This window comes from Bacillus sp. ISL-51 (assembly GCF_018613535.1).
Lineage (GTDB): Bacteria > Bacillota > Bacilli > Bacillales > Bacillaceae > Bacillus.
In genome coordinates this window covers 113741-226919 of record NZ_JAGGQB010000012.1, presented here as the reverse complement: position 1 = coordinate 226919, position 113179 = coordinate 113741, and the positions used below count along the sequence as shown (strand labels likewise).

The 113179-nt window shown below is 44.7% G+C and carries 130 protein-coding genes, 1 other RNA gene, 5 pseudogenes and 1 riboswitch (2 of these 137 cut by a window edge); of the genes and pseudogenes, 113 read left to right on the top strand and 23 right to left on the bottom strand.

Annotated features, from left to right (window positions below):
• The 6 genes from ypeB to fni form a co-directional block, all read left to right on the top strand.
• A protein-coding gene (gene ypeB, locus J7E26_RS16185) for a germination protein YpeB (protein ID WP_214814367.1) crosses the window boundary here: on the top strand, positions 1 to 73 show its end. It extends 1277 nt beyond the left edge of the window; only the last 73 of its 1350 coding nucleotides appear in the window; the start codon falls outside the window, past its left edge; its stop codon occupies positions 71 to 73.
• 88 nt (positions 74 to 161) lie between these two features.
• Positions 162 to 818 carry a flagellar brake protein gene (locus J7E26_RS16180; protein ID WP_214814365.1) on the top strand — a complete coding sequence of 219 codons (657 nt, stop codon included), beginning with the start codon at positions 162 to 164 and terminating at the stop codon, positions 816 to 818.
• Between the two features lie 46 nt (positions 819 to 864).
• A complete protein-coding gene (locus tag J7E26_RS16175) occupies positions 865 to 1041 on the top strand; it encodes a YpfB family protein (RefSeq protein ID WP_167348361.1) in 177 nt (58 codons plus the stop codon).
• Between the two features lie 80 nt (positions 1042 to 1121).
• Complete coding sequence (gene cmk / locus J7E26_RS16170; protein WP_214814363.1) at positions 1122 to 1796, top strand: (d)CMP kinase; 675 nt, start codon at positions 1122 to 1124, stop codon at positions 1794 to 1796.
• A 225-nt stretch (positions 1797 to 2021) separates the two neighbouring features.
• Positions 2022 to 3170: a 30S ribosomal protein S1 gene (gene rpsA / locus J7E26_RS16165; protein WP_214814360.1), complete on the top strand. Its 1149-nt coding sequence runs from the start codon at positions 2022 to 2024 to the stop codon at positions 3168 to 3170.
• 14 nt (positions 3171 to 3184) lie between these two features.
• Complete coding sequence (fni, locus tag J7E26_RS16160) at positions 3185 to 4234, top strand: type 2 isopentenyl-diphosphate Delta-isomerase (RefSeq protein WP_214814358.1); 1050 nt, start codon at positions 3185 to 3187, stop codon at positions 4232 to 4234.
• A 32-nt stretch (positions 4235 to 4266) separates the two neighbouring features.
• Here fni and J7E26_RS16155 read toward each other — a convergent pair whose 3' ends face one another.
• Positions 4267 to 4398, bottom strand: a complete 132-nt coding sequence (locus J7E26_RS16155; RefSeq protein ID WP_214814347.1) for a YpzI family protein — start codon at positions 4396 to 4398, stop codon at positions 4267 to 4269.
• Positions 4399 to 4474: 76 nt separating this feature from the next.
• Between J7E26_RS16155 and J7E26_RS16150 the strand changes: the two genes are divergently transcribed.
• The 35 genes from J7E26_RS16150 (at position 4475) to J7E26_RS15980 (ending at position 36353) form a co-directional block, all read left to right on the top strand.
• Positions 4475 to 5077, top strand: a complete 603-nt coding sequence (locus tag J7E26_RS16150) for a YphA family membrane protein (RefSeq protein WP_214814345.1) — start codon at positions 4475 to 4477, stop codon at positions 5075 to 5077.
• 190 nt (positions 5078 to 5267) lie between these two features.
• Complete coding sequence (gene der, locus J7E26_RS16145; protein WP_214814343.1) at positions 5268 to 6578, top strand: ribosome biogenesis GTPase Der; 1311 nt, start codon at positions 5268 to 5270, stop codon at positions 6576 to 6578.
• 17 nt (positions 6579 to 6595) lie between these two features.
• A complete protein-coding gene (locus tag J7E26_RS16140; RefSeq protein ID WP_214814325.1) occupies positions 6596 to 7633 on the top strand; it encodes an NAD(P)H-dependent glycerol-3-phosphate dehydrogenase in 1038 nt (345 codons plus the stop codon).
• Between the two features lie 322 nt (positions 7634 to 7955).
• Positions 7956 to 8159, top strand: coding sequence for a DUF2768 domain-containing protein (locus J7E26_RS16135; protein WP_214814322.1), 204 nt, complete (start codon positions 7956 to 7958; stop codon positions 8157 to 8159).
• A gap of 20 nt (positions 8160 to 8179) precedes the next feature.
• Positions 8180 to 8911, top strand: a complete 732-nt coding sequence (locus tag J7E26_RS16130; protein WP_214814319.1) for a hypothetical protein — start codon at positions 8180 to 8182, stop codon at positions 8909 to 8911.
• A 185-nt stretch (positions 8912 to 9096) separates the two neighbouring features.
• A complete protein-coding gene (gene spoIVA, locus J7E26_RS16125) occupies positions 9097 to 10575 on the top strand; it encodes a stage IV sporulation protein A (protein ID WP_214814316.1) in 1479 nt (492 codons plus the stop codon).
• Between the two features lie 375 nt (positions 10576 to 10950).
• A complete protein-coding gene (gene hbs / locus J7E26_RS16120) occupies positions 10951 to 11229 on the top strand; it encodes a non-specific DNA-binding protein Hbs (protein ID WP_003153447.1) in 279 nt (92 codons plus the stop codon).
• Positions 11230 to 11416: 187 nt separating this feature from the next.
• A complete protein-coding gene (folE, locus tag J7E26_RS16115; protein WP_061520944.1) occupies positions 11417 to 11989 on the top strand; it encodes a GTP cyclohydrolase I FolE in 573 nt (190 codons plus the stop codon).
• Positions 11990 to 12009: 20 nt separating this feature from the next.
• Positions 12010 to 12237 (top strand): trp RNA-binding attenuation protein MtrB, encoded by a 228-nt coding sequence (gene mtrB, locus J7E26_RS16110; RefSeq protein ID WP_061520945.1) that lies wholly within the window; start codon positions 12010 to 12012, stop codon positions 12235 to 12237.
• Positions 12238 to 12400: 163 nt separating this feature from the next.
• Complete coding sequence (gene hepS / locus J7E26_RS16105) at positions 12401 to 13156, top strand: heptaprenyl diphosphate synthase component 1 (RefSeq protein ID WP_061527704.1); 756 nt, start codon at positions 12401 to 12403, stop codon at positions 13154 to 13156.
• A gap of 5 nt (positions 13157 to 13161) precedes the next feature.
• Positions 13162 to 13863, top strand: a complete 702-nt coding sequence (gene menG, locus J7E26_RS16100) for a demethylmenaquinone methyltransferase (RefSeq protein ID WP_214814311.1) — start codon at positions 13162 to 13164, stop codon at positions 13861 to 13863.
• 27 nt (positions 13864 to 13890) lie between these two features.
• Entirely contained in the window at positions 13891 to 14853 is a 963-nt protein-coding gene (gene hepT, locus J7E26_RS16095) for a heptaprenyl diphosphate synthase component II (RefSeq protein ID WP_061520948.1), read from the top strand.
• 118 nt (positions 14854 to 14971) lie between these two features.
• Positions 14972 to 15418 (top strand): nucleoside-diphosphate kinase, encoded by a 447-nt coding sequence (gene ndk / locus J7E26_RS16090; RefSeq protein ID WP_061520949.1) that lies wholly within the window; start codon positions 14972 to 14974, stop codon positions 15416 to 15418.
• Positions 15419 to 15609: 191 nt separating this feature from the next.
• On the top strand, positions 15610 to 16380 hold the full coding sequence (locus J7E26_RS16085; RefSeq protein WP_214814301.1) for a CheR family methyltransferase: 771 nt from the start codon (positions 15610 to 15612) through the stop codon (positions 16378 to 16380).
• 70 nt (positions 16381 to 16450) lie between these two features.
• Positions 16451 to 17623 (top strand): chorismate synthase, encoded by a 1173-nt coding sequence (aroC, locus tag J7E26_RS16080; RefSeq protein ID WP_214814299.1) that lies wholly within the window; start codon positions 16451 to 16453, stop codon positions 17621 to 17623.
• Positions 17623 to 18711, top strand: a complete 1089-nt coding sequence (gene aroB, locus J7E26_RS16075) for a 3-dehydroquinate synthase (RefSeq protein ID WP_214814297.1) — start codon at positions 17623 to 17625, stop codon at positions 18709 to 18711. Before aroC ends, aroB begins: the two co-directional genes overlap by 1 nt.
• Complete coding sequence (gene aroH, locus J7E26_RS16070; protein ID WP_214814295.1) at positions 18708 to 19091, top strand: chorismate mutase; 384 nt, start codon at positions 18708 to 18710, stop codon at positions 19089 to 19091. The genes aroB and aroH overlap by 4 nt, the downstream gene beginning before the upstream one ends.
• Positions 19092 to 19314: 223 nt before the next feature.
• Positions 19315 to 20862 (top strand): anthranilate synthase component I, encoded by a 1548-nt coding sequence (gene trpE / locus J7E26_RS16065; protein ID WP_214814293.1) that lies wholly within the window; start codon positions 19315 to 19317, stop codon positions 20860 to 20862.
• Positions 20834 to 21850, top strand: coding sequence for an anthranilate phosphoribosyltransferase (gene trpD / locus J7E26_RS16060; protein WP_214814291.1), 1017 nt, complete (start codon positions 20834 to 20836; stop codon positions 21848 to 21850). The genes trpE and trpD overlap by 29 nt, the downstream gene beginning before the upstream one ends.
• On the top strand, positions 21843 to 22595 hold the full coding sequence (trpC, locus tag J7E26_RS16055) for an indole-3-glycerol phosphate synthase TrpC (RefSeq protein ID WP_214814288.1): 753 nt from the start codon (positions 21843 to 21845) through the stop codon (positions 22593 to 22595). The genes trpD and trpC overlap by 8 nt, the downstream gene beginning before the upstream one ends.
• Before the next feature lie 4 nt (positions 22596 to 22599).
• Entirely contained in the window at positions 22600 to 23253 is a 654-nt protein-coding gene (locus J7E26_RS16050) for a phosphoribosylanthranilate isomerase (protein WP_214814285.1), read from the top strand.
• Entirely contained in the window at positions 23234 to 24436 is a 1203-nt protein-coding gene (gene trpB, locus J7E26_RS16045) for a tryptophan synthase subunit beta (protein ID WP_214814282.1), read from the top strand. Before J7E26_RS16050 ends, trpB begins: the two co-directional genes overlap by 20 nt.
• The gene (gene trpA, locus J7E26_RS16040) at positions 24429 to 25226 is read left to right on the top strand and encodes a tryptophan synthase subunit alpha (protein WP_214814279.1); all 798 of its coding nucleotides are present in this window, start codon (positions 24429 to 24431) and stop codon (positions 25224 to 25226) included. Before trpB ends, trpA begins: the two co-directional genes overlap by 8 nt.
• Before the next feature lie 11 nt (positions 25227 to 25237).
• Positions 25238 to 26320 (top strand): histidinol-phosphate transaminase, encoded by a 1083-nt coding sequence (hisC, locus tag J7E26_RS16035; RefSeq protein ID WP_214814276.1) that lies wholly within the window; start codon positions 25238 to 25240, stop codon positions 26318 to 26320.
• A 50-nt stretch (positions 26321 to 26370) separates the two neighbouring features.
• Positions 26371 to 27486: a prephenate dehydrogenase gene (locus J7E26_RS16030; protein WP_214814273.1), complete on the top strand. Its 1116-nt coding sequence runs from the start codon at positions 26371 to 26373 to the stop codon at positions 27484 to 27486.
• Between the two features lie 13 nt (positions 27487 to 27499).
• A complete protein-coding gene (aroA, locus tag J7E26_RS16025) occupies positions 27500 to 28786 on the top strand; it encodes a 3-phosphoshikimate 1-carboxyvinyltransferase (protein WP_214814270.1) in 1287 nt (428 codons plus the stop codon).
• A gap of 319 nt (positions 28787 to 29105) precedes the next feature.
• The gene (locus tag J7E26_RS16020) at positions 29106 to 30377 is read left to right on the top strand and encodes a tetratricopeptide repeat protein (RefSeq protein ID WP_214814267.1); all 1272 of its coding nucleotides are present in this window, start codon (positions 29106 to 29108) and stop codon (positions 30375 to 30377) included.
• A gap of 73 nt (positions 30378 to 30450) precedes the next feature.
• Positions 30451 to 30990, top strand: coding sequence for a ReoY family proteolytic degradation factor (locus J7E26_RS16015; RefSeq protein ID WP_214814264.1), 540 nt, complete (start codon positions 30451 to 30453; stop codon positions 30988 to 30990).
• 56 nt (positions 30991 to 31046) lie between these two features.
• Positions 31047 to 31493, top strand: a complete 447-nt coding sequence (locus J7E26_RS16010; protein ID WP_214814261.1) for a YpiF family protein — start codon at positions 31047 to 31049, stop codon at positions 31491 to 31493.
• Positions 31494 to 31631: 138 nt separating this feature from the next.
• Positions 31632 to 32135 carry a Rieske (2Fe-2S) protein gene (locus J7E26_RS16005; protein ID WP_061520966.1) on the top strand — a complete coding sequence of 168 codons (504 nt, stop codon included), beginning with the start codon at positions 31632 to 31634 and terminating at the stop codon, positions 32133 to 32135.
• Between the two features lies 1 nt (position 32136).
• On the top strand, positions 32137 to 32811 hold the full coding sequence (qcrB, locus tag J7E26_RS16000) for a menaquinol-cytochrome c reductase cytochrome b subunit (RefSeq protein WP_003153485.1): 675 nt from the start codon (positions 32137 to 32139) through the stop codon (positions 32809 to 32811).
• 30 nt (positions 32812 to 32841) lie between these two features.
• Positions 32842 to 33609 (top strand): menaquinol-cytochrome c reductase cytochrome b/c subunit, encoded by a 768-nt coding sequence (locus J7E26_RS15995; RefSeq protein WP_214814258.1) that lies wholly within the window; start codon positions 32842 to 32844, stop codon positions 33607 to 33609.
• A gap of 108 nt (positions 33610 to 33717) precedes the next feature.
• Positions 33718 to 34311, top strand: a complete 594-nt coding sequence (gene lhaT / locus J7E26_RS15990; protein ID WP_214814255.1) for a lipoprotein heptaprenylglyceryl N-acetyltransferase LhaT — start codon at positions 33718 to 33720, stop codon at positions 34309 to 34311.
• Between the two features lie 67 nt (positions 34312 to 34378).
• A complete protein-coding gene (ypjB, locus tag J7E26_RS15985; protein ID WP_214814252.1) occupies positions 34379 to 35152 on the top strand; it encodes a sporulation protein YpjB in 774 nt (257 codons plus the stop codon).
• A gap of 28 nt (positions 35153 to 35180) precedes the next feature.
• Entirely contained in the window at positions 35181 to 36353 is a 1173-nt protein-coding gene (locus tag J7E26_RS15980; RefSeq protein ID WP_214814249.1) for an oxalate decarboxylase family bicupin, read from the top strand.
• A 24-nt stretch (positions 36354 to 36377) separates the two neighbouring features.
• Here the strand turns inward: J7E26_RS15980 and J7E26_RS15975 are convergent, their stop codons facing one another.
• On the bottom strand, positions 36378 to 37250 hold the full coding sequence (locus J7E26_RS15975; protein WP_214814246.1) for a YitT family protein: 873 nt from the start codon (positions 37248 to 37250) through the stop codon (positions 36378 to 36380).
• Positions 37251 to 37392: 142 nt separating this feature from the next.
• On the opposite strand from J7E26_RS15975, the gene J7E26_RS15970 reads away from it, so the two are divergent.
• From J7E26_RS15970 to J7E26_RS15885, 18 genes are all read left to right on the top strand, one after another.
• Positions 37393 to 37728, top strand: coding sequence for a nucleotide pyrophosphohydrolase (locus J7E26_RS15970; RefSeq protein ID WP_214814243.1), 336 nt, complete (start codon positions 37393 to 37395; stop codon positions 37726 to 37728).
• 8 nt (positions 37729 to 37736) lie between these two features.
• Positions 37737 to 38540 (top strand): 4-hydroxy-tetrahydrodipicolinate reductase, encoded by an 804-nt coding sequence (gene dapB / locus J7E26_RS15965; RefSeq protein ID WP_214814234.1) that lies wholly within the window; start codon positions 37737 to 37739, stop codon positions 38538 to 38540.
• 23 nt (positions 38541 to 38563) lie between these two features.
• The gene (gene mgsA / locus J7E26_RS15960; RefSeq protein ID WP_214814231.1) at positions 38564 to 38977 is read left to right on the top strand and encodes a methylglyoxal synthase; all 414 of its coding nucleotides are present in this window, start codon (positions 38564 to 38566) and stop codon (positions 38975 to 38977) included.
• Positions 38970 to 39683, top strand: coding sequence for a bacillithiol biosynthesis deacetylase BshB1 (gene bshB1, locus J7E26_RS15955; protein ID WP_214814229.1), 714 nt, complete (start codon positions 38970 to 38972; stop codon positions 39681 to 39683). Before mgsA ends, bshB1 begins: the two co-directional genes overlap by 8 nt.
• Positions 39680 to 40813 carry an N-acetyl-alpha-D-glucosaminyl L-malate synthase BshA gene (gene bshA / locus J7E26_RS15950; protein ID WP_214814227.1) on the top strand — a complete coding sequence of 378 codons (1134 nt, stop codon included), beginning with the start codon at positions 39680 to 39682 and terminating at the stop codon, positions 40811 to 40813. The genes bshB1 and bshA overlap by 4 nt, the downstream gene beginning before the upstream one ends.
• 4 nt (positions 40814 to 40817) lie before the next feature.
• Complete coding sequence (locus J7E26_RS15945) at positions 40818 to 42011, top strand: CCA tRNA nucleotidyltransferase (RefSeq protein WP_214814225.1); 1194 nt, start codon at positions 40818 to 40820, stop codon at positions 42009 to 42011.
• Positions 41996 to 42979 carry a biotin--[acetyl-CoA-carboxylase] ligase gene (locus J7E26_RS15940; protein ID WP_214814223.1) on the top strand — a complete coding sequence of 328 codons (984 nt, stop codon included), beginning with the start codon at positions 41996 to 41998 and terminating at the stop codon, positions 42977 to 42979. The genes J7E26_RS15945 and J7E26_RS15940 overlap by 16 nt, the downstream gene beginning before the upstream one ends.
• A gap of 237 nt (positions 42980 to 43216) precedes the next feature.
• Positions 43217 to 44050, top strand: coding sequence for a 3-methyl-2-oxobutanoate hydroxymethyltransferase (gene panB / locus J7E26_RS15935; protein WP_214814221.1), 834 nt, complete (start codon positions 43217 to 43219; stop codon positions 44048 to 44050).
• A gap of 3 nt (positions 44051 to 44053) precedes the next feature.
• Positions 44054 to 44914, top strand: a complete 861-nt coding sequence (gene panC, locus J7E26_RS15930; RefSeq protein WP_214814218.1) for a pantoate--beta-alanine ligase — start codon at positions 44054 to 44056, stop codon at positions 44912 to 44914.
• A gap of 1 nt (position 44915) precedes the next feature.
• Positions 44916 to 45299, top strand: coding sequence for an aspartate 1-decarboxylase (panD, locus tag J7E26_RS15925; protein ID WP_214814215.1), 384 nt, complete (start codon positions 44916 to 44918; stop codon positions 45297 to 45299).
• Between the two features lie 122 nt (positions 45300 to 45421).
• Positions 45422 to 48208, top strand: coding sequence for an ATP-dependent DNA helicase DinG (gene dinG / locus J7E26_RS15920; protein WP_214814213.1), 2787 nt, complete (start codon positions 45422 to 45424; stop codon positions 48206 to 48208).
• A gap of 149 nt (positions 48209 to 48357) precedes the next feature.
• A complete protein-coding gene (locus tag J7E26_RS15915) occupies positions 48358 to 48528 on the top strand; it encodes a YpmA family protein (protein ID WP_003153512.1) in 171 nt (56 codons plus the stop codon).
• 9 nt (positions 48529 to 48537) lie between these two features.
• Entirely contained in the window at positions 48538 to 49023 is a 486-nt protein-coding gene (gene tseB, locus J7E26_RS15910; protein ID WP_214814199.1) for a cell wall elongation/penicillin-binding protein regulator TseB, read from the top strand.
• A 22-nt stretch (positions 49024 to 49045) separates the two neighbouring features.
• Complete coding sequence (locus J7E26_RS15905; RefSeq protein WP_214814198.1) at positions 49046 to 50227, top strand: pyridoxal phosphate-dependent aminotransferase; 1182 nt, start codon at positions 49046 to 49048, stop codon at positions 50225 to 50227.
• 131 nt (positions 50228 to 50358) lie between these two features.
• Positions 50359 to 51651, top strand: a complete 1293-nt coding sequence (asnS, locus tag J7E26_RS15900; RefSeq protein WP_214814195.1) for an asparagine--tRNA ligase — start codon at positions 50359 to 50361, stop codon at positions 51649 to 51651.
• 93 nt (positions 51652 to 51744) lie between these two features.
• The gene (gene dnaD / locus J7E26_RS15895; protein WP_214814193.1) at positions 51745 to 52443 is read left to right on the top strand and encodes a DNA replication protein DnaD; all 699 of its coding nucleotides are present in this window, start codon (positions 51745 to 51747) and stop codon (positions 52441 to 52443) included.
• 18 nt (positions 52444 to 52461) lie between these two features.
• Positions 52462 to 53121 (top strand): endonuclease III, encoded by a 660-nt coding sequence (nth, locus tag J7E26_RS15890; protein ID WP_214814191.1) that lies wholly within the window; start codon positions 52462 to 52464, stop codon positions 53119 to 53121.
• 53 nt (positions 53122 to 53174) lie between these two features.
• Complete coding sequence (locus J7E26_RS15885) at positions 53175 to 53612, top strand: YpoC family protein (RefSeq protein ID WP_251039272.1); 438 nt, start codon at positions 53175 to 53177, stop codon at positions 53610 to 53612.
• Positions 53613 to 53692: 80 nt separating this feature from the next.
• On the opposite strand, the gene J7E26_RS15880 is transcribed toward J7E26_RS15885, so the two are convergent.
• Positions 53693 to 56473 carry a PBP1A family penicillin-binding protein gene (locus J7E26_RS15880; RefSeq protein WP_214814187.1) on the bottom strand — a complete coding sequence of 927 codons (2781 nt, stop codon included), beginning with the start codon at positions 56471 to 56473 and terminating at the stop codon, positions 53693 to 53695.
• Positions 56474 to 56506: 33 nt separating this feature from the next.
• On the bottom strand, positions 56507 to 57121 hold the full coding sequence (recU, locus tag J7E26_RS15875; protein ID WP_214814184.1) for a Holliday junction resolvase RecU: 615 nt from the start codon (positions 57119 to 57121) through the stop codon (positions 56507 to 56509).
• Between the two features lie 41 nt (positions 57122 to 57162).
• On the opposite strand from recU, the gene J7E26_RS15870 reads away from it, so the two are divergent.
• Entirely contained in the window at positions 57163 to 58125 is a 963-nt protein-coding gene (locus tag J7E26_RS15870; RefSeq protein WP_214814182.1) for a DUF2515 domain-containing protein, read from the top strand.
• 44 nt (positions 58126 to 58169) lie between these two features.
• Here the strand turns inward: J7E26_RS15870 and sspM are convergent, their stop codons facing one another.
• Positions 58170 to 58274: an acid-soluble spore protein SspM gene (sspM, locus tag J7E26_RS15865; RefSeq protein WP_214814179.1), complete on the bottom strand. Its 105-nt coding sequence runs from the start codon at positions 58272 to 58274 to the stop codon at positions 58170 to 58172.
• 204 nt (positions 58275 to 58478) lie between these two features.
• On the opposite strand from sspM, the gene J7E26_RS15860 reads away from it, so the two are divergent.
• Positions 58479 to 58724, top strand: a complete 246-nt coding sequence (locus J7E26_RS15860) for a DUF5446 family protein (protein ID WP_214814176.1) — start codon at positions 58479 to 58481, stop codon at positions 58722 to 58724.
• A 45-nt stretch (positions 58725 to 58769) separates the two neighbouring features.
• Entirely contained in the window at positions 58770 to 59138 is a 369-nt protein-coding gene (locus tag J7E26_RS15855) for a YppE family protein (protein WP_214814172.1), read from the top strand.
• 33 nt (positions 59139 to 59171) lie between these two features.
• Here J7E26_RS15855 and J7E26_RS15850 read toward each other — a convergent pair whose 3' ends face one another.
• Positions 59172 to 59354, bottom strand: coding sequence for a YppF family protein (locus J7E26_RS15850; protein ID WP_214814169.1), 183 nt, complete (start codon positions 59352 to 59354; stop codon positions 59172 to 59174).
• A 189-nt stretch (positions 59355 to 59543) separates the two neighbouring features.
• Between J7E26_RS15850 and J7E26_RS15845 the strand changes: the two genes are divergently transcribed.
• Complete coding sequence (locus tag J7E26_RS15845) at positions 59544 to 59957, top strand: YppG family protein (protein ID WP_214814166.1); 414 nt, start codon at positions 59544 to 59546, stop codon at positions 59955 to 59957.
• 21 nt (positions 59958 to 59978) lie between these two features.
• Here J7E26_RS15845 and J7E26_RS15840 read toward each other — a convergent pair whose 3' ends face one another.
• Positions 59979 to 60398 (bottom strand): Hsp20/alpha crystallin family protein, encoded by a 420-nt coding sequence (locus tag J7E26_RS15840; protein WP_214814163.1) that lies wholly within the window; start codon positions 60396 to 60398, stop codon positions 59979 to 59981.
• A gap of 135 nt (positions 60399 to 60533) precedes the next feature.
• Here J7E26_RS15840 and J7E26_RS15835 point away from each other — a divergent pair, with 135 nt between their 5' ends.
• The 9 genes and pseudogenes from J7E26_RS15835 (at position 60534) to J7E26_RS15795 (ending at position 67903) form a co-directional block, all read left to right on the top strand.
• Positions 60534 to 61040, top strand: a complete 507-nt coding sequence (locus J7E26_RS15835; protein WP_214814160.1) for a PTS sugar transporter subunit IIA — start codon at positions 60534 to 60536, stop codon at positions 61038 to 61040.
• A 96-nt stretch (positions 61041 to 61136) separates the two neighbouring features.
• On the top strand, positions 61137 to 63383 hold the full coding sequence (locus J7E26_RS15830; RefSeq protein WP_214814157.1) for a DEAD/DEAH box helicase: 2247 nt from the start codon (positions 61137 to 61139) through the stop codon (positions 63381 to 63383).
• Between the two features lie 19 nt (positions 63384 to 63402).
• Positions 63403 to 64641 carry a ribonuclease H-like domain-containing protein gene (locus tag J7E26_RS15825; protein ID WP_214814153.1) on the top strand — a complete coding sequence of 413 codons (1239 nt, stop codon included), beginning with the start codon at positions 63403 to 63405 and terminating at the stop codon, positions 64639 to 64641.
• 121 nt (positions 64642 to 64762) lie between these two features.
• Positions 64763 to 64870 (top strand): annotated as a pseudogene (locus J7E26_RS15820) (hypothetical protein); the annotation flags it as partial.
• An 84-nt stretch (positions 64871 to 64954) separates the two neighbouring features.
• Complete coding sequence (gene cotD / locus J7E26_RS15815; protein ID WP_082796774.1) at positions 64955 to 65185, top strand: spore coat protein CotD; 231 nt, start codon at positions 64955 to 64957, stop codon at positions 65183 to 65185.
• An 88-nt stretch (positions 65186 to 65273) separates the two neighbouring features.
• The gene (locus J7E26_RS15810) at positions 65274 to 65822 is read left to right on the top strand and encodes an SLOG family protein (RefSeq protein WP_214814407.1); all 549 of its coding nucleotides are present in this window, start codon (positions 65274 to 65276) and stop codon (positions 65820 to 65822) included.
• A 78-nt stretch (positions 65823 to 65900) separates the two neighbouring features.
• Positions 65901 to 66200 carry a cell division regulator GpsB gene (gpsB, locus tag J7E26_RS15805; RefSeq protein ID WP_061521000.1) on the top strand — a complete coding sequence of 100 codons (300 nt, stop codon included), beginning with the start codon at positions 65901 to 65903 and terminating at the stop codon, positions 66198 to 66200.
• Positions 66201 to 66255: 55 nt separating this feature from the next.
• Positions 66256 to 66638: RNase P RNA component class B (gene rnpB / locus J7E26_RS15800), an RNA gene on the top strand.
• Between the two features lie 92 nt (positions 66639 to 66730).
• Complete coding sequence (locus J7E26_RS15795) at positions 66731 to 67903, top strand: THUMP domain-containing class I SAM-dependent RNA methyltransferase (RefSeq protein WP_214814150.1); 1173 nt, start codon at positions 66731 to 66733, stop codon at positions 67901 to 67903.
• Between the two features lie 39 nt (positions 67904 to 67942).
• Here J7E26_RS15795 and J7E26_RS15790 read toward each other — a convergent pair whose 3' ends face one another.
• On the bottom strand, positions 67943 to 68095 hold the full coding sequence (locus J7E26_RS15790; RefSeq protein WP_003153548.1) for a YpzG family protein: 153 nt from the start codon (positions 68093 to 68095) through the stop codon (positions 67943 to 67945).
• A 162-nt stretch (positions 68096 to 68257) separates the two neighbouring features.
• Here J7E26_RS15790 and J7E26_RS15785 point away from each other — a divergent pair, with 162 nt between their 5' ends.
• From J7E26_RS15785 to pbuX, 6 genes and pseudogenes are all read left to right on the top strand, one after another.
• The gene (locus tag J7E26_RS15785) at positions 68258 to 68449 is read left to right on the top strand and encodes a hypothetical protein (protein WP_214814147.1); all 192 of its coding nucleotides are present in this window, start codon (positions 68258 to 68260) and stop codon (positions 68447 to 68449) included.
• A 104-nt stretch (positions 68450 to 68553) separates the two neighbouring features.
• Positions 68554 to 70473 (top strand): ATP-dependent DNA helicase, encoded by a 1920-nt coding sequence (locus tag J7E26_RS15780; protein WP_214814143.1) that lies wholly within the window; start codon positions 68554 to 68556, stop codon positions 70471 to 70473.
• A 99-nt stretch (positions 70474 to 70572) separates the two neighbouring features.
• Positions 70573 to 70901: pseudogene (locus J7E26_RS15775) on the top strand (2-keto-3-deoxygluconate permease); the annotation flags it as partial.
• A gap of 133 nt (positions 70902 to 71034) precedes the next feature.
• Positions 71035 to 72537, top strand: a complete 1503-nt coding sequence (locus J7E26_RS15770; RefSeq protein ID WP_214814140.1) for a carboxypeptidase M32 — start codon at positions 71035 to 71037, stop codon at positions 72535 to 72537.
• 132 nt (positions 72538 to 72669) lie between these two features.
• A riboswitch (purine riboswitch) is annotated at positions 72670 to 72769 on the top strand.
• A 97-nt stretch (positions 72770 to 72866) separates the two neighbouring features.
• Complete coding sequence (xpt, locus tag J7E26_RS15765) at positions 72867 to 73451, top strand: xanthine phosphoribosyltransferase (RefSeq protein WP_214814136.1); 585 nt, start codon at positions 72867 to 72869, stop codon at positions 73449 to 73451.
• A complete protein-coding gene (pbuX, locus tag J7E26_RS15760) occupies positions 73448 to 74752 on the top strand; it encodes a xanthine permease PbuX (protein ID WP_214814134.1) in 1305 nt (434 codons plus the stop codon). Before xpt ends, pbuX begins: the two co-directional genes overlap by 4 nt.
• A 321-nt stretch (positions 74753 to 75073) precedes the next feature.
• Here pbuX and J7E26_RS18380 read toward each other — a convergent pair whose 3' ends face one another.
• Positions 75074 to 75211: a hypothetical protein gene (locus J7E26_RS18380; RefSeq protein ID WP_286174435.1), complete on the bottom strand. Its 138-nt coding sequence runs from the start codon at positions 75209 to 75211 to the stop codon at positions 75074 to 75076.
• 232 nt (positions 75212 to 75443) lie between these two features.
• Here J7E26_RS18380 and J7E26_RS15750 point away from each other — a divergent pair.
• The 9 genes and pseudogenes from J7E26_RS15750 (at position 75444) to J7E26_RS15710 (ending at position 83860) form a co-directional block, all read left to right on the top strand.
• Positions 75444 to 76006, top strand: a pseudogene (locus J7E26_RS15750) (SMI1/KNR4 family protein).
• Between the two features lie 233 nt (positions 76007 to 76239).
• Entirely contained in the window at positions 76240 to 76551 is a 312-nt protein-coding gene (locus J7E26_RS15745) for an MGMT family protein (RefSeq protein WP_214814131.1), read from the top strand.
• Between the two features lie 243 nt (positions 76552 to 76794).
• Positions 76795 to 77892 carry a type III polyketide synthase gene (locus tag J7E26_RS15740; protein ID WP_214814128.1) on the top strand — a complete coding sequence of 366 codons (1098 nt, stop codon included), beginning with the start codon at positions 76795 to 76797 and terminating at the stop codon, positions 77890 to 77892.
• 2 nt (positions 77893 to 77894) lie between these two features.
• Positions 77895 to 78401 carry an isoprenylcysteine carboxyl methyltransferase family protein gene (locus J7E26_RS15735; RefSeq protein ID WP_214814125.1) on the top strand — a complete coding sequence of 169 codons (507 nt, stop codon included), beginning with the start codon at positions 77895 to 77897 and terminating at the stop codon, positions 78399 to 78401.
• Positions 78402 to 78474: 73 nt separating this feature from the next.
• Positions 78475 to 78570 (top strand): Fur-regulated basic protein FbpC, encoded by a 96-nt coding sequence (gene fbpC, locus J7E26_RS15730; protein WP_025284905.1) that lies wholly within the window; start codon positions 78475 to 78477, stop codon positions 78568 to 78570.
• Between the two features lie 178 nt (positions 78571 to 78748).
• Positions 78749 to 82333, top strand: coding sequence for a dynamin GTPase (gene dynA, locus J7E26_RS15725; RefSeq protein ID WP_214814123.1), 3585 nt, complete (start codon positions 78749 to 78751; stop codon positions 82331 to 82333).
• A gap of 65 nt (positions 82334 to 82398) precedes the next feature.
• On the top strand, positions 82399 to 82656 hold the full coding sequence (locus J7E26_RS15720) for a YpbS family protein (RefSeq protein ID WP_214814108.1): 258 nt from the start codon (positions 82399 to 82401) through the stop codon (positions 82654 to 82656).
• A 76-nt stretch (positions 82657 to 82732) separates the two neighbouring features.
• Positions 82733 to 82876, top strand: coding sequence for a hypothetical protein (locus tag J7E26_RS15715; protein WP_214814104.1), 144 nt, complete (start codon positions 82733 to 82735; stop codon positions 82874 to 82876).
• Between the two features lie 93 nt (positions 82877 to 82969).
• Complete coding sequence (locus J7E26_RS15710) at positions 82970 to 83860, top strand: 5'-3' exonuclease (RefSeq protein WP_214814101.1); 891 nt, start codon at positions 82970 to 82972, stop codon at positions 83858 to 83860.
• Positions 83861 to 83867: 7 nt separating this feature from the next.
• Here the strand turns inward: J7E26_RS15710 and sspL are convergent, their stop codons facing one another.
• Genes sspL through J7E26_RS15695 form a run of 3 tightly spaced genes read right to left on the bottom strand, consistent with a single transcriptional unit; the run spans position 83868 to position 85128 of the window.
• Positions 83868 to 83996 (bottom strand): small, acid-soluble spore protein L, encoded by a 129-nt coding sequence (gene sspL, locus J7E26_RS15705; protein WP_214814082.1) that lies wholly within the window; start codon positions 83994 to 83996, stop codon positions 83868 to 83870.
• A gap of 52 nt (positions 83997 to 84048) precedes the next feature.
• Complete coding sequence (locus J7E26_RS15700; RefSeq protein WP_214814078.1) at positions 84049 to 84441, bottom strand: reverse transcriptase-like protein; 393 nt, start codon at positions 84439 to 84441, stop codon at positions 84049 to 84051.
• 6 nt (positions 84442 to 84447) lie between these two features.
• The gene (locus J7E26_RS15695) at positions 84448 to 85128 is read right to left on the bottom strand and encodes a queuosine precursor transporter (RefSeq protein ID WP_214814075.1); all 681 of its coding nucleotides are present in this window, start codon (positions 85126 to 85128) and stop codon (positions 84448 to 84450) included.
• Between the two features lie 81 nt (positions 85129 to 85209).
• Here J7E26_RS15695 and J7E26_RS15690 point away from each other — a divergent pair, with 81 nt between their 5' ends.
• Both J7E26_RS15690 and J7E26_RS15685 read left to right on the top strand, forming a co-directional pair.
• Positions 85210 to 85881 carry a ribonuclease H family protein gene (locus tag J7E26_RS15690; RefSeq protein ID WP_214814072.1) on the top strand — a complete coding sequence of 224 codons (672 nt, stop codon included), beginning with the start codon at positions 85210 to 85212 and terminating at the stop codon, positions 85879 to 85881.
• A 2-nt stretch (positions 85882 to 85883) separates the two neighbouring features.
• Positions 85884 to 86066 carry a zinc-finger domain-containing protein gene (locus tag J7E26_RS15685; RefSeq protein ID WP_214814069.1) on the top strand — a complete coding sequence of 61 codons (183 nt, stop codon included), beginning with the start codon at positions 85884 to 85886 and terminating at the stop codon, positions 86064 to 86066.
• 25 nt (positions 86067 to 86091) lie between these two features.
• Here the strand turns inward: J7E26_RS15685 and J7E26_RS15680 are convergent, their stop codons facing one another.
• On the bottom strand, positions 86092 to 86349 hold the full coding sequence (locus tag J7E26_RS15680; RefSeq protein ID WP_214814067.1) for a DUF2564 family protein: 258 nt from the start codon (positions 86347 to 86349) through the stop codon (positions 86092 to 86094).
• A gap of 157 nt (positions 86350 to 86506) precedes the next feature.
• On the opposite strand from J7E26_RS15680, the gene J7E26_RS15675 reads away from it, so the two are divergent.
• Complete coding sequence (locus J7E26_RS15675; protein WP_214814064.1) at positions 86507 to 86689, top strand: hypothetical protein; 183 nt, start codon at positions 86507 to 86509, stop codon at positions 86687 to 86689.
• 51 nt (positions 86690 to 86740) lie between these two features.
• Here J7E26_RS15675 and cspD read toward each other — a convergent pair whose 3' ends face one another.
• The 4 genes and pseudogenes from cspD to metA all read right to left on the bottom strand — a co-directional run bounded on the left by cspD (position 86741) and on the right by metA (position 89443).
• A complete protein-coding gene (gene cspD / locus J7E26_RS15670) occupies positions 86741 to 86941 on the bottom strand; it encodes a cold-shock protein CspD (protein WP_003230776.1) in 201 nt (66 codons plus the stop codon).
• Between the two features lie 15 nt (positions 86942 to 86956).
• Positions 86957 to 87068 (bottom strand): annotated as a pseudogene (locus tag J7E26_RS15665) (hypothetical protein); the annotation flags it as partial.
• Between the two features lie 99 nt (positions 87069 to 87167).
• The gene (locus tag J7E26_RS15660; RefSeq protein WP_214814061.1) at positions 87168 to 88313 is read right to left on the bottom strand and encodes a diglucosyl diacylglycerol synthase; all 1146 of its coding nucleotides are present in this window, start codon (positions 88311 to 88313) and stop codon (positions 87168 to 87170) included.
• Positions 88314 to 88537: 224 nt separating this feature from the next.
• Entirely contained in the window at positions 88538 to 89443 is a 906-nt protein-coding gene (gene metA / locus J7E26_RS15655) for a homoserine O-acetyltransferase MetA (protein WP_214814058.1), read from the bottom strand.
• A gap of 296 nt (positions 89444 to 89739) precedes the next feature.
• Here metA and J7E26_RS15650 point away from each other — a divergent pair, with 296 nt between their 5' ends.
• The 10 genes from J7E26_RS15650 (at position 89740) to J7E26_RS15605 (ending at position 98220) form a co-directional block, all read left to right on the top strand.
• Positions 89740 to 90222 (top strand): glutathione peroxidase, encoded by a 483-nt coding sequence (locus tag J7E26_RS15650; protein ID WP_214814054.1) that lies wholly within the window; start codon positions 89740 to 89742, stop codon positions 90220 to 90222.
• 15 nt (positions 90223 to 90237) lie between these two features.
• Entirely contained in the window at positions 90238 to 90846 is a 609-nt protein-coding gene (locus tag J7E26_RS15645; RefSeq protein ID WP_214814051.1) for an HD domain-containing protein, read from the top strand.
• Positions 90847 to 90917: 71 nt separating this feature from the next.
• Positions 90918 to 92051, top strand: coding sequence for a conserved virulence factor C family protein (locus tag J7E26_RS15640; RefSeq protein ID WP_214814048.1), 1134 nt, complete (start codon positions 90918 to 90920; stop codon positions 92049 to 92051).
• Positions 92052 to 92325: 274 nt separating this feature from the next.
• Positions 92326 to 94002: a dihydroxy-acid dehydratase gene (ilvD, locus tag J7E26_RS15635; RefSeq protein ID WP_214814034.1), complete on the top strand. Its 1677-nt coding sequence runs from the start codon at positions 92326 to 92328 to the stop codon at positions 94000 to 94002.
• Positions 94003 to 94084: 82 nt separating this feature from the next.
• Positions 94085 to 94519 carry a BrxA/BrxB family bacilliredoxin gene (locus tag J7E26_RS15630; protein WP_214814021.1) on the top strand — a complete coding sequence of 145 codons (435 nt, stop codon included), beginning with the start codon at positions 94085 to 94087 and terminating at the stop codon, positions 94517 to 94519.
• 39 nt (positions 94520 to 94558) lie between these two features.
• Positions 94559 to 95329 (top strand): class I SAM-dependent methyltransferase, encoded by a 771-nt coding sequence (locus J7E26_RS15625; protein ID WP_214814019.1) that lies wholly within the window; start codon positions 94559 to 94561, stop codon positions 95327 to 95329.
• Between the two features lie 262 nt (positions 95330 to 95591).
• Positions 95592 to 96200 carry a YpjP family protein gene (locus J7E26_RS15620; RefSeq protein ID WP_214814017.1) on the top strand — a complete coding sequence of 203 codons (609 nt, stop codon included), beginning with the start codon at positions 95592 to 95594 and terminating at the stop codon, positions 96198 to 96200.
• 98 nt (positions 96201 to 96298) lie between these two features.
• Positions 96299 to 97093 carry a thymidylate synthase gene (locus tag J7E26_RS15615; protein WP_214814014.1) on the top strand — a complete coding sequence of 265 codons (795 nt, stop codon included), beginning with the start codon at positions 96299 to 96301 and terminating at the stop codon, positions 97091 to 97093.
• Positions 97090 to 97575, top strand: a complete 486-nt coding sequence (locus J7E26_RS15610) for a dihydrofolate reductase (protein ID WP_214814012.1) — start codon at positions 97090 to 97092, stop codon at positions 97573 to 97575. Before J7E26_RS15615 ends, J7E26_RS15610 begins: the two co-directional genes overlap by 4 nt.
• A 21-nt stretch (positions 97576 to 97596) precedes the next feature.
• Positions 97597 to 98220: a lysophospholipid acyltransferase family protein gene (locus tag J7E26_RS15605; RefSeq protein WP_214814008.1), complete on the top strand. Its 624-nt coding sequence runs from the start codon at positions 97597 to 97599 to the stop codon at positions 98218 to 98220.
• Between the two features lie 42 nt (positions 98221 to 98262).
• Here J7E26_RS15605 and trhA read toward each other — a convergent pair whose 3' ends face one another.
• The gene (trhA, locus tag J7E26_RS15600) at positions 98263 to 98901 is read right to left on the bottom strand and encodes a PAQR family membrane homeostasis protein TrhA (RefSeq protein WP_214814005.1); all 639 of its coding nucleotides are present in this window, start codon (positions 98899 to 98901) and stop codon (positions 98263 to 98265) included.
• An 18-nt stretch (positions 98902 to 98919) separates the two neighbouring features.
• Entirely contained in the window at positions 98920 to 99912 is a 993-nt protein-coding gene (locus tag J7E26_RS15595; RefSeq protein ID WP_214813991.1) for a sigma 54-interacting transcriptional regulator, read from the bottom strand.
• Positions 99913 to 100097: 185 nt separating this feature from the next.
• Here J7E26_RS15595 and ilvA point away from each other — a divergent pair, with 185 nt between their 5' ends.
• The 5 genes from ilvA (at position 100098) to J7E26_RS15570 (ending at position 103809) form a co-directional block, all read left to right on the top strand.
• On the top strand, positions 100098 to 101366 hold the full coding sequence (gene ilvA, locus J7E26_RS15590; protein ID WP_214813985.1) for a threonine ammonia-lyase IlvA: 1269 nt from the start codon (positions 100098 to 100100) through the stop codon (positions 101364 to 101366).
• 95 nt (positions 101367 to 101461) lie between these two features.
• The gene (locus tag J7E26_RS15585) at positions 101462 to 101713 is read left to right on the top strand and encodes a DUF2535 family protein (RefSeq protein WP_214813983.1); all 252 of its coding nucleotides are present in this window, start codon (positions 101462 to 101464) and stop codon (positions 101711 to 101713) included.
• 108 nt (positions 101714 to 101821) lie between these two features.
• Positions 101822 to 102403: an SCO family protein gene (locus J7E26_RS15580; RefSeq protein WP_214813981.1), complete on the top strand. Its 582-nt coding sequence runs from the start codon at positions 101822 to 101824 to the stop codon at positions 102401 to 102403.
• 77 nt (positions 102404 to 102480) lie between these two features.
• Positions 102481 to 103236: an SGNH/GDSL hydrolase family protein gene (locus J7E26_RS15575; RefSeq protein WP_214813979.1), complete on the top strand. Its 756-nt coding sequence runs from the start codon at positions 102481 to 102483 to the stop codon at positions 103234 to 103236.
• 9 nt (positions 103237 to 103245) lie between these two features.
• Complete coding sequence (locus tag J7E26_RS15570; protein ID WP_214813978.1) at positions 103246 to 103809, top strand: YpmS family protein; 564 nt, start codon at positions 103246 to 103248, stop codon at positions 103807 to 103809.
• Between the two features lie 49 nt (positions 103810 to 103858).
• Here the strand turns inward: J7E26_RS15570 and J7E26_RS15565 are convergent, their stop codons facing one another.
• Positions 103859 to 104284: a MarR family transcriptional regulator gene (locus tag J7E26_RS15565; protein ID WP_214813976.1), complete on the bottom strand. Its 426-nt coding sequence runs from the start codon at positions 104282 to 104284 to the stop codon at positions 103859 to 103861.
• 132 nt (positions 104285 to 104416) lie between these two features.
• Here J7E26_RS15565 and msrA point away from each other — a divergent pair, with 132 nt between their 5' ends.
• Together msrA and msrB are read left to right on the top strand one after the other, a co-directional pair.
• The gene (gene msrA / locus J7E26_RS15560) at positions 104417 to 104950 is read left to right on the top strand and encodes a peptide-methionine (S)-S-oxide reductase MsrA (RefSeq protein WP_214813973.1); all 534 of its coding nucleotides are present in this window, start codon (positions 104417 to 104419) and stop codon (positions 104948 to 104950) included.
• 1 nt (position 104951) lies between these two features.
• The gene (msrB, locus tag J7E26_RS15555) at positions 104952 to 105386 is read left to right on the top strand and encodes a peptide-methionine (R)-S-oxide reductase MsrB (protein WP_214813966.1); all 435 of its coding nucleotides are present in this window, start codon (positions 104952 to 104954) and stop codon (positions 105384 to 105386) included.
• A gap of 40 nt (positions 105387 to 105426) precedes the next feature.
• Here the strand turns inward: msrB and J7E26_RS15550 are convergent.
• Positions 105427 to 106047 (bottom strand): annotated as a pseudogene (locus J7E26_RS15550) (polysaccharide biosynthesis protein); the annotation flags it as partial.
• On the bottom strand, positions 106023 to 107699 hold the full coding sequence (locus J7E26_RS15545) for a recombinase family protein (RefSeq protein ID WP_214813953.1): 1677 nt from the start codon (positions 107697 to 107699) through the stop codon (positions 106023 to 106025). The gene J7E26_RS15545 and the pseudogene J7E26_RS15550, both read right to left, overlap by 25 nt.
• A 527-nt stretch (positions 107700 to 108226) precedes the next feature.
• Between J7E26_RS15545 and J7E26_RS15540 the strand changes: the two genes are divergently transcribed.
• From J7E26_RS15540 to J7E26_RS15520, 5 genes are all read left to right on the top strand, one after another.
• Entirely contained in the window at positions 108227 to 108496 is a 270-nt protein-coding gene (locus J7E26_RS15540) for a CD3324 family protein (RefSeq protein ID WP_214813950.1), read from the top strand.
• A gap of 132 nt (positions 108497 to 108628) precedes the next feature.
• A complete protein-coding gene (locus J7E26_RS15535) occupies positions 108629 to 109279 on the top strand; it encodes a FusB/FusC family EF-G-binding protein (RefSeq protein ID WP_214813946.1) in 651 nt (216 codons plus the stop codon).
• A 201-nt stretch (positions 109280 to 109480) separates the two neighbouring features.
• Positions 109481 to 109915, top strand: a complete 435-nt coding sequence (locus tag J7E26_RS15530) for a hypothetical protein (RefSeq protein ID WP_214813943.1) — start codon at positions 109481 to 109483, stop codon at positions 109913 to 109915.
• Positions 109916 to 110111: 196 nt separating this feature from the next.
• A complete protein-coding gene (locus J7E26_RS15525; RefSeq protein ID WP_214813940.1) occupies positions 110112 to 110732 on the top strand; it encodes a lytic polysaccharide monooxygenase auxiliary activity family 9 protein in 621 nt (206 codons plus the stop codon).
• A 560-nt stretch (positions 110733 to 111292) separates the two neighbouring features.
• Positions 111293 to 111928 carry a hypothetical protein gene (locus J7E26_RS15520; protein ID WP_214813937.1) on the top strand — a complete coding sequence of 212 codons (636 nt, stop codon included), beginning with the start codon at positions 111293 to 111295 and terminating at the stop codon, positions 111926 to 111928.
• A gap of 496 nt (positions 111929 to 112424) precedes the next feature.
• On the opposite strand, the gene J7E26_RS15515 is transcribed toward J7E26_RS15520, so the two are convergent.
• Positions 112425 to 112850: an SDR family NAD(P)-dependent oxidoreductase gene (locus J7E26_RS15515; RefSeq protein WP_214813934.1), complete on the bottom strand. Its 426-nt coding sequence runs from the start codon at positions 112848 to 112850 to the stop codon at positions 112425 to 112427.
• A gap of 324 nt (positions 112851 to 113174) precedes the next feature.
• Between J7E26_RS15515 and J7E26_RS15510 the strand changes: the two genes are divergently transcribed.
• A protein-coding gene (locus tag J7E26_RS15510; RefSeq protein WP_214813927.1) for a phytase crosses the window boundary here: on the top strand, positions 113175 to 113179 show its start. Its footprint extends 1063 nt past the window's final position; 5 of the gene's 1068 nt are visible here — the first part of the coding sequence; its start codon is at positions 113175 to 113177; its stop codon lies beyond the right edge, outside the window.

Genomic DNA, 113179 nt, shown 5'->3' with positions numbered 1-113179 from the left:
CAATGCGGACGACGGGAAAGAAGAGAAAATAGAAAAGCTGAAAAGTGCAGAACCTGTATACAAAGACCTATAAAAATAAAGGAGGAAAGGGCTAAAAGTCTTTTCCTTTTTTTCATTACATGCTTTAATAAAAGCATAAAGCTAATGAAAGAGTGAAGGTCATGATAGCTGTCGGAGATTATATATGGATTGAATACATAGAAAATAATGAGTGGAAAAAAGTAAAAAGCAAGGCGGTCAGCGTGGATAACGGCGAGCTGCTGATTTCGTACCCTGTCGATCCCGAGTCTGGACGGACGGTCTTTTTGCACAGTGGGTTAGAGATTACAGTTGAATTTACAGGCAGCGGCGGAGTGCCTTACCAATTTAAAAGTACGGTAAAAGGAAAGAGAAAAGATCCCATTCCGATGATTGGGCTGGACATCCCTCCCAAGGAGGACATGAAACGAATTCAACGGCGCCATTATGTGCGGGCAGACGCTGTATTGGATGTGTCCGTTCGCAGCGAATCAGGAAAAGCCGCGTTTCAAACGGTTTCCTCTAATATCAGTGCAGGGGGAATGGCGCTTGTGCTGCCTGACCATGTTTCTGCAGAGCCCGGTGAAAAGCTGAATGTCTCCTTCTCTCTTCCTCATCCGGAAAAGGCGGCCGATATTACGGCAGAAGCCGTCATTCAGCGGGTTTTCTATGATTCAAAAACTGATAAACAGAAAATAACGCTCGAATACACAGAGATTAACCCCGGCTCACAGCAGCTGCTGATCCAATACTGTATGCGCATGCAGCTTCAAAACAGAAGAAACAGGCTGTCCGAATAAACAGCGGCGCACTTTTCCATACTAATCATAATGGAGGTGCGCGTGTATGAAAACGTTTGAACGGCTGCTTGTAAAATTAGTATGCATCCAGCTCTTAATTCTGGCCGCAGTACAATTTCTGCTTCATTATCAGCCTATCGAACCCTATATTTCAAAAGCGGTGAAATATGAAGGAGTAGATAAAATGGAGAAAAAAGAGTGGATTGAAACGGTAAAACGGTAAAAATCATCTCGATTTTTTTCGCCCTTTTTATGCAGTTCGTGATACAATCCATAGAGGAGAAAAGAGCAAGGAGAGAGATTATGGACAAGAAATTATCGATTGCAATTGACGGCCCGGCAGCTGCCGGAAAAAGCACCGTTGCTAAAATAGTGGCTGAAAAAAAATCATATGTGTACATTGATACAGGCGCGATGTATCGTGCAATTACATATACGGCATTAAAACAAAATACAGATTTAACTGATGAAGCGGCGCTTACAGAGCTGCTGAAGCAGACGGAGATAGAGCTTGTTTCTGCTCCGGAAGGGCAAATCGTTTTAGTAAACGGAGAAAATGTGACAGAAGAGATCAGAAAAGATGAAGTCAGCAACCAAGTATCCATTGCCGCCAAGCATAAAGGCGTCAGAGAAGAATTGGTCAAAAGACAGCAGCTGCTTGGAGAAAAGGGCGGCGTTGTCATGGACGGCCGGGATATCGGGACACACGTGCTGCCTGATGCGGAAGTGAAAATTTTCCTCTTAGCCTCTGTAGAAGAAAGAGCGAAGCGCCGTTATGAAGAAAATGTGAAAAAAGGCTATGACGTTCATTACGAGACGCTGATAGAAGAAATTGCAAGACGCGACAAGCTTGACTCAGAACGGGAAGTCTCGCCGCTGCGCAAAGCGGATGACGCGATTGAAATCGACACGACGTCTCTCAGCATTGCTGAAGTTGCAGGCAGAATTCTTGAAATCGTCGAAGAGAAATCACGTTAACCTTGCTGCCGTTCATTTTAAATTTTTTTCCGCAGACAAGATGTTATTGCTTGACAAACCAGTCCTTTTATTAGAAGTTAATACTAATAAAACTTTTTATTGAACATTCAAATTCTTTTTGAATGATTCTTTAATACATATTCGGCCAAAAGCGGACAGTCACATGTTCAGCTTTCAAACCGTTTTAATTAAGCTGTGTAGGTTTGGACCAAGGAGGTTATTCAAATGACAGAGGAAATGAATCAAATTGATGTTCAAGTGCCAGAGGTTGGAGATGTAGTAAAAGGGATTGTGACAAAGGTTGAGGACAAACATGTAGATGTTGAGATTATCAATGTCAAACAGTCCGGCATCATTCCAATCAGTGAATTATCAAGTCTTCATGTAGAGAAAGCATCGGATGTCGTGAAAACAGACGACGAGCTTGACCTGAAAGTAACAAAAGTGGAAGACGATGCTTTGATTTTATCTAAACGTGCCGTTGATGCTGACCGCGCTTGGGAAGACCTTGAGAAAAAATTCGAAACAAAAGAAGTGTTTGAAGCTGAAGTGAAAGATGTGGTGAAAGGCGGTCTCGTCGTTGATATCGGCGTTCGCGGCTTTATTCCCGCATCACTTGTCGAAGCTCATTTCGTCGAGGATTTCACTGACTATAAAGGGAGAACCCTCTCTCTTATCGTCGTTGAACTTGACCGCGAGAAAAACCGGGTGATTCTGTCACACCGGGCTGTAGTGGAAGAAGAACAAGCAAACAAAAAACAAGATTTTCTTCAAACGCTTGAGGTTGGAAGCGTGCTTGACGGCAAAGTGCAGCGCCTGACTGATTTCGGCGCATTTGTTGATATCGGCGGAATCGACGGCCTTGTTCACATTTCCCAGCTGTCCCACTCACATGTTGAAAAACCGTCTGACGTGGTGGAAGAAGGCCAGGAAGTAAAAGTGAAAGTACTGTCTGTAGACCGCGATAATGAGCGTATTTCTTTATCTATTAAAGAAACGCTGCCGGGACCGTGGAGCCAAGTCGGCGAAAAGGTAAAACAGGGAGATGTGCTTGACGGCAAAGTGCAGCGCCTCGTCAGCTTCGGTGCGTTTGTTGAAATTCTTCCGGGCGTTGAAGGCCTTGTTCACATTTCGCAAATTTCCAATAAACATATCGGAACGCCGCATGAAGTGCTTGAAGAAGGACAAACTGTAAAAGTGAAGGTGCTTGATGTCAACGAAAGCGAAGAACGCATTTCCTTGAGCATGCGTGAGCTTGAAGAAGCGCCAAAAGCTGATCATGAGGACTTCCGCCAATACCAGGCGAAGGAAGAGCCGAGCACAGGCTTCCAGCTTGGCGATTTAATCGGAGACAAGCTTAATAAATTAAAATAAATTGGTGATAAAACGTGACACGAGCAGAACGAAAAAGAGAACATATAAATCATGCGCTGTCGACCGGCCAAGACCGTGGAACAGGGCTTGATGATATTACGTTTGTTCATGTCAGCCTGCCAAACCTTGCATTGGAAAAAGTGGATATTTCAACGAAAATCGGCGGACTTACCAGCAGTTCGCCGATTTTTATCAATGCTATGACAGGCGGCGGCGGACAGCTTACATATGAGATTAACCGATCACTGGCAAGAGCCGCCCGCAAAGCAGACATTCCGCTCGCAGTCGGATCGCAGATGTCTGCTTTGAAAGACCCGTCCGAGCGGTTTTCTTATGAAATCGTAAGAAAAGAAAACCCGGACGGCTTAATCTTTGCGAATTTAGGCAGCGAAGCAGACGCTGAACAGGCAAAAAGAGCAGTTGACATGATTGAAGCGGATGCGTTGCAGATTCATTTGAATGTCATACAGGAGATCGTCATGCCTGAGGGAGACAGAAGCTTTACGGGCGCTCTGGACCGCATTGAGCGCATTGCAGGTGAAGCGGGTGTTCCTGTATTCGTAAAAGAAGTCGGATTCGGCATGAGCAAAGAGTCGGCGCAGCAGTTGTTTGACATCGGAGTGTCAGCCGTGGATGCCGGCGGTTACGGCGGAACGAATTTCTCCAGGATTGAAAATCTGCGCCGAGAGAAGGAGCTTCAATTTTTTAATACATGGGGGATTTCGACTGCCGCAAGTTTAGCGGAAATCCGTTCGGTTTGCAGGGATCATCCGATTATCGCATCCGGAGGGCTGCAAAGCGCGCTTGATGTTGCGAAATCGATTGCTCTCGGTGCTTCTTTTTCCGGAATGGCGGGCAATTTCTTAAAAGCTTTGACCTCAAACGGGGAAGAAGGCCTGTTTAACGAGATCACGGCGTTATTGCAAGAGCTGAAAATGATTATGACTGCCCTCGGCTGTCAGTCTGTTGCTGAATTGCAGCGGGCGCCGCTGGTCATAAAAGGTGACACCCACCATTGGCTTTCAGAAAGAGGAATTGATACGTCCCATTTCAGCAGACGTTAAAAGGCATGCAGTCCGCATGCCTTTTTGTATGCTTATGATTTTCTTTTTCTGAACTCCCCGTTTTGCTCGAGGCTTGTCGCCCCCTTATGATGTATAGACTGGTCGCGGTCTGATTCTACTCTGCGTGAGGCTTTCAGTTTTTTTTCCTGTCTGTCCTTTCCCATCGTCATTGCTCCTTTCAGTTATCATATGGTTTAAAAAATGCGTTCCCGCTCCATACTGATCAGAGGAGGAGCGATTATGGAACTGTTTTATTATTACTGGTCTATGTGGTTTTTATGGATACTTGCGACTTTTATTTTTGCCAAAACGAAAAGCCGTTTTCACGTATCAGTCTTTATTTTGACTAATATAATGGCAAGCATACATCATATTACTGTTTATTTTACGCTGAACGCGGCGTATGTGATTTTTTTTGCAGCGGCATTTGTCTATGCGGGGAGCTTAGGCATGCATAAACAGCTCCGTTATATGGTCATACATTTGACGGCGGCGGCAGCTTACGGATTTATTTTTCTTTTTGCATTATATGATCCGGTTTGGTTTATCATAAAACCTGAATGGGCGGCGGTCATATTGCTGACCGTCATTACGGTTTCCGTTGAGGGGCGGTTTCCTGAGCGGCTCTGTCTGTTTGTTCTCGGCATGTGCCAAGGGGAGCTTCTATATTCATCGGTCATTCATAAGATTGCAGGCACCGTAACCGTCGGAGACTATCAATGGCTCTCCGGGTGCTCCGCGGGAGCGATTTTACTCGTCGGCCTGACCACATATGAACAGCTTGCGGCACGTGTCGGCGCAAAAAGCAAAAAGACGGGAAAAGGAGCTACAAAAATGTCATGAAAACAAGCCGGGACTGTTACATGATTGCGAAACATTTTGAAGAATACATTGTGATCTCAGTGAAAACTGATATAATAAATGAGTTAAGCCCTTCTGTTTGAAGGGTTCTTTTCATAGCGAAGATGATTTTAATAACCGGTTGAACAATTTTTATGAAAATGTAAGCGGCTGGATTGAAAGGAAGGGTACTATGGGTAAACCTGTCGTAGCCATTGTCGGAAGACCGAATGTGGGAAAATCCACAATCTTTAACCGGATTGCGGGTGAAAGAATTTCAATAGTAGAAGATACCCCCGGAGTGACGAGGGACCGGATATACAGCTCGGCGGAATGGCTGAATTATGATTTTAACCTGATCGATACAGGCGGAATCGACATCGGAGACGAACCGTTTCTGACACAAATCCGCCAGCAGGCTGAAATCGCCATGGACGAGGCTGATGTGATTATCTTCATGGTGAACGGCCGTGAAGGTGTGACTGCGGCGGATGAAGAAGTGGCGAAAATACTTTACCGGACGAAAAAGCCGGTCGTATTAGCCGTTAATAAACTAGATAATACCGAAATGAGATCAAACATTTATGATTTTTACGCGCTCGGCTTTGGCGAGCCTTATCCGATTTCCGGTACACACGGCTTGGGTTTAGGCGACTTGCTTGACGCGGCTGCCGAGCATTTTAAAAACATTCCGGAAACGAAATACAGTGATGATGTCGTGCAATTCTGCCTGATCGGCCGCCCGAATGTCGGCAAATCTTCCCTTGTGAACGCGATGCTCGGCGAAGAGCGTGTCATCGTCAGTAACGTCGCGGGAACAACGAGAGACGCTGTGGATACGGCGTTCACATATAACCAGCAGGATTTTGTGATCGTTGATACAGCAGGAATGAGAAAAAAGGGTAAAGTATACGAAACGACTGAAAAATACAGCGTGCTTCGGGCGTTAAAAGCGATTGACCGCTCAGATGTTGTCGGTGTGGTGCTGAACGCTGAAGAAGGCATTCTTGAGCAGGACAAACGGATCGCCGGCTATGCCCATGAAGCGGGAAAAGCCGTCGTGATTGTCGTTAACAAATGGGATGCCGTTGAAAAAGATGAACGCACGATGAAAGAATTCGAGCAGAATATACGGGAGCATTTTCAATTTCTCGATTATGCGCCGGTCTTGTTTATGTCGGCGTTGACGACAAAACGGATTCATACACTGATGCCTGCGATTATTAAAGCAAGTGAAAACCACTCGCTTCGCGTGCAGACAAACGTGTTAAACGACGTGATTATGGATGCGGTCGCCATGAACCCGACTCCGACACATAACGGCTCGCGCCTGAAAATTTATTATGCGACTCAGGTTGCTGTAAAGCCGCCGAGCTTCGTTGTTTTTGTCAATGATCCGGAACTGATGCATTTTTCTTATGAACGCTTTTTAGAAAACCGAATCAGAGATGCGTTCGGTTTTGAAGGGACGCCAATCAAAATATTTGCAAGAGCGAGAAAATAAAAAGGTGTGATACAGAGATGAAAAAAGTGGCAATGCTTGGAGCGGGAAGCTGGGGCACTGCACTTTCTTTAGTGCTGGCTGATAACGGACATCAAGTCATGATGTGGGGACACCGTGCCGAACTGATCAATCAAATCAATGAACTGCATGAAAACAAAGATTATCTCCCTGGTGTGGAGCTTTCTAGTTCCGTGATCGGCACCGCTGATTTAAGCGAGGCCTTAACAGGTGCTGAGTACATTATTGTCGCAGTGCCGACAAAAGCCATTCGTGAAGTGCTGAAGCAGGCTTTGCCTTACCTTTCTAAAAACTCGATTTTTGTTCATGTCAGTAAGGGAATCGAGCCGGACACGCTTCTCCGCATTTCGGAATTAATGGAAGAGGAGCTGCCTGAGGAATACAGAAAAGACATCGTTGTGCTTTCCGGGCCGAGCCATGCTGAAGAAGTCGGATTAAGACACCCGACGACCGTCACGTCATCCTCTAAAAATATTGAGGCTGCAGAAGCTGTTCAGGATTTGTTTATGAACCAGCATTTCCGCGTTTATACGAACCCGGATATGATCGGTGTTGAAATAGGGGGAGCCTTAAAAAATATCATTGCTCTGGCCGCCGGAATTACAGACGGATTGGGCTACGGAGATAATGCGAAAGCGGCGTTAATCACACGCGGGCTTGCTGAAATCGCAAGGCTTGGGACAAAAATGGGAGGCAATCCTCTTACTTTTTCCGGGCTGACCGGCGTAGGCGATTTAATTGTGACGTGTACAAGCGTTCATTCCCGGAACTGGCGCGCCGGCAACCTGCTTGGCAAAGGGTACAAGCTTGAAGAAGTCCTCGACAAGATGGGAATGGTTGTTGAAGGAGTGCGGACAACAAAAGCGGCATATCAGCTTTCACAAAAATACCAAGTGAAAATGCCGATTACAGAAGCGCTTCACCAAGTGTTATTTAATGGGCAAAAGGTAGAAACGGCCGTCGAATCCTTGATGGCCAGAGTAAAAACCCATGAGATGGAGGACTTGGTCAACACATTTGAAAACCAAGCAAAGTGACAATAAAACGCCGCCTGCATATTCTGAAGTGATGAAAGTCCAAATCGCGGAACTCTCCGGCTGAAATCGCTTAAAACATTTGCTGATTTAGGCAGAAGAGGATGCATACGTACGCGCACCCGCATACTATAGCATCGAAGTCCAAGAGAGTGTATCTTAGACGTGCAGGTAAATATAGTCAACTTGACTGAAGCAAAGTCCCCCTCTTTGCTTCAGTTTTTTTTGTTTTTTTTCAATAGATGGAAAACCTGTTGATCTTTTCAACATTTGTATATTAAAATAAAATATAACGCTTACAAAAGAATGATCGGGGGGCATGAACGTGAGTGTGGCATTGATGAAAATGTGGTTTGCGCTTGGAGCTATGGGATTAATGTTTGTCGCGGTTGCGTCTATTTATGTAAGCCGGTATAAATGCAAAAACAAGATTATAAAAGCCGCAGTTTCTTCGCTCGCTTATGCCTGTATGCTCATATCAGGCTTGATCGTGTTAATGGTCGTGTTCAGCGGGCCTGTCAGTGAATAAAGCAGGAAAGGGGGAGCGGGATGCATAAATTGAAAATTGCCGTGATAACGGCCGCTGTGCTTCTTCTGTCAGGCTGTTTATACCCGGAAGCGAAAAAAACTGAAAATCAAGTGTCTTACAAACATCAGCTTGAGCAGGTTCAAGCGGCCGTTAATGAATTTAAAAAGGCAAACGGCGGCCTGCTGCCCATTCAGACAAAAGATATGAAAACACCGATCTATCAAAAGTATCCGATAGATTTTAAGCGGCTGGCGCCGAGATACATGGAAGAGCCGCCTGCTTCGGCCTATGAAAGCGGAGGAACGTATCAATACGTGCTCGTTGACGTGGAAAACAAGCCGACTGTCAAGCTTATTGACCTGCAAATGGCGGAAAAAATCCGTGATATGAAGCTCCGTGTCAAAATGTATCAGGAAAAACATACATACCCTCCCTATCAGGACGTCGTCTCAAAGAGCTTGTTCACATTGGATAAAACAAAGCTCGGCATCAAAGAGTCTCCTTCAGTCAGAAGCCCGGTATCCGGCGTTTCGCTGCCGCTTTTAATCGGTGCGGACGGGGAGATCTATGCAGACTATCGCGTCGATCTGGCCCGCTGTCTGAAAGAGAACAAAAAAACAGTAAAACCAGGTACGGAAATTCAGGATATCTTATGGAAGGACACCCCATTTGTCCCGGCTTTTTCGGTCAAATACACAGTGAATGAAAAACAGGAACCCGTTTTTTTAGAAAGTAAAACGAAACAGGAATGAACCTTTCTCCCGCGCATACAAATAGGGAGAAAGGTTTTTTCTGATTGTAATAGAAAGACTGCCTGAAAATTTTCTAAAGATGTCATATTGAAATAGGACAACGTCATACACATATAGTGTCCTGTATTTGATTGAAGAATGGTGAAATAAAAACGATAAGGATAGGAAGTCCGGGAGGGGATCACTTGGAAAAGGTCGATATTTTCAAGGATATCGCTGAACGAACAGGAGGCGATATATACTTAGGTGTCGTTGGCGCTGTCCGTACAGGGAAATCTACATTCATTAAAAAATTTATGGAGCTTGTGGTGCTCCCGAATATCAGCAATGAAGCGGACCGCGCGCGGGCGCAGGATGAGCTTCCGCAAAGCGCCGCAGGAAAAACGATTATGACGACGGAACCTAAATTTGTTCCGAATCAGGCAATGTCCGTTCATGTAGCGGACGGACTCGATGTCAACATCCGCCTGGTGGACTGTGTGGGATACACTGTTCCGGGAGCAAAGGGATATGAAGATGAAAACGGCCCGCGAATGATTAATACACCTTGGTATGAAGAGCCGATTCCATTTCATGAAGCAGCGGAAATCGGAACGAGAAAAGTCATTCAAGAGCACTCTACAATCGGAGTTGTCATTACGACAGACGGCTCGATCGGCGATATCCCACGGGGTGATTACGTAGAGGCGGAAGAAAGAGTCATTGAAGAGCTGAAGGAAGTCGGCAAACCGTTTATTATGGTGATCAACTCTGTGAAGCCGTACCATCCGGAAACCGAAGCGCTCAGGCAGGAATTAAGCGGAAAATATGATATACCGGTACTCGCTATGAGTGTTGAAAGCATGCGGGAAACAGATGTCTTAAGCGTCCTCAGAGAAGCGCTTTATGAGTTTCCTGTGCTTGAAGTGAACGTCAATCTGCCGAGCTGGGTCATGGTGCTCAAGGAAAACCATTGGCTCAGGGAAAGCTACCAGGAATCAGTGAAAGAAACTGTAAAGGATATCAAACGTCTGCGTGATGTAGACCGGGTTGTCGGCCACTTCAGCGAATTTGAATTTATTGAAAGTGCCGGTTTAGCCGGGATTGAGCTGGGTCAGGGTGTCGCTGAAATCGATTTGTACGCTCCTGATCATTTATATGACCAGATTTTAAAAGAGGTAGTGGGCGTTGAAATTCGCGGAAAAGACCACTTGCTTGAATTGATGCAGGATTTTGCTCATGCGAAAACGGAATATGACCAAGTATCAGACGCTTTGAAAATGGTTAAACAGACCGGGTACGGAATTGCCGCGCCGGCTTTAACGGATATGAGCCTTGATGAACCGGAAATCATCCGCCAAGGGTCAAGATTCGGCGTAAGGCTGAAAGCGGTCGCCCCGTCCATTCATATGATCAAGGTGGATGTGGAGAGTGAATTTGCGCCGATTATCGGCACGGAAAAGCAAAGCGAAGAGCTTGTCCGCTATTTAATGCAGGATTTTGAAGATGATCCGCTTTCTATCTGGAACTCCGATATTTTCGGAAGGTCCTTAAGCTCTATTGTGAGAGAAGGCATTTCCGCAAAACTCTCGCTTATGCCTGAGAATGCCAGATATAAACTGAAAGAAACGCTGGAAAGAATTATAAACGAAGGATCAGGCGGCTTGATCGCCATCATTTTGTAATCAGAAGGACCTCTTCTTGAAACGGGAGGTCTTTTTTTATGTCCTTTAAGATATTGGAAATGAATCAAGGATTAGGAGGAAATAAGTAAAAAAAGGAATATTCGTTCGGTAAAACACGTGAAAACCTTGACGAGCAAGGGATTGGAGCTTTAAAATGCTTGATATGGCTTTTTATATGTGTTAATCTACATACAGAAAATCTTCACTTTGCTGGACAAACATTCCTCAGGGTGTCTATTTTCTTGTTAAAGCCGTTTACTTGTCTGTTCTTCCCTGCTTTGATTTTTTAATCAGACAGGTTTAGAATCAGGCTGAACTGTGAAGAAATGATAATAAACTGCTGAAATGATATTCTTTTGGGAGGAGGTGAAAGGCATGAACAAGACAGAACTAATCAATGCGGTTGCGGAAGCAAGCGAATTGTCTAAAAAAGACGCTACAAAAGCAGTTGATTCTGTTTTTGATACGATTTTAGATGCACTTAAAAACGGTGATAAAATTCAACTGATCGGTTTTGGTAACTTTGAGGTGCGCGAACGTTCTGCACGTAAAGGACGTAACCCTCAAACAGGTGAAGAAATCGAAATTCCAGCAAGCAAGGTACCTGCTTTCAAACCAGGTAAGGCTCTTAAAGACGCTGTTGCCGGAAAATAATTGTGAATATAGATCGTGTATGCATCAGTCATACATACACTTTATTTCTTCACAGAAAAGCCCCTTTTTAAGGGGCTTTTCATATTTAAAAAGCCTCAGTCACCGAGCAGGGCTTTCGTTTTGCTTTTGGCGCGGCAAATGTGCTAGAATCGAAATTAAATGTATTCAATGGTGGAGGACACAGAAGATGAAAGAAGTTAATAAAGAGCAGATTGAACAGGCAGTTCGCCAGATTTTAGAGGCGATTGGAGAAGACCCGAACCGGGAAGGGCTTTTAGACACGCCGAAACGGGTAGCAAAAATGTATGCTGAAGTATTCTCGGGATTGAATGAAGATCCGAAAGAACATTTTCAAACCGTTTTCGGGGAGGATCACGAGGAGCTTGTTCTAGTAAAGGATATCGCGTTTCATTCTATGTGTGAACATCATCTTGTTCCTTTTTACGGAAAAGCGCATATTGCCTACATTCCGCGCGGCGGCAAGGTGACAGGCCTCAGTAAATTGGCCCGCGCAGTAGAAGCTGTCTCAAAACGCCCTCAGCTTCAAGAGCGCATTACCTCAACAATTGCAGAAAGCATTGTAGACACCTTAGATCCGCACGGCGTCATGGTTGTCGTGGAAGCTGAGCATATGTGCATGACGATGAGAGGCGTAAGAAAGCCGGGTGCAAAAACAGTTACATCCGCTGTGAGAGGTATTTTTAAAGATGACGCAGCAGCACGTTCGGAAGTTTTAGAACATATTAAACGTGCGGATTAATAATGATAGAGGGTGCCGATATGAATTCAAAGCATTCAAATGATTTTGTCGTCATTAAAGCGGTCGAGGACGGCGTGAACGTCATCGGTTTAACGAGAGGAACGGATACGAAATTTCACCATTCCGAAAAACTGGACAAAGGTGAAGTGATCATCGCTCAATTTACCGAGCACACATCCGCCATTAAAGTGAGAGGCAACGCCCTTATCCAAACCGCTTACGGAGAAATGAAAAGCGAAAAAAAATAAGCTGGCTGTTTCCCGCTGCTCGCTGCTGCAGAATGCTCGCAAACAGCGGGAGAATACAGCCAATTTCTTTTTTTTATGCTATAATGGTACGTGCGTATAATAATGACGAGTAAATCTCATACATATTAGAATAAATGTGAATTTGGGGACAAGGGTGATATTTTTGCAAGACATCTACGGAACTTTAGCAAATTTGAATACGAAATTAAAACAAAAGCTGTCTCATCCTTATTTAGCGAAACATATTTCTGCGCCTAAAATCGATGAAGATAAACTTCTTCTTTTTCACGCTTTGTTTGAAGAAGCGGACATTAAGAACAACGACAGAGAAAATTATATAGTAACTGCGATGCTTGTCCAAAGCGCCCTTGATACCCACGATGAAGTGACAACAGCCAGAGCGTTAAAGCGAGATGAAAATAAAAATCGGCAGCTGACCGTGCTTGCCGGTGACTATTTCAGCGGACTGTACTATTCGCTTTTATCTGAAATGAAGGATATCTACATGATTCGGACACTCGCAACGGCAATTAAAGAAATCAATGAGCATAAAATCCGTCTGTACGATCGGTCTGTCAATGACATGAACCAATTGATCGAAAGCATGGCGATTGTGGAAGCGGCGCTGTTTCACAGAGTGTCAGACCACTTCAATCTTCCGCGCTGGAAAAGGCTGGCGAGTGATTTTTTTGTATATAAGCGGCTGATGAACGGCAATGCTATATTTCTCGATGTAATCGGCAATATTGTAAAGTCAGGGAAAACAAAGGCTGAAATACTGGAAGAAAGCTTTACAAAAGCAAAGCAAAGCATTGAGACGCTGCTGCCGCTCAATTCACCTATTCAAAATCTATTGCTGAACCGGCTTAAAACAATCAGCCAAGACAAAACTTATCATCAGAAAGTGGAAGAAGGGTAACCATCATGCAGGAGTCAAAAGAACAGCGGGTACACGGCGTATTTGAAAAAATTTACAAAAACTATGACCAAATGAACTCTGTCATCAGTTTTCAGCAGCACAAAAAATGGCGCGATAAAACGATGCAGATTATGAATGTGAAAGAAGGCGCCAAAGCGCTCGATGTCTGCTGCGGAACGGCTGACTGGACGATTGCCCTTGCGAAAGCGGCCGGGGAAAGCGGCGAAGTAAAGGGACTGGATTTCAGTAAAAATATGCTGAGCATCGGCGAAAAAAAAGTAAAAGAGGGCGGTTTCAGCCAAATTGAGCTGCTGCACGGAAACGCGATGGAGCTCCCTTTCGAAGATGATTCATTTGATTTTGTCACCATCGGTTTCGGCTTGCGGAACGTCCCCGATTACCTGACAGTGCTGAAGGAAATGCGGCGCGTGGTCAAACCGGGCGGGCAAGTTGTATGCCTGGAAACATCCCAGCCGGAAATGTTCGGCTTCAGACAGGCTTACTTTATGTACTTTAAGTACATTATGCCTTTTTTCGGAAAGATGTTTGCGAAGAGTTACAAAGAATATTCTTGGCTTCAGGAATCGGCAAGAGAATTTCCCGGTATGAAAGAGCTTGCGCGCCTGTTTGAAGAAGCGGGCCTGACGAATGTTAAATACCATCCGTTTACCGGCGGAGTGGCTGCTACACATATCGGATGGAAATGATGAATAACAGATGTTTGGGTGAATGATATGAAATTTAAAATGGCCTATTCTTTTTTAAATGACGATATTGATGTGATTGAAAGGGAGCTTGAGCAAACGGTTCGGTCGGATTATCCCCTGTTAAGTGAAGCGGGTCTTCATTTGCTGCAGGCGGGGGGCAAACGGATCCGCCCTGTGTTCGTATTGCTTTCCGGCATGTTTGGCGACTATGACATTAATAAAATCAAATATGTGGCAGTGACGCTGGAAATGATTCATATGGCATCGCTTGTTCACGACGACGTCATTGATGATGCCGAACTGCGGAGGGGAAAACCGACCATTAAAGCCAAATGGGACAACCGCATTGCCATGTACACCGGTGATTACATGCTTGCCGGCTCACTAGAAATGATGACGAGATTAGATGAGCCGAAAGCCCATCGGATCCTGTCCAAAACCATCGTAGAAGTATGCCTCGGAGAAATTGAACAAATCAAAGACAAATACAATATGGAACAAAACCTCAGAACCTATTTGCGCCGCATCAAACGAAAAACGGCTCTTCTCATTGCCGTCAGCTGCCAGCTTGGCGCAATTGCCTCAGGAGCCGATGAAAAGATTCATAAAGCATTATATTGGTTCGGTTATTATGTGGGAATGTCCTATCAAATCATTGATGATATTCTTGATTTTACATCAACTGAAGAAGAGCTGGGAAAACCCGTCGGAGGAGATCTTTTGCAGGGGAATGTCACCTTGCCTGTTTTGTACGCGCTGCATCAGCCTGAATTGAAAAATCAGCTGAAGTTAATTAACAGCGAGACAACGCAGGAGCAGCTCGCGCCGATCATTGAAAATATTAAACGGACGGACGCGATTGAAAAATCAATGGCCGTCAGTGAAAGATATTTAAAAAAAGCATTCGAGCAGCTGAATACATTGCCGAGAGGCCGGGCACGTTCTTCATTGGCCGCGATCGCAAAATATATCGGCAAACGGAAGTTTTAAGTCCTTTACGAACAAGATGTGAACTTTCTCCGCCCCGGATTGATTAATTGTCAGAAAGATGTTACGATTTCGGTGTGCAACTTGAAAGCCTATACATAATGATGGGGTGGAGAATCTTATGGAAAAAACTTTTATCATGGTAAAGCCGGACGGCGTACAGCGTCAGCTGATCGGAGAAATTTTATCCAGATTTGAACGTAAGGGCTTACAATTGGCAGGAGCCAAGCTGATGTCGGTTTCTGAACAAATGGCTGAAAATCATTATGCTGAGCATAAAGGAAAACCATTTTTTGGCGAGCTTGTGGAGTTTATTACGTCAGGTCCTGTATTTGCGATGGTATGGGAAGGCGAAAATGTCATTGACATCACAAGACAGCTGATCGGAAAAACAAATCCGAAAGAAGCGCTGCCGGGCACGATTCGCGGAGACTTCGGAATGTTTGTCGGCAAAAATATTATTCACGGCTCTGATTCATTAGAAAGCGCTGAGCGTGAAATTCAAATTTTCTTTAAGCAAGAAGAGCTTGTGCCATATCAAAAATTGCTGGCCGACTGGGTGTACTAAACCATAACGGCCCTTCTTTTCATGCTTTATGTAAAGGTTTACAATTTTCGTGAAGGACAGAGTCAGCGGTACTCTGTCTTTTTTGGTTTTCATAAATCAGCCAACCGGCTGATTTTTTTATTGAAATCGTACAATTTAGAAAGAAAACAGGCTATACTAGGACAAAAGACAGCGAGATTGGGAGAGAAGCAATGGAGCCATACGAGATTTTTATTACCAAATGGAAAAAAATGACTGGTGTTGATCTATCGTTATACAAAGAAGCCCAAATGAAAAGAAGGCTGACATCACTTTACGAAAAAAAGGGGTTCGGAGATTTTCAGCAATTCGCCGAAGCTCTTGAAAAAGACAAGCTCTTATTGAATGAAACATTAGACAGAATGACGATTAATGTTTCTGAATTTTACCGTAATTATAAAAGGTGGGAAGTTCTTGAAACATCAATACTTCCGTTATTAAAACAAAATAAGCCGTTAAAAATATGGAGTGCGGCCTGCTCAACGGGGGAAGAGCCTTATACTTTGGCTATGATTCTCGATCAGCAGAAAGAGCTTCCCGGCTTTCAAATATTAGCGACTGATATAGATGAAAAAGCGCTCAGTAAAGCAAAACAAGGAATCTATCAGGAGCGTTCGCTTCAAGAGGTGCCGTCTTCCGTGAAAAACCGGTATTTCTTGAAGCAGGCCGATAACAGCTATCAAGTCAAACATGAGATCCAAAAAAACATTCGTTTTAAGCGGCACAACTTGCTTGCAGACAGCTATGAGCAGGATTTTGACCTGATTGTCTGCCGCAACGTCTTTATTTATTTCACTGAAAAAGCGAAAGAAGAGCTGTATGTGAAAATGGCTGACTGCTTAAAGAAAAACGGTATTTTATTTGTCGGCAGCACAGAACAGATTTTTAATCCGGAGAAATTCGGGCTTGAAAGCACGGATACGTTTTTTTATCAAAAAAGATAGAAGACTTTTTATGAAAACTTGTGGTATAGTTTTACTTAAAAGCGTTAATGCGATGAAGGGAGTAGAAGGAATGAGATATTTAACAGCCGGTGAATCACACGGTCCTCAACTGACGACAATTATTGAAGGTGTGCCTGCAGGGCTTTATATAACTGAGGAAGATATTAATTTTGAGCTTGCCAGACGCCAAAAAGGCCACGGCCGCGGACGCCGCATGCAGATCGAGACGGATCAGGCTAAAATCATGAGCGGGGTGCGTCATGCCCGGACTCTCGGTTCACCGATTGCGCTTGTCGTGGAAAATAAGGACTGGACCCACTGGACAAAAATCATGGGCGCCGCTCCGATTACAAAAGAAGAAGAAAGTGAAATGAAACGCCAAATTTCAAGACCGAGACCGGGGCACGCAGATTTAAACGGCGCTATTAAGTATAATCACCGCGATATGAGAAATGTGTTAGAACGATCTTCCGCGCGTGAAACAACGGTTCGGGTGGCTGCGGGCGCTGTCGCTAAAAAGATTCTGGCGGAGCTTGGCATTACAGTAGCCGGACACGTTTTAGAAATAGGCGGGGTGAAGGCTGAAAAAACTGATTACACGTCAATCGAAGATTTGCAGCGGGTGACCGAGGAATCACCGGTCAGATGTTACGATGAAGAAGCGGGCCGTAAAATGATGGCGGCTATAGATGAAGCGAAAGCAAACGGCGACTCAATCGGCGGAATCGTAGAAGTGATCGTCGAAGGCATGCCTGTCGGCGTCGGCAGCTACGTTCACTATGACCGCAAGCTTGACAGTAAGCTTGCCGCGGCCGTCTTGTCCATTAATGCGTTTAAGGGCGTTGAGTTTGGCATCGGCTTTGAAGCGGCCGGCAAAAACGGCAGTGAGGTTCATGATGAAATCATTTGGGACGAGGAAAAAGGCTATACGCGTGCGACAAACCGCCTTGGCGGGTTGGAAGGCGGTATGACGACAGGAATGCCGATTGTCGTCCGCGGTGTCATGAAGCCGATCCCGACCTTGTACAAACCGCTGAAAAGTGTTGATGTTGAAACGAAAGAGCCGTTTTCTGCAAGTATTGAGCGTTCAGACAGCTGCGCAGTTCCCGCGGCAAGCGTAGTGGCAGAAGCAGCAGTGGCTTGGGAAATTGCCAATGCCGTCGTAGAACAATTTGGCCTGGACCAAATCGACCGCATAAAAGAAAATGTAGAAAACATGAGAAAACTGTCGAGGGAATTCTGATGAAAGAGCTTGAGGTACGTACTGCTTCCTCATCGTATCCCGTTTATATCGGTGAAGGTATAAGAAAACAGGCCGCTGCATTTTTGACTTCACTGAACAGACCGCTGACGAAAATTTTACTTGTGACAGATGCTGAAGTCGACCGCCTGTACGGCGATGATATGTATCAGCTCTTAAGCGAAAATTGGCCCGTAAAAAAAGTCATCGTGCCGAGCGGTGAAGAAGCGAAATCCATGGAAATGTTTGAACGGATTCAAACGGAAGCCATTTCTTTTCATATGGACCGCTCCTCGTGTATGATCGCATTCGGAGGCGGTGTCACAGGTGATTTGGCAGGTTTTTGCGCAGCGACTTTTATGCGCGGAATTGATTTTATTCAAATGCCGACGACGCTGCTTGCCCATGACAGCGCGGTTGGCGGCAAGGTGGCTGTTAATCATAAGCTCGGGAAGAACTTAATCGGCGCGTTTTATCAGCCGAAAGCGGTGATTTATGATACGGAGCTTTTACAAACATTGCCGGAACAAGAGCTGAGATCGGGCATGGCCGAAGTGATTAAACATGCGTTTATCGCCGATCACGCTTTTTTAGAGAAGCTGCTTGGGCTTCAAACATTAAACGGACTGACGAGCGATGATTTGAATGAGATGATTTATAAAGGCATTTCTATTAAATCTGCCGTTGTGCAAGAGGACGAAAAGGAAGAGGGAATCAGAGCTTTCTTGAATTTCGGACATACGCTCGGCCACGCCATTGAAGCTGAATACGGGTACGGTCAAATCACACATGGAGATGCGGTTGCCCTCGGCATGCAGTTTGCTCTTTTTGTAAGTGAACAGGCTGCTGGATGCCGAATGGACAGAAAAAGGCTCACAGAGTGGCTGAGAGGGCTCGGCTATCCCGGCACAATCAGAAATGATATCAAAACGTCCGTTCTTTCCGGCCGGATGATGAATGACAAAAAAACGCGCGGAGGCATGATCCAGTTCATTGTCTTAAAGGAATTAGGCAAAGCAAGAGACCTTATGCTTTCAAAAGATGAGCTGGAAAATTGGCTGAACAAGTGGCGAATGGAGGAGACAGCATGATGATACGCGGCATTCGCGGAGCAACGACGGTGGAACAAGACACCGAACAGGAAATTTTAGAAAAAACGCAGCAGCTGCTTGAAAAAATCATTAAGGAAAATCAAACAAAGCCGGAAGATGTTGTGCAAATACTGTTATCCGCCACTCCTGATCTTCATTCCGTTTTCCCTGCTAAAGCGGTTCGGCGCTTTTCCGGCTGGCAGTATGTGCCGGTGACGTGCATGCAGGAAATGGACGTGAACGGCGGCCTGAAAAAGTGTATTCGGGTCATGATGACCGTTCAGACGGATACGCCTCAAGATGAGATCAGGCATGTATATTTAGAAAAAGCAGTTGTGTTAAGGCCGGATTTATCATTGACAAAAAATGCTGAATTGTAATACGATAAACAAAGCTTAGAAATACACAGGAGTGTGTATAAAGCAAAAGCAAGACCATGAAACAGCTGAGTTTAGAATAGGGTAGCAGAGAATGAGTTTAGCCTGAGCTGAGATAAACTAGTCTTTATTCTGCCCAAAAGAAGCCTTTCTTTTGGGTTTATTTTTTATACGTACAATCCCTCTCACTCTTCATCTCATTCTCCTTCCCGTAAGGAGGAGAAGCATGAACATACAATCGGATGTTTCCTTATTTTTAAAGGACAGTCTGACACACCTCACAGTTCCGATCGCAGAGACATTTACGGTTGACACGATCACACCCATTCAAATGGTAGAAAAACTGGACAGGAACATTACGTATCTGCTGGAAAGTAAGGATGATACGTCAAGCTGGTCAAGATATTCCTTTATCGGCCTCGACCCGTTTATCACAATTAAAGAGAGTGATAACAAGTTCACCGCTGCCGATTCAAAAGGGCAAACGCTTTTTACGGCCGGCGAATTAAAAGCAGTCCTTGACTGGATGAATGAAAGTTTTCTGATTAAAACTCCAGACATTGATATCCCATTTTCAGGCGGAGCCGTCGGTTACTTGAGCTATGATATGATTCCGCTTATAGAGCCTTCCGTGCCAAGTCACGCAAAAGAAACGGATTTTGCAAAATGCATGCTGTTTGTCTGCCGAAAAATCATCGCGTACGATCATGAAACAAAACAAGTGCATTTTATTCAATATGCAGCGCTTAACGGCCAAGAGACAGACGAAGAAAAACGGGCTGTTTTTGAAGAAAATTGCGCGGAACTTCAGCAGCTTATTGACACTTTAACAGAACCGAAAAACGTGAAAGAACTGTTTTTTTCAAAAGAAACCTGTGACACGCCAAGCTTTGCCAGCGTCTCTTCCAATTATCAGAAAGAAGAGTTTATGGCAGATGTCCGCAAACTAAAAGAATATATAAAAGCGGGAGACATTTTTCAAGGGGTGCTTTCACAGAAGTTCGAGATCCCGGTATCTCGAGATTCGTTTGAGCTGTACAGAGTGCTGCGGATCATCAATCCGTCCCCTTATATGTATTATATAAAACTGCCGGACAGGGACATCGTTGGCAGCTCGCCGGAGCGTTTAATCCGCGTACATGACAGGCATTTAGAAATCCACCCGATTGCCGGAACGAGGAAAAGGGGGGCCGGGAAAAAAGAGGATGAGCGTCTGAAAAGAGAACTGATGAATGATGAGAAGGAAAAGGCCGAACATTATATGCTCGTTGACCTTGCACGCAATGACATCGGCAGAGTGGCGGAGTATGGGTCAGTATCCGTGCCTGAATTTACGAAAATCGTATCCTTCTCTCATGTGATGCACATCATTTCGATTGTGACCGGCCGCTTGAAACAAGGCATCCATCCTGTTGACGCGCTGATGTCTGCATTTCCGGCAGGCACGCTTACAGGCGCTCCGAAAATACGTGCGATGCAGCTTTTACATGAACTGGAGCCGACACCCCGGGAAACATACGGCGGATGTATCGCTTATATCGGGTTTGACGGTTCGATTGATTCATGTATCACGATACGCACAATGAGTGTCAAAAACGGTACAGCGTCCATTCAAGCGGGGGCCGGGATCGTAGCTGATTCTGTCCCTGAAGCCGAATATGAAGAGAGCTGCAATAAAGCGGGAGCGCTCTTAAAAACGATTCAAATCGCCGAAGACATCTTTTCAGGCAGGGAGGAGAAGACGGATGAACAAATTTCTGCAGCTTTGCGTTAATGGAAGCACATTTACTGCCGATGAGGCGGAGCAGCTGATGGAGATGATGATGAACGGTGAAATGAGTCAGCCGGAGATAGGCGGGATATTATCCGTTTTAGCCCACCGCGGGGAAACGGCAGAGGAGCTTGCAGGGTTTGTAAAGGTCATGCACGCCCATGCGCGGACGGCGGAAGGCTTGCCGGACGTCGTTGATACGTGCGGGACAGGCGGAGACGGACTTTCTACGTTTAATATATCGACCGCAGCCGCCATCACAGCCTCTGCAGCCGGTGCCAAAGTTGCCAAGCATGGGAACCGCTCCGTCTCATCTAAGAGCGGAAGCGCGGATGTGCTGGAAAAACTCGGGGTATCAATTCAAGCCACTCCTGACAGCGTCAAACGGAGCATTCAAACGAAACAGATGGGATTTCTGTTTGCTCCATTGTTTCATTCGTCTATGAAACACGTAGCCGCTGCGAGAAAAGAGCTTGGCTTCAGAACTGTTTTTAATCTGCTCGGCCCGCTCAGCAATCCGTTGCAGGCGAAACGGCAGGTGATCGGTGTCTACTCGGCCGAAAAGGCGCGGCTGATGGCGAGCGCTCTTGAACGATTTGATGTAAGGCATGTGCTTCTCGTTTCCGGCCATGACGGGTTAGATGAGCTGTCGATTACATCACCGACCAATGTGATTGAGCTGAAAGACGGAGAACGGCGTGAATATACCGTATCACCGGAACAATTCGGTTTAGAAAAAGGCTCTCTGAAGGATATTCAGGTGCAGTCACCGGAAGAGAGCGCCCATCTCATTCAGAATATTTTTGCAAATCAATGCGTCCCGTCCGCTCTGCATATTACCGCTTTAAATGCGGGAGCGGCGATCTACACCGCAGGCATTGCAAATAGCCTGAGAGAAGGAACAGAGGCTGCTTTAGAAACGATTAAAAACGGAGATGCCAAAAGGCAGCTTGAACGTCTGAAACAGAAAGAGGAAGAAATCTATGCTTGATCAAATCATCAAACAAAAAAAAGAAGAAATGAAATCAATTATTTTACCGGAAACCTGTCAGATCGAACGGCGCTCTTTTAAAGAAGCGCTCGCTCATCCGAACCGTTTTATCGGGTTAATCGCCGAGGTGAAAAAAGCATCGCCGTCGAAAGGGCTGATCAAAGAGCATTTCGTCCCGGAAGCAATTGCGGCAGATTACGAAGCAGCAAGGGCTGATGCGCTTTCTGTCCTGACGGATACCCGTTTTTTTCAAGGGGACAATCAATATTTGACAGATATCAAACAGACCGTTTCTCTTCCTGTGCTCAGAAAAGATTTTATTATCGATTCCGTTCAGGTGGAAGAATCATATCGGATCGGGGCCGACGCTATATTGCTGATCGGAGAAGTGCTGGAGCCCGTACAGCTTCACGAGCTTTACACGGAGGCCCGGGAGAAGGGCATGGATGTTCTCGTTGAAGTCCATGACGAAGCAGTGCTTGAACAGATTTTAAAGGTGTTTCAGCCGGAGATTCTCGGCATTAACAACCGCGACTTGAAGACGTTTCGCACGTCTGTCGCTCAAACGGAAAAAATAGCTGCGCTTGTGCCGGACGGCTGTCTGTTAATAAGCGAAAGCGGTATCGGCTCTTTAGAGGATTTGCAATTCGTCAAGGAACACGGAGCGCAGGCTGTTCTGATCGGAGAATCATTGATGAGGCAGGACTCGCAGCAGCATGCGATCCGCCGTTTGTTTGGAGAGTGAGGACGTGGAAAAACCTGAATTCAAATACTGCGGTATCCGCTCGGAGCATGATTATAAGCTTGCAGCGGCCTCACAAGCGGATTATCTCGGGTTTATTTTTGCTGAAAGCAAACGAAAAGTCACGCCAGGCGACGTGCAGAAATGGTTCGTACGGTCTGAGACAGATAAAAAACGCGTCGGTGTTTTTGTTAATGAGACTGCGGAAAACATCAGTCGCACCGCAGCAGATCTCTCACTTGATGTCATTCAGCTGCACGGAGACGAATCACCCGAAGATGCCCGCCGTCTCCGCCCGCTTGTGCGCTGTGAAATATGGAAGGCGCTCCATCATCATGAAGGGACGCTTCAGCAGATGACACAATTTGAAAGCGCAGTTGACGGCTATGTCATTGATTCCTCCGTAAAAGGAATGAGAGGCGGAACCGGCATCACCTTTTCATGGGATCACGTTCCCCTATACAGAAATCAGGCCCGGCACGCAAAAAAGAGCTGCTTTATCGCAGGCGGCATCAATCCGGAAACGATAACAGGTTTACTCAAATGGCGTCCCGGCGGTATTGACCTTGCAAGCGGAATTGAAAAAAACGGACAAAAGAATAAAACACTGATCCGGCTTTTAGAAGAAAGGATGAACCATTATGTATCCATATCCAAATGAAATCGGAAGATACGGCGAATTCGGAGGCAAATTTGTCCCTGAAACATTGATGCAGCCGCTGGAAGAAATCGAAAAAGCCTTCAAAGAATTAAAAGACGACCCGGCTTTTCACGCTGAATATAAAAAACTGCTGTTTGATTATTCCGGCAGGCCGACGGCTTTAACCTTCGCCGACCGGGTGTCGGAGTATTTGGGAGGGGCTAAAATTTATCTGAAAAGAGAAGATTTAAACCACACGGGGTCCCACAAAATCAATAACGCATTAGGTCAGGTTCTTCTTGCTGAAAAAATGGGCAAAACAAAAATCATTGCTGAAACAGGTGCGGGGCAGCATGGCGTAGCCGCTGCAACGGTTGCCGCGAAATTCGGTTTTGACTGCACGGTCTTCATGGGGGAAGAGGACGTCGCGCGCCAGTCGCTTAACGTGTTCCGGATGAAATTGCTCGGTGCAAAGGTTGTGCCGGTCTCAAGCGGAAACGGTACGCTGAAGGATGCGACAAATGAAGCCATCAGGTATTGGGTGCAGCATTGTGAGGATCACTTCTACCTCATCGGTTCTGTAGTCGGTCCGCATCCCTATCCGTATATCGTCCGTGAATTCCAGAAGATGATTGGCGAGGAAGCAAAAGAGCAGCTCCGGCAGATGGAAGGATCGCTTCCGGATAAGGTGATCGCGTGTGTGGGCGGAGGCAGCAATGCGATGGGCATCTTTCAGGCCTTTTTAGAGGAAGACACAGAACTGGTCGGTGCCGAAGCGGCCGGAAAAGGAATTGACACGCCGCTGCACGCTGCCACGATTGCAAAAGGCACGCTCGGTGTGATTCACGGATCAATGACCTATCTGATACAAGATCAGTACGGACAAATCATAGAACCGTATTCCATTTCAGCGGGGCTTGATTACCCCGGCATCGGGCCGGAGCACGCGTTTTTGCATCAGTGCGGGCGCGTGAAATATGAAAGCGTGACAGATGATGAAGCAATTGCTGCATTACGCCTGCTTTCTGAAAAAGAAGGCATTCTGCCGGCAATTGAATCAGCACATGCACTGGCAAAAGCGTTTGAAATGGCAAAAGAGATGGATAAGAACCAAATCATTCTCGTCAGTTTGTCGGGAAGAGGGGATAAGGACGTCCATACACTGATGAAAGTATTGGAAAACGAGGTGGAGACACATGTTTAATCTGAAAGCGTCAGAGAAGTTATTTATTCCTTTTATTACAGCAGGCGACCCGCTCCCCGAGGTATCGATTGAACTGGCGAAATCATTGCAAAAAGCCGGTGCCTCGGCGCTTGAAATCGGTGTGGCTTATACAGATCCGCTGGCTGACGGCCCTGTGATTCAGCGGGCCTCAAAACGCGCCCTTAATAACGGGATGAATATTGTGAAGGCGATTGAACTTGGCGGACAAATGAAAAAAAACGGCGTCCATATTCCAATAATCCTCTTTACGTATTATAATCCTGTGTTACAATTAGACAAAGAACACTTTTTCGCTTTACTGCGGGAAAATCATATAGACGGATTGCTTGTTCCGGATCTTCCTTTGGAGGAGAGCGCCCTTTTGCAGGAGAAATGCCGGCAGGAGAAGGTGACTTATATCTCGCTGGTTGCTCCGACGAGTGAAAAACGTTTAAAAATAATTACTGAACAGGCCTGCGGCTTTGTGTATTGTGTATCCTCTTTAGGCGTGACAGGCGTCCGCAGCGGATTCGAGCCGTCTGCTTACTCCTTCATCCGCAAGGTAAAGGAATTAAGCTCTGTCCCGGTAGCAGTCGGTTTTGGCATTTCAAGCCGCAAACAGGTTGCTGAGATGAATGAAATATGCGACGGAGTTGTTGTCGGCAGCGCGCTTGTCAGAAGAATTGAAGAGCTTGAAAGCAGGCTCAGGAATCCGGAAACAAGAGAGGATGCGCTGCTTGAATTTGAAGAATATGCGAAGACGTTTGGCGGGCTGTACAGTTTAAAATGAGGTGACTGGATTTGCAGATCAAAGAACAGCTGCGGCAGCTGAAACCTTATCAGCCGGGAAAACCAATAGAAGAAGTAAAAAGTGAATACGGGCTCGAAAAAATAGTAAAACTCGCCTCTAATGAAAATCCGTTCGGCTGTTCTCAAGCCGTTAAAGATGCGCTACATCAGGAAATAGAGCAGCTGGCGCTGTACCCTGACGGATATAGTGCTGCTCTTAGAACGCGGCTGAGTGAGCATCTTCAGGTCAATGAATCGTCGATCATCTTCGGCAACGGTTCAGATGAGCTTGTGCAGATCATTTGCCGCTCTTTCTTACACGAGCAAACAAATACGATCACTGCCGCTCCAACCTTCCCGCAATACAGACATAATGCGGTCATAGAAGGTGCTGAGGTGCGTGAAATACCGCTCCGTTCTGACGGCGCTCACGACTTGGAACAGATGCTTGAAGCGATTGACGGACAGACAAAGGTCGTGTGGGTGTGCAATCCGAATAATCCGACGGGGACGTATACGTCTGAAGGAGAGTTAATTTCCTTTTTAGACCGGGTGCCTGAGCATATTCTCGTTGTACTGGACGAAGCGTATTACGAATATGTCACCGCGGAAGATTACCCGGAGAGCATTCCGCTGTTAAAACAATATCCAAATATAATGATTTTACGTACATTCTCTAAGGCATACGGGCTTGCAGCGCTCCGCGTCGGATATGGAATCGCGAGTGAGGCTTTGATCCGCCAGATCGAACCCGTGAGAGAGCCGTTTAATACGAGCCGCATCGGCCAGGCTTCAGCATTGGCAGCTCTTGACGACCAGGCGTTTATTGAAGCTTGTGTTGAAAAGAATAAAGCCGGTTTGAAGCAGTATTATGATTTTGCCGAAACGCATGGTTTAACATGCTATCCTTCGCAAACAAACTTTGTGCTCATCGATTTTAACCGTCCGGCGGATGAACTGTTTCAAGCCTTGCTGGAAAAGGGGTACATCGTTCGATCAGGACAGGCGCTCGGATTTCCGACTGCACTCCGGATTACAGTCGGAACGAAGGAGCAGAACGAGGAAATACTGACAATTTTAGCTGAATTATTATAAGAGGTGATCTAGCGTCACCTCTTTAATCTATTAAATTAGGTGATAAGGAAATGAATGATATGAAGGATACAATATTGCTTGCAGGGATAGGCCTGATCGGCGGGTCCATCGCATTAGCCATAAAAAAGCAGCACCCTCATAAACGGATCATCGGCGTAGATATATCAGAAGAACAGCTTAACGCCGCGCTGAAACTGGGCATTATCGATGAACGGGCGGATTCGTTTACTGAAGGCGCGCAAAAAGCGTCAGCCGTCATTATTGCCACGCCTGTCGCCCAAACACTGCACATGCTGGATAAGCTGGCAGCATCAGACATCAGCCACGAACTGCTGATTACAGATGTGGGCAGCACAAAACAGAAAGTCGTCAGCTACGCCGATCAAGTGCTGCCCTCCCATTATCAATTTGTCGGCGGCCACCCGATGGCGGGTTCCCATAAGTCCGGCGCCGCTGCCGCGAAAGAGTTTCTATTTGAAAATGCGTTTTATATCTTAACGCCCGGACAATCGACATCAAAAGAATCAGTGGTGCAGCTGAAGGATTTGCTGAAAGCGACAAATGCGCATTTTGTTGAGATGACGCCTGAAGAGCATGACGGCGTAACAAGCGTGATCAGCCATTTTCCTCACATTGTCGCCGCAAGCCTCGTCCATCAGGCTCATCATTGTGAAGAAGATTATCCGCTTGTGAAGCGGTTCGCAGCCGGGGGATTTCGGGACATTACGAGGATTGCCTCAAGCAGTCCGGCAATGTGGAGAGACATTCTTTTGCACAACAAAGAAAAATTGCTTGAACGGTTCGAAGAGTGGAAACGTGAGATTGACACGATAGAATCATACGTAGAAAATGAAGATGCGGACAAACTGTTCGGCTACTTTAAAAAGGCGAAGGATTATCGCGACGGCCTGCCGCTGCGCCAAAAAGGGGCTATTCCGTCGTTTTATGATCTTTACGTTGATGTACCGGATCATCCGGGAGTGATCTCGGAAATTACGGCGATATTGGCGGAAGAACTTATCAGCATTACCAATATCCGCATTATTGAAACGAGAGAAGATATAAACGGGATATTAAGAATCAGTTTCCAAACTGATGATGACCGCAAGCGGGCCGAGAGCTGTATACAAAACCGCGCCAATTACGAAACATTTTATGCTGACTGAGGTGGAAAAAACAATGAAAAGAGAAACAGTGCTGTCTTTAAACGGTGAAATCCATATTCCGGGTGATAAATCCATTTCTCACCGCTCTGTTATGTTCGGAGCGCTTGCAAAAGGAACGACAACAGTAAAAAACTTTTTGCCTGGAGCTGATTGCCTCAGCACCATCGCCTGCTTCAGAAAAATGGGTGTATCCATCGAACAAAATGGAAGTGATGTAACGATACACGGGAAAGGCATAGACGCTCTTTGTGAGCCTGACAGCCTTCTTGATGTCGGGAACTCAGGCACAACGATCCGACTGATGCTCGGCATCTTAGCCGGACGCCCTTTTCACAGTGCGGTAGCAGGCGACGAAAGCATTGCGAAACGTCCGATGAAACGGGTTACGGAGCCTTTAAAGCAGATGGGTGCCGTAATTGACGGAAGAGCAGGCGGAGAATTTACGCCTTTATCGGTAAGAGGCGGAAATTTGACTGGCATCGATTATGTATCGCCTGTCGCCAGCGCACAGATTAAATCGGCCGTGCTGCTTGCCGGATTGCAGGCTGACGGAACGACAACCGTAACCGAGCCGCATAAATCAAGAGACCATACGGAACGGATGCTGAACGCTTTTGGCGTTGAGCTGTCTGAAACAAAAACAAGCGCTTCCGTAACAGGCGGGCAAGAGCTTCGGGCCGCAGACATTTTCGTGCCCGGTGATATTTCTTCGGCAGCCTTTTTCCTTACAGCGGGAGCTATTGTTCCCGGAAGCAGGATTGTTTTGAAAAATGTCGGTTTAAACCCGACTCGCACGGGAATTATTGACGTCTTACAGCAGATGGGAGCGGCGCTTGAAGTCATTCCGTCTGAAACAGAAAGCGCGGAGCCTTACGGAGATCTGATCATTGAATCCTCGGCTCTGAAAGCAGCGGAAATCGGCGGAGAGATCATACCCCGCTTAATTGACGAAATTCCGATTATCGCCCTTTTAGCAACGCAGGCAGAAGGCACGACGATTATTAAAGATGCGGCAGAGCTGAAGGTGAAAGAAACGAACCGGATTGACACAGTCGTATCAGAGCTTCGTAAAATCGGGGCAGACATCGAGCCGACGGAGGACGGAATGAAAATACACGGCAAAAAAACGCTCGCTGGCGGTGCGTCCGTATCAAGCCGCGGCGATCACCGGATCGGCATGATGCTCGGCATCGCTTCGTGCCTGACACAGGAGCCGATTGAGATTTTGGAGACAGAAGCGATCCATGTTTCCTACCCGACATTTTTTGACCATCTAAATCAATTAGCGAAAAAAGCCTGAAGATCATCTTCGGGCTTTTTTCAGTGCGGAAATCATAAAATGAAGGGCTCGAACATAGCTTGTCTTAAACAGAAAAAATAAAGGAAAGGGGGGATGCGTTTTCGTTACAGAAGCAGCCGGAGTGAAAAGCGCTGTTTTAGTATAAAGATGCCGTCTCCCTTTTTGCCGTTTTCCTGGTGCGGATTTTTTGATAAACTATAATGCCGGGTGAAGCATCTTATTTGCGGGCAGCTTCTGTCTGAATTATGATAAGGTTAACCCGAATAAAAACCCTTTTCATTGGTTGATGATGTATAGGAAAAGAAAGGACCGGTCTGATTTGAATACATTGATTCAAGAAGCCATAAAATTAGTTGAAGCAGGTGAAACCGAAAAGGGACTCAAAGCGCTTTCAAAAGCGGAAAAACAGCTTCACGACGAAGACAAAGCCATTGCAGCCCAGCTTTATTACGAATGGGGAAATGCCGAAAAAGCCATTTCACTGATCAGCGATTTGCATGACCTCTACCCAGAGGAGTCAGAACTGACGAATTTTTACGCAGAATTGCTAATAGATATTGATAAAGAAGAAAAAGCCCTCGAGGTGTTGGAGACAATCTCTCCGGAAGACCCGTCTTACCCGGAAAGCCTCCTTTTAATGGCCGATTTGTATCAGATGCAAGGCTTATTTGAAGTAAGTGAACAAAAGCTTTTACAGGCAAAAGCCATTTTAAAACAAGAACCTGTCATTGATTTCGCATTAGGCGAATTATACTTTACCCAAGGATCATATGCAAAAGCCGTGCCGTACTTTAAAGAAACGGCAAGAGAACAAAGTGAGATCGGCGGTGTAAACGTTCACCAGCGATTGGCTGAATCACTAAGCGCCGCAGGTGAATTTGAAGAAGCGATTTCATGGTATGAAAAAGCGGCAGAGGAAAATACAGAACCAAATACGATTTTCGGCTACGGATTCACCGCTTATCAAGCCGGTATGGTCAAAACGGCCATTAAACAGCTGACAGACTTGAAAGGGCTTGATCCGTCTTATTCATCGCTTTATATGCCGCTTGCTAAAAGCTACGAGACAGAAGGCATGTATGAAGAAGCATTAAAAACAGCTAAAGAAGGCATCACATACGATGAATACAATAAAGAGCTTTTTCTCTATGCGGCGAAAATGGCTTTAAAACTCGGGAATGAAGAGGAAGGCAAGACACTTCTTCAGGAAGCGCTGGCGCTTGACCCGGGTTATGTGGAAGCGCTCCACACCCTGCTGGCCGTTTACCATAAAGAAGAAAGTTTTGAACAGATCATTGATTTAATTCAGGAAGTCCGCAGCTACGGCGAAGAAGATCCGAAATACAATTGGTATTTGGCGGGCGCCTATACAGGCCTTGAGCAATATGATGAAGCGAAAAAAAGCTTCGAAGCCGCGTATCTCCACTATCAAGAGGATCGGGATTTCTTATATGAATACGCTCATTTCTTATTAGAAGAGGGCCTCCAAAAAGAAGCGCTGCCGCTTTTGAAACAAGTGCTCACGATGGATGGGGCAAATGAAGAGCTTGAAGAAACAATCTTACGGATAGAGGATGAATTTTTAAGATAAGCAGGATTTTCTGCCATGCTTGTTGAATGTATAAGTAATATGAGATTATACGATCGATAGAGGAGGGAATTACATGCAGACCCCTGTTTCTGTCAATGAAAAAAAGGATTTTATCCGTTGGTTTTTAAATCATTATCAGCTTAAACGCCGGGAGTGCGTCTGGATTTTAAATTATTTAATGAGCCATGATTCATTAATGGAAAAAGTCCATTTCGTAGAACAAGCTGAGTTTTGCCCAAGAGGCATTATCATGTCTACTCATTGTGTTGAAGAGGTGCCGTTTCGGTTTTATAAAGAAAATGTCATGACCACTGACGCCGAAAAATCTTTTCATGATATCCGATTAAATAAACAGCAGGATCTTTTTATCCAGTTAAATTTCCGTTCAGCCTACAGCTCGCCTGAATATGCTGCGGTGCTTGAATCTAACCCGCACCTGCCGAAGGATCTGTTTGAAAATAAAAAGGATCAAGGCATGGCCGAACAAATATTGGAACATGCGATTTCCGAATTCCAGCGGGAAAAATTGCTCAAAGATATCGATGATGCGTTAGACCGACATGATAAAGAAGCCTTTGAACAGCTTTCACGCCAATTGAAACAGCTCACATAAATGACAGCCTTGCAGCACATGCAAGGCTTGTTGCCGTAAAAAAGGAGGAATCAGACATGAGATGGAGGGCCGCTGATGCCAGCGTCTACTTACAGTCTATGGATTACATTGACACCGCTATCATTCCTTTAATTTCCATAAAATCACCAGGCGGTTTAAAAGAGGCGGCTGAACAGGGGGAAAGCACTCAATTGCTTTCAGAAGAGCTTGAACGCCAATTAAAGGGACGGGTATATTTATTCCCCTCATATACATATGTTGATATAGATCAAACTCAAATCAGCCAGCTCCAAAAGGTCAAAGAAGAGGTGATGTCTCAGTTTCGGCATGCCGTATTTCTGACGGCAGACGAGAAATGGAAAGACTCAGAGATAGGGCCTGATGTCATTTACATACCGGCCGTTCCGTTTGAACATATGAAAGATTCTTTAAAGAGAAAGATAGCGGATGACAAGTGCGGGGAAATTTTGAACGTTTTGTTACAGAAGTGGAACAATTCGTAAAAACACCTGCATTTCCCGCAAAACAGCTGTTTTTCCTCTGTTGACCTTGCTGAGAGATTCATATATTATGAGGGTGTCATATCTCAGAATTATTTTCTATTTTAGTTAATTTTTGGTCAATCTTTAGGGGGGGAAGAGATGGGCGGAAAACACGATATATCAAGACGGCAATTTTTAAATTATGCGCTCACCGGCGTAGGGGGATTTATGGCCGCCAGTGCGCTTATGCCTATGGTGCGTTTTGCTTTGGATCCGGTTTTAAAACCGACCGGAAATCAAAAAATGGTGCAGGTTGTCAGCGTAGATGAGCTGACAAAAGAACCGAAGCGCTTTGACTTTAAAATTCATCAAGTCGACGCGTGGTACGAATCGGAGGAATCCAGATCAGCCTGGGTCTATAAACACGGGGATGAAATTGTAGCGCTTTCACCGATTTGTAAGCATTTGGGGTGCACCGTCAACTGGAACAACGATCCGAAAAATCCGAATAAGTTCTTTTGTCCCTGCCATTACGGGCTGTATGAAAAAGACGGCACGAATGTCCCCGGCACGCCGCCGCTCGCGCCTCTTGACCGTTATGAGCAAAAAGTGAAGGACGGCTTTTTGTATCTTGGAAAAGCGAAGCCTAGGGGGGAAGGGTGACATGCTGAATAAAATTTATGACTGGGTGGATGAACGTCTCGATATTACGCCGATGTGGCGGGATATTGCCGATCATGAGGTGCCGGAACATGTGAATCCCGCCCATCATTTCTCGGCTTTTGTATACTGTTTTGGAGGTCTCACGTTTTTTGTAACCGTTATCCAAGTGCTGTCCGGAATGTTTTTAACGATGTATTATGTGCCGGATATAAAAAATGCATGGGAATCAGTTTATTATTTGCAGAATGAAGTCGCTTTCGGACAGATCGTACGGGGAATGCATCACTGGGGCGCTAGTTTAGTTATCGTTATGATGTTTTTACATACGCTGAGGGTTTTCTTTCAGGGGGCTTATAAAAAGCCGCGGGAGTTGAACTGGATCGTCGGTGTGTTAATTTTCTTTGTCATGCTCGGCCTTGGTTTTACAGGATACTTGCTTCCTTGGGACATGAAGGCGCTGTTTGCGACAAAGGTCGGTCTACAAATAGCTGAAGCGACGCCGCTGATCGGAGCGCAGGTGAAAACCCTTCTTGCCGGCCACCATGATATTGTCGGCGCTCAAACGCTGACGAGATTTTTTGCGATTCACGTATTTTTTCTCCCTGCCGCTTTGTTTGCGCTCATGGGCGCGCATTTTGTCATGATCCGCAAGCAGGGAATTTCAGGGCCGCTTTAATACTGATCTGATAAAAAGGGAGGGGATGACATGCACCGGGGTAAAGGGATGAAGTTTGTGGGTGATTCAAGGATACCTGCTGAAAAGAAACCGAATATACCGAAGGACTATTCAGAGTATCCGGGAAAGACAGAGGCGTTTTGGCCGAATTTCCTGCTGAAGGAGTGGATGGTCGGCGCCGTATTTCTCGTTGGATTTCTTGTCTTAACGATTGTGCACCAGCCGCCTTTGGAACGGATGGCGGACCCGACGGATACGGGTTATATTCCGCTGCCTGATTGGTATTTTCTATTTTTATACCAGCTGCTGAAATATGAATATGCCGCAGGAAGCTATACGGTCATCGGCGCGATGATTATGCCGGGGCTTGCCTTCGGATCGCTGCTTTTGGCGCCGTTTCTTGACAGGGGCGCTGAAAGAAGGCCGCGGAAGCGGCCGGTTGCCGTCGGCATGATGCTTCTGGCGATTTGCGCGACTATATTTTTAACATGGCAGTCTGTCGCCACACATGACTGGGCAAAGGCGGAGGAGCAAGGAAAAATTAAAAAAGAAGCGGCCATTGATACAGAATCAGACGGCTATAAAGTATTTAAAGAACAAGGCTGTATTTCCTGCCACGGGGATAATCTTCAAGGCGGGGGAGCGGGGCCTTCCTTGGTCGATAACGGCCTGAGCCCTGAGGAAATCAAAAAAATCGCCGTGAAAGGAAAAGGGCAGATGCCAGCCGGCGTTTTTAAAGGAAATGACAAACAGCTCGATCAGCTGGCTAAATTCATTTCTGAAACGACTTCGAAATAAACGTATTGTGAATTGGACAATAGCAGGATATACTTTTATGAAAAGAGCTGACCGGATGTCAGCTTTTTTTGCATGATACATATTTTTGACAGACTGAGAGTTGATGGTATGAGGTGGATCTCCTATATTTTAGGGCAGCGCGGCATGCTGCTGCTTGTTCTTGCCGTTAATTTTATCGGTACGATATACGGTTATTATTGGTATATGCCGCAGTTGACGGATACGCCGGCGCGATTTCTTATTTTTGTTCCCGACAGCCCGACGGCAACGTTTTTTTTCCTCTTTGTGCTTTTGGCATTTCTCATGAAAAGGAACGCTCCGCTGTTTGAAGCACTGGCGCTTGTGACACTTGTAAAGTACGGCCTGTGGGCGGTCGGAATGAATGTGTTTGTTTTGATTGAAATGGGACAAGTCCCTTGGGAGGGGTACATGCTGATTGCCTCGCATTTTGCAATGGCGGTTCAAGGCGTTTTATACAGCCCGTATTTCCGCTTTCGGTTATGGCATCTTGCCATTGCGGCGGTTTGGACGCTTCATAATGATGCCATTGACTATCTTTTCGGTATGATGCCGCGCTATTCAATGCTGAGTGCCTATATGCATGAGATCGGGTATGCGACATTCTGGCTCAGCATATTTTCACTCGGCCTCGCATATTATTTGGTGATTTTCAAAAAACGAATGAAGCTTGACTTACATTGAGATAATCTTGGTCTAACCTTGTCCCGCTCCTCATATTCTGTACAGAGAAGGAGTGGGAGGGACCTCTATGAAACGAAAGCTGACAATCTGTCTTTTGCTTGCTCTTATGTTCATGACAACTGCCAAAGCTGAAGGAGAGGGGGGCCTCAAGGAATTAAATGACCTCTCGGATACCGTTTTTCAAATGACGCGGCATTCGCAATATGATGAGGCGCTGCAAGTGCTTGCTTACTTTAAGAAAAAAATGAAACATGCTGATGCGCTGACAGGAGCCGAAGTAAGGCAGCTGACTTTAGGCTACAACGATTTGGTGCGTGCATTAAAACAGGCCGACGCTTCAGATACTGAAAAAATGCGGGCTGCAGCCCAATTCAGAATGGTAATGGATGCAATGGAGCACCACTCCGATCCGCTGTGGGGTTCGCTTGAAAAACCGATTATGGCTACATTCAGCGCCTTAAAGGAAGATATCAGCGGCAACGGAAGTGAAAATTTCAATGAAAAATGGAATGAATTTATATCATTATATGATTTAATCTATCCCAGCCTGACGATGGATATTTCGTCCGAACAGCTTGACACGGTCGCGAAACATATAGAGGTCATTGAGCAGGAAGGGTTTCAGCAGATGACAAAAGGGACAAAGCTCGAACGGCTGACGCTTTTGCAAAAGGATTTAAAGCGTGTATTTGACAAGGTGGAACGGGATGATGCCGACCCGTCACTGCTCTGGGTTATCCTGACAACAGGCGGCATTATCATCACGGCGCTGACCTATGTCGGTTTCAGAAAATACAGAGCGGAAAAAAACAAAGTGAAAAAACGGGAATATCCTAAGTGAAAAACATTGCTGCAAAGGAGCTTAGCTCATGAAAAAACTCATTCAGCAATTAGCTTCAAAGCAAATCCCGCAACCGATCAGGGGCAGAAAAGGGGCGACTGATGAGGGGCCGCGAAATATTGTGCGCGACTTCCAGAATCCTGATATGCTCGTACCGCCGTCAACGGACGCCGGAACGGTGGAGAACTTGAAATTCTCTTTTTCTGATACACATATGAGACTTGAAGAAGGCGGATGGTCAAGAGAGGTGACAGTAAGAGAACTGCCGATTTCTAAAAATATTGCAGCGGTTAATATGAGGCTGAAGCCCGGAGCGGTGCGGGAGCTTCATTGGCATAAAGAAGCGGAATGGGGCTATGTGTTAAACGGAAAGGTGCGCTTAACCGCAGTGGACCAAAACGGGCGAAATTTTATAGATGATGTCGGTGAAGGCGATCTTTGGTATTTTCCGTCAGGCATTCCTCATTCGATTCAAGGGTTGGATCAAGGCAGTGAATTTCTGCTCGTATTTGATGACGGCTCTTTTTCGGAAAACAGTACCTTCTCTGTAACGGACTGGTTTGCCCATACTCCGCGCAGTGTGCTTGCCGCAAATTTCGGCGTTCCTGGCTACGAGCTGGCTTACATCCCCGCAAAAGAACGCTATATGTTCCAGCTGGAACCGCCTCCTCCGATCAGTAATGCAGAAGTCATTTCCCCGCAAGGCACGGTATTAGAACCGTTCAGCTATAAACTTTCGCAGCAAAAACCTCTTGTTACAAGCGGCGGTAAAGTAAAGATCGTTGATTCAAAGACGTTTAAGGTGTCAAAAACAATAGCCGCAGCCCTTGTGGAAGTCGGACCCGGGGGAATGAGGGAATTGCATTGGCATCCGAATACGGATGAATGGCAGTATTATCTTTCAGGAGAAGCAAAAATGACCGTTTTCGCGGCGGAAGGAAAAGCGCGGACGTTTAATTATCAAGCCGGTGACGTAGGGTATGTGCCCTTTGCGATGGGACATTATGTTCAAAACACCGGTGATACGGTTTTGCGCTTTTTAGAAATATTCAAAAGCGACCGGTTCGAAGATGTCTCTTTAAACCAGTGGCTGGCGCTGACACCGCAAAGGTTCGTGGAGCAGACGCTGAATATCAGCCCGGCGTTTGCCGCCCGTCTGCAAAAGAAGAAATCACCGGTTGTGAAATGGGGAAGAGAGTAAAGGCGGCATGGGGCCGCCTTTTTATTATCGTCTGATCGGGTTCTTATTTTCATCAAGTGTAAACCCTTCGCCAAGCACGTCATGAACGTCGCTTACAGCAACAAATGCGTGCGGGTCAACAGAGGTAATGACGCTTTTCAGCATCACAATTTCGTTTTTCGGAACAACGCAGTAAAGAACGTCTCTGTCTTCTTTTGTATAAGAGCCTTGACCTTTTAATACAGTTACGCCTCTCTCCATTTCTTCAATGATTTTTTGCTGAATCAAATGATTTTTTGAAGAAATAATCGTTGCCCCTTTTGCGGCATACCCGCCTTCCTGAATGAAATCAATTAATCTCGCCGCAACAAAAACGGCAACAAGCGTGTACATTGCTTCTTTGTAGGAAAGGTACGTAAACAGAGACAGAAGAATGACGCAGGCATCAAAAGCGAACATCGTGCGTCCCATCGGGATTCCGGAAAATTTATTGATTAAGCGGGCAATGATATCGACTCCGCCCGTTGTGCCTCCGAATTTGAAGATAATTCCCAGCCCGGCGCCGATAAACACACCGGCAAACAAAGCGGCCAGCGCCAAATCGTGTTGGAGCGGCATATGGATTTCGTAGCGCTGAAAGATACTGAGGAAAATGGAAAGAGACACGGTCCCGATAATGGTGTAGACAAACATCGTCCGGCCGAGCATGCGCCAGCCGATGAAAAAAATCGGAATGTTTAATACAAGGTTGGAAATGGACGGGCTGATGTGGAATAACGCATATAAAAGCAAAGTAATGCCGGTAAACCCGCCTTCAGCCAAATTGTTCTGCATATTAAAATGAACCAGTCCGAATGAAAAAATAGCGGCGCCGATTAAGATAAAGCAAATATTCTTTAATCTGATTTCTCCAAGCATTGTATCAAACCCCTTTTCCTTCCATAAGATTGCGTTAATATTATAGTGGATACACAAGAAAACAGCAAACTCCCGTTTTAAACATTTGTCAAACGAACATGAATTAGCTAACATGGAAGAGATGACAGGAGGTATTCGCACAGTGAGTGACAAAACAATGAAAGACTTACAAGCTGAGGTAGATGACTATATCGGCCAATTTAAAGAAGGCTATTTCAGCCCGCTTGCCATGATGGCCCGTCTCACGGAAGAACTGGGCGAACTCGCAAGAGAAGTCAACCATTACTATGGTGAAAAGCCGAAAAAAACGACGGAAAATGATAAAAGCATGGAAGAGGAAATGGGCGATGTGCTGTTCGTCTTGATCTGCCTGGCCAATTCCCTTGATATTTCATTAGAGGAAGCCCATAACCGCGTCATGCATAAATTTAATACAAGAGATAAAGATCGCTGGACAAGAAAAGAAGAAGGAAAGTAGGAGAAATCATGTCAAATGAAACCATTAAAGTAGTAATCGCGGGGCCGCGCGGCAGAATGGGACAAGAGGCTGTAAAGCTTGCCATCCGCACGCCTCATTTTGAACTGGTCGGCGCCATTGACCATACATACGATCAAAAAACATTGCGAGAGGTAATGTCTGCTGATTCAGACGCTCTCATTTATACGGATATCCGCGCATGTTTTCAAGAAACAAAGCCAGATGTGCTGATTGATTTAACAACGCCTGAAATCGGCAAAAAACATACAAAAGCGGCGCTTGAACACGGCGTTCGCCCGGTAGTGGGAACGACAGGATTTTCTGAAGCGGATTTACAGGAGCTTCACGCGTTGACAGAAGAAAAAGGAATCGGCGCGATTATTGCCCCGAACTTTGCGTTGGGAGCGGTCCTTATGATGAAATTTTCTCAAATGGCTGCCAATTATTTCGAAGATGTCGAAATCATTGAACTCCACCATGACCAAAAATTGGACGCCCCGAGCGGAACGGCGCTGAAAACGGCGGAGATGATCTCAAGCGTCCGTTCAGAAAAACAGCAGGGCCACCCTGATGAAAAAGAAATTCTTCCGGGCGCCCGCGGCGCAGAATTAAACGGCATCCGTCTGCACAGCGTCCGCCTGCCGGGTCTCATCGCCCATCAGGAAGTCATGTTCGGCATGGACGGCCAGACGCTTAAACTGCGCCATGATTCCTATAACCGCACTTCCTTTATGTCAGGAGTGAAGCTGTCTGTAGAGCAAGTGATGAAAATAGACCAGCTTGTGTACGGGCTTGAAAATATTATCGATTGAATCGGCAAGGGGGAGAAAATCAAATGAAAATTGCTTTGATTGCTCACGATAAAAAAAAGCAGGATATGGTGCAGTTCGTGACCGCCTATAAGGACATATTAAGCCATCACGATTTATATGCAACCGGTACGACTGGCTTAAAAATTCAAGAAGCGACCGATTTGACCGTTGAACGCTTTCAATCCGGCCCGCTTGGGGGAGATCAGCAAATCGGCGCATTAATTGCGGCAAATGCACTTGACCTCGTCATCTTTTTGCGTGACCCGTTAACGGCGCAGCCTCACGAGCCGGATGTTTCGGCATTAATCCGCCTCTGTGATGTGTACGCGATCCCGCTTGCCACAAACATGGGGACGGCGGAAATCCTCGTCCGTACGCTTGACGGCGGGGCGTTTGATTTTCGCAATCTCGTGCGCGGGGGAGATCCGAATGTCTGAACATCTTGATATTCTTGCGTTTGGCGCCCATAGCGATGATGTCGAGATCGGCATGGGCGGCGCGATTGCAAAATTCACAGCCAAAGGCAAAACCGCGGTTATATGCGATTTGACTGAGGCGGAATTATCGTCTAACGGGACAGTAAGTTTAAGAAAAGAAGAAGCGGCGCGGGCGGCTCACATTCTCGGCGTAAAAGAGAGAATACAGCTTACGCTTCCGGACCGCGGGCTTTTAAAAAATGAAGACGCAATCCGTCAGATCGTCAGTGTGATCAGAGCCTGCCGGCCGAAAGCTGTTTTCATGCCCTATCCGAAAGACCGTCACCCTGACCACGGAAATGCAGCCGCATTAGTTGAAGAAGCGGTATTTTCCGCGGGCATTCATAAGTATATAGATCATCAGCAATTGCCGGCTCACAAGGCGGAAAAAGTATATTATTATATGATTAACGGTTTTCATCGGCCGGATTTTGTCATAGATATAACGGAAACCATTGATTTGAAGAAAAAGAGCTTAAATGCATATCAAAGCCAGTTTATCCCTTCAGAGCATTCAGTGAACACACCGCTGACAAACGGTTATATTGAGATGGTGGAAGCGCGGGAAAGGCTGTATGGCAAAGAAGCCGGCACGGGATATGCTGAAGGCTTCTTTACAAAACAGCTTCCCATATTGAATGATGATGTTTTTGGGGGCGGACAATGAAACCATTAAAAATAGGGATTACATGCTACCCGAGTGTCGGAGGCTCGGGTATTATTGCGACGGAACTTGGCAAACTTCTTGCGGAAAAGGGGCACCAAGTTCATTTCATTACATCAAGCATCCCGTTTAGATTAAATACATATCATCCGAATATTCATTTTCACGAGGTGGAAGTCAATCAGTACGCTGTATTTAAATATCCGCCTTATGATCTGACTTTAGCGAGCAAAATTGCAGAGGTCGCAGCAAGGGAAAACCTTGATATCATCCATGCCCATTACGCGCTGCCTCATGCGGTGTGCGCTTATCTTGCGAAACAGATGCTCAAGCGGGATATCGGTATCGTCACAACGCTTCACGGCACGGATATCACTGTATTAGGGTATGATCCGTCATTGAAGGATTTAATCCGTTTTGCAATTGAGGCATCAGACAGAGTGACGGCCGTTTCAACCGCACTTGCCGGCGAAACATATGATTTAATCAAGCCGCAGAAAAAAATTGAGACAATCTATAACTTTATAGACGAACGCGTTTATCTTAAGAAAAATAGAGAAAGTATAAAACAGAAGCACGGCATTTTACCGGATGAAAAAGTCGTCATCCACGTGTCTAACTTCAGAAAAGTAAAACGCGTCAAGGATGTCATCCGTGTTTTCCGTAATATCGCCGCCAAAACAAAGGCGAAGCTCCTCCTTGTCGGAGACGGGCCGGAAAAGTGCGTCGCTTGGCAGCTTGTCGAAAAATACGGCTTGCAGGATCAAGTGCTGCTGCTCGGAAATCAGGACAGGGTAGAAGAGCTGTATTCCATCAGCGATCTTAAGCTCCTTCTTTCTGAAAAGGAGAGCTTCGGACTCGTTCTCCTTGAAGCGATGGCCTGCGGAGTGCCGTGCATCGGAACGAATATAGGCGGAATCCCGGAAGTCATTAAAGATCAAGTGAGCGGTTTTTTAGTGAATGTCGGTGATATTCAAGCTGCATCTGAAAAAGCGCTCACCATTTTAGAAGACAAACAGCTCAGCAAACGTTTAACTGAACAGGCGCTGAAAATGGTGAAGACGGAGTTTTCTTCGCAAAAAATCGTCAGCGAATATGAACGGATTTATGCCGAACTGGCAGAACCGGAGTGATCAGATGGAACAGGAATTTGTCAAAGCCCTCCCCATCCTTCATCAACTCATGAAGGCGGGCCATCAGGCTTATTTTGTCGGGGGAGCCGTCAGAGACAGCTATATGAAACGAAAAATAGGCGATGTAGATATCGCAACGAGCGCTTCGCCGGATGAGGTGGAGCGCCTCTTTCAGCGCACCGTGGATGTAGGCAAGCAGCACGGTACGGTTATCGTCTTATGGGAAGATGAAACCTATGAAGTCACCACCTTCCGTGCGGAATCTGAATATAAAGATTACAGGCGGCCTGAAGCCGTGCAGTTTATTACATCTTTATCTGAGGACTTAAAGCGCAGAGACTTAACGATTAACGCGATGGCAATGTCCGCAGAGGGTGAGCTGCTTGATTATTTCGGCGGAATACAAGATATCGGACAAAAGCTGATTCGCACGGTGGGAAATCCGCAAGATCGCTTTCAAGAAGATGCCCTGCGGATGATGAGGGCTGTCCGCTTTATGAGCCAGCTCGGCTTCACGCTTGCAAAAGAGACCGAAGAGGCCGTTATAAAGGATAGAAATCTGCTGTCACATGTCTCTGTAGAACGGAAGACAGTGGAATTTGAGAAACTGTTACAGGGCATATCCTCACATCAAGCCATTCAAACGATGGTAAAGACAGGCCTGAGTGAAGAGCTGCCCGGCCTTTCAGGCAAAGAGGACAGGCTGCTTGAGGCGTGCGGGTTTCCGTTTCGTGCTTTAGACACACGTGAGGAACGCTGGGCAGCGCTGTTATTATATCTCCGCATACTTCCTAAAGACGGCGAGCCGCTTTTAAAACAGTGGAAGCTGCCGGGAAAGGTCATAAAAGAAGCGGTGCAAATCGTCAGCGCCTGCCCGGTGAAACTGGAAACGGAAGCCATGTATCGGACCGGAGAAAAAGCGCTGCTTTCTGCGGTCAAAATCAGCATGCTTGAGCAGACGAGGACAATCGATGCACAAAAGCTGAAAGAGGTTCAGCGCTTGTATCAACAGCTGCCGATCAAAAGCCTGCGCGACCTTGATATTTCAGGTGCCGATATCATGGCGCTCAGAAACCGTCCGGCGGGAAAATGGGTAGCAGAAGAACTTCGCCGGATTGAAGAAGCGGTGCTGGCAGGAAAGCTCTCCAACCGAAAAAACAACATAAAGGAGTGGCTTAGAGCGTGGGATCAACGTTAAGAACCCAATTAATAGATTTATTTTCTGAAGCGGGAGACGGTTTTATCTCCGGACAAAAAATCAGTGATGCGCTCGGCTGTTCGAGAACCGCTGTTTGGAAGCATATTGAAGAACTCCGCAAAGAGGGCTATGAGGTTGAAGCTGTCAGAAGAAAAGGATACAGGCTCGTAAAGAAACCGGGAAAACTCAGTGAATCTGAAATCCGTTTCGGGCTGAAGACCGAATTCTTAGGCAAACAGCTTTATTACCGTGACGTTCTTCCGACCACCCAAAAAACGGCGCATGAACTGGCGAATGACGGAGCGCCGGAAGGAACACTCGTCGTCGCCGATAAACAAACGGCCGGCAGAGGAAGAATGTCCAGAGTGTGGCACTCGCAGGAAGGGAACGGGATATGGATGAGCCTCATCCTCAGACCCGACATTCCTCTGCAAAAAGCGCCGCAGCTAACCTTGTTATCCGCCGTAGCCGTTGTACAGGCCATTGAGGCGGCGGCCGGCATACAGCCTGACATTAAGTGGCCGAATGATTTATTAATTCACGGGAAAAAGGCCGTCGGTATTTTAACGGAGCTGCAGGCGGAGGAAGACCGTGTCCGCTCGGTTATTATCGGAATCGGAATTAATGTGAACCAGCAGACGGACGATTTTCCCGACGAGCTTCAAGACATCGCGACAAGCCTGAGCCTTGAAGCCGGCGAAAAAATTGACAGAGCCGGACTGATTCAAGAGATTTTACAGACATTTGAAAAACGTTATCAGGATTATTTGACGCACGGCTTTACACCGATCAAGTTATTATGGGAAAGCTATGCGCTCGGTTTGGGGAACGAGCTTCAAGCGAGAACCCTCCAAGGAACGTTTTACGGAAAATCGCTCGGCATTGATGATGAGGGAGTACTTCTTTTAGAAACGAAAGACGGTATAAAAAAGATTTACTCCGCAGATATCGAACTCAATCATTCTTAGTTGGTACAAGTCTGCCGAATTTGGTATACTTCCTTTGGGCAGTATCATAATGAACTGCACCTGATCAGCAGAATAAAGTTTTTAAGAGTCTGCCTTGATCCAAAAAAGGACTGGGACAGAGGGATGACATTCGCCAAACTTTAAAATAAGTGGAGAATCCTTCTTACATACCGGAAGGTTTTTTTGCTTGTAAAGAACTGGCGGCTCATCTCCTCACCGTTTGAGGAGGAGAACAGGATGAAAACAAAGTTGGATTTTATGAAAATGAAGGAAAATGGAGAGCCGATCGTGATGCTGACCGCTTACGATTATCCGCAGGCAAAGCTTGCTGAAAAGGCGGGCGTTGACATGATCTTAGTCGGGGATTCACTCGGAATGGTCGTGCTTGGGCTCGATTCAACCGTCGGCGTAACGGTCAGAGACATGATTCACCATACAAAAGCGGTAAAACGCGGTGCGAAGAACACATTTATCGTCACTGACATGCCGTTTATGTCTTATCACCTTTCTAAAGAGGAGACGCTGAAAAACGCGGCTGCCATTATTCAGGAAAGCGGCGCGGACGCGTTAAAGCTTGAGGGCGGAGACGGCGTTTTCGAATCCATCCGCGCTTTGACACTGGGCGGAATTCCGGTCGTCAGCCATTTAGGGCTTACACCGCAATCTGTCGGTGTATTAGGCGGATATAAAGTACAGGGAAAAGACGAACAAAGCGCGAAAAAACTGCTGGAAGACAGCATCAAATGCGAACAGGCCGGAGCGATGATGCTCGTGCTTGAGTGTGTGCCGGCAGAACTGACCGCAAAAATAAAAGAAGAGATAGCGATTCCTGTTATCGGAATCGGGGCCGGACCGGAAGCGGACGGACAGGTGCTTGTCTATCATGATATTGTCGGCCACGGCGTGGAAAGAACACCGAAGTTTGTGAAACAATACGCCCAGATCGATGGCACCATCGAAACGGCAATCAGCGGTTATGTACATGATGTAAAAGAGCGGGTTTTCCCGGAAGAAAAGCACTCCTTTCAGCTGAACCAAACAGTGCTGCAAGGCTTGTACGGAGGAAAATAAGCAATGAAACAAATAACAGAAATTTCACAGCTGAAAGAACTGACATCTCAATACCGGTCAGAGGGCCGAAGCATCGGGTTTGTGCCGACCATGGGTTTTCTGCATGAAGGGCATTTGACGCTTGTTGAAAAAGCGAGGCGGGAAAATGATGTCGTCGTGATGAGCATTTTTGTCAACCCGGCACAATTCGGTCCCGGCGAGGATTATGAGGCATATCCGCGCGATTTGAACCGCGATGCCAAGCTGGCGGAACAGGCGGGAGCTGACCTCCTTTTTACGCCGTCTGCGCAAGACATGTATAAAGGCGAGCAAAATGTAGCCGTACACGTCAAAAGACGGACTGACGTATTATGCGGCCGGTCCCGCGCAGGCCATTTTGACGGAGTCGCCACCGTTCTGACGAAGTTTTTCAATCTCGTGAAACCGAACCGCGCTTATTTCGGCTTGAAAGATGCGCAGCAGGCCGCAGTTGTGGACGGATTGATTGAAGATTTCTTTATGGATATCGAATTGGTTGCTGTGGATACCGTCAGAGAAGAGGACGGGCTTGCCAAAAGTTCACGGAACGTAAACCTGTCAGCCGAAGAAAGAAAAGAAGCGCCGATAATCTACAAAGCGCTGCAAAAAGGAGCCGAGCTGATCAGAGACGGCGAAAGAAATCCCGAAGAAATCGTAAAAGCCGTAACCGGCATGATCGAAAATACAAGCGGCGTCATCGACTATGTTGAATTATACGCTTATCCAGAGCTGACACCGATTGATACGTTAGACGGCAAAATCATTCTCGCTTGCGCCGTTCAATTTTCTAAGGCGCGGCTGATTGATAATATCATTATTGATATTGACGAATGGGAGAGATCATAATATGTACCGCACTATGATGACCGGTAAACTGCACCGCGCTACTGTCACGGAAGCAAACTTGAATTATGTCGGCAGCATCACAATTGATGAGGATCTTTTAGATGCTGTCGGAATGCTCGTTAATGAAAAAGTTCAAATTGTGAATAATAATAACGGAGCAAGACTTGAAACTTACATTATTCCCGGAAAACGGGGAAGCGGCGTGATCTGTTTGAACGGAGCAGCCGCGCGACTCGTTCAAGAGGGCGACAAAGTCATTATTATTTCTTATCAAATGATGTCTGATCAAGAAGCGAAAAGCCACCAGCCAAAGGTTGCCGTCCTGAACGATCAGAACAAAATTGAGCAGATGCTTGGCCAAGAGCCGGCGCACACGATTTTGTAAAAGATCCCCCCATCATGGGGGTTTTCTTTTAAGATTTGCGGGCAAAACCTGTTTTTTCGCTCCATTTCTGTACAAAACGTGTTACACTTTTGTCGTATGCAAGAATAGAGGTGTCCATTTTAATGAACAAGCAACGGTTCGTTGTCATAGATGTCGAAACAACAGGGAATTCGCCGAAAAAGGGCGATAAAATCATTCAAATCGCAGCGGTTGTCATTGAAAATGGACAAATTACTGAGCGGTTTTCAAAATATATCAATCCGAACCAGGCGATTCCGCCGTTTATTGAGCAGCTGACAGGGATCTCAACCGGCATGGTAGAAAACGAATTGCCGTTTGAAGCGGCAGCAGAGGACATTTTTCAGCTGCTTGACGGTGCGTACTTTGTGGCGCATAACATTCATTTCGATCTCGGCTTTGTCAGGCATGAGTTAAACGAGGCGGGCTATCAGCTGACCGATTGTGACGTGCTTGATACCGTTGAACTCTCACGTGTTGTCTTCCCTGAGTTTGAAGGGTATAAGCTGAGTGAACTATGCGAGGAGCTGCATATCGTTCATGACAGGCCCCATCGCGCTGACAGTGACGCGGAAGTGACCGGGCTGATTTTTTTAGAAATCTTACATAAACTGAGACACCTTCCTTTGCCGACGTTAAAACAGCTTAGAAGGCTCTCACAGCATTTTATCAGTGATTTGACGCTGTTATTGGATTCATTTATTAACGAAAACAAGCCATCAGCCAATGAGGGATTCGTGCCGTACGCCTCATTTTCAATTAAACAGCCTGAACCCCCGCCGGAGCCGGCACAGATGGCTTCTTCTGTCGATCTTAAGATGTGGACTCAAAAAACGGAAGAGCTCTTATCTGAATTTGTGCCCCGTTATGAAAAGCGGAAGGGACAGCTAGCCATGATGAACGAAGTGCTCGATGCGTTCTCCAATCGTGAGCATGCGCTGATTGAGGCTGCACCGGGCATCGGAAAAACGATTGGTTATCTCGTTCCGGCAGTTTTATTTGCAAAGTCAGAACAGACCCCTGTCATCATCAGCACGTATTCCACGCTTTTGCAGCAGCAGATCATGTCTAAAGACCTCCCGTTATTGGAGCGTATGTTTCCTTGGCCGGTCAAAGCGGCTATTTTAAAAGGGCAGTCTCATTATCTTTGCTTGCGCAAGTTTGAACATATACTGCATGAGGAAGATGATAATTACGATGCGGTTTTGACAAAAGCTCAGCTTCTGGTCTGGCTGACGGAGACAGAAACAGGCGATGCCGCTGAATTGAATTTGCCTTCAGGCGGCCGGTTGCTGTGGGAACGTATGGCCTATAACGAAGATTCTTTTTTGAAAAAAGGAGACAATTCAGTCACGGGGTTTTATGAGCGCGCTAAACAAAAAGCGCAAGTATCAGATCTCATCATTACAAACCATGCCCTGCTTTTAACCGATGAAGGCAGCAATTCAAAAAGGCTGCCGGACAGCGGGACGATGATTATTGATGAAGCACACCATTTTGAGCGTGCCGCAAGCGAGCACTTAGGGCGAAGAGCTTCATACATAGGGCTGCACACAAAGCTCAGCAGAATCGGTACGTTAAAAGAACACGGGCTGTTAAAGCGGATGAGAAAGCTGTTTCATACGTATCAATTGCCTTCTGAGAGTTTCTTTGACGCAGATGAGTGGATGAAGCATATTCAGTCAGAAAGCGATGCTTTTTTCAGTTCAGTGCATTCTTTTGTCAAACGAAGAAAACCTAAAGACGATCTGAACCGTCTCGTTTATAGTCTGAACCATAAAAGTCAGGATAAGGGCCTGTTGATGTTAACCGACGGAGCGGAGCGGCTTTGCGCTATGCTTGATCATCTCCTGGATGTTTTTTCAATACATGAAAAACTGTTACATACAAAGCTGGACCAGATGAAAAGCGGAGCGGCTTTTTTAGCGGCTGAATATGTAAAATGCATGAAAGGCCTAAAAGAGTATCGCGATACGTTCAGCCGTCTGCTGTTTGAGTCTGATGAAAAAGAAGCCATATGGATTGAAATTGATGCAAAAGGCGCTAAAAACGCTGTCAGCATATATGCTCAGCCCCTGGAACCGGGAGAAATGCTCGCCGATCAATTTTTCGCCCGCAAAAAAAGCGTCGTGCTTACATCGGCGACCCTTATGGTGGAGCAGTCTTTTCAATTTATGATAGAGAGGCTCGGGCTTTCGGATTTTTATCCGCGCACCAAAAGCATTCCATCTCCTTTTTCGTATGACGATCAAATGAAGGTCATCATTCCAAAAGACATGAAGTCTGTAAAATATGACGGAGAGCAGGATGTCATTCATCATATTGCCCGGTATGTAGAGATCATGTCAAAGGAAAAACAGCCGAAAATCCTCGTCTTGTTTACGTCCCATGATATGCTGAAAAAAGTGTATCAGGAACTGAAGCTCAGCATGGATATTTCCGGTATCCAGCTGCTTGCCCAAGGCATCACGGGCGGCAGCCCGGGAAAACTAATGAAAACCTTTAAAGCAGGCAGCCGAGCGATTTTACTCGGCACAAATCATTTCTGGGAAGGCGTTGATTTTCCGGGGGATGAATTGTCAACCGTGATGATTGCAAGGCTTCCTTTCCGGCCGCCTGACAATCCGCTTCATGCAGCAAAATGTGAGTTTGCAAAGCGAAAGGGGAAAAATCCGTTTCAAACCGTTTCATTGCCTGAGGCCGTTTTAACGTTCAGACAGGGCATCGGGCGGCTGCTCCGCACAGCAGGAGACAAGGGAACGATCGTTCTTTTGGATAAACGGGTAAAGACGGCGGGATACGGGCGTTTATTTCTCGAAGCGCTGCCCACTGCGTCCCTGCTTGAACTTACGGATGACGAGCTTGAAGCTTACGTCGGGCAAACGGAATAAAAAGCCGCAAAAAGCGGCTTTTCATGGTGTGGGATGAGGAATTGTTTTTATAGTAAAAGCGGGTTCGCGCCGCCTTGTGACTTTATTATGCCGCGTGTGTACACCCGCTATGACTAACAAAATTTGTTCGACCGATGGAGGGTATAAAAATGGAAAGTAAAATTGAGATTCTTTCTACAATTAATGTAGAGCATTCAGATGATTTGTATAAGATCGTCGATACACTGAACCGGACCTTGAAAAGAGATAACCTGATGTTCGGACTTGCATTGGATGAAGAAAACCAAAATGAAGCGGTCTTCACCATTTATCGCACGTAGGTGAAAAACATGAAAAAAAAAGCATTAATCTTTACAGCTGTATTTGGTATTATTTTTTTAGCAGTTCTTTTATTTTCTGCCGGTATTTTTAAATCAGCAATGGCTCAAAAAGAAGAAGGCCACGAAACAGCTGCCGCAGCCGCCAAAGAAAAAACGGATTTGACAAACGCTGATAAAGTCGAAACCTTTGTCGGCAAACAAAAGTATTATGTCGTTGCCGGAACAGACAAACATGATGCGAAAATGTATGTATGGGTTCCTGCCGACAAAAAAGCAAAGATTCTCGCGAAAAAAGCCAGTGACGGCATTTCCAGTGACAAAGCGGCAAAAATCGTTCAGGACGCCGGACTGGTTTCCAAACTGAAAGACGTTCACCCGGCGAGAGAAAATAACGTCCCGCTGTGGGAAGTGACCTACTTAAACAAAAACGGGCAGTATAGTTTTAGCTATGTGGACTTTACAAGCGGCAAGATTCTCAAAAATATCACACCGTAAGACGTATTAGGGGGAGTTTAAGTTGAAATTGGCAAAAAGAGTATCCGCATTAACACCGTCTGCAACATTGGCAATTACCGCTAAAGCGAAAGAACTGAAAGCAGAAGGCCATGATGTCATCGGTCTCGGGGCAGGAGAACCGGATTTTAACACGCCTCAGCATATTATAGATGCGGCAGTGCGTTCAATGAATGAAGGCCATACGAAGTATACGCCTTCCGGCGGTTTGGCGGCGCTGAAAGACAGCATCGCAGAAAAATTCAAAAAAGATCAGGGGATTGAATACAAACCGTCTGAGATCATCGTCTGCACAGGCGCGAAACATGCACTTTATACACTGTTTCAGGTGATTCTTGATGAGGAAGATGAAGTCATCATCCCGACGCCATACTGGGTCAGCTATCCTGAGCAGGTGAAACTGGCAGGCGGCCGTCCGGTGTATGTTGAAGGTTTGGAATCCAACCAGTTCAAAATTTCACCGGAGCAGCTGAAGCAGGCCGTCACGGATAAAACGAAAGCAATAATTATCAACTCGCCGAGCAACCCGACCGGTGTCATGTACACAAAAGAGGAGCTCGAGGAGCTTGGCAAAGTTTGCTTGGAGCATGACATTCTGATCGTTTCTGACGAGATTTATGAAAAGCTTACATACGGAGGAAAGAAACACGTTTCAATCGCGCAGCTTTCAAATGAACTGAAAGAACAAACGATTGTCATTAACGGCGTGTCTAAATCCCACAGCATGACAGGCTGGAGAATCGGATATGCTGCCGGAGCGGAAACGGTTATTAAAGCCATGACCAGCCTTGCGAGCCACAGCACGTCTAATCCGACTTCCATCGCCCAATACGGCGCTATTGCGGCATATAATGGTCCGGCTGAGCCGCTGGAAGAAATGAGGCAGGCATTTGAGCACAGATTAAATACGATTTACGCAAAGCTTAGCGAAATTCCCGGGTTTACCTGTGTCAAGCCGGAAGGTGCATTTTATTTGTTCCCTAACGCCAAAGCGGCAGCCCAAAACTGCGGCTTCAAGGATGTTGACGAATATGTGAAGGCGCTTCTGGAAGAAGAAAAAGTCGCCATCGTTCCGGGTTCCGGCTTCGGCTCACCGGATAACGTCCGCTTATCTTACGCAACGTCACTGGATCTTTTAGAAAAAGCGGTCGAAAGAATCCGCCGTTTTACAGAAAAACATAGCTGATCAAAAAAGCGGCTTCCTTAAGCCGCTTTTTCATCTGCATTGACCCCGTTAGAGAAGAACGGGTATAATAAGGTGATGAAAAAAGAGATTCAGGATGTCTGAATGTCTTTCTTGTTCTGGAGGGAAAGAGTTTGAAAACAACGATAAACCAAGTGTATAAACACGTAGGCCAGGAAGTAACGATTGGAGCTTGGGTCGCAAATAAACGCTCAAGCGGTAAGATCGCTTTTTTACAGCTGAGAGACGGTACAGGCTTCATTCAGGGAGTCGTCGTCAAAGCTGAAGTTGAAGAAAACATCTTCCAAACGGCAAAATCAGTGACGCAGGAAACGTCACTTTACGTAAAAGGAATTGTAAAAGAGGACGAGCGTTCACCGCTGGGCTATGAACTTGCGGTGACTTCAATTGAAGTGATTCATGAAGCGACTGATTATCCGATTACGCCGAAAGAGCACGGCACGGAGTTTTTAATGGACCACAGACATTTATGGCTTCGTTCTAAACGCCAGCATGCGATTATGAAAATCCGTAACGAAATCATTCGCGCGACTTATGAATTTTTCAATAAAGAAGGCTTCGTTAAAGTCGACCCGCCTATTTTAACGGGAAGCGCCCCTGAAGGAACGACAGAGCTGTTCGCAACGAAATATTTCGACGAGGACGCATTTTTGTCTCAAAGCGGCCAGCTGTATATGGAAGCTGCTGCTATGGCGCTTGGAAAAGTGTTCTCATTCGGTCCGACGTTCAGAGCGGAAAAATCAAAAACGAAGCGCCATCTGATTGAATTCTGGATGATCGAGCCGGAAATGGCGTTTGTTGAATTTAAAGAAAACCTTGAGGTTCAGGAAAATTATGTGTCTTACATCGTACAAAGCGTATTGAAAAATTGCGCAATCGAGCTGAACACATTAGGAAGAGACACTTCCAAGCTTGAACAAATCAAAGCGCCTTTTCCTCGTATTACGTATGATGAGGCAATTGAATTTCTGAAAGAAAAAGGGTTTGACGATATTGAATGGGGAGATGACTTCGGCGCGCCGCATGAAACTGCGATCGCAGAAAGCTATGACAAGCCGGTGTTTATCACTCATTACCCAACATCATTAAAACCGTTTTATATGCAGCCGGCAGAAGACCGTGACGATGTCGTATTATGCGCGGACTTAATCGCTCCGGAAGGTTACGGAGAAATCATCGGCGGCTCTGAACGGGTTCATGATATGGAACTTTTGGAAGCAAGATTAAAAAAGCACGGTCTGGATTCAGACGCTTACAAATGGTATGCTGAACTCAGACAATACGGTTCTGTGCCGCATTCCGGCTTCGGTCTCGGACTCGAGCGCACAGTTGCGTGGATCAGCGGAGCGCCTCACGTGCGTGAAACGATTCCGTTCCCAAGACTTTTGAACCGTCTGTATCCGTAATAGATAGAAAAAAAGAGTCTCCTGTAAAGGGAGACTTTTTCATAGTAAAGGGGAAAGCCCGCGCGATAACCTTTACAGGTAAGAGGTGTAATGATGAAAAAACAGCAATTTATAGATATGCAAGAGCTCGGTGCCTCAAGCATTCCCAATCTGCTTCTGACAAATTACCGGCAGCTCGGTTTAAATGAAACCGAATTGATTCTGCTTCTGAAGATTAAAATGCATTTGGAAAAAGGCTCTTATTTTCCGACGCCGTTTGAACTTCAGTCCGGCATGTCAATTTCTGTTGAAGAATGTACAAGCAGGTTGAGAATGTTTATCCAAAAAGGCTTTCTATTCTTAGAAGAATGTGAAGACCATAATGGAATAAAATTTGAAAAATACTCTTTGCAGCCGTTATGGGCAAAGCTGTATGATCATATTCAGCATTCACAAAACCAAACACAGGAAAGACAATCAGAAGGGGAACAAAAGAGCCTGTATACCATTTTTGAGGAAGAGTTCGGAAGACCGCTGTCTCCGCTTGAATGCGAGACATTGGCCATATGGCAGGATCAAGACCAGCACGAAGCACCGATGATTAAGCACGCGTTAAAAGAAGCTGTCTTATCAGGAAAACTCAGTTTCCGGTATATCGACCGAATTTTGTTTGAATGGAAAAAGAACGGCTTACAAACGGTAGAGCAGGCGAAGGTGCACAGCCAGAAATTCAGACGTGTCCAAACGAAACAAAACGAACCGCAAAAAGAGTACACGAGGCAGGTTCCTTTTTACAATTGGCTGGAACAGTAAAGTGAGAAGGGGAGAAACGTGTTAAATTTAAAGCAGATCGAATATTGTCTTGAAAAAATCGGCGACATGTTTCCGCACGCAGAATGTGAACTTGTCCATTCAAATCCTTTCGAATTGGTCGTGGCAGTCGCTTTATCTGCACAATGTACGGACGCCCTCGTCAACAGAGTGACAAAAACGTTATTTGAAAAATATAAACGGCCTGAAGACTATCTTGCCGTGCCGCTGGAAGAACTCCAGCAGGATATCAGATCCATCGGTTTGTACCGAAATAAAGCCAAAAATATTCAAAAGCTCAGTAAGATGATCATTGAAGATTACGGCGGAGAAGTGCCGAAAGACAGAGATGAGCTTGTGAAGCTGCCTGGGGTAGGCCGAAAAACAGCAAATGTGGTCGTATCGGTTGCGTTCGGCATTCCCGCGATCGCAGTAGATACTCATGTTGAGCGAGTCAGCAAACGGCTCGGCATCTGCCGCTGGAAGGACTCGGTTTTGGAAGTTGAGAAAACATTAATGAAAAAAGTGCCGAAAGAAGATTGGTCCGTCACGCACCACAGATTGATATTTTTCGGGCGCTATCACTGTAAAGCTCAATCGCCCCGCTGTGCGGAATGTCCTTTGCTTTCGTTATGCAGAGAAGGCCAAAAACGAGATAAAAAAGGGCTGGTGAAACGGTGACGGAAAAAGAAACATTGTCAGGTTATGAAGCATATTTGCGCGGTCTTACTGACATGGAAAGCGAAAGCATAAAATCCGCGCTGCGCCATAATCCCTTGTATGTGGATTTTAGTGAATATCCGCATGAGATAGAGCCATGGAAAGAAAAAAGTGAATATGTTCCTTTTCTTTTTCAGATATGGGATGAAACGAAAGAAACGCTGCTGCCCGTATTTCAAACACGCAAATCGAGATGCGATCAAAATGACATCCTGAAAGGGATTGTCTGCCTGATTGCCGCTTTTCATTGGACGGCAGGGGAGCGGGTGCTGTCACTTGATTGGTCTGTTCTTAAAACAAGACATTTTCCGGCGGAGCCGATCAATTGGGCGGAGCGAATAGCGTTTATTTTAACGAAACCGACACAATTCCACTCGTTTATACAGCTGGATGAGCTGATGACGGAAATGAAAAAACAATTTCATAAATATGAAGCCATGAATAAAAAATAGAAACCTCCTTATTTTTACGTAAGGAGGTTTTTTATTGTACAAAAAAGCCTTCACCTATTTGAGGTGAAGGCTTTCGGCCGCTAATTAGCGGAGTTTGATTGGATGGTTGACGAATTTGACTGCCCGTTGATATTTGATGATGAGTCTTGGTTTTTGTCCGTTTGTTTGTCGTCTGAATTGGAACCGTCTGTTCCGGAGTCGGAACTATTATCAGAGCTGTTATCATTCTGGCCGTTTTTATCCTTACCGTTGCCCGGCTGATTCTTATCACCGTTATCCGTTTGATCCTGATTGGGCTGATCAGGGTTTTTAGTTGGATCATCAGTTGACGAATCATCCGATCCGTTTGAAGGATCTGTCTGATTGTTATCTGTTTGTGAATCATCGGTTTGGGTCTTGTCTTTATCCTGATTATCATCAGGATTTTCTTCGTCCGTTTTTTTATCTTTGTCTGCATCGTCCTCTTCATCTTTCGGGACTTTGAAGGACGTAGATACCGTATCGCTTTTTCCGTCATCATTTTCCGCTGTCACTTGGAAGCTGTATGTGGAGCCTGGCGTGACGTCAGAGACGACAGCTTCTTTTGCAGAGCTGTTTTGAGTGTCACTGTAGCTTCCGCCGTCAACGGATTGTTTGACATTAAAGGAAGCATCACCATCGTAGTCCCAGCTTAAGGTCAATGATTTTTTGTCTTTATCGTACTTTACTTGCAGGCCTGTCGGTTTATCGGCTTTTTCTTTCGTGTACGTTTTAGAAACAGCAGTAGGCTGCGTTCCTTTCACGAAGTACTCCGTTACCTTTTTGTCATCCGGCGTATTCGGTCCGGCTAAAGCGGCAGGGTTTGAGCCTTTTTCAATCGTTTCTTTTACGACGCTGTCAGGCTGTTCAAAGCTTCCTTTGCCATCGTCAACATATGAGATCAGCTTTTGGAAGAGGCGTTTGGCTACTTGCTGGTCTGCTTTTGATAAGGATAGTTTTCCTGCCTTATTTTTGCTTTCAACACCGGTCCAGACGGCCGCTGTATATTGCGGTGTATAGCCGACAAACCAAGAATCCGGCACACCTCCGCTTGCAATATTGTGCTCTCTCATATAACTGTCTGGAAAGTTAGTTGTACCCGTTTTTCCGGCTACTTCGACGTTCGGCACTTGTGCTAGGCTGCCTGTTCCTGTTTGCACTGCAGATTTCAGCATATCTGTAATCATAAACGCCGTGTAGTCGCTCATTGCACTTTTCGATTTAGGCGTTAAATCAAGCTTCGTGCCGTCATTAAATTCAATCGATGTGACCGCATGCGGTTCATTGTATGTTCCGTTATTGCCGAACGCGCTGTAAGCGCCTGCCATGGTCAGAGTGGAAACGCCCGGATTATCGTCCCCAAAACCGCCGATTGAATATGATTCAGTTACACTGTCTTTGTTCAGCCCTAAGCCTAATCCATTAGCGAAGTCGACAGCATTATCTTTTCCAGCTGCTTGGTATGCTTTCAGAGCCGGTATATTTCTTGACTGTGCCAGTGCATAACGCATAGAAATTGGGCCAAGGTATTTACGATCCCAGTCGTGAATCGCTGTTCCGTTTGTATAAGAGTAAGCAGAGTCATCAATCTGCTCATACGTTGACCATTTTTTATTTTCAATAACCGGTCCGTAATCAAGAATCGGTTTAATCGTTGAACCCGGCTGGCGTTTGGCTTGTGTGGCATAGTTATACCCGCCGACTGTGCTGTTTCGTCCCGATCCGATGGCGCGGATTTCGCCGTTTGTCGTGTCAAGGAGGGTAACGCCGCCCTGCATGCCTTGGGTAAAGCCGACACTGTCGCCGTCCATTAATTCATCAAGATAATCTTGCGCTTTCGTATCAAGGGTCGTATAGATTTTTAATCCGTCAGTGGAAATATCGACATCTTTCTTTTCTTTCGTTTCGATTTCACTCATAACTTCTTCAACAAAAGCGCTGTATTTATTTGTATCCTTTTTCTCATATTGCTTTTGGCTGACGACGCCTTCATCTTTCATGGACACTTTTTTCGCTTTTTGGTATTCAGCACTCGAGATAAAACCTTGTTTTTCCATTAGGCTGAGAACGATGTTCCGTCTCTTTTCAGAGGAATTCGGATTTTTAACAGGGTTGTATCCGGTCGGGCTCTGCGGCATACCGGCAAGGGTCGCTGCCTGTTCAACCGTGAGCTTGCTGAGGTCTTTTACGCCGAAAAATTCTTCAGCGGCTTTACCGACGCCGTAGGCGCGCGGTGAGAAATAAATTCTGTTTAAATACATTTCTAAAATTTCATCTTTAGAATAATGGCGCTCCAGCTGCAATGAAAGCCATACTTCCTGAGCTTTCCGTTTAATCGTTTTCTGGTGAGTCAGAAGCGAGTTTTTCACAACCTGCTGGGTGATTGTGCTTCCTCCCTCTGATCCGAAACCGTCCGTAAAGTTGGCGACCAAGGCGCCGCCGATCCGGATCGGGTCAATCCCGTGGTGCTTATAAAAACGGGCGTCCTCTGTCGCGATAAACGCTTCTTTTACAACATCGGGAATATCTTTAATCGGGACGTAGGTTCGCTTCTCGGCGCCCACTTCCGCGATTTCTTTGCCGTTTTTATCATAAATCGTTGAAGAGTAAGGCGTTTTCAGCTTAGCTTCATCCAATGACGGTGCGCCGGAAACTAAAACGGCGAATGCCGCCGCTCCGCCGACTATGCCAAGGACAAACAGAATAACCAAAGACAGTACAATTTTTTTAAATAAACCGCCTTTACGCTGTTTCTTGCCTTTTTTCGGTGAAGAAGCCGGCTTGCTGTTTTTCGTCTGCTTTGCCTTTCGGCGTTCTTCACGACTCATAAATTGATCTGACATAACATCTCAACCTTTCGTTAATCAACCTTTCGCTCAGTCTACTGTCTCCTGCGAAAAATAAAGCTGTTCAATAATACTAATATAATCAATTCTCGGTGAGTATCCAAGGGAAATCGGCAAGGAAGCATCTTCTAATTCGTCTTTGCGAATCGATTTCCTGCCGTTTTTCTCCTTTCTCTCCCAAAAGATAAACAGCTTATCAGCCTCGAGGAAATAAACTTTTTCGAAAGCGGATATAATAACAAAACAAATGCCGCCTTGAGCAGTCACCTGCTTCATATGCTCAATCTGATGGTCATGAAAATTCTGCAGGGGAAATGCCGTTTTGTTTTTTGTCTCTTTTGCCTCAAAATCAATGTAGCGCCCCTTATAAATCCCGTTGTAATCAGTTGTTGACGACTGCTTAAAATAGGCTTCCTTAATGACTGCGGCGCTTCTTTTCGGATAATGGACATTTACAATTTGAACGGGTGTCGGCTTTTTATGAATGACAGCAATTTGGTTAGCCAGATAATACTTATTCGTTTCATTCAGGTCGTCTTCGAGGGTCATGCCGCGATTACTGTAAGAAGGCGTCCGTTTCTGGCTTTTTTGGGATGAAACCGTTTTGTTCGGCTGAAATGTCTTTCCATTCGGATACCGAATCACTTTTTCCATCCTCCTTATCAAACTTATAGTGACGGAAGTGAATGAACGTGCAAACACAACAGACCGTAACAACCATTCTGCGCCGAATCGAAAAAGAGACGAAAATGAAAAATGCCGATAATATTTCCCGGACGAATGCCTATAAATCATATTATGACCGCCATCCTGAGATCAAATGGTCACTTTTGGCATCTTTTGTTTCCCGCAATGCCGGCTGGTCGATGACTGATTTAAGAGGCAGTCTTTATCAGCAGGGGCTTGATAGCAAACAAAAAAACTGGTTTTTTCTGTCCTATGAGAGGGCGAATTGGCTTATCTTTTCCGACGCTTATCCCCAGCTTTTGTTATACCAGTGGTCGAAAAAAATCGGTGAACCTCTTTTTCGCCATCTTTCTCATTTCCGCGTTTCGGCATTTATGCAGGAAGAATGGTTCCGTTTTTGGCGTGACGGAGATACGGAACGGCTCATGTATGCTCTTATTATAAATGAACAAAACACTATCCAAACACCTATTATACAAAATCCTTCGTTTAAAAAGAATGTTTTTGGCACGATTCCTTTTTATTTAAGTGATTGGTTTCACTTTAACACGGTGATATTTCCTTCATATGACGGATGTTTATACGGAATTTCCGTCAAACGGTTTTCAAAAACCGAAGAAAGAATTACGCTCGGAAAACAGCTTTCCCGGCTGCTATTCTGCCCGGAGCTTTACGGCTCTTTTTATCGCTTTCTCGATAACGTGCCTCATACAGGCTCGCGTTTTGATATGGAGAAAATAATCGGCATCAAAAAACGAACATCACCAATGCTCAGAACAACCTATCCCTTGATTGTCCACTCATTAGACGGCAGAAAGAAGGATTGGTTTCAAAAAAGGTTAAAGAAGGGGGCCTTTTTACAGGAGAAAATGCCGAAGCAGCTGGAGCTTACAAACTGGTATCTGCAAAAAAAACGTCAGCTGCATGCGCTTTTTGCCGTTGAACATTGGCTCAAAAAATGAAAAAGCCCAAAACCGTTTCGGCGGTTTCGGGCTGGGCATCTGCCTTACGTAGAAGGGCGGTTTGGGCCGCCTGTTTTTTTATCTAACGTATCGGTCGCTTTTGATTCGGTTTTTTGCTGTTTGCCTGCATTTTTCGGTCTCGTTTTCATACGGCACCTCCTCAACTGTATCGTTTGCATTAACGTGCTGCTTCATACAAAGTTTGCGTCACTTTTTTGTCGAAAGTCCCGCCTTTTAGGATAAAACGTGTTTGTTTGGCGATTTGCTTCTAGTTTTGTCAGGTGCAAAGGAAAGAGGCGTAAAAACGAGAATTATACTCGGAGATACGTAAGTGACAAAAGGGAGGAACATGAATGACCGTTTACACGAGTAAGGCTGATATTCTCCGTCTGCTTTCTGATATCGAAGATCGGCTCTCTGGTGCTGAAGAGACGCTTGAACAATCAATGACGCTCTATAAAACAGAAGCTGAGGAAACAGAGGATGAACGTCTCGCTGCCCTGGAGGACGATTTGCGGGAGCTTCATATCTGTATTGACGACCTGTTCTTGACTGACCAGCGCAAAACGGTTTTACCTAAGGCATGCCGGATAAGCTGAATTTGTGTTGAAACTTTGGTACGATATGTATTGAGGTGAGTCCGTTTGCAGACACAATCATTATTGAAGTTAACAGAACAAATGATAGAGGCGGCTATAGAGGCTGACAGAAGGTACCAAGACGGAAAAGAGTACGACCGCTCATATGATTTCTTTGAAACCATTAAGCCTGATGTTGAAAAAAAGGATAAGCTTTGCGCGCTTTGGATTGAAAAGGCGCTGCCGTTTATCCAAACGAGCCGGCCGAAATACGTTCATCAGGAACAGATTCTGGCCGTTAAAGAAAACTTTTCGGAATTAATGCTCCAATCATATGTTCATCATATCCATAAAAAAAGGTATAAGGATTTAACTGAATCTGTTTTATATACACTTCGTATATGTAAGGATGAAGTTGAAAAAGAAGGCAGCTGATCAGCTGCCTTCTTTTTTCAGGGGTCCGGCATGTCATTCATATGCCGGGTTTTCTGCTCCACTTGCTTCGAGAACCTTCATACTGTTTCGAAATTCCGTTGCGGTCAGGTGTCCTTGAATATAGAGGAACTTTGCAAAGTCCATCAATTTATTCACACAATCTGTCTCATATTTTTTTGCTTCTGCAAAACGTTTTCTTAAGTATGATACGTTCATAATGGTGCATCCCCTCTCATGTATGTTGAGGTTATCGTAACATAGCGATTCGACTTTTTTCTGTTTTTAAAAAATTAAGACTTTCGACAACATTTGACAAAGCGGGCGTCTCTAGAAAGACACATAAGCAAGGCAGAATTCATACATATAAAGAAGAAACTTGATGAGAGATTTAGGGGGGAGCATCATATGAAAAGGAGAGCGCAGCAATATCAAAATATGTATCAGCAGCAGCCCTTGGGATATTACTATCCTCAGCAGATGCAGGAATATCAGCAGCCTCAGGAATATCAGCACCCGCCGTATATTCAGCAGGGGCAATTTCCGCCTCAATTTTATCCGAATCAGGAGTACGGGCACATGCAGCCGTATTCTCCTCCGCAGGCAGGCATGCCAGGCGGACAGCCGGGATTTTTTAATCCGTATCCCGTTCCCAGACCGAATCAGCAGCAGCCTTCTCAATTCTCAGGCATACTCTCTCAATTTAAAAAAACAAACGGACAGTTCGACTTTAATAAAATGATGGATACGACAGGGCAGATGATGAGCGCTGTCAACCAGTTCGGATCTCTGATAAAAGGATTCACCGGCTTCTTTAAATAATGAAAGCATGAATGACACGAATCATTCATGCTTATTTTTGGGGAAAAAGAGGGTCAGCGTCTGTTCATTCCATGAAGTGTTCATATCCTCTTCGCGCACTTCATAAGGGAGGACGACTGTTCTCGTCATGCTTGAAGAAACATGGGATGAATGAGCCTGCTGCTGCTGCCAAAGAGTGACATGAAGATACTGGCCCTTGACTTCAACCAGCATATCTCCGTCGCGGAATGTCGGCGGGACACTGATATCAACCGCCAGACCCGACTCTTCTTCTCTGATGTCAATTGTGACCTGAACATCTGAAAAAGCTGAATTGACTAGATGCTGAAACCCTTGGATCAGCTCACCGAATGGCCCGGAATGAAAAAAATGGTCCATCGCATGGCTTATGATATCCTCATTGTTTTGTAAATGATGTTTATCATCATGTGAATTTCCCATATAACCACCGCCTTTTATAACAGACTATGCGCTTTTGTGCCATGTGGTTATGAATTGAAGGAAAAAAGAAAGTGTGGTTAAATAGTGGAGAATAAACTGGTAACGGATTCACTTTTAGGAAGGGAGCACAAAACATTGCTGAAAAAATTATTCGGATTGGGAGACAGCCGGAAAAAGCCGGCCGAAGAAACGATTTATTCACCGGCTGACGGAACGGTGATGGATTTAGGCTCAGTGCCGGATCCTGTATTTTCACAAAAAATGATGGGGGACGGCATTGCAGTAGAACCGGCAAACGGTGACATTGTTTCGCCGGCTGAAGGGGAAGTGATTCAGCTTTTTCATACAAAACACGCTGTCGGCATCCGCACCTTGTCCGGGGCGGAGATTTTGATACATGTCGGTTTAGATACAGTCAATATGAACGGCGAAGGCTTTGAAGCCCATGTGAAAGAAGGCGACAAAGTAAAAGTCGGCGCCCCGCTTTTGACGTGCAATTTAGACTTAATAAAAGAAAAAGCAAGCAGCACGGTAATCCCGATGGTCATTATGAACGGTGATGCCGCAGAATCTTTACAGTCCGCAGGCGCAAAAGAAGCTAAAAAAGGACAAACAGAGGTTTTTACACTAAAAATGAAGTAAGCAGGGCTGATGCCCTGCTTTTTTTATTTACTGCATTTTCATCTAGCCAGGCAAACAAATATTCGGTAAACTGTACCTCATAAAGAGGTGTGAACGATGAAAAAAAAATCACTGACCGAACTGATTCATGAATTAAAAGAACATGAGAATATTGTCCATTGGCATGAAGAGGAGCCCCGTGAGGCGAAAACCATGCCGATGCCTGACAGGATTGATCCGAGAATCCGAGCGGCTTTCAAAAAGAGGGGAATTGACCGGCTGTTTACCCATCAGTATTCTGCTTTTCAAACCGTTCAAAACGGAGAAAGCATTGTGACAGTCACTCCCACAGCCTCCGGCAAAACGCTGTGCTACAATCTTCCGGTTCTCCAGTCCATTGCTGAAGATCCGACAAGCCGGGCTCTTTACTTATTTCCGACAAAAGCGCTCGCCCAGGATCAAAAAAGCGAGCTGAATGAAATCATAGATGAAATGGGCATGGACATCAAAAGCTTTACATATGACGGGGATACTTCTCCGGCTATCAGGCAAAAGGTGAGAAAGGCCGGGCACATTGTCATTACAAATCCCGACATGCTCCATTCGGCCATTCTTCCCCATCATACAAAATGGGTGAGCCTTTTTGAAAATCTGAAATATATCGTCATTGATGAATTGCACACGTACCGCGGCGTGTTCGGCAGCCACGTGGCTAACGTCATCCGCCGTTTAAAGAGGATTTGCGCGTTTTACGGAAGCTCGCCGTCATTTATTTGCACTTCCGCCACGATCGCCAACCCGAAAGAATTGGCGCAGCAGCTGACAGGACAGCCTGTTGCGCTGATTGATGATAATGGAGCACCAAGCGGAAGAAAACACTTTGCTTTCTACAATCCGCCCATTGTAAATAAGCCGCTGCATATCCGAAAAAGCGCCACCGTTGAAGTAAACGAGCTGGCAAAAACATTTTTGGAAAATCAGATACAGACGATTGTTTTTGCCAGGAGCCGGGTCCGAGTTGAAATTATTTTAAGCCACATCCAAGAGCTCGTTAAAAAAGAAATAGGCGCAAAGTCTATCAGAGGCTATCGGGGCGGCTATCTCCCGAAAGAAAGAAGGGAGATCGAACGGGGTTTAAGAGATGGCGGCATCCTCGGCGTTGTCAGCACAAATGCGCTGGAACTCGGCGTAGACATCGGCCAGCTGCAGGTCTGCATTATGACGGGTTATCCGGGCAGTGTGGCAAGCGCATGGCAGCAGGCGGGCAGAGCGGGCCGCCGCCACGGGGAAGCGTTAATTGTCATGGTGGCCAATTCCGCACCGATTGATCAATATATCGTGCGCCATCCTGATTATTTCTTTAAGCGGTCACCTGAATCTGCGCGAATAAATCCTGATAATCTCATTATATTGGTTGACCATATAAAGTGCGCTGCCTACGAGCTGCCATTTCGTGCGGATGAAACATTCGGCACAAATGATGCACAGGACATTCTCGAGTATTTGGAGGAAGAGGGGGTGCTTCATCAAAACCGTGAGCGTTATCATTGGGCGAGCGAATCATTTCCTGCCTCAAATATCAGTCTTCGCTCGGCGTCACAGGAAAACGTCGTCATCGTCGACCAGTCTGATACGGCATATGTAAAAATCATCGGAGAAATGGACCGATTCAGCGCGATGACGCTTTTGCATGATGAAGCCATTTATTTGCATGAAGGAGTGCAATATCAAGTTGAAAAGCTTGATTGGGATCATAAAAAAGCATACGTCCGAAAAGTAGATGTCGAATATTATACAGATGCAAATTTAGCGGTGCAGCTCAAAGTACTGGAAATTGACAGGACAGACAGCAGAAGGAAAACGGCTTTGCACTTTGGAGATGTGACCGTAAATGCCCTGCCGACGATATTTAAAAAAATTAAAATGACCACATTTGAAAATATAGGTTCGGGTCCGATTCATCTTCCGGAAGAAGAACTGCATACAAGTGCGGCCTGGCTTGAAATAAAAGAAACGGATTCGGAGATCGGCGAAAAAACGCTGGAGCAGCTGCTTTTAGGCATCGCCCATGTACTTCAGCATATCGTGCCTGTATATGTAATGTGCGACCGCAATGACGTGCATGTCGTGTCGCAAATTAAAGCCGCTCACACAGGGCTGCCGACGATCTTTTTATACGATCATTACCCCGGCGGCATCGGGCTGGCTGATGAAGTATATAAACGATTCGATGAAATTAATGAGGGGGCAAAGCGCCTGATTCGGCAATGCCCGTGTCAAGACGGCTGCCCTTCCTGCATCGGCACCGAAATAGAGGGGACAGATGCGAAAAAAACAATTCTCCGGCTCTTGAATCACGTGTAACAGAAAAGGAGGATGAGAGATGTCCTTAAAAAATAAATTGCAGCGGATGAAAAAGCACATCAATGTACAGGAAGCAGAACAAAAGCCGGCAGCAGCTTCTCATTCAGAACGAGTCGCTGATATTCCGTTTGCGGAAAAATGGGAGTCATTCGGCGTGAAGCCTTTTTTCTTTGAGGATGAATACTGCCTCATCCGTGAAGTTGTTTATCCGCTTACGCACCGCCACGGCAGATACAGCTTTTCTGAGCTGGATGAAGTGATGGCTTTATGGAATGAAGGCGGGCTTACACATACATTATCAGCCGAGGGATATGAAAAAAGCCAGCTGTTTTTCTTTGATACTGAAACGACGGGTCTTGGAGGCGGAGCAGGAAATATGATCTTTTTGCTCGGGCATGCCCGTGTATATGATGACCGTGTCGTCGTAAAACAGCATCTGCTACCTAAGCCCGGAAACGAGGCTGCGCTGTACCAAAGCTTTTTAAGCGAGGTTGATATTACGTCTCTTGTGACCTATAACGGCAAAGCCTTTGACTGGCCGCAGGTAAAAACAAGGCATACACTGCTTCGGGACAGGCTGCCGAAGCTGCCGGAGTTCGGTCATTTTGACCTCTTACACGGAGCGAGACGTCTCTGGAAACATAAAATGGAGCGTGTATCGCTCGGCACGGTAGAAAAAGAGGAGCTTTCCGTAATAAGAGACGAAGACACTCCGGGGTATTTGGCGCCGATGCTGTATTTTCAATTTTTAAAAGCGGAAGACCCCGTCTTATTACAAGGAGTGCTGTCACATAATGAACAGGATGTGCTTTCTCTCATCACTCTATACGTCCATATGTCTAAGAAAATTTTTGCGGCCTCTGATCAGACGCCAGAACACCGGGAAGCATATGCGATGGCGAAGTGGTTTATCGCCCATAAGGAAACAGGACGTGCCATTTTGCAGCTTGAAGCGCTTATAGGCGAAGCATTTGAGGATTCAGACAAAGCCCTTTTTGACTTAGCAATGCTTTATAAAAAACAAAACCGTCAGGCAGACGCCGTTCAGCTTTGGAAAAAGCTTATGACTTCTGATCTTCATATATGCAGATATCAATCAGCGGTGGAGCTGGCGAAATATTTTGAGCATCATGTAAAAGACTTCAGGCAAGCATTACAAGCCGCAAAACAAGCGGCCGCAGATGAGGAATTATCGGAAAAAGAAGCTGAAAGGCTACATGTGCGGATTGTCCGGCTGAAGAGGAAATATTCCTCTTGAAATATTGCCCGGGAAAGCGCAAAAGACGAGCGGATTCGGCAAAAATATTTTTTTCTGACTTCACATCGATTTAGTTGTAGAATAATGACGCATCCTGTAAAATAGCGTTAGTTATTTATAGGGGAGAGTTAGTATGTATAAAGGTGTTTTTTACTTGTTCTTTGTCGTGGTTTTTTTAATTGCGTTTGTTTTTTCGAATTTTAAAGACAGCTTGCTCATGCATTTCTAAATTGGGTGATTGCATTAGAACATGCATCCCCTTGTTTTCATAACTTAACAGTGTAATAAAAGTTTATGGAGAGGGGATTTTAGCATGTTTCATCATTGCAGACCAAACGTGATGCCGCCGATTGTCCATCCGACTCATTGCTGTGAACACCATAATTTTTCCAACACGATTGTGCCGCATATTCATCCGCAGCATACAACTAACGTAAATCACCACAACTTTGAGCACGTTCATTACTTCCCGCACACTTACTCAAATGTTGATCCGACAACACATCAGCATATTCAGTGCGGAAGCCCTTGCTGCGATTACTAGTATTGAACGTTTAAGCAAGATCGGTAAGGATATCAGCAAATCAAAATGGGGCCCGATGGGAGCCCCATTTTTTAAGCAGGTGATGGAATTGAAAGTATTAGCCGTATCAGGGTATAAGCCGTTTGAACTCGGCATCTTTAAGCAGGATGACCGCGCGCTGGTTTATATTAAAAAAGCACTGGAAAACCGGATGAGGAGCTTTCTTGACGAAGGCTTGGAGTGGGTGCTTATATCAGGCCAGCTGGGGACCGAACTTTGGGCGGCGGAAACGGCGTACGATCTTAGAGAGGACTATCCAGAGCTTAAGGTGGCCGTAATCACGCCTTTTTACGGCCAGGAAGAAAAGTGGAAGGAAGCGAATAAAGAGATGTATGAAGCCGTGCTGGCACAGGCAGATTATGAAGAGAGCCTCACGCATAGGCCCTATGAGAGTCCGCTGCAGTTCCGGCAGAAAAACGCGTTTTTTATTGAAAAATCAGACGCGCTTTTACTTTTATATGATCCGGAAATGGAAGGTTCGCCTAAATATATGCTGCAAGAAGCGGAGAAACGGAGTGAAAAAGACGGATATCCGATCTATTCAATTACGATGGATGATCTCCGGGCAGCAGTTGAAGAAGAAGCCTTCTTTACATAACATTCCAGAGAACATTTGACAACGGCACGTGTTTCTGAATAAAATATAAGATATGATTCACGATACGAGGTGAAAAAGATGCTTGCTGATAAAGTAAAGCTTTCTGCGAAAGACATTTTGGAAAAAGAATTTAAAACAGGCGTTAGAGGGTACAGACAAGAAGACGTTGACAAATTTTTAGATATGATTATTAAGGATTATGAAACCTTTCATCAAGAAGTAGAAGAACTGCAGCAGGAAAATCTGCAGCTGAAAAAGCAGCTTGAAGAAGCAAGCAAAAAGCAGCCGGTTCAGTCCAATACGACGAACTTTGATATTTTAAAACGGCTGTCTAACCTTGAGAAACATGTATTCGGCAGCAAGCTGTATGATGAATAAGAAAGACGCACTTGTCAAATGAGACAAGTTGCTTTATAATGAACAAGTGTTCTTAACGTTCGGGTGATCGCTGCAGGTTTTCCGAATCTGTAGAGGAAAGTCCATGCTCGCACGGTGCTGAGATGCCCGTAGTGTTCGTGCCTAGCGAAGCGATAAGCTAGGGCAGCCTTGATAGGCTGACGGCAGGAAAAAAGCCTACGTCTTCGGATATGGCTGAGTATCCTTGAAAGTGCCACAGTGACGAAGTCTCACCAGAAATGGTGAGAGTGGAACGCGGTAAACCCCTCGAGCGAGAAACCCAAATTTTGGTAGGGGAACCTTCTTGAAGGAATTGAACAGATAGAAGGACAGAATACTTTCTGTAGATAGATGATTGCCGCCTGAGTACGAGGTGATGAGCCGATTGCAGTACGACGGAACAAAACATGGCTTACAGAACGTTAAACATTTAAATGACAAACTCAGAGCTCTCCTTCATGGGGAGCTTTTATCTTGAATGAAACGAAAGTTTGAAAAGACAGGGTGATACGATGAAGAAGTATACACTAATAGCGACGGCGCCGATGGGAATTGAAGCGATTGTTGCCAAAGAAGTCCGTGAGTTAGGGTACGAGTGCAGAGTAGATAACGGAAAAGTCATTTTTGAAGGCGACGCGCTTGCGATATGCCGAGCTAACCTATGGCTCAGAACGGCTGACCGCATAAAAGTGCAGGTCGCCGAGTTTCAGGCAAAAACGTTCGATGAGCTCTTTGAAAAAACGAAGGCCATTGACTGGCGGTCGTATATTCCGGAAAACGGAAAGTTTCCTGTTATAGGAAAATCTGTTAAGTCGGTGCTCGCAAGCGTTCCTGACTGTCAGCGGATCGTGAAAAAGGCGATTGCCGAAAAGCTGAAAATCCAGTCCGGCAAACAAAATGACTGGATTGAAGAAACAGGCGCCGAATATAAGATCGAGATCTCTCTTTTAAAGGATAAAGCCGTAATTACATTGGATTCATCCGGGACAGGCCTTCATAAACGGGGATACAGGGTCGATCAGGGCGGCGCGCCGATTAAAGAAACGCTGGCTGCGGCGCTTGTTCTCTTAACCAATTGGACGCCTGACCGTCCGTTTGTCGATCCTTTCTGCGGCTCCGGCACCATTGCAATCGAAGCCGCTTTAATCGGGCAAAACATTGCTCCTGGTTTTAACCGTGATTTTGTCTCGGAAGACTGGGAATGGATTGGGAAAGAACTATGGGACAAAGCGCGTCTTGAAGTGGAGGAAAAGGCGAATTATGAACAGCCGCTTCAGATTTTCGCCAGTGACGTTGATCACAGGATGGTGCAAATCGCGAAAGAAAACGCAGAAGAAGCCGGTCTCGGTGATCTTATTGAATGTAAACAAATGCGAGTGCAAGATTTCACGACCAAACTTGATTTTGGCGTCATCGTCGGAAACCCGCCGTATGGCGAACGGCTTGGTGAGAAACGTGAAGTAGAGCGGATGTATAAAGAAATGGGCCGTGCGTTAGAATCGCTTGATACGTGGTCTGTGTACATCTTAACCTCAAATGAACAATTTGAAGAAGCATACGGAAGAAAAGCGACAAAAAAACGCAAGCTGTTTAACGGATTTATTAAGGCGGATTATTACCAGTATTGGGCTAAAGTGCGCCCGCAGCGGAAAAAGCAGGAACAAACAAAAAGAGAAGACGCCTAAACAGCGTCTTCCCGGGCATCTTTCCATTCTATTCTATCATTACCAACGGTGCGCTTTTGCGTTGCTCCGTAAAATAATGTTGGTTTGGGACATTTCGGTGTGGCCGTTGACCTGCGATTTTGAGCGCTTCGGCCGAGTCCAATTGTGATGAAACAATTCAGAATGCTGATCTAAACGATCTTTATAACTCATGTAACCATCACTCCCGGATAGAATAAGTTTGTGAAGATGGATATTCAATCGTGAATATCTCTTGTAGTTTGTGCAGGTCATGTGCGGATCATTCAAAAAGCATGTATATAAAGTGAAAAATCCGCATAGAATGATGATTATTTCTATTCGAGAGGTGATCTCATGCTGAACAGCGAACACTTTAACCGGATTCAAAAGGCGTTAGACGCAACAGCGGCTCAGCTGCAAGAAACCGGGGCGGAGCTTTCTCCTTCCGTCATGACACATGCACAAGAAGATTTTGAAAAAGCGGTGGAGCATACAAATTCAACAGACCATCCGTTTTTATCTTCACATGTGATTAACCGAAAATGATTGTTCAGAAAAGCTTGGCGCGGCCAAGTTTTTTTGTTGTATTAGAAAGGATTAAATGATATTATAGATGGTCTGAATGCAGAATAGTTAGGGGTTGGAGTTGGGTGACAACATCACGTTTGCCTTTTGCTTTAACAAAACAAAAGAATTTTTACGAAGAACTGAACAATTGGATTGGTGACGTGTTTTACGATATACTTCCCGAAAAAGGCTTTGACCTTCGGGATGAGCAAGTGTTTATGGCTTTTCAGCTTGAGCGGGCATTTAAAGAAAAAAAAGTCATGTTTGCCGAAGCCGGAGTGGGTACGGGGAAAACGCTGGTATATCTGCTGTTTGCGATCAGCTATGCAAGGTATACCGGAAAACCTGCCATTATCGCGTGTGCTGATGAAACGTTAATTGAACAGCTTGTTAAAAAGGAAGGCGACATATCAAAGCTGACGGAGCATTTGGATTTACAGATTGATACAAGGCTTTCAAAATCACATGAGCAGTATCTCTGTTTGAAAAAGCTTGAGAAAACGATGCAGCGTTCTGATGATGAGAAGTGGCTTGATCTCTATGAATCCCTGCCTTCCTTCGTCCATGAATCGCAAGCGATGCAACGTTTTTATCCGTACGGCGACCGCAAGCAATACGCTGATTTGACGAATGAAGAATGGTCAAGCGTAAGCTATGACTCCTTCCAGGACTGCTTAACGTGTGATATGAGACATAGATGCGGCTTAACGCTTTCAAGAGACCATTACCGAAAATCAACGGATCTGATCGTTTGCTCCCATGATTTCTACATGGAACATGTGTGGACAGAGGAATCACGCAAACGGGAAGGGCAGCTGCCGCTTTTGCCGGATCACAGCGCCGTTGTGTTTGATGAAGGGCACCTTTTGGAATTCGCTGCACAAAAAGCATTAACATATCGCGTGAAGCAATCAACGCTTGAATTGTTTTTAGAGCGCCTGCTTCAAAACGACATCAGGGAGGAATTTGCCGAGCTGATAGAAGATTCGCTTGCTGCAAACGACGAGTTTTTCTATGTGCTTTCAGAGGAATCTAAGGAAGTGGCCGGATCTCACCGTCTTGACATCCAAAACGACCAGCGTGTAAAACGCGCGGCTGACGAGCTGTGCCGTCTTCTGGATAAAATCGGCGAGGCGCTTGTATTTGAGTCAGAAATGTATACGATCGATAAATACGAGCTGTCAGTCGTAGAAGAATACGTTGAACAAATGGCCTATTCCTTGTCATTGTATCAAAAGGATGCCATCAGCTGGCTTGAAAAACAGGATGCGGACTCAACGTTTGTCGTCATGCCGAGAACTGTCGCGGAAGTGCTGGGTGAAAAGGTGTTTTCTAAAAAAATCCCTTACATTTTCTCATCTGCTACGTTGTCAGAGGGCGGTTCGTTTGATTATATTGCAGACAGCCTCGGTATACATGATCCATTATCGTTTACTGTTGAATCTCCGTACGATTACGAAGAGCAAATGGCAGTTGCGCTTTACGGCGAAATGACGGCTGAGCAGAAAACAGCCCGGACAATAGAAACGATTAAGGAGTATAAAGGAAGAACGCTTGTCCTTTTTCCTTCATTTGAAGAAATGAAGGAGTTTAAAGATCAAGCCGCCGCCTGGGAATTGCCTTACCCGATCTATTATGAAGGTGATGAAGAAATCAGCAGCCTGGTCGAAAAGTTCCAGAGGGATGAAGAATCTGTGCTTTGTTCCGTCCACTTATGGGAAGGGCTTGACATTCCGGGCGATTCGCTTCGTAACGTGACCATTTGGGCATTGCCGTATCCGCCGCATGATCCCGTCTTTACCGCGAAGCGAAACGGAGCAAAACAAGACCCGTTTGAGGAAGTTGATTTGCCGTACATGCTGTTAAGAGTGCGGCAGGGAATCGGCCGTCTTATACGGTCCAATCAAGACAGCGGCTCCATTTCCATTTATGCGGGCGGAGAAAGTGAGCGGGTTCTGAACGAAGTGAAAAAGATTTTACCTGTTGCGCCTCAATTGATGTAAGAGGAAAGGCTGCCGGATTCGTTTCCGGCAGCCTTTTTTATATGCGGGCAAGCCAGCTGCCTCTCTCTAGGAACAGCGTTAAACAAACTTACCCACTGAACAGCAGACTTCTTTAGAGGGTTTACGGGAGCGCCGATTACCGGGACACTGCCGATTTTAGGCGTTTTTATCTTTTGTGCTAGGCGCTGCAATTGATTTTCGCTCCACATGATATATTGCCATAAAGGGAATTACGCTTCTTTTGGGGGAAATCGGTTTTCCCGCCTTGCTTGGCGTGATTGCCGCTCACTTTATTTTTGAAAACGGAATTCACCCCGGTTTTTTTACCGGGCACCATATTGGCCATTGCCGCTGTCATGAATGAAAACAACGGTGGCCTTTACTTAGCGCTGATGAATATACGGGACGAAAATGCCGGCGCATTTGCGGATAAAATCGATGATAGCGTTTGCCGCAGAACAATCAAATGTCTGTAAACCGGCATTCTTTTTTTACAACAAGTTGACTTTCTCCCCGCCTTCAATTAGCCTGTAATTGATAGTGAAAAGGGAGGGAACGGATATGGATTTACATACATATGAAAAAGAGTTTTTTGACCTGTTAAAAAGAATATCACACTATGAGGAAGCGGCTGCCTTAATGCATTGGGATCTAAGAACGGGAGCGCCGAAAAAAGGTTCCGATGACCGGGCTGAAAGCATCGGGCAGCTGTCGGCGGATATATTTAAGATACAGACCTCAGACCGGATGAAAGAACTGCTGGACATCCTTCTTGAGCATGCTGAAAAGCTGCCTGAGGATACAATAAAGGCCGCAGAGCTGGCGAAAAAAGACTATGATCATAATAAAAAAATCCCCGAGGAAGAGTATAAACAATATGTTATTTTGACGTCAAAGGCTGAGACGGCATGGGAGGACGCGAGAGAAGCGTCTGATTTCTCCAAGTTTGCACCGTACCTTGAAAAGCTGATCGATTATAATAAACGGTTTATTTCCTATTGGGGGCACAAAGATCACCCATATGACGCGCTGCTGGATATGTTTGAACCGGGAGTTACGGTAAAGGTGCTTGATCAGCTGTTTTCTGAATTGAAGGAAGCGATTATTCCGCTTGTCCGGAAAGTGACGGCTTCAACCGGCAAACCGGATACCGGCTTTATCACGAAAACGTTTCCAAAGGATAAACAAACAGAGCTCTGCCTGTATTTCTTAAAAGAGCTCGGGTATGAATTTGACGGCGGCCGTCTGGATGAAACGGTGCATCCGTTTGTGACGACGATAAACCGGGGCGATGTGCGGGTGACAACAAGATATGATGAAAATGATTTCCGCACCGCGATTTTCGGAACGATTCACGAATGCGGCCATGCCATATATGAGCAGAATATTGACGAAGCGCTGAGCGGCACGAATTTATCTGACGGAGCCTCCGTGGGAATCCATGAATCCCAATCCCTATTTTATGAAAACTTTATCGCCAGAAACGAGCATTTTTGGACTGCGTATTACCAAAAAATGATTGATGCGTCGCCAGACCAATTCCAAGATGTGAAAAGAGAGGATTTTGTCCGCGCCGTAAACGATGCAAAGCCGACCTTCATCCGAATTGAAGCGGATGAGCTGACGTATCCGCTCCATATTATTATCCGTTATGAAATTGAAAAAGCGATCTTCAGCAATGAAGTATTCGTGGAAGAGCTGCCTGCTTTGTGGAATCAAAAATACCAAGATTATTTAGGGATTACGCCTCCTTCTGATGCAAAAGGGATTTTACAGGATGTTCATTGGGCGGGCGGTGATTTCGGATATTTCCCTTCCTATGCGCTCGGATACATGTATGCAGCACAGCTGAAACATAAAATGCTAGAAGATCTTCCCGAATTCGATCAGTTAATTGAAAGAGGGGATTTTGAGCCTGTTAAACAGTGGCTGACGGAAAAGGTTCATGTTCACGGAAGACGAAAGCTGCCGCTGGATATTATTAAGGATGCTACGGGAGAAGAGCTGAATGTTCGTTATCTCATTCAGCATCTCGTTGATAAATATTCGAATCTGTACTTGTAATGAAGACGCCCGGCTATAGCGGGCGTTTTTCTAAAAATTCTAAAAAGACGAATAATACTCTTTAAAACGTTGTAAAAGTTCGGAAATATACAAATTTCTCTATGCAAAAGAATCGAACCTTGTTATAATTTGAATTAATATCATATCAACACTCATATAATCGCGTGGATATGGCACGCAAGTTTCTACCGGTCACCGTAAATGTCCGACTATGAGTGAGCAATGAGACGGCTTTTTTTGCGGCCGTTACGTGTGGATGTTCAGCATTGCTTGCTCTTTTTTCAGAGCGGGCAATGCTTTTTTTTATTATATAAGCGGGGGTATTTATTGTGGAAGCATTAAAACGTAAAATAGAGGCAGAAGGAATTGTTCTGTCTGATCAAGTGCTCAAAGTTGATTCTTTTTTAAACCATCAAATTGATCCGGTTCTTATGCAGGAAGTCGGCAAAGAATTTGCACGCCGCTTCAAACAAGACGGTATTACAAAAATCGTAACAATCGAATCATCAGGCATTGCCCCGGCGGTTATGGCCGGCCTTGAACTCGGCGTTCCCGTCGTCTTTGCGAGAAAACGGAAATCTCTGACGCTGACGGATGATCTCTTAACGGCATCCGTATATTCTTTCACGAAAAAAACAGAAAGCCAAATTGCCGTATCAGGCAGCCATCTCTCAAAAGAAGACCGCATCTTAATTATTGACGACTTTTTAGCGAACGGCCAGGCGGCAGAAGGCCTGCTGTCAATCGTAAACCAAGCGGGAGCCGCTGTTTGCGGGCTTGGCATCGTGATTGAAAAGTCGTTTCAGCCGGGAAGAGATGAGCTTGTGAAAAAGGGCTGCCGCGTGGAATCATTGGCAAGAATTCAATCACTAAAGGACGGCAAAGTGACATTTGTACAGGAGGTCCATTCATGAAAAACGGCTATGCCAAAACGCTGTCGCTAGGTATCCAGCATGTGCTTGCGATGTATGCCGGCGCCGTAGTCGTTCCTTTAATTGTAGGGGCGGCGCTTGGACTGAACGCTAAACAGCTGACGTACCTCGTATCAATTGATATTTTTATGTGCGGAGCGGCCACGCTGCTTCAAGTATGGAGAAACAAGTTTTTCGGCATCGGGCTTCCCGTCGTGCTCGGATGCACGTTTACCGCGGTAGCGCCGATTATTTCCATCGGTAAGGAATACGGTATTTCAGCGATTTACGGAAGCATTCTGGCTTCCGGTTTGCTCGTTATTTTTCTTTCTTTTTTCTTTGGCAAGCTTGTCGCATTTTTTCCTCCAGTCGTGACAGGATCTGTCGTGACCATCATCGGGATGACCCTGATGCCGGTTGCGATGAACCACATCGCCGGCGGGGAGGGAAGCAAGGATTTCGGTGATCCCGCTAATCTCGCGCTCGGATTTATCGTGCTTGTCATCATTGTTTTATTATATCGGTTTACAAAAGGATTCTTTAAATCAATTTCTATTTTAATCGGCATTTTAATCGGGACAGCCATTGCATATTTCATGGGAAAAGTGCAATTTGACAATGTAGCGAACGCTGACGCGATTCAAATGATTAAACCGTTTTACTTCGGGACGCCGACATTCCATGCAGCGCCTATCATAACCATGTCAATCGTTGCCATTGTCAGCCTTGTCGAATCAACCGGTGTTTACTTCGCTCTGGGCGATTTGACAAACCGGCGCCTGTCTGAACGGGATTTAGCCAAAGGCTACCGCGCTGAAGGCCTGGCGGTATTTGTGAGCGGTATTTTCAACGCATTTCCGTACACAGCCTATTCACAAAACGTCGGCCTCGTTCAATTAACAGGGATTAAGAAAAACTCAGTCATCGTTGTAACCGGAGCTCTCTTAATGCTCTTCGGCCTCTTCCCGAAAATCGCCGCATTCACAACGATCATCCCGTCAGCAGTATTAGGCGGGGCCATGGTTGCGATGTTCGGCATGGTCATTTCCTACGGCATTAAAATGCTCAGCCAAATCGATTTTAAAAAGCAGGAAAACCTCTTAATCGTCGCCTGCTCCGTCGGCTTGGGACTCGGCGTAACCGTCGTTCCCGACATGTTCAAGCACCTGCCGTCTTACTTAAACCTGCTGACCACAAACGGAATCGTCGCCGGAAGTTTTACCGCCGTACTTTTGAATATTATTTATCATATGATTCCTAAAACGAAAAAAACCCTTGATGTGACAAGGGTTCAAGAGGGTTAGACACCTGTTTTTCTTGAAAAAATAACATTTATTTATGAAATCCCTAAATCGAGGATGCTTCCGAGTTTGCTGGACTTTTTGCGAGGCATCCTCTTTCATTTTATTCGTAACATGTCCTAAAGTACAAGTGCTCGTGCTCAAGATACTTTAATATTGTTTCATCGTTAAACCAACCTTCAAATATTCCAGTCCATGTGCCATTACTTTCCTGTTTAGCTTCTTTCAAATATAGTGTAACTCCCATAAAAACTGTTGTGTTAGGAATGCTCCATTTAGATGGTTATCCAGGAATAGCAACTCTTTTTAAATATGCTTGTGGTATTACATTACTACTTGTTGTTCTTTTACAACTCCGACTGTGTTAGATGTTGCTGAAGCTGTGGTTGCAAATGCAGGAGCAGCTGAAACAAGCAGAGCAAGAGACAAGGCGGAACCAGTTAAAACTTTTTTCATTTTCATTTATAACATTCCTTTCTCTTTTTGATACAAATGTATTATTGCGTAATATATTAAAAGTGTTCATTTTTATTTTTGTGAACTTTTTGTGAACATACTAATAATGTACTTAAATCATGGATCATGAAAGGGTGATAGAATAAAGATTATAATTAAGGAATCATTATATATATCAAAAAAGACAATGGTTATAACAGTGAAAAGGGAATAAATTTCTAAAAACATAGATGACGCAATGACGGTTTTTATTAAAAAAACATTAAAAGGCTTAAAAGAATTAATTGATGAAAAAGGGCAATTAAAATGTTTAGGGAGTGAAGGCATACTTGCTGAGGTAGAGTGTGCCTTTTCTAAAGGTGCGACAAACCAGGAGATACAACATTTTGAGAAGAAAATAAATGTTTCGCTCCCTGATGACTATAAGACCTTTTTAAAACTGCATAACGGAGCCAGAATTTTGAATCGTTGATTTACGGCGAAAATGTAGGCGGGGGCCTTCATATTCTTAATTTAGAAGAGATTGAAAGATATATGCAAAATGGTTTTTTAGAGCCTAACTTTGTACCTGTTGCATATCTGTTAGACGGCTGTTATTTATTAATTGACAAAACTAAAATTTCTGCTGATCCAAACTATCTTTGGTTCCTTAACCAAATGGAGTATGAACTGATGCATCTCAATTTTGAACTGTTCGTGGAGCGCTATGTTCTTTCCCAAGGGTCAAATTTCTGGGAATGGAATATCTATACGGCCGAGAATTATTACAGAACTCATCAGAATGATGATGATGCAACCTAATCCCCCACACAACAGCAATGTACAGGCGTGGTACTGACCGAAACATGAGCAAGTCTTGAAACGCAATAAAACAGGCCTTCCCAAGGGGCTGTTTTATGAAGTCATCTTCAATAATAATGAGACAATCAGCACCCATATGACTTTTCCATCGAAACTGTTGTACTATAAAATACAAATGAAGCAGAAAAGACCGCCTTTCTAGCTTAACGGTATTGAAGGAAATGAGGGTTTCCATGACATTTACGGAACAGGTATTAGCCATTATAAAACAAATACCTGAAGGAAAAGTGATGACTTATGGACAAATTGCCGGTCTGGCCGGGAGTCCGCGAGGTGCAAGACAAGTTGTGAGAATTCTTCACTCAATGAGTAAAAAGCACCGTCTTCCTTGGCACAGGGTCATTAATGCAAAAGGTGAGATTGGATTTAAAGATGAAGAAATGTATTCTGTCCAAAAGCTCTCACTTGAAGCTGAGGGGGTAGCTGTCACTGCAGATGGCCGGGTTGATCTCAGTTTGTACTTATATGAGCTTGAAATCCATTAAGTAAACCTTTTTAATTGACAATCAGCTTATTGTGACAAATCTGAATAAAAACCTGCCGTATTGGCAGGCTTTTTTTGATAGCCGAAAGACCGGCAGGCGGCTGATGATGAAAGGAGATGATGCCCCCTCGCTTTAATCGGGCAAAGGGTCATTTTTATGTTTGGCTGCTTAGGATACAATCACAAAAACTTTGCATACAATCAGGAAAAATGCGGAAACCTTGTATGTAAAGAGGTGATGGGCATGGCATATGTGTTATCGGTCGGCACTAGCATTCCGGAATATCATGTCTCGCAAGAAACAGCGGCAGATTTTGCAAGGGGGATGTTTGCTCAGTCATTTAAGGATATTGATCGGCTGCTGAAAGTCTTTCAAAACGGCGAAATTGAATCAAGGCAGTTTGTCAGGCCAATTGAATGGTATGAAACAGCGCGTAGCTTTTCAGAGAAAAACCGGCTGTATGTGGAAGAAACCGTTAGGCACGGTGTGCGTGCGGCAGCTGAGTGCTTAACAAATCCGCAATTTTTGAAAAATCCCATCCCGTATGAACAAGTGGATGCGATCTTTTTTATTTCCAGTACCGGGCTGTCTACACCGAGTATTGAAGCTAAGGTGATGAATCAGCTGCCGTTTTCTCTTAACACAAAACGGATTCCGATATGGGGATTAGGATGCGCGGGAGGAGCCAGCGGGCTTTCCCGGGCGTTTGAATACTGCCGCGCCTATCCCGAAGCGTATGTGCTTGTGATTGCGGCTGAGCTTTGCAGTTTAACGTTTCAGCCGGAGGATAAGTCAAAAAGCAACTTAATCGGCACCTCTCTTTTTGCCGACGGGATCGCCGCTGTGTTAATCGGAGGGGAAAAGGCGAGCCGGAAAGACGTCAAACAGACGCTTGTTCCGCGTATATTCGCTTCCGCATCCGTTATGATGCCGGATGCGGAAGATGTCATGGGCTGGGAATTTACCGATAGAGGTTTTAACGTTATTTTTTCAAGAGACATCCCAACCCTTGTCTCAAATTGGTTAAAAGACAATGTGGATTCCTTTTTAACTGAACAAGGGCTGATGGATAACGATATCAAAACATTTCTCGCCCATCCCGGCGGAAAAAAAGTCATTGATGCCTATTTAAAAAGCCTATCAATGGAGGCGCATCAGCTTGCTGCATCGCAAACGATTTTACGAAGGCACGGCAACATGTCCTCGGCAACCATTTTTTATGTCATAAAAGAACAGCTTTTACACGGACGGCAGAAAGAAAATGAAAAAGGGCTGATCGGCGCGCTCGGGCCGGGCTTTTCGTCTGAGCTTTTGCTGTTCAGCTGGGAAAAGGGGGCATAGCCATGTTTTGGCTGTTTATTTTGTTGTTAGCCGCACAGCGGATTGCAGAAATGGCCATGGCCCGGCAGAATGAACGCAAGGTGAAAAAACAAGGCGCCATTGAATACGGAGAAGGCCATTATCCCTTTCTCGTTTTGATGCATGTTCTCTTTTTTATCTCCCTCATAGGTGAGGTGTCAGCGCTTCATAAAGAACCTTCACCTTGGTGGGCTGCCATTGCAGCAATCATTTTATTTGTGCAGGGCATCAGATATTGGGCGCTTTTATCGTTAGGCCGCTATTGGAATACGAAAATTCTCGTGGTCCCTGATGCCGTGCTGGTCAAAAAGGGGCCGTACAAGTGGATGAAGCATCCTAACTATGCAGTCGTCGTCTTAGAGTTTATTTTTTTGCCGCTTTTATACGGAGCATATTGGACGCTTTTTATTTTTTCTATTTTAAATGCCTGCATGCTCACTGTGCGGATCCGCGCTGAAGACAAGGCACTAGAGGAAAACACTGCAAAATAGAGATTGAAAATCATTCTCACCCGTGGTAAGATGTAAATATGAAAATGATTCTCATTCAAGGTGGTGCCGAAAAATGACAATGTTATTTTTATTTGCAGCCGTTTGTACATACAGCGTGTTAATTGGGTTCGTGCTGAAAAAAGTTTCTAATAAATCAATGTCTTCTTAACATCTGCGTTTTTTTGCTGACGCAGGTGTTTTTCTTTATAAGCTGCCGATAACGGCGGCTTTTTTGCTGTTTTCTGAAGAAAAGTGAGTCATTCTTGTGTAAAATGGGAGAGAGGTTTTTTTCAGAGCTTTCTAAAAACGATAACGTCATTTGATGGGACACAAAGGGGTAAAGACACATGACAGAAGAACGCCATAACGAGGAGATTTTCAGCAGAACGGGAGCCTTATATGAACAATTACTGGACAATGACGATGAAAAAAGAGCCAATCAGCTCGCAGCCATTATGAAAAAAGCGGCTGATGAAGAGGTCTACATCGCATTTACGGGGCACTATTCCGCCGGGAAATCCTCCTTATTAAACACATTGTTAGGTGAAGACATTTTGCCGACAAGCCCGATTCCGACAAGCGCCAACCTGGTTGTGATCAGAAACGGGGAAAACAGAGTCGCCCTTCATACGACCGATGGGGCTTATGCGGAAATAAAAGGAAGCTATAATAAAGAAGAAGTGCAGCGGTTTTGCAAAGACGGCGATCAAATTGAAACGGTTGAAGTATTTGCTCCCTATAAAGAAGCGGAGCCTTATGTCGCTTATATTGACACACCGGGGATTGATTCGACCGATGAAGCGCATTTTTTATCCGCGGCTTCCATTCTTCATCAGGCGGACGCTTTATTTTATGTCGTCCATTATAACCACGTCCATTCAGAAGAAAATATAATGTTTCTCAGATCAATCAAAGATCGGATTCCAAACCTGTTTCTCATCGTCAACCAAATTGATCGGCATGATGAAACGGAAACGAGGTTTGAAGATTACCGGCAGCAGGTTGAAGATATGCTTGAGGGTGAAGGAATACCGAAGGAGTCGCTTTTCTTTACGTCAGTAACCGAGCCTGATCATCCTTTGAACGGGATCAAAAATCTGAAAAAGCATTTAAAGCAGCTGAACCGGCAGGCAAAAGCAAATCTTCGGCCCTTAACCGAACAAAAAATCGCTCACTTAGTCAAAGAGCATGCGGACATGCTGGCAAAAGATGCAAAGAGCGGCTCTGTCTCAAAGCAGTTTGACAAACAAGACGAGCTCGTCCGTTCCTTACAACAGGAGCTTGAAAAAATATCCCGGCAGTCCGAAGACGCAGAGCGTGACATTAAAACAGAGGTGCAGAACATATTACAAAATGCAAATCTGACGCCGTTTGAGATGCGTGAGCTGGCATCAGCGTATTTAGAATCGCAGCAGCCATCCTTTAAAACCGGCTTTTTCTTTTCAAAGGCAAAAACGGCAGCGGAAAAAGAAAAGAGGCAGACGGAATTTTTCGCAAACATCCGAAAAAGAACGGAAGGAGAAGCGGATTGGCATATCATTGATACATTCAGCAAGGCGGCCAAACGGTATGAAGCGGATTCTGATGACCTGATCAAGAAAATTCAGGCTTACCGCACACCGCTTTCAGAAGATATCTTGAAGCGTGCGGTCAAGCAGGGGGCTGCGTTTTCAGCTGAATATGTATTGACCTATACGAAAGATCTTGCAGACATGATCCGAAGAGAAGCCAAAATAAGGACAGCAGAGCTCGCTGAGGAGCTGACCGCTTACATCCGGGCAAAAAACAACCCGCATGCAGAGGAACTGCAAAAGCAAATAACGGAAGAATGGAAAACCCGGGAAGCGCTCGCTCAAGCGGCGGAAGAAGAACGGCATGCCGAGGAAAAAGCAGCCCGGGTCCGCGCCCTGTGGGAACAAACGGAGCCGGCCGGCTATAATGGAAGCCGGGATTGGTTCACCCAGAAAAAACGCGCTGCATCGGCCCCGGTTCAAAAGAAAAAACCTGAGCGGACTGTACTGCTGGAAGACATCAATCCTGAAAAAAGTGAGCTGAAAGAGCTTCCTCTAAAAGAGCAAGTACAACGATTTTATCAGCTCTCAGACATTCTTGAATCGTCAAGCATGCTGGCAAAACAAGCAGAAGCATTTCAAAGCAGAATTAAACGTCTTGAAAACCGCCAGTTCACATTGGCGTTATTCGGCGGTTTCAGCTCGGGAAAATCATCGTTTGCCAATGCGCTGGTCGGTGAACACGTACTCCCGTCTTCACCGACGCCGACGACGGCCACTATTAATAAAATCACAAAGCCCGAAAACGGAAAAAAACATAAAACAGCGGATATTATCTTTAAAACGGAAGAAGAATTACATGCTGAATTACTCCAGCTTACGGAGCTGAAGGAAGCTGATGTAAAGGGCCGGTCACTCAAGGAGAAATGGCTAAACGCCGTTAAAAAGGGAAAAGTCCCTCATGACCTGATGCAAACGGTTCATACGATTTTAAAAGCGTATGGTACGTATGAAGACCCGATCAGAAAGCAATTGACAATGACGGTCCCGGTTGAAGAATTGAAGCCTTATGTAGCAGAAGAATCAACCGCATGCGCCGTAAAGGAAGTAACGGTGTATTATGATTCGCCCCTGACGGAAAAAGGAATTACCATCGTTGATACGCCGGGAGCGAGCAGTATGAACAAACGGCATACCGAGCTTGCCTTTCAATATATAAAAGATGCCGATGCCTTCTTTTATATGACGTACTATCAGCATTCCTTTTCAAAGGGAGACAGGTCTTTTTTAAGAAAACTGGGGCTTGTAAAAGAATCGCTCGGCATGGATAAAATGTTTTTTGTCATTAACGCGGCGGATCTTGCTAAAACTGAAAGCGAGCTTGAGACGGTAAAAGACTATGTCCGCTCCGAGCTTCTCAAAGAAGGCATCCACCGCCCTAAGCTTTATCATGTATCAAGTAAAGAGGAGCTTGCCGGTAAAAAGGAGGCATTTTATAACCGCTTTTCTGATGTAAAGGCGGGACTGGCCCATTTTATAGAAGAAGATTTAATGAGAGCTTCTGCCGCACAGCTGAAAACTGAGGCAAACAAATTGTGTGAAACGGTCGAACAGCTTCACGAATCGCTCCACCAATCGGCGGAAGAAAAAGAAAAGAAAAAACAGAGCCTGCAAGCATCTTTTGAAAAAGCTCTCGCTGATATCTCAAAGCGCCGTACTTCTGAGGTCATCATCCGCAAGGTAATAAAAGATACAGAAGAACAGCTCTATCATATTAAACAGCGTCTGTCATTTTATGCGAATGATATGCTGAAAACAGCCTTTCATCCGGGCCTTCAAAACGGCGAGTGGAAACAAAACATAGCGGGGGCGCTTAAAGAAGCATTAAAGGAATTTCAGTTCGAGTATATTCAAGAAATGAAAACACTCGACATCCGCATGACCGGTTTTATTGAAAGCCACGTCACGGAGGAATGGATGGAAAACTGCCGCAAGAAGCTTTTGGAAGACGGCTATTTCTCCATTTATGTCAGCGGCGAAAACGAGTTTGCCATACAGCTGAAAGAGGTAGCAGCGGATATCGAAGCTTCAGAATTCATGCCGCATTTGAAAGAAGTGAAATCGCCTAAACAATTTTTTGAACAGAACGGAAAAGCGGCATTTACGGAAGGAATGCGTCTGCATCTGCAAAAAGTTACTGAAAATTGGCTGAAGATCGAAAGGGAAAGCCTTGTCGCACGTTATACAGAACATGTGAAGCAATTACAAGAAGACATTGCGGACAAGAGCCTGTCTCAAATCCAAGAACAGCAGGACACTTATTTACAAGGACTTACAGAAAGCGGCAGCGCCGGCGAAATCGAACACCTTTTCCAAGTCACCAAGGCATGGAAAAACGAAGATGAAATGATGAAAATATAAAAATCCGGTTGGCTTGCATGTCAAGTCATGGTAGACTAAATGAAAAAAAGCGAGATGAACGATCCATGTCAGAAGTCCATAAAGCTATTTCAGCACATTCCGCAAAACAGCATCATCACGTCAAGTCATTTGTAGAGCTTGAATATCAGCGTGAACAGGCCATTGAAGAAGCTGTTCTCAAATGCAGACAAAATGAACCGTTCACGACGGATGCCATTAATGAAATTACCGCGAAAATGAACCAGCTGGCCAAAACAGGCATTGTGCCGTCAAGACGTTTCGTGACGGAAGATATGGTAAAAGAATTCGTCAGCAAACAGTAATGGATGATCCTGCCGCGTGTGAACGCGGCGCTTGCGGCGCATACTATCAGTATCCGCTGCAAGGGGGGATTCTAAAATGGGCAGAACAAAACTTGGAAACAAAAACGCACAGCAAAATAATAATGCCAAAAAGAAAAACGGCTTTGAACAGAGATTTGATTCCTATGCCGGCCGGGAAGCAGAAAAGCTGATGGCAAGCAATAAAAGACACGGGCAGTAAATATGATGGCAGCATCTTCTGAAAAGAGGATGCTGTTTTTTTATGGCCCGTCTATGGTAAAATAGGAACATTGAATAAAAAGGGAGTTTCAATATGAACAACAATAAATTACTTCTCGTCGACGGCATGGCGCTTTTATTCCGCTCATTTTTCGCGACTGCCGTCCATCGCAATTTTATGATAAATGACAGCGGAATTCCGACAAACGGCGTAAACGGGTTTTTAAAGCACCTCATTACGGCGGTGGACACCTTTTTGCCGACACATGTCATCTGCTGCTGGGATATGGGAAGCAAGACGTACCGCAATGATCTGTTTCAGGATTACAAAGCCAACCGAAGCGAGCCGCCGGCTGAGCTGCTTCCGCAATTTGATTTAGCCAAGGAAGCGGCAGCTGAACTCGGTATTTTAAATATCGGCATAAAAGGCTATGAAGCGGATGATTGTATCGGCACGCTTTCCGCCTTATTTTCGGGTGAAGCCGACATAACGATAGTAACGGGCGACAAAGATTTGCTTCAGCTGTTAAATGACGAAGTTCAAGTGGCGCTGCTTCAAAAAGGCATCGGCAATTATAAAGTGTATACGAAAGATGTATTCATGGAAGAAACGGGAGTCCCGCCTCAAGCGCTTATTGACATTAAGGCGCTGATGGGAGATACAAGCGACAACTATCCGGGCGTTAAGGGTATCGGAGAAAAAACGGCGTACAAGCTGATTCGTGAATATGAAAACATTGACCGATTATTGGAAAGCCTTTCTTTACTGCCGAAAGGCCAGCAAAGTAAAATTCAGCAAAGCTTAAAAGAGTTGGAGCTGTCAAGGCAGCTTGCCGAAATACATTGCGAAGTGCCGTTAGCCTGTACGCTTGAGGAAGCGTTTTTTACGCTGAAAATGGACGAGGCATCATTGATGCTCCAGCGCCATCAGATCAAAGGAATTGAAAGAATGCTCGAAAAGCTGAACGCCAGAGAGATCAGCTGATGATCCTCTAGCGTTTTGTATTGCTTTTTTTTGCTTTGTTTTCAAGGGCTGACTTTGGGTCCTTATGCGCGTTTCCTTCCATGTCTCCTTGAGGACTTACGCCGCCCGCCAGCCGGCCTTTATTTTCTTTTTTCATATACTGTTCACCTCGTGTTTAGGATGAACAGCAAGACACGATTTCATTCCTGTCATTCATTCAGCCGGATCGCTTTTTTTGCAAGCTGATCGGCTGTTTGATTTTGTTTGCCGGGAATCCATTTTATAAAAAACAATGGGAAAACAGCCTTTAATCGGATGATTTCATCGACAAACGGCTGGTACGCTTTGTTTTTTACCGCCTCAAGATCAGCGGCCCGCTCTACGATATCGGAATCCGTCCGGAAAGAGACGGATTGATATCCGCGCGCGGCGCACAGCTTCATTCCTTCAATTAATGCAAGAAACTCAGCTTCCTGATTTGAATGGTGTCCGATCGGAAACGAAAAAGATTCGGTTTTTCCTTCATTTTTGATGAAGATGCCGATGCCGGACGGTCCGGGATTTCCGGCGCTTGCACCGTCTACATATATTTCAGCCGGCATAAAACATCACTCTCCGCCCGGTACCATTCGTTTTGCCGCATATGCATAAGGGACAGAAATTAATGATACCGCAAATTTAATGAGATAAGTTGAAATAAAAATACTGAACCAGACGCCCGCGGAATAAACACCGATAAAGGCCACTCCAGTAAATATCAGCGTATCCAGGAGCTGGCTGAGCGCAGTGCTGCCGCTGTTTCGCAGCCATAGGAGCCTGTCAGAAGGAAAGATTCGCCTGATGGCCGAATATACATAAACATCTATCGTTTGGCTGAAAATAAAGGCCAAGAGGCTCCCGAGTGCCACACGCGGAAGAAAACCGAAAATGGTCTCAAGCGCCGGCTGCGCCATATCAGAAGGAGCGGGCTTGTACAAGAGAGCTCCCTGCATGGCGAATGTCAAAGCCAGAAGGGTGGAGAAACCGAGCCAAACGGCTTTGCGGGCTTCAGCAGGGCCGTATTTTTCATTCAGCACATCGGTAGCGAAGAAAACGGTGCCGTACATGATATTGCCGAGTGTGGCCGTCAGCCCGAACAGCTCTACTGTTTTGACAACCTGTAAGTTGGCGCACACCGTGGCGAAACCAATCCATACAAAAAGGCCGGTTTTGCCAAATCCTTTATAAAACAAAAGAACAATGATAAAATGAATGATCGCAAATAAGACCCATAATACGTCATTAAACAAAACCCACTGACTTCCTTTCAAAAATAGAATGGTTTGATTATAGCACACGCCCGTCAACTAATGAATGGTAAGGTGATTTGAATGAATCTTAAGCCGTATATCACAATGGAAGCAAAAGGAGCGGGGGCCGTCTCATTTATATCGGAGGATTGGCTGACTGTTCCAAAAGCGCGCATGCTCGCAAGAGAAATCGGCCGCTTTCCGTATATAAAAGACATACATTTTGAAGATGAAAAAGGTGCAAGCTGGACACTCAAGGAACTGGAAAAACTCACTGAAGAGCTTTCTCATGAGCCGGATGACATCACGGTGTATTTTGACGGCAGCTATGATAAACAGAGCCGCCAGGCCGGTCTGGGCATCGCCGTGTATTATTCTCTCGGCGCCAAACGGCACCGATTAAGGAGAAACAAAAGCCTTTTGCTCAATACGAACAATGAAGCTGAGTATGCGGCTCTTTACGAGGCGCTGAGGGAAGTAAAGGAAATCGGAGCAAGCAGAAACTCAATTACCATAAGAGGAGACTCCCTCGTCGTTTTGCATCAGCTTGACGGCAGTTGGCCGTGCTATGACGAAAGCCAAAACGAATGGCTGGATAAGATTGAAGCACTGCTTGATTCCCTTAAGCTGACCCCGACATATGAAGCCATCGATCGTAAAGAAAATCAAGAAGCGGATGATCTGGCCAAAAAAATTCTTTTGGATCAACGGATTGAAAGCCGCATGATATTAGAAGGTAACGGAGATGACTGATATTGGATAAAAAAAGCATTTTTAAAGAATTGACCGAGCTGCAGGACGAATATTGCAAAGATTGCTTTATTAAACAGCATTTTCGCAAGGAATTCGGAAAAACACAGGCCCATTCGTTTTGCATTAATCAATGTACAGTAGGAGAGAAATTGAAAGCCTACGGAAAAGTGCTGACAAATCAATAAAAATAAAACCGCAGAAACTGCGGTTTTATTTTTTGAATTCATCAAGCTGATGCTGGCAATCGTCCAGAAGCATGCGCTGCTTCTGTAAAAAATCTTGGTCAAGGGTTTCCAATTCACTCGATTGCGACATCGTTCTGGCATCCTGAATTGCTTGGTAAGCAGATTCAACCAAGGTCGAATTTTGGCCCCGTGTAGCCGCGCCCGTTGTTTTCTGTGCCGTTTCCACCGCTAATTCGAGCTGGCGTTTATCAGTAAGTCCGTTTGGAAAAAATTCAGAGTCCATAAAAAAACACCTCCGTGATTAGTTTGGAGATTTTTTTTATAAATATGTACAAAAAATAGAAAACAATGTTGAAAATAAGCCGATATAACTATTGAACCTGAATGATTAGGTCGTATTTACTATTCTGGGTATCTTGGTATAGAAGGGAAAAACAGCCGTGGATGATAAAGACTTAAAAACAATCCTTCAGCAAACGTTTAAAGAAATATACGGTGATTTGGGAAGTTTAGCAACAATGGCGAAAAAAGGAATGCCGTCAATGGAGAAACAAATCGAAGAGATCGAGCAGCGGTGCAAGCAGAATCTTGTAGCCATCGAGATTCAGACAGCAATCAAATAGGAGAGGCATACGCCTCTCCTCTATTTGTCATCTAATCAACATGTATTGAGTTTAGAGTTTTACAACATTAGAAGCTTGAGGTCCACGATTACCTTCGACAATTTCAAAAGAAACTTCTTGTCCTTCTTCTAATGATTTGTATCCATCTCCTTCGATAGCAGTGAAGTGAACAAATACGTCGTCTCCGCCTTCAACTTCAATGAAGCCGAATCCTTTTTCATTATTGAACCATTTTACTTTACCGTTTTGCATATTGCTTAATTCCTCCTAGTACTGTAGCACCTTCGTGCTAAAAAAAATTTTGTCATCATTCAACCGTACGTTTGTAAACGTTGTTAAATGATGGTTCAACTATACACCATATGGGAGCGCCCGTCAAGCAGCCGATATCTATTTTTCATCTTTATTTTTCCAGAAATGAGAAAGGATTCGATCAAGGCATAAAAAAAGGCACACGAAAACGTTCGTGTGCTCAATTTTATGAAAGCGCCATGTTTACCTTCCCGGTCATCATTTCTGATTCTTTTATGATGTCCTGCAAAATGACTTCGGAAGAGTGCTGAAGATGAAGGCCTTTTATATTTTCCTTCATTCGGTTTAACTTCTCTTCATCTGCAAGAAGGGAGGTGACAGACTCTAAAATTTCTTCGTGGCGGTTAACCACAATGGCAGCGCCGCGTTCTTCGAAGAAAATGGCATTTTCCTTTTCCTGTCCCGGCACGGGTTTGTACAAAATAACCGGTACGCCGATGGCTGTTGCTTCTGTCAGCGTGATGCCGCCCGGTTTTGTAATCATGCAGTCCGTAATCCGAAACAGTTCGTCAATTCTTTCCACATAGCCGAGAACCTTCAGCCGGTCTGTGTTGGCGGCCTCTAAGCTGCTGAGTGACTCTTTCAGCGAGCCGTTTTTTCCGCATACCACTACAACCTGCACCTGATCGTCCTTTACGAGATTTTCACACAGCTCTTTTACATTTTTTAAAACGCCGTGCGCTCCCGCCATGATAAGAAGGACTTTTTTGTCAGGGGAGATGCTGTATTTTTTATAAATGGGCTCTGTCGGCATCGTTTCCTCAAATTGTGGCCTGATCGGAATGCCCGTGATTTTTACGTTGTTCGGATGGGTGCCGATTTCAATCAGTTTTTCCTTCACGTAATCTGTGGCGACATAATATTTATCTACATTTTCATGAACCCAGATTTTGTGCAGGCAAAAATCTGTCATAACGTTAAACGTCGGAATGACTTTTCCGGTTCTCCGTCTGTATTCCGGCACGACAATCATCGGAAATGTATTAATAATAATGTCCGGCTTATGCTCTTCAACAAGCTGGCCTAAACGTTTATTTCCCATTTTAAAATAAATGTTGAATTTGCGTTTATTATAGATTTTGTCAACTCCGTAATAAAACAAACGATAAAACTGTTTCCCGATTGAGAAGCTTTTTAAATAAAGGTATTGAGTAACCTCTGAAACAATCGGATTTGACTCTTGATACAAATTAGAAACCGTCACATGCTGAAAGCCGAGACGGAGACATTGCTCATAGAGCGTTTTGGCCACTTGAACATGTCCGTTTCCGTAATTTGCAGTCAAAATTAATACTTTTTTATTGGTATTCAAGTAAATTCACCTCAATGTAATCAACAACAAGCAAGCTTCATGCATCGTAAGGAGTTATTGTCTATAGATAAACATAACACAAGTACATCATCTTATAATAAGCATGGCAACATATTTAAACTAAATTTAATTGATATGTTCCAGTATTTTAAAGTTTTGTTATGCACATACTGAATCAAGAGTATTTTATCATATTTTTGTCACCGTATCACTTAAAACAAAAATTAATCCCACTCATACGGGGTTTCTTGATAAACATAGTAATTCAGCCAATTCATAAACAATAACGTCGCATGAGCCTTCCAGCGGTTTACCGGTTCTTTCCCGCCGGGTGCGAAATAGTGCTCAGGAGCCTCAACGGACGGAAGATTCCTGTCCAAGTCTCTTTCATACTCATGAAGAAGCGTATCGGTATCATATTCCGGATGTCCTGTTAAGAAAATTTGTTTCTCGTCTTTGGAGACGATTAAACAGACACCCGCTTCCTCTGATGCGGACAGGACATTCAGTTCCTGAGCTGATTGCAATTGCTCCGTATTAATATCTGTATGCCGTGAATGGGGCACATAGTATAGCTCGTCAAATCCTCTTACCAATCTCTCATGTTTCTTGAGAACGGTATGCTCAAATACCCCGAAGATTTTTTTGGGCATTTCGACTTTCTCGATGCCGTAATGGTAATACAGACCGGCCTGCGCGCCCCAGCAAATATGCAGCGTCGAAGTTACGTTTGTTTTGCTCCATTCCATGATTTCTTTCAATTCATCCCAATAAGAAACATCTTCAAACGGCAGATGCTCAATCGGCGCTCCGGTAATAATCATTCCGTCAAACCGTTTGTGGCGGATGCTGGAAAACACAGTGTAAAATTCATCCAAATGCTGCCTTGCTGTATTTTTTGGAGTATGTGTGCTCGGAATTAAGAACGTAAAGTGAACTTGTAAGGGCGAATTCCCAAGCAGCCTGAGGAGCTGGGTTTCCGTTTGGATTTTTTTCGGCATCAAATTTAAAATCACGATCTTCTGCGGCCGAATATCCTGATGAAACGCTCTGTTTTCATCCATTACAAATATGTGTTCACTTTCAAGCACCTGCTTAGCCGGCAGGTGATTCGGTATATTAATAGGCAATATGCCACCTCCGTTATTCCCCGTTAATTTTCTTCATTATAGAAATTTTTAAGCCATTTTTCAATCCATCATGGCGTAATAAACCGCAAATGAAGAAGAAGCACGGGCGGAAGGCTGAAAAAAAGCCGAAAAATCAGGATGATTCTTTATTATGACGAATAAAGAGCCGTTTGGTTCCTCTGAAAAAACGTTTTCCATTATACGGTAAGAAAAAGGGGGCTGTAAGAAACAGTTTCCGTTTGTTTTCCTTTGTAAAACAGGTAGAATGGATGAAGAATGGTATGAGGAGGCTAAAGATGACAATCTACGACATAAATGTAAGGACCATAACGGGCAAAGACATGACCCTTTCGCCTTTTCAAGGCAAGGTGATGATCATTGTTAATACAGCGAGCAAATGCGGCTTTACACCTCAGCTGAAGCAGCTTCAGGAGCTTTATGATACATATCAGCAGGAAGGGCTTGAGATACTAGGTTTTCCCTGCAATCAATTCATGAACCAAGAGCCGGGAAATGAGAAGGAGATTCAGGAATTCTGCACAAAAAATTACGGTGTCACCTTCCCGATGTTTGCAAAAATTGACGTCAATGGGGCAAATGCTCATCCTCTTTTTACATTTCTTACTGAAGAAGCGAAGGGGATGCTCGGCACTAAGGCGGTTAAATGGAATTTCACGAAATTCGTAGTGGATCGGCACGGGAAAGTTGCCGGCCGTTTTTCGCCCAATGTCAATCCGAAGGAGCTTGAGGACACGGTGCAAAGGCTTTTGGCCGAATAAGAGGTGAGTGATACAGTGCACGAAAGAGATCAGTTGGAGAATATCAGGCATTGGGTCAAAAAAAAGCTTATCAATGAACGCACTGGACATGACTGGCTTCACATTTCGCGGGTTGCAGAGCTTGCTTTGTATATCGGAAAAGAGGAACATGCGAATCTATTTGTTGCTGAGGCGGCAGCATTGGTTCATGACGTCATTGACGCCAAGCTGTCTGAGAGCGAAAGGCTGACCATTTGTGAAGTGACGGAACAATTGACCGCTTTCGGAATCACTGACCACACCGTTAAGGAGATCGCTGATATTATAACGAGAATGTCCTTCAGACACCGCGGAATGCTTCGGGAACGGCCGCTTTCATTGGAAGGAAAAGCCGTTCAGGATGCAGACATGCTGGATGCGATCGGCGCCGTCGGAATTGGCAGAGCTTTTATGTTTGCCGGTGCGAAGGGCCATCCGATGTACGGATCACAAACCTGCGTTTTGGCTCATTTTGAGGAAAAATTATTCCGTCTGAAAGACTTGATGAATACAAAAACGGGGATGCGTTTGGCGGAGGAGAGACATGAATTTTTTTTGCGGTTTGCGGCGCAGTTTGAAAAAGAGGCCATGGTGCAGAAAAGGTAAGGCGGCGCAATAGAACGCTTGTGCTGACTATGTTAGAATAAGTTTCAGATTGTGTGCATAGGAGGACCATTATGAAGATTAAATCAATAGAGCCGACGCCAAGTCCGAATACGATGAAAGTGATTTTGACTGAAGAGCTTCCGGCAGGAAAAAGCAACAATTACAAGCCGGACCAGGCAGAAGATGCTCCGGCCGTTGTTCGTGACATTTTAAACATTGAGGGTGTAAAAGGCGTTTATCACGTTGCTGACTTTCTGGCGGTGGAACGGAACGCCCGCTTTGACTGGAAGGACATTTTGCCGCAAGTTCGATCCGCCTTCGGGATGGAGAGCGCAGAGCAGACTGAGAGCCGTTCTGAACAGGAATCATTCGGTGAAGTCAAGGTGTTCGTGCAAATGTTCAGCGGCATTCCCATGCAGGTGAAACTGACGGACGGAGAACGGGAAGAACGCTTCGGCCTTCCGGAACGCTTTCAAGAAGCCATATTAAAGCTGCGTTCTGAAGCCTCAAACGTTGTTTTTGAGCGCTCTTGGAAAGAACAGGGCGTCCGGTTCGGAGATTTTAAGGAAATCGGTCATGATGTAACAGAAGAGCTTCAAGCAGCTTACAGTGACGACCGGCTTCAGCGCCTCACAGAGGCAGCCGTCCAACAGAAAGGCGAGGCCAAACCGTCTGTCCAGCGCAAAGCCTATAAAGTGACGCTTGACATGCTGGATGACGAAGATTGGAAACAGCGCTATGCGCATCTTGAGCAAATGGATCCTGAGGAAGACGATATTCCTGTTTTAGAAAAGGCGCTTCATGATCCGAAAACATCAATCAGAAGACAAGCTGTCGTCTATTTAGGGATGATCGAGAAACCAGATGTGCTGCCGCTTCTATACAAAGCGCTTGAAGATAAAACGGTGACGGTCAGAAGAACGGCGGGCGACTGCCTTTCAGATATCGGCGACGCCAGCGCCATACCGGCAATGATCAAATCACTCGGCGATTCAAGCAAGCTTGTACGCTGGCGCGCGGCGATGTTTCTGTATGAAGTGGGTGATGAAAGCGCGCTTGAAGCGTTAAAAGCTGCGGAAGATGATCCTGAATTCGAAGTAAGCCTGCAAGTGAAGATGGCGATTGAGCGGATTGAGCACGGGGAAGAGGCGAAGGGCTCTGTCTGGAAGCAGATGACAGAGAGCAGAAAAAAAGAACAATCATAACAAAAAGGCGCAAAATGCGCCTTTTTTATTTGAATTCACTTTTTATAAAAATTATTGTGAATATTGTTGAAAAATGATTCAAAACTATATATAGTAAGTAACAATATTAATTTTTGGAGGGTTTATATCGATATACAGAGAGAAAAATGCACCGATAAACAGACAGGGGCAGGGACGGCCTTATCTGACGATATGACATCATCAGTCCAAAATAAACTGAAAATTGTTAAAATAAAGTACAATCTAACAATTGAAAGAATGTAGGGGGATCACCATGGCAGAATTACGCAGTAACATGATCACACAGGGAATTGACAGAGCGCCTCACCGCAGCCTTCTTCGCGCAGCAGGCGTTAAAGAAGAGGATTTCGGCAAACCGTTTATTGCGGTCTGCAATTCATACATCGATATCGTTCCCGGGCATGTTCACTTGCAGGAATTTGGAAAAATCGTAAAAGAAGCAATCAGAGAAGCAGGCGGAGTGCCTTTCGAATTTAATACTATCGGCGTAGACGACGGAATCGCCATGGGGCATATCGGAATGAGATATTCGCTGCCAAGCCGTGAAATCATTGCCGATTCAGTGGAAACGGTCGTCTCAGCCCATTGGTTTGACGGAATGGTTTGTATTCCGAACTGTGATAAAATCACGCCGGGAATGCTGATGGCTGCTATGCGGATCAACATTCCGACGATTTTTGTCAGCGGCGGACCGATGGCTGCGGGCCGAACAAGTGACGGCCGCAAAATTTCTCTTTCTTCAGTATTTGAGGGCGTCGGAGCATACCAAGCGGGAAAAATCGGCGAAAGCGACCTCCAGGAGCTGGAACAGTTCGGCTGTCCGACATGCGGATCTTGTTCAGGTATGTTTACCGCAAACTCTATGAACTGTCTGTCTGAGGCACTCGGACTGGCGCTTCCGGGCAACGGAACGATTCTTGCTGCTTCACTGGAACGAAGGGAATTTGTGAGAAAATCAGCAGCTCAATTGATGGATACCATCAAAAAGGACATTAAGCCGCGAGATATCGTAACTGAAAAAGCGATCGACAACGCGTTTGCGTTAGACATGGCGCTTGGCGGTTCAACAAATACTGTGCTTCATACGCTTGCCCTCGCTAATGAAGCGGGCGTTGACTACTCCTTGGAACGCATCAATGAAGTGGCGGAGCGCGTGCCGCATTTAGCAAAACTTGCCCCGGCTTCTGACGTATTTATTGAAGACCTGCATGAAGCCGGCGGCGTATCGGCGGCGCTGAATGAACTGGCCAAAAAAGAAGGCGCGCTTCATCTTGACGCGCTGACTGTAACAGGACAAACGCTTGGAGAAACAATTGCCGGTCATGAGGTGAAAGATTACGATGTCATCCATCCGCTCGAAAAACCGTTTACTGAAAAAGGCGGGCTGGCCGTGCTGTTTGGAAACTTAGCTCCGGACGGCGCCATTATTAAAACAGGCGGCGTTCAGGACGGGATTACAAGACATGAAGGGCCTGCTGTCGTCTTCGATTCACAGGACGCAGCTCTTGAAGGTATTATTAACCGCAAAGTAAAAGAAGGCGACGTAGTTATTATCCGTTATGAAGGACCAAAGGGCGGACCGGGCATGCCGGAAATGCTGGCTCCGACTTCACAGATTGTCGGCATGGGACTTGGGCCGAAGGTGGCGCTGATTACAGACGGGCGTTTTTCAGGAGCTTCCCGCGGCCTTTCGATCGGCCACGTATCACCGGAAGCCGCTGAAGGCGGACCGCTTGCTTTCGTTGAAAACGGCGACCATGTCATCGTTGACATTGAACAGCGGACACTTGACGTACAAGTACCGCAAGATGAATGGGAAAGACGCAAAGAGAACTGGAAGGGGTTTGAGCCGAAAGTGAAAACAGGCTACCTTGCCCGGTATTCAAAACTCGTAACAAGCGCCAACACAGGCGGCATCATGAAAATTTAAATTGACGGATTGAACATTTGAATTCCGGCCCTCTCTATAGTATCCTTGACTTTATATAAGGATTTTTAGAGGGGGCTTTTTTATGTCAATGGCTTATGAAGAATATATGCGCCAGCTGGTCGTGCCGATGCGCCGCGAGTTAACAGGCGCCGGCTTTCAGGAACTAACAACTGCAGAAGAAGTGGAAAGCTTTATGGGAAAAGCAGAAGGCACGACATTGGTCGTTGTCAATTCCGTATGCGGATGTGCCGCGGGACTTGCCCGTCCGGCTGCGACTCAGGCTGTTTTACAGCATGATAAAGCGCCTGATCATACCGTTACCGTTTTTGCGGGTCAAGACAAAGAAGCGACGGCCAAAATGCGTGAATATTTTACCGGCCAGGAACCTTCATCCCCGTCAATGGCGCTTTTAAAAGGAAAAGAGGTCGTTCATTTTATTCCCCGCCACGAAATTGAAGGGCATGAGATGGAAGAGATTATGAAAAATCTGACGGATGCCTTCGATGTGCACTGCTAAAATGCCCGTATTCCGGGCATTTTCTTTTGGGAGAAAAAGATGATTACAACCAGCTACAGACCGTCAGATGATACGATACGTACAGCGCAAACACTTGCTAAAAAGCTGAATGACAGCTATTGCAGCCGAAATAAACAGCCTATTGAAAAAATGCTGAAAAACGCAGAAAACGACCTTTTAGTCATTGGAAAGGAGCGGTTTGAACTCTATACGAAGCGAGGGGGGAAATTCTTTTTTCACCCGAATACAGCAATGTTCCGTGCGAAGCGGTTTTTGAGAGGGGAAGTCGAGCCGATGCTTAAAGCTTCAGGATTAAGTGAGGGAGATTCCTTTTTAGATTGTACGCTCGGCCTGGCCTCCGACGCGATTTTGGCAAGTATGGCGGTGGGGGAAAGCGGAACCGTAGTCGGGGTGGAAAAAAACAAGCTCGTCTCGCTGCTTGTCAAAACAGGCCTTCATACGTGGGAAACAGACATAGAGACGCTCCAAACGGCAATGAAAAGAATTAAGGTTGAGCATGCCGACTGTGCAGCCTATTTGCAAAGCCTGCCTGATTCTTCAGTGGATGTTATCTATTTTGACCCGATGTTTCATGAGCCGATTGAGACGTCCGACGGCATTGGACCGCTGCGCGCATTTGCAGAAGACGGATTTAACGAAGAGTGCATTCAGCATGCCGTTCGGGCAGCGAGAAAATGCGTAGTCTTAAAAGACCACTGGAAAAGCCCGCGATTTGAACGATACGGCTTCAAGGTGTTAAAAAGAAAGACGGCGCTTTTCCATTTCGGTGTCATACATGTAAGCTCATGATTGCCATGGGCTTATCTTTCGTTTAATCGGTAATTTCCATTACGACAAAATAAAGCAGTGTGAGAAGTGATACGGTCGCGAACAAGGCGTTAATCATCTCATTCCCTCCTTTTTCTCCTTTTATTGTAAGCGTTTTATAGAGACGGGCATAGTTACCATTTTCCTATATTGTATGACAAAACGATAACGTGCATGACGCCGGATGCCAATCTGTGCTAGAATAAACGGAAGAGGACAATAAAACAGAGGGGAACAATCTATCATGAAATTGTGGATGAAAAAGACCCTTGTGGTTCTGTTTACGATTGTAACGTTCGGGCTTGTGTCTCCTCCGGCTGCTCTGATGACAGACAAGCCTTCAGGACAGCCCAGCAGTCTTGAGCAGAATGATTACACCGCTTTTTATGATGAACATGCCCTGTCAGGGGAAAAGAAAGCAAGGCGGGAGCCGGAATTGCTTTTTCAGTCGCACCGGGAGCAGCTTCTCGGCGATGCTGAAAATCAATCATTCTTAAAATTCGGAAACAAAATTTCTCCGATCATTGAGGATGATTACAGAAAAGAGATCATGCCGAAGATCGAAGAAGTGATTACCGGACATTTAGCGAAGCTTCAAGATAATGAAGCTTTTCAGGATGTTGTCATTTCAAGCAAACCGTCGGCAGGAAAAACAGAAAAAATATTTCATGTGTACAACCGGGTGACAGGTGAGGATCTCTTAAGATTTCATGTTCGCCGGGATCACCCTCCGCAAGACGGCTATTGGTTTAATTTTCATTACCATACCGCAGAAGACGGATTTCAATCTCATCATGAGCTTGGCAGCATTTATTGGGACCGCAACACGCCTCCTAACTGGATGAGCGTGTAATAATGCTAAGAATAAAAAAATCATTTCTGAGAAATTATGCAGAAATGATTTTTTATTGTGTTACACTACTAAAAGACTACTTTTAAAGGATGAAAAAAATGAAACAATATAAAGATTTATGCCGTCATGTATTAGAAAATGGAGAAAAAAAAGAAGACCGGACGGGAACGGGAACGATCAGCACATTTGGATACCAAATGCGTTTTGACCTTCAAGAAGGTTTTCCGATGATTACGACAAAAAAACTTCATTTCAAATCCATCGCGCATGAGCTGCTTTGGTTTTTGAAGGGAGATACAAACGTCCGTTACCTTCAGGAAAACGGGGTCCGTATTTGGAACGAATGGGCGGATGAAAACGGAGAGCTCGGACCGGTCTATGGCTCTCAATGGCGTTCATGGCGCGGAGCAGACGGGGAAACCATCGATCAAATCTCCCGGCTGATTCATGACATTCAAACGAACCCGAATTCCAGACGTTTAATCGTCAGCGCCTGGAACATCGGAGAGATCGACCAAATGGCGCTTCCGCCGTGCCATTGCCTGTTTCAGTTTTATGTGTCGGATGGAAAGCTTTCGTGCCAGCTTTATCAGCGCTCGGCGGATGTATTCCTCGGCGTCCCGTTTAATATTGCGTCTTATGCGCTTTTGACAATGATGATCGCGCACGTGACGGGCCTTGAACCGGGTGAGTTTATTCATACGTTCGGAGACGTCCACATTTATCAAAACCATGAGGAGCAGGTGAATTTGCAGCTGACAAGAGATGTCCGCCCGCTGCCGAAGCTTCGCTTTGCGCGCAGTGTTGATTCTATTTTCCGCTTTGAATTTGAAGATTTTATTTTAGAGGGTTACGATCCGCATCCTCATATTAAAGGGGCTGTCAGCGTATGATTTCGTTTATTTTTGCAATGGATGAAAACAGGCTGATCGGAAAAAATAACGATTTGCCGTGGCACCTGCCGGATGATCTTGCATATTTCAAAAAAGTGACGACAGGACACACCATTGTGATGGGGCGCAAGACGTTTGAGTCGATCGGACGGCCGCTTCCAAACCGGCACAATATCGTGGTTACCTCGCAGGACGGATCTTTATTTCCGGGCTGCACGGCGGCGTGCTCGGCTGAGGAAGTGCTGAAGCTTATTCCGGAAAGGGAAGAGTGTTTTGTTATCGGCGGCGCCCAGCTGTATAGTGCGCTCTTTCCTTATGCGGACAGGCTTTATATGACAAAAATTCACCATGCGTTTGAAGGGGACCGTTATTTCCCGGAATTTAATGAAGGCGAATGGGAACTGATTTCCCGCAAGCAGGGAGTAAAGGATGAAAAAAACCCTTACGACTATGAGTATCTTGTGTACGAAAAAAAGAATTGATGTAAAGCAGGGGGACAAGAATTGATTCGCTACAGCTGTCTTGTGATGTGCGTTGTATTCATGCTTATAAAAAACATTCAGGAATATGCCAATCAAAAATTGCTTGATCCGCGGCTTTCCTATCAAAAGCAGATGAGTTTGGTTTATGAGCGGCCGAAAGCGTTTATGAGAGGCTGTATTGACATTTCGGGGTCTGTAATCAGCATCTACCATGATAAACCGATACCGGGCGGCCCTGTATTGTACGTTCACCCTCAATTACGCCTGGCTGAGCTTGTTTTGCTTGCGGGTCACCTTGAAGAGCCCGCGAGCTTCATCGCTGATCAGAAAGCTTTCCGCATCCCGCTTCTCGGAAAATGGCTGAAGCTTATGGGGGTTATTTCCGACGGAGACAGCCAAGACACCGTGCTTGAAGAAGTGACCGACCGGCTCGAAAAAGGGCAAAGCCTTATTCTTTCTAAAGACGGCAAGATCAATCCGGAGGAACTGGCCCTGCGTTTCGGGCTTCCGATCGTGAATGTCGAAACGTCAGGTACGGATAAGCTTTTAAGGGGCAGATTTTTTAAACGATTGAAAACGGCTGATATTGAATTACACGTGAAGCCTGCCTGTTATCCGGCTGCTCAAAAACAACTGCGTGCATAAAAAAGCACAGCCTCTTCGATTCGAGAGGCTGTGCTTTTTTTATCAGAGAAACGGCACTTTTACGCAATAAAATAAAATACAGAAAAATATCGAGGCGCTGCCGCCTAAAACAAAGCTGTGCCAAATGGCGTGATGAAACGGGATTTTCCTCCATATATAAAAGATCGTCCCTGCAGAATATAATAAGCCGCCGAGTAACAGGAGGCTGAAGCCGGGACCTGACAATGAGGCGTACAAAGGTTTAATAGCAACGATGATGAGCCAGCCCATGAGCAAATATACAAGCGTTGAAAAAATGATAAACCGCTTCACGAAGAAAATTTTAAATACGATGCCTCCGATTGCAAGCGACCACACAATAATCAAAAGGGTTGAGCCGAGTGTGCCTTTCAGCGGCCCTAACAAAAAGGGCGTATATGTGCCGGCTATTAATACATAAATAGCGGAATGATCAATGATCTCAAGAATGTCCTTCGTTTTTTTATGCTGAATGCTGTGCAAAAGAGTGGAGCTGAGATAAAGCAGCAGCATGGAGGCGCCAAAGATAGAAAAACTGACGATATCCGTAGCGGAACCGTAATTCACCGCAAAAATAATTAAAAAGACAAGCGCCGGAATCGATAACAAAACACCGATTCCGTGTGTAACGGCATTTGCAATTTCTTCTTTTATCGTGAACAATCAAATGTCCCCCTTGTTTTACAGGATTTGTTTTTTCAGCGACTGTAAAAACCCTAAACCCTCTAACGTGATTTTTGTACCCGCGCGTCCGCGCCCTTTTGTGACATAGTTTACTTTTTCCAAGTAATCAAGCCTGTTTCTGACCTGCTGGGGCGTTAACGGCATGGGGCTGTTTTTGCTCAACTCGGAGATGCTCCGCCTGCTGGCGGCTTCTCCTTTTGTATTAAAGTCTTTTATCGATTCCAAAATGAACAGGAATTCTTCTTTTTCCATAAAAGTCAGCCGTTTTTCTTTTTTCTTATCCGCTTTTGCCGTCAGGCTGTCTCGGATATCCGGAGGAGCGTCCTCGGGATAAATCGTGCCGCCGGAAGAGACTGCCGCCATATAGCATGCTGCATTTTGGAGCTCTCTGACATTGCCGTTAAAGGTGTGCTGCTCAATGAGCGGGTAAACCGACGGATCAATATGCAAATGATGCCCCATTTTTGCCAGAACATACTGTAAAAGGAGCGGTATGTCACTTTTTCGTTCAGATAAAGCGGGAAGCGGGAGGCTTAACACATTAAGCCTGTAAAACAAATCCTTGTTGAACTTGCTGTCGGCTGCGGCTTCTGTGAGCAGTGTTGTGCTGCTTGAGATGATGCGGGCGGAAGGCTCAGCGTCTAATGTGCAAAGAAGGCGGGCCTGTATGGAAAGAGGCATGTCTCCGATTTCACATAAAAACAGTGTCCCGCCGGCTGCCTTTTCCAAGGCTCCGTCAGCGCCGAACAGCTCGTGTTCAAGCCGTTCAGCGCTCTGGCTGCAATAGACGGTAATAAAGGATTCGCTGCTTCTGGCTGATTTATGGTGGATGGCTGCCGCCATTTGTTTTTTTCCAGTTCCGACTTCGCCTGTTATAAAAACGGGAAGGTCGGACAGCGCGAATAGGTAGGCCAATTGTTTCGCCTCTAAAAAGGATTTATGCTCGCCGACTAATTGATGAAAAAGATCAGTATGTGCAATAACAGTCATGAATTGGCTCCTTTTGGTTCTAATTGGTTTAAGTATAACATGCCTAAACGACGGAAAACACCTTTTCTTTATCAATCGTTTCACTTATTTTTATTTGCGAAATTCAAATAATTATCTTATTATTTGAATATTCGTGTTATAATGGCATATTAAATAGGGATTTAAAATAAGAAAGGACTCTGTAAATGAAACCGTTGCTTAAAGAAGACTCTCTCATCCAAGTAAAAGACATTTTAAAAGCGCACCAAAATGTAAAGGACGTTGTGATACATACGCCTTTGCAAAGAAATGACAGACTTTCTGAGAGATATGAATGTAATATTTACTTAAAAAGAGAAGACTTGCAGGTGGTCAGGTCATTTAAGCTTAGAGGGGCCTATAATAAAATGAGGCAGCTCTCAAACGAGCAGACCGAAAACGGGATCGTGTGCGCCAGTGCGGGAAACCATGCGCAGGGAGTCGCATTTTCATGCAAACATCTCGGCATACACGGAAAGATTTTCATGCCGTCCACCACACCGAGACAAAAAGTATCCCAAGTGGAGCTGTTCGGTAAAGAATTTGTAGAGATTATTTTGACGGGTGACACATTTGATGATGCATATCAAAGTTCGGTCGAATGCTGCGAAAAAGAAAACCGCACGTTCATTCATCCGTTTGACGATCCGGATGTAATGGCCGGGCAGGGAACGGTGGCAATTGAAATCCTGAATGACATTGACGTTGAACCGCATTTTCTCTTTGCGAGCGTAGGGGGAGGCGGACTTCTTTCCGGGATCGGAACGTACATGAAAAACATATCGCCGGACACAAAAATCATAGCGACAGAACCGAAGGGTGCTGCCTCATACTTTGAATCCAACAAAACCGGACAAGTCATTGAACTTGATAAAATCGATAAATTTGTCGACGGAGCGGCTGTGAAAAAAATCGGCGCCGAAACCTTTAAGACACTTGAAGCTGTCGTTGATGATGTCCTGCTTGTGCCGGAAGGAAAAGTGTGCAGCACGATTCTCGAATTATATAATCAATGCGCCATCGTGGCTGAGCCTGCGGGTGCTTTGTCCGTGTCAGCCTTGGATTTATACAAGGAAGAAATCAAAGGCAAAAATGTAGTCTGCGTGGTCAGCGGGGGAAATAATGATATCGGCAGAATGCAGGAAATGAAGGAACGTTCGATGATTTATGAGGGGCTTCAGCACTATTTCATCGTCAATTTCCCGCAAAGGGCGGGAGCGCTTCGCGAATACCTTGATGAGGTGCTCGGCCCGAACGATGACGTCACCCGTTTTGAATATACGAAAAAAAACAATAAAAGCAGCGGACCGGCTTTAGTCGGCATTGAGCTTCAGCACCGGGAAGATTACGGCGCTCTCATTGCCCGGATGAATAAAAAAGGCTTTCATTATGTAGAGGTCAATAAAGATCAGGATCTGTTCCATCTGTTAATCTGACACTTTTTTTCGCAGCGGCAGCACAAAATGACAGACACGATTTATCAGATTGTATATAATGAAAAGAAAACAATCGAAAAAGAAGGATTGATATTTTGTTACTCAAAAGCCTAGAGTTCAAAAGACGGGACGGGATTCAGGTAAAAGTGACAGACATACCGGTTGTCACGGAAGGTGAACATTATTTTTTTCAAATTCATCAGCATCTTGAGCTTTATTTGAGAGAAGTTTTTGCTTCACAAAGTGTGAGAACAGTGTATTCATTCCGACAGTATGTTAAGCGCCGTATGAAGTGGAAAGATTATGAGGCCGTTTTCAATCAAGAGATGTTAAAACACAACGCATGACGGTGCCGGTATTCCTTAGCGCCTTCCTTTATAAAAGGGAGGCGCGGGAATTTTTTTGTGCGTTCCGCTGTTTGTTGTAAGCGTTTTAAATGATGGGAGGAAATGAGGATGAACCGGGTAAAAAGTATGGCTGCCGTTTTTTGTTTGCTGCTTTTATGCGCTTGCGGAGAACAGGCAATAAAAGATCCGCTGAACTATCAAATCGAGCCGTTTTCATACCAGAATCAAGACGGAAAAACGGTATCTTTGAAAAGCTTAAAGGGGGAAGTCTGGATTGCCGACTTTATTTTTACAAATTGCAAAACGGTCTGCCCGCCGATGACCGCCCATATGACAGAACTTCAAAAGAAACTGAAGGCTGAGAACCTGGATGTCCGAATTGTTTCGTTCAGTGTAGATCCAAAAAATGATTCGCCGAAACAACTGAAAGCATTTGCGGCCAAATACCCGCTCTCTTTTGAAAACTGGGATTTCCTGACCGGCTACAGCCAAAAAGAGATTGAAGAATTTGCGTATAACAGTTTTAAAGCAACCGTTAAAAAGCTGGAAGGAGAGGACCAGGTCATCCACCAAACCTCTTTTTATTTAGTCGGCCCGGACGGCAAGGTGCTTAAGGACTATAATGGAATGCAGGACATTCCGTATGATGATATTCTTGCAGATGTAAAAGCGGCTGAGACACTCAAGTAAACTGGCAGATTAGACATTTTCAAATCTCAAAAAACATGTTACACTTTCCACTAGTAGACGGGGAAGGAGCAACTAGATTGAAGCTGCGAATGTTCTCATTAATCGCCGGAATGGCGTTGCTTTTATCCGCTTGTTCTGTCCAGCGGACCGGTTCTGAAGCTGAAGAACCGAAAACGAAAGATCACATTGTCATTGCCGCGGTCGGTGATTCATTGACTGAGGGAGTGGGAGACCCTGACGGTTTGGGGTATGTCGGCAAGGTAGCTGACTCGCTCAAGACAAAGGGACATGTGAAAAAGGTAGACATCAAAAATCATGCGGTGCAAGGGGACCGGACGGTTGACTTGCTGAAAAAGCTCGACGATAAAAACGTACAGAAATCATTAAAAAGCGCCGACTACATCTTTTTTACAATCGGCGGAAATGATTTAATGAAGGTGCTTCGCCAAAATGTTATGCAGCTGACGATTCAGCCGTTTCAAGAGGAAGAAAAACCTTTTAAAAATAGGTTTAAAGCCATCATATCAAAAATCCGCAAATATAATCAGCATGCTGAGCTGATGTATGTCAGCATGTACAATCCTTTCATATTTACTTTGCCGGAATTGAAAGAGATTAACGGAGTCGTAACCGGCTGGAATCAAATTGCCGAAAAAGAGCTGAAAAAAGATCCTCATGCAGCTGTGGCGAATGTCGAAGATTTATTCAGTAAGAAAAGCGGGAGCAACCGAATTTCGGGGGATGATGATTTTCATCCGAATGCAAAAGGATATTCATTAATAGCCAAACGATTATATGGAATAATGGAAAAAGAAGGGTTACCAGCAGAATAGGGTGAAATGATGAAGAAATGGAAATTGCTGTTTTTTGTTCTTCTCGCATTAAATGTCATCGCAGCCGCCGTGATTGTGACATTGACGGTCATGCCGGGAGAGCAGGCGAAAATACAGGATCAGACAAAAAGCGAGTACGGCTTTCATATTACAAGCTCGAAGGAATCTCTTGCCGCGTTTGTGAATGCGTACTTAAAAGAAAAGGCGTCAAACCAGCTTGATTACAAAGTGGACATCAATAACGATGTGCACGTGGCGGGAAAAATCAAGGCATTCTCAACATCGATTAACGCGGTTGTCACATTTGAACCGTCCGTTCAGAAAAACGGAGACGTTATGCTTAAAGTAACGAAATTTTCTTTAGGCGAATTGAGCCTGCCAATCAGCTTTGTCCTGAATTATATGGACAGCTTTTACGAACTGCCGTCATTTGTGCACGTCCATCCGAGCGATAAAAGCATCGAAGTGCGCCTGTCGGAAATGCCATTAGATAACGGCATGTATGTAAAGGCGGATAAAATCAACCTTGATACGGATGAGATTGAATTTTCATACTATCATCCGAAGCAATAAGTTCTCATAAAAAACACAGATCCTCAAACGGATCTGTGTTTTTTTATTTTCAGCGTTTCTTGTCAAGTTTGCTGAACAGTTGGATTAACGCCGCAAGTTCTTCGTCAGAGTAGCAGTCAAACCGTTTAAAGAAATACTCTGTTTTTTTCTGGTTGAAATGATCGACAATTTTCTCCCCGGCTTCCGTAATATGGATTCTGATAATTCGTCTGTCCTCTTTTGAGCGGATGCGCGTTATCCATTCCTTCTCTACTAAAGCATCGGTAACAGCGGTAATGTGGCTTGCTGAGACCTCAAGAATCGGGGCGAATTCCGTTACTTTTTTCGGGCCTTGTTCGCTGAGGATTCGCAAAATCGTAAATTCGTTCCGAGACAGCTCTTTATCTAGAATTTCATTAACTTCATTTCTGATTTGCTTAAACACTTTTCGAAGCAAAGCTTCCATATCATACATCATTTGTGTTCTTACTTTCAAATCATGAACCTCCAATATGTAATCAGCGTGGCATTCGGCTTAGGTATTCCTAGGGGGAAGCAGAATTATTTTTATTATGTTTATACATGCTATAATATAATAATACCACGTATGAACAAAGGAGGCACCCGTATGTCAGAAAAAAAAGAAATCGCCACATTTGCAGGAGGCTGTTTTTGGTGCATGGTGAAACCGTTTGACGAACAGCCGGGAATTAAAAAAGTGGTATCCGGCTATACAGGAGGCCATACTGAAAACCCTACCTACGAGGAAGTGTGCAGTGAAACGACCGGTCATCGCGAAGCCGTTCAGATTACATTCGATCCTGACGTTTATTCGTACGAGAAGCTGCTTGAACTGTTTTGGCAGCAAATCGATCCGACTGATGCGGGAGGCCAGTTTGCCGACCGCGGAAGTTCGTACAGAGCGGCAATTTACTGCCATAATGAAGAACAAAAAGAACTTGCTGAAGCATCTAAAAAACGGCTTGAAGAAAGCGGCGTCTTTCAAAAGCCGATCGTGACAGAAATTTTAAAGGCTGAACCTTTTTATGAAGCGGAAGGCTACCATCAGCACTTTTATAAGAAAAACCCTGAGCATTACGGGCGCTATCGCGTGGGTTCAGGCCGCCAAGGCTTTCTGAATGAGCATTGGGGAGGTAAATAACATGGCTTTTAATAAAGAAGAAAAGATTAAATCGTTAAACCGGATGCAGTATGAAGTCACTCAAAATAACGGAACGGAGCCTCCGTTTCAGAATGAATTCTGGGACCATAAGGAAGAGGGGCTTTATGTTGATATTATATCAGGAAAACCTTTATTTACTTCTAAGGAAAAATTTGATTCTCATTGCGGCTGGCCGAGTTTTACTAAACCGATCGAGGATGAAGAGGTCGAAGAAAAACTGGACAAGAGCCACGGCATGATCCGTACGGAAGTAAGAAGCAAAACAGCCGATTCCCACCTGGGACACGTGTTTAATGACGGCCCGGGTCCAAGCGGCCTCCGTTATTGCATTAATTCCGCCGCGCTGCGTTTTATTCCGAAAGGCAAGCTGAAAGAAGAAGGCTATGAAGCCTATCAGCATTTATTTGATAAGTAAGGATCAAAAGAGAGTCCTGCCTTTAAGACAGGTCTCTTTTCTACGCTTTTTTTTCTTCATGCAATGATTCGATAATCTTCGCTATTCTGTCTTTTGTAATCAGCGGAGCTTGATCAGATTGATATCCAGTCAGACCGACTTTCTTAAATTCCGGGTGTTTGGCAGGATCCGGCAATATCGCGTATAGATTACCCCATTCATACAAAGATTCTGTTTCGTGAGGGGAGATCAGCTCTTCATGCAGCTTCTCACCGGGCCGCTTTCCAACTTCAACAGCGGCAGGGCGCGGGAGCCCGTGCTGTGCGGCATATTCTTCAAAGCCGTGAAGCAGTTCTTCAAGCATTAATGATTCCATTTTGAAAATAAACGTTTCTCCGCCCTTTGTGATTGCTGCGGATTGTAAAGTTAAGGTTGCCGCGTCATCAATCGACATAAAAAACCTTGTCATGTTTTTGTCGGTAATGGTGAGCGGACCGCCTGCCATCATCTGTGCAAATAAAATAGGGATAACGGAACCGCGTGAACCGAGCACATTGCCGAAACGAACCGAGCAAAACACCGTCCCCCGGTTTTGTACATGATGGTTCGCCTGATGGAACAGTTTCTCGGACAAAAGCTTAGTGGCTCCCATTGTGTTTACCGGGGAAACGGCTTTATCGGTTTTTTAGGATATAAACAATGAGTTTGTTCAATCAGAATAGGATCTCCTGTTAAAAAGGTAAACCTGAGAATAGGAAGAATTTCAAACTGAGCCGGGGCCGGGCCTTTTCTCTTGGCAGTCATCTTGACAATTACTTTTTGAAGGATAATTCTGAGGAGCTTGTTTTTTTCTTCTTTGCTTTCTGAAGTTTTATATATCTCTACAGCATTTTGCATATTGTCTCTAAACTGATCAAGATCGATTCCTGACTTAATATGGGCTAAGCCATTAATTTCATCCTTAGCTTTTTGAAGTTCTTGAATGTCTTGATCCAAAGCCGACTTTCTTTGTAAGAAAACTTCATCTGAATAAATGCCGCTTTCATATTTATCAAAAATAAAATTCAATTTTTGTTGAAGCTCCTTTTTGCGCTGCTCGAATTGTTCATTCATTTGTTTTTTTGATTTCATGTTCTTTTTGCTTTCATGTGCATGAATTATTGATTGGATGTGTCTTGAAAGGTCGGTATCATTTAATGCTTTTAGAGACTTTACATAATCCAAAATCGCCTCTTCAACATCATTGTATCTGACATTTATACACTTGTTATTTTTACATCGAAGTAATTTCACATGATAAACACTTTCTGTACCATTCTTCTTTCGGCGCTTTCTTACGGCTTCGTATTTAGACAATGAAGAACCGCATTCAGCGCAAGTACATACACCGGCCAGTTCATTTAATTCAAAACGTTTTCTGTTAGGAAGAAGGGGAATTTTGTTTTCAATCTTTGTTTGTACCTGCCCAAATTGTTCGTTGTCAATGATAGGGGGATGTGCATCCGGAACTGTAATTTGTTCCTTTTCAGGCCTTATTGTTCTTTTACCGTTTTTTGTTTTTTCTCTGACTTTATATTTAACAGTACCGATATATGCTTCATTTTGAAGAATCGCTTTAATGGTGTATGGATTCCATTTCTTTTTCTCAGTTGGAGTGGGGATTTGTAAATGTGTTAAGTGAGAAGCGATTGCTGTGTAACTATAATCCTTTCCATTCAACCCGTGTAAAAAGAGATGGAAGATTAATTGAACCACTTTTGCTCTTTCTTCAACTATCTCCAGTCGTGATGTTTTCTTATTTAATTTGTAGCCATACGGAGCCAGACCGGATATCCACTTCCCCTGCGCGGCATAAGTGTATTTAGCTCCTGTCATTCGCTCTCTTGTCATTTCAAACTCTTCTCTGGCCATAAATAACTCAAAACGGATTTGTCTCATGTCTACAGGGTTTCTTGGGTCATATACTTTATAAGGAGTAATAATGAGCAGGCGGTTACTTTGAAGGAGATTAACAATTTGTCCGGCATCACTATAGCTTCCTCTGCTTAGACGAGTGATTTCTTTGACTGCGATCGCTTGATATTTTCCATTTTCAAGATCCCTTAAACAGTCTTTAAAAACAGGCCGGCCTTCAATATTTTCACCTGAACCGATCTCCATTCTTAGTTCGTATGGGATTTGAGTTGCGGCTAGAACTTTGTTCATCAGCTCTTTTTGTTCTGTGAGTGTATCTTCGCCTGTTCTTTTTTCACGTTCCATATCTTGTCGCGAACGTCTGAGATACCCGAGAATATTTGTGATATCATATGAATTTACAATATGCTTTAACTCCAAAAAAACACACCTCCCGATTTGTGTTTTGATAGTAAAACTGATTATTATATCAGTAAGCTTTGTAAGTCAGCCCTTCTTTGTTTGGCCTCACCATTTCTGAAATTGATCGGTTGAGTTTTATCTTTTTGTAATAATTGAGCCAAATTTATCTTTAAAATAAACAGTTACCTCTAAAAATATGACGGTTTTGCCTCCATTATTTTCATTTTCACATGGCCGTATCGCCTAAAGGTTTACTTTTTCGTGATGGCAGAGGTATTACTATTTTCTGTGAAGCCGGATGATTCGTTCAACGCTTAGGCAAGCCATTCCTGTAAAAATTTCGCTATCATATAAATGAAAGGGGGTGAATACAGATGGAGAGTCACTTAAGATTTTCTGGTATTTCTTCCACTCATGCAAAGCCTATTATTGGAAAGGCGATACTTTGCATGGAGCGAAACATTTCATTTTATCGCTGACAGCTTTTCTGATATTTTGGCTTTGCACCTTATTTTTTTCAAAATCAAAATAAGGAGCGGGCAAAATTGAAATATATGAATGCAAATAAAGTTTTACCTGAAAAACTAATCGTGGAAATTCAAAAATATATTCAGGGGGAAACCCTTTACATTCCCAAGCTGGAAACGGAGCATCGGAAATGGGGAACTTCAAGTGGAGGGAGACAGCTGCTTGACCGCCGTAATGCCGCCATTAGAAATTCTTTTATTAGCGGCACCGGCATCCCGCAATTAGCGAAGGAATATTACCTTTCAATCGAAACCATTAAGAAAATTGTTTATTCACATAAAAAGTAAGAGAAAAGCACTGATGAAGCATTTTCATCAGTGCTTTTTTATGTAAAAAACGTTTCTAAGTCATTTTCTCCATTTCAGACACTCGCTGCATTTTTTAAAATAAGTGTAAAGAGATGATAGGAGAGCCGCGTAATGACCGAAAAATTTATTAAAAATGAACATTTGAATTTTATAAAAAAACAGATTGATTTGATTAAGGACAGTACAAAGAAGAATGTTGCCCCAACCGTTTTGGCTGCTGTGATCGATTTAGCCAATGCCAAAATCTTGGATCTTATTCCAAATGCAACATTGGATCAGCAAGATTTGCTGGATGTTTCCAGGCTGAAAACAGATGCCGAATATGATCAATACATCGAGCGGCTTTCAGCCTTTTTGATCCCCTTTCCAAAAATCACCGAGCAACAGCTGAAAAAAATGTTTCCGAAACATAAAAAATTAAAGCTGCCTGATTTATCAAAGATAGATCACAGCCAGCTGACCTATTTAAGCTGGAACGATCTAAGATCCAATAAAAAATTTATTATATATGAGCTGGACGGAAAAATGGTCGGCATTGAATGTAAATTTGCATCGGCTAGTAAACATAATGTTGGTTCCTTCTGTAATTGCTTTGGCCAAGTTGTCTATTTTTCCACCGTAACAAAAGCGAAACAATCTAAAAACCCGGATTACTACAAGGCCATCGGAAATCTGATTTGCGCCGATAGCAGCGAATGCAACAAAAAAATAACCAATGCCGAATATGTAACAGCTTTTCTCAAAGACTCACTGGGAATGTGACGTTTCTCTTAAACTTTGCACCATAAATGAGGTGAAGTTAAAAGATGAGGAGGCAAAGTTTTCACTAAACCTTGACTTAAAACGCGGACATCAATCATATCAGAATGTCCGCGTTGTTTTATGTGATCATAGTAAAGAGCTCCGATTGTTCACATACTCTTTTTCTTATATGTTGTATAATTTGGAAAAGGGGGAGTGGGGATGAAGAAAATTGTTTTGAGTGCAGCTGCCGTCTTATTGGTGTGGATTTTGAGCATTGGGGATGTATCAGCGAAGATTACAAAAGATGAGCAGAAGATAAGCATTCAAATGACAGAAAATGAAACCGGATTCTTTATGTCTGATGACACAAATCTTGATTATTGGCCGACTAAGCTGGGCTACAGGTTTACCATTTACAATGCTGAAGGATGCACATTGAATTTCAAACTGCAGCGAATTACTCTAGCAGGTTATGTTTTTACACTTAGCGAGAAGAATTTCACCGATAACCATTTAAATCTAAGTGCAACAGACCAGGTGAAAGCCGATGCGAACAGAAATCATTATTTAGAGATCACTAAAGGAGCTGGATGCGGAGACGTTTGGATAAAAGGTTTTTATGGTTTTGAGCATGATGAACCGGATGAATGGTAGCAAATAACCTTTGTTAAGCGAAAATCACAAAAAAGGGCCGTGAATATTATTAAAGTGAACGCCAGCCTGAAGTTCACTGTCCTGGACTGAACACATTGGGTTTTACAATGTCAAAGATATAGAAGGAAATTACCCCACACGTAATGAATTATATAATAGGAAAGATAAAAATTTACAAAGGGAGGATGATTTGGTAATGAAGGGTTTTATCAAAGGCGCTATTTTGACAGCTGCTCTAGGTATTGGTGCAACTTTATTTGCAGGTGATGCATCTGCACACGGGTACATAAAAGAACCCGCCAGCAGAGCGTACATGGGATCATTAGAAAAACAAATCATCGGTTGGACGGCAGCTGCACAAAAATATGGCTCTGTCATTGATAGTCCGCAATCAGTAGAAGGGCCGAAAGGTTTCCCATCCGCGGGTCCGCCAGATGGGAAAATTGCGTCGGCAAATGGAGGCTCTGGTCAAATTGATTTTGGGTTAGACAGGCAGACTGCAGATTATTGGGTAAAACAAGACTTGCGCGGAGGACTGAATACCTTTACTTGGCACTATACTGCTCCTCACGCCACATCAAAGTGGCACTATTATATAACCAAGAAAAATTGGAATCCCAATAAACCTTTGACAAGAGATGAGTTTGAATTAATTGGAACTGTCAACCACGATGGTTCAAAGGCTGACACTAATCTTTCTCATAAGATTTTCGTACCAACTGATCGCAGCGGTTATCACGTCATTCTAGGTGTGTGGGATGTTGCGGACACCTCTAATGCCTTTTATAACGTTATTGATGTAAACTTAAAACAATGACGTTGAATCTCGATTCATCCGCCAAACTTAATGACAAATACTTTAGAATCAAATGAAATGCTGTGAAGCAGATTCTATAAAGGAGCTATTCGATTACAGATCGGTCAGATGTTCGTGCATCTGCCGATCTTTTTTATATCTTAAAAGAAGTGTATATTCAATCCATACTCATGATTTAAAGGTTCAGAAATTTTACAGTAATTGCTTTTCACACCTATGAAAAGATTAAATATTGTATGGATGGTTGGAAATTATTCGACATGGACTGCAGCTGCATAATTCAAAGGGAAATAAGGATGCAAAACGATTAAATGAGAAGATTGAATCTGACACAGATAAGATCGCTGTTTTTGTAGGACTGAAAATGATATTGATGTGTTTGTAAGCCATATGTTATCAGTAAAATAACCTAATAGTAGAAAAGAAAGTGTTTTAAAGAAAACGGTATGGATGTGATATGTTATTGAAATGTTAATATTGGTAAATTATAATGCAATTAGGTCTTGAGTTCCTTGACATAAGGAACAAATACCTAAATAATTTGTAAGGGGAATCAATGGATGAAGAAGATAGTCATAGGATGTGTTGCAGGATTAGTAGTACTAGCAGGAGGAATGAGTGTAAGTTATAGTCTAGGTAACTCAAGAGCTTCCATAGAATTGGATAAAGAAAAAGTAAAGTATGAAGAATTAACAAAGAAAATCTCAGATAAAAAATCTGAATTGGCTCAATTGAGTGATAAAACAATAGAAGTAAACAAAAATTTAAAGGACAAACAATCTGAATTCGATAACGCGAAAGAAATTTTAGATTCAAAAAAAGAAAATGAAAAGAAAATTGACGATCTCAAAAATAAAATTAAAAGCAGTAAAGATGAATTAAAGCAAATTAAAAGTAACATTGACGATAAAAATGACGAATTGGCATCTGTTGAAGGGGAAGTCGAGAAAGCAAAGGCGGCGCCAAAAACTTTAGGTGCTGGTAGCTTTACTGTAGGATCTGACTTGCCTGAGGGAAGATATAAAGCTGAAGCTGCCGGTGAATCAGGCAACTTTATTGTACATAGTATTTTAGGCGACTTGAAAGTGAATACGGTTTTAGGAAGTGGTTGGGAAAGTGAATACACATTTAATGCAGAAGATGGGGATGAAATGGAACTTTCAACATCAATTAAATTCACAAAAATTGATAAATAAAGAACTTGGAGAGCATAATTAAATTCTTTTGTTTTTTTGGCAATCTCTTCTTAACTGACTCCTGTATGACACCTCTTGCTGGTTTTTACATGGAAAATCATACCACTGAATATATAGAAATATGATGGAGAAAAAGGAGCAGCATTTTTCTGCTCCTGATGTAATGATTGAAATTGACCACGTATGCAAATCTTTAATGATTTCCTCATGATGATGATTTGATTAAGAAAGAAAAGTCAAGAGACAACCATATTCCAACATATAATACTCCTGTGCAAACGGGGGTTGATCTAATGCCTTCAGGGGAGTATGAAGAATTCAAGAAGAAGACCATAAAAGTCGTCCAAAGGAGAAATTATTCAATCAGGTTTATTGAGCAGACATACGGAAGTGAAAATGAAGGAGTGTTTTATCAAGAAATAGCAAAGTTATTGTTTGAAAGGGCTCTGAAGAAATCAGAATAGCCCTTTCTTTTTTCTGTATTATTGTTAATATCCTAATAAACGGCTTTATCGGTACTGATATTAATCACATGCGTCACCTCTTGCAGCAAAGCAGCTTCTGCGACATTTTGTCCGCCGATAAGGTTGGTTTGAATGGCTTCAAACGGGTGATCCTCACAAGTCGGAACCTGCTTCAGCGCAGCGGCGTGAAAGACAATATCAACACCTTTCATCACTTGGTTTACTCTTCTGTAGTCACGGACATCCCCAAGCACAAATGACAGTCTTTTTTCATCAGCGTATTTTTGCTTCATTACATATTGTTTGCTGTCATCTTTGCTGAACACAATGACTTCTTTAGGTGTTAAGAGCAAAAGGCGTTTAACAATTTGGCTTCCGATTGATCCTGTCCCGCCTGTGACGAGAACAGTTTTATCATGAAAAAACGGTTTTAGCTCTACTGCTTGCTGTTTAGGCATGGCTTATCCTCCAACTCTTCTTTCTCTACCATGCATCATATGTTGAACAATTTCTGCGAGTTAATGAAAGCAACTAATAAATCAAAAATTAGAGAAAATCATTATTCTGATGCGCTTTCATTTTGGCTCAAGCGGTTTAATAGATCAGTTATTGATAACTAACAAAACAATGTACTAAATATTCAAATTGATTTATGTCCGCGCCCCTTTTTCTTCGTGATACACATTTCCTCACGTTCAGACAATTTTCACAAAGTCTTTACACTGGACATTCTGCATTTATTTTACAATTAGAGTGTACGTTAACTAAAGGAGGAATCAAACATGAT

What these genes read in the sequence shown, in the direction of transcription:
- J7E26_RS15915 (WP_003153512.1), top strand. Translation starts at nt 48,358, where the DNA reads ATGGAAAGTAAAATTGAGATTCTTTCTACAATTAATGTAGAGCATTCA.
- trpD (WP_214814291.1), top strand. Translation starts at nt 20,834, where the DNA reads ATGAACAAATTTCTGCAGCTTTGCGTTAATGGAAGCACATTTACTGCC.
- J7E26_RS15885 (WP_251039272.1), top strand. Translation starts at nt 53,175, where the DNA reads ATGGAAAGCGAAAGCATAAAATCCGCGCTGCGCCATAATCCCTTGTAT.
- J7E26_RS15825 (WP_214814153.1), top strand. Translation starts at nt 63,403, where the DNA reads ATGTCCTTAAAAAATAAATTGCAGCGGATGAAAAAGCACATCAATGTA.
- J7E26_RS15530 (WP_214813943.1), top strand. Translation starts at nt 109,481, where the DNA reads ATGAAGAAAATTGTTTTGAGTGCAGCTGCCGTCTTATTGGTGTGGATT.
- J7E26_RS15850 (WP_214814169.1), bottom strand. Translation starts at nt 59,354, where the DNA reads ATGAACGTATCATACTTAAGAAAACGTTTTGCAGAAGCAAAAAAATAT.
- J7E26_RS15690 (WP_214814072.1), top strand. Translation starts at nt 85,210, where the DNA reads ATGAATCTTAAGCCGTATATCACAATGGAAGCAAAAGGAGCGGGGGCC.
- J7E26_RS16085 (WP_214814301.1), top strand. Translation starts at nt 15,610, where the DNA reads ATGGAGCCATACGAGATTTTTATTACCAAATGGAAAAAAATGACTGGT.
- J7E26_RS15880 (WP_214814187.1), bottom strand. Translation starts at nt 56,473, where the DNA reads ATGTCAGATCAATTTATGAGTCGTGAAGAACGCCGAAAGGCAAAGCAG.
- J7E26_RS16030 (WP_214814273.1), top strand. Translation starts at nt 26,371, where the DNA reads ATGAATGATATGAAGGATACAATATTGCTTGCAGGGATAGGCCTGATC.
- trpA (WP_214814279.1), top strand. Translation starts at nt 24,429, where the DNA reads ATGTTTAATCTGAAAGCGTCAGAGAAGTTATTTATTCCTTTTATTACA.
- J7E26_RS16005 (WP_061520966.1), top strand. Translation starts at nt 31,632, where the DNA reads ATGGGCGGAAAACACGATATATCAAGACGGCAATTTTTAAATTATGCG.
- aroB (WP_214814297.1), top strand. Translation starts at nt 17,623, where the DNA reads ATGAAAGAGCTTGAGGTACGTACTGCTTCCTCATCGTATCCCGTTTAT.
- rpsA (WP_214814360.1), top strand. Translation starts at nt 2,022, where the DNA reads ATGACAGAGGAAATGAATCAAATTGATGTTCAAGTGCCAGAGGTTGGA.
- J7E26_RS15770 (WP_214814140.1), top strand. Translation starts at nt 71,035, where the DNA reads ATGGATTTACATACATATGAAAAAGAGTTTTTTGACCTGTTAAAAAGA.
- J7E26_RS15715 (WP_214814104.1), top strand. Translation starts at nt 82,733, where the DNA reads ATGGGCAGAACAAAACTTGGAAACAAAAACGCACAGCAAAATAATAAT.
- J7E26_RS15620 (WP_214814017.1), top strand. Translation starts at nt 95,592, where the DNA reads ATGAAATTGTGGATGAAAAAGACCCTTGTGGTTCTGTTTACGATTGTA.
- J7E26_RS16150 (WP_214814345.1), top strand. Translation starts at nt 4,475, where the DNA reads ATGGAACTGTTTTATTATTACTGGTCTATGTGGTTTTTATGGATACTT.
- ilvD (WP_214814034.1), top strand. Translation starts at nt 92,326, where the DNA reads ATGGCAGAATTACGCAGTAACATGATCACACAGGGAATTGACAGAGCG.
- J7E26_RS18380 (WP_286174435.1), bottom strand. Translation starts at nt 75,211, where the DNA reads ATGAAAATGAAAAAAGTTTTAACTGGTTCCGCCTTGTCTCTTGCTCTG.
- cmk (WP_214814363.1), top strand. Translation starts at nt 1,122, where the DNA reads ATGGACAAGAAATTATCGATTGCAATTGACGGCCCGGCAGCTGCCGGA.
- J7E26_RS15515 (WP_214813934.1), bottom strand. Translation starts at nt 112,850, where the DNA reads ATGCCTAAACAGCAAGCAGTAGAGCTAAAACCGTTTTTTCATGATAAA.
- qcrB (WP_003153485.1), top strand. Translation starts at nt 32,137, where the DNA reads ATGCTGAATAAAATTTATGACTGGGTGGATGAACGTCTCGATATTACG.
- J7E26_RS16180 (WP_214814365.1), top strand. Translation starts at nt 162, where the DNA reads ATGATAGCTGTCGGAGATTATATATGGATTGAATACATAGAAAATAAT.
- menG (WP_214814311.1), top strand. Translation starts at nt 13,162, where the DNA reads ATGCAGGAGTCAAAAGAACAGCGGGTACACGGCGTATTTGAAAAAATT.
- J7E26_RS15680 (WP_214814067.1), bottom strand. Translation starts at nt 86,349, where the DNA reads ATGGACTCTGAATTTTTTCCAAACGGACTTACTGATAAACGCCAGCTC.
- J7E26_RS15980 (WP_214814249.1), top strand. Translation starts at nt 35,181, where the DNA reads ATGAAAAAACTCATTCAGCAATTAGCTTCAAAGCAAATCCCGCAACCG.
- aroH (WP_214814295.1), top strand. Translation starts at nt 18,708, where the DNA reads ATGATGATACGCGGCATTCGCGGAGCAACGACGGTGGAACAAGACACC.
- J7E26_RS15860 (WP_214814176.1), top strand. Translation starts at nt 58,479, where the DNA reads ATGACCGTTTACACGAGTAAGGCTGATATTCTCCGTCTGCTTTCTGAT.
- dapB (WP_214814234.1), top strand. Translation starts at nt 37,737, where the DNA reads ATGTCAAATGAAACCATTAAAGTAGTAATCGCGGGGCCGCGCGGCAGA.
- J7E26_RS15535 (WP_214813946.1), top strand. Translation starts at nt 108,629, where the DNA reads ATGACCGAAAAATTTATTAAAAATGAACATTTGAATTTTATAAAAAAA.
- J7E26_RS15595 (WP_214813991.1), bottom strand. Translation starts at nt 99,912, where the DNA reads ATGACTGTTATTGCACATACTGATCTTTTTCATCAATTAGTCGGCGAG.
- J7E26_RS15840 (WP_214814163.1), bottom strand. Translation starts at nt 60,398, where the DNA reads ATGGGAAATTCACATGATGATAAACATCATTTACAAAACAATGAGGAT.
- J7E26_RS15630 (WP_214814021.1), top strand. Translation starts at nt 94,085, where the DNA reads ATGTCAATGGCTTATGAAGAATATATGCGCCAGCTGGTCGTGCCGATG.
- mgsA (WP_214814231.1), top strand. Translation starts at nt 38,564, where the DNA reads ATGAAAATTGCTTTGATTGCTCACGATAAAAAAAAGCAGGATATGGTG.
- J7E26_RS15830 (WP_214814157.1), top strand. Translation starts at nt 61,137, where the DNA reads ATGAAAAAAAAATCACTGACCGAACTGATTCATGAATTAAAAGAACAT.
- panB (WP_214814221.1), top strand. Translation starts at nt 43,217, where the DNA reads ATGAAAACAAAGTTGGATTTTATGAAAATGAAGGAAAATGGAGAGCCG.
- bshB1 (WP_214814229.1), top strand. Translation starts at nt 38,970, where the DNA reads ATGTCTGAACATCTTGATATTCTTGCGTTTGGCGCCCATAGCGATGAT.
- dynA (WP_214814123.1), top strand. Translation starts at nt 78,749, where the DNA reads ATGACAGAAGAACGCCATAACGAGGAGATTTTCAGCAGAACGGGAGCC.
- cspD (WP_003230776.1), bottom strand. Translation starts at nt 86,941, where the DNA reads ATGCAAAACGGTAAAGTAAAATGGTTCAATAATGAAAAAGGATTCGGC.
- J7E26_RS15790 (WP_003153548.1), bottom strand. Translation starts at nt 68,095, where the DNA reads ATGAGTTATAAAGATCGTTTAGATCAGCATTCTGAATTGTTTCATCAC.
- J7E26_RS15625 (WP_214814019.1), top strand. Translation starts at nt 94,559, where the DNA reads ATGATTACAACCAGCTACAGACCGTCAGATGATACGATACGTACAGCG.
- J7E26_RS16130 (WP_214814319.1), top strand. Translation starts at nt 8,180, where the DNA reads ATGCATAAATTGAAAATTGCCGTGATAACGGCCGCTGTGCTTCTTCTG.
- folE (WP_061520944.1), top strand. Translation starts at nt 11,417, where the DNA reads ATGAAAGAAGTTAATAAAGAGCAGATTGAACAGGCAGTTCGCCAGATT.
- J7E26_RS15570 (WP_214813978.1), top strand. Translation starts at nt 103,246, where the DNA reads ATGAAGAAATGGAAATTGCTGTTTTTTGTTCTTCTCGCATTAAATGTC.
- J7E26_RS15745 (WP_214814131.1), top strand. Translation starts at nt 76,240, where the DNA reads ATGACATTTACGGAACAGGTATTAGCCATTATAAAACAAATACCTGAA.
- trpC (WP_214814288.1), top strand. Translation starts at nt 21,843, where the DNA reads ATGCTTGATCAAATCATCAAACAAAAAAAAGAAGAAATGAAATCAATT.
- panD (WP_214814215.1), top strand. Translation starts at nt 44,916, where the DNA reads ATGTACCGCACTATGATGACCGGTAAACTGCACCGCGCTACTGTCACG.
- J7E26_RS16140 (WP_214814325.1), top strand. Translation starts at nt 6,596, where the DNA reads ATGAAAAAAGTGGCAATGCTTGGAGCGGGAAGCTGGGGCACTGCACTT.
- J7E26_RS15870 (WP_214814182.1), top strand. Translation starts at nt 57,163, where the DNA reads ATGAACGTGCAAACACAACAGACCGTAACAACCATTCTGCGCCGAATC.
- dnaD (WP_214814193.1), top strand. Translation starts at nt 51,745, where the DNA reads ATGAAAAAACAGCAATTTATAGATATGCAAGAGCTCGGTGCCTCAAGC.
- J7E26_RS15845 (WP_214814166.1), top strand. Translation starts at nt 59,544, where the DNA reads ATGAAAAGGAGAGCGCAGCAATATCAAAATATGTATCAGCAGCAGCCC.
- tseB (WP_214814199.1), top strand. Translation starts at nt 48,538, where the DNA reads ATGAAAAAAAAAGCATTAATCTTTACAGCTGTATTTGGTATTATTTTT.
- J7E26_RS15650 (WP_214814054.1), top strand. Translation starts at nt 89,740, where the DNA reads ATGACAATCTACGACATAAATGTAAGGACCATAACGGGCAAAGACATG.
- J7E26_RS15640 (WP_214814048.1), top strand. Translation starts at nt 90,918, where the DNA reads ATGAAGATTAAATCAATAGAGCCGACGCCAAGTCCGAATACGATGAAA.
- der (WP_214814343.1), top strand. Translation starts at nt 5,268, where the DNA reads ATGGGTAAACCTGTCGTAGCCATTGTCGGAAGACCGAATGTGGGAAAA.
- J7E26_RS15995 (WP_214814258.1), top strand. Translation starts at nt 32,842, where the DNA reads ATGCACCGGGGTAAAGGGATGAAGTTTGTGGGTGATTCAAGGATACCT.
- lhaT (WP_214814255.1), top strand. Translation starts at nt 33,718, where the DNA reads ATGAGGTGGATCTCCTATATTTTAGGGCAGCGCGGCATGCTGCTGCTT.
- J7E26_RS16155 (WP_214814347.1), bottom strand. Translation starts at nt 4,398, where the DNA reads ATGGGAAAGGACAGACAGGAAAAAAAACTGAAAGCCTCACGCAGAGTA.
- fbpC (WP_025284905.1), top strand. Translation starts at nt 78,475, where the DNA reads ATGACAATGTTATTTTTATTTGCAGCCGTTTGTACATACAGCGTGTTA.
- J7E26_RS15710 (WP_214814101.1), top strand. Translation starts at nt 82,970, where the DNA reads ATGAACAACAATAAATTACTTCTCGTCGACGGCATGGCGCTTTTATTC.
- pbuX (WP_214814134.1), top strand. Translation starts at nt 73,448, where the DNA reads ATGAAAAACGGCTATGCCAAAACGCTGTCGCTAGGTATCCAGCATGTG.
- sspL (WP_214814082.1), bottom strand. Translation starts at nt 83,996, where the DNA reads ATGAAAAAAGAAAATAAAGGCCGGCTGGCGGGCGGCGTAAGTCCTCAA.
- J7E26_RS15580 (WP_214813981.1), top strand. Translation starts at nt 101,822, where the DNA reads ATGAACCGGGTAAAAAGTATGGCTGCCGTTTTTTGTTTGCTGCTTTTA.
- J7E26_RS15615 (WP_214814014.1), top strand. Translation starts at nt 96,299, where the DNA reads ATGAAACAATATAAAGATTTATGCCGTCATGTATTAGAAAATGGAGAA.
- J7E26_RS15735 (WP_214814125.1), top strand. Translation starts at nt 77,895, where the DNA reads ATGTTTTGGCTGTTTATTTTGTTGTTAGCCGCACAGCGGATTGCAGAA.
- gpsB (WP_061521000.1), top strand. Translation starts at nt 65,901, where the DNA reads ATGCTTGCTGATAAAGTAAAGCTTTCTGCGAAAGACATTTTGGAAAAA.
- msrB (WP_214813966.1), top strand. Translation starts at nt 104,952, where the DNA reads ATGGCTTTTAATAAAGAAGAAAAGATTAAATCGTTAAACCGGATGCAG.
- cotD (WP_082796774.1), top strand. Translation starts at nt 64,955, where the DNA reads ATGTTTCATCATTGCAGACCAAACGTGATGCCGCCGATTGTCCATCCG.
- J7E26_RS16175 (WP_167348361.1), top strand. Translation starts at nt 865, where the DNA reads ATGAAAACGTTTGAACGGCTGCTTGTAAAATTAGTATGCATCCAGCTC.
- J7E26_RS15975 (WP_214814246.1), bottom strand. Translation starts at nt 37,250, where the DNA reads ATGCTTGGAGAAATCAGATTAAAGAATATTTGCTTTATCTTAATCGGC.
- ypjB (WP_214814252.1), top strand. Translation starts at nt 34,379, where the DNA reads ATGAAACGAAAGCTGACAATCTGTCTTTTGCTTGCTCTTATGTTCATG.
- aroC (WP_214814299.1), top strand. Translation starts at nt 16,451, where the DNA reads ATGAGATATTTAACAGCCGGTGAATCACACGGTCCTCAACTGACGACA.
- sspM (WP_214814179.1), bottom strand. Translation starts at nt 58,274, where the DNA reads ATGAAAACGAGACCGAAAAATGCAGGCAAACAGCAAAAAACCGAATCA.
- panC (WP_214814218.1), top strand. Translation starts at nt 44,054, where the DNA reads ATGAAACAAATAACAGAAATTTCACAGCTGAAAGAACTGACATCTCAA.
- J7E26_RS15520 (WP_214813937.1), top strand. Translation starts at nt 111,293, where the DNA reads ATGAAGAAGATAGTCATAGGATGTGTTGCAGGATTAGTAGTACTAGCA.
- msrA (WP_214813973.1), top strand. Translation starts at nt 104,417, where the DNA reads ATGTCAGAAAAAAAAGAAATCGCCACATTTGCAGGAGGCTGTTTTTGG.
- ndk (WP_061520949.1), top strand. Translation starts at nt 14,972, where the DNA reads ATGGAAAAAACTTTTATCATGGTAAAGCCGGACGGCGTACAGCGTCAG.
- J7E26_RS16010 (WP_214814261.1), top strand. Translation starts at nt 31,047, where the DNA reads ATGAGATGGAGGGCCGCTGATGCCAGCGTCTACTTACAGTCTATGGAT.
- J7E26_RS15740 (WP_214814128.1), top strand. Translation starts at nt 76,795, where the DNA reads ATGGCATATGTGTTATCGGTCGGCACTAGCATTCCGGAATATCATGTC.
- J7E26_RS15525 (WP_214813940.1), top strand. Translation starts at nt 110,112, where the DNA reads ATGAAGGGTTTTATCAAAGGCGCTATTTTGACAGCTGCTCTAGGTATT.
- J7E26_RS15795 (WP_214814150.1), top strand. Translation starts at nt 66,731, where the DNA reads ATGAAGAAGTATACACTAATAGCGACGGCGCCGATGGGAATTGAAGCG.
- J7E26_RS16015 (WP_214814264.1), top strand. Translation starts at nt 30,451, where the DNA reads ATGCAGACCCCTGTTTCTGTCAATGAAAAAAAGGATTTTATCCGTTGG.
- trpB (WP_214814282.1), top strand. Translation starts at nt 23,234, where the DNA reads ATGTATCCATATCCAAATGAAATCGGAAGATACGGCGAATTCGGAGGC.
- hbs (WP_003153447.1), top strand. Translation starts at nt 10,951, where the DNA reads ATGAACAAGACAGAACTAATCAATGCGGTTGCGGAAGCAAGCGAATTG.
- J7E26_RS15610 (WP_214814012.1), top strand. Translation starts at nt 97,090, where the DNA reads ATGATTTCGTTTATTTTTGCAATGGATGAAAACAGGCTGATCGGAAAA.
- hepT (WP_061520948.1), top strand. Translation starts at nt 13,891, where the DNA reads ATGAAATTTAAAATGGCCTATTCTTTTTTAAATGACGATATTGATGTG.
- J7E26_RS15785 (WP_214814147.1), top strand. Translation starts at nt 68,258, where the DNA reads ATGCTGAACAGCGAACACTTTAACCGGATTCAAAAGGCGTTAGACGCA.
- ilvA (WP_214813985.1), top strand. Translation starts at nt 100,098, where the DNA reads ATGAAACCGTTGCTTAAAGAAGACTCTCTCATCCAAGTAAAAGACATT.
- bshA (WP_214814227.1), top strand. Translation starts at nt 39,680, where the DNA reads ATGAAACCATTAAAAATAGGGATTACATGCTACCCGAGTGTCGGAGGC.
- J7E26_RS15720 (WP_214814108.1), top strand. Translation starts at nt 82,399, where the DNA reads ATGTCAGAAGTCCATAAAGCTATTTCAGCACATTCCGCAAAACAGCAT.
- trpE (WP_214814293.1), top strand. Translation starts at nt 19,315, where the DNA reads ATGAACATACAATCGGATGTTTCCTTATTTTTAAAGGACAGTCTGACA.
- J7E26_RS15945 (WP_214814225.1), top strand. Translation starts at nt 40,818, where the DNA reads ATGGAACAGGAATTTGTCAAAGCCCTCCCCATCCTTCATCAACTCATG.
- aroA (WP_214814270.1), top strand. Translation starts at nt 27,500, where the DNA reads ATGAAAAGAGAAACAGTGCTGTCTTTAAACGGTGAAATCCATATTCCG.
- dinG (WP_214814213.1), top strand. Translation starts at nt 45,422, where the DNA reads ATGAACAAGCAACGGTTCGTTGTCATAGATGTCGAAACAACAGGGAAT.
- mtrB (WP_061520945.1), top strand. Translation starts at nt 12,010, where the DNA reads ATGAATTCAAAGCATTCAAATGATTTTGTCGTCATTAAAGCGGTCGAG.
- J7E26_RS15700 (WP_214814078.1), bottom strand. Translation starts at nt 84,441, where the DNA reads ATGCCGGCTGAAATATATGTAGACGGTGCAAGCGCCGGAAATCCCGGA.